Here is a 115,343-nt window from a genome sequence, read left to right as displayed (position 1 = left end):
GTCACTATGATTCCCGCTTCTTGGCGGCTGGCTTCTTCTGTCAGCAGTCTGCCCATGATTGTTCCGTTCTCGTTATCCAGATGGCTGATGGGTTCGTCCAGGAAGATGAAGTCGAAAGGCTGGCAGAGGCTGCGGATAAAGGCGACTCTTTGTTGCTGGCCAAAAGATAGCTTTCCGGCTTTTTCGTTTACCTTGTCGTCAATGCCGATGGCCTCAAAGAGGGTAAGGACTTCTTTCCTTTTTTTGAAATTGGTAAGCCGGTTCTTCAGTTGTATGTTCTCGATGGCGGTAAGTTCGGGAAAGATACGCAACTCCTGAAAAAGAATGCTGAGAGAGTGTTTGCGTATATCTATCCAGTCATTGACGGAGAGTGAACGGATATTGCGTTCATCAAAGTTGATGATTCCCTGATAATCGTGCCGATAGCCGTAAATATAGCTACAAAGCGATGACTTTCCGGTACCCGAAGCGGCTTCTATGAGATAACGTTTCCCTTTGTGGAACGTAATGTCCCGATGCCATACGTCTGAGGTAATGGCATCACGGTCGGCAAACACTTGAGGTAGTGTTTGCCGTAGGTGAATCCTATTCATGAGTGGTATTAATCCTTAATCTCTAATCTTTAATCCTTAAATTACATTCCTGCAAACTGCTTGATGAAGTCCACAATCTGTTTCAACGCATTTACATCCTTATTCTTCAGTTGCAGGGTAACGGTTGCCTTGTCCTCGTTACCGACAGCTTCCAGATACGAGATATTGCCGAGCAGCGAGTAATAGGTGCTATACTCTTGTCCGCCGAACCCAACAAGCAATTTTATAACGGGCAGGTCGAGTACGGCTTCCGCATTGATGACAAAGGCTGTACGCTTGCCTTTCAGACTGGAAGCGAAGTCTGTTTCTTTGGCAGACGGGTCAGCGGTCTTGCAGGCATTCTTATACAGCAGTTCGTCGTTGGTGGCGTACATTTGTTTGTCTCGTATGCCGAAGAAAATGTTGATAGCGCGTGATTTATAGACATATTCATTCTCATTCAATTTCACGATGTCTTCGCCGCGTTTCAGTCCCAGTTCGGACTTTTTCTCATAAAGGGCTTTCAGAGGAGCATCGTTCTTTACGCTGGCGTAGGCAAGGAAAGAAGGATTACTGTTCATGGTTACATTGATAAGGCCTATGGTCAGGTCGTTGTGGAAAGCACTGAACAAGTCCTTTACTTCAGCGGCTTTGGTAATGGAGAAATCGTTGCGGAACTGCTCATTCTCTTGCAGTACATTGTAGAACTCCTCTCCATTGATACCTATGCTGAGCAGTGCCAGCGTAGATTTGGGGAAATATTTCAGAAATGTGTTTTCGATGGGGCAAGTGCTTTTGGCCTGCTTTTCGAAGAGAGCTTTCAGTTCTGCATTCTCTGTATAGTTATCTATCTTCAGCTCAATTTTTCCTTTTTCGAAAGAGAGGCTTCCCAGCATCTTCAAATCTTTCAAATCAATACTTTGGGATATTCCGTAATTCAGCGGATTGGCATAGGCACTCAGCAGGCTGGAGGGAGTAATGAGCATGTTGACGTCTCCGTTCTGCTTTTGCATCTTCTTGAAAGCAGTATTGCTGTTGATACTGTTCTCTTCCGTCTGTTTCAGTAGGGCGGGTATTTCCTCCTTGACTTTTTCCAATTGCGATGTGCCGGTGTAGTTCACCACCATAAGCGTGGTGGGAGTGAAAGCGAGCAGTGCCTGCTTGTTGATTTGTGCAAAGCTGTAGCCGTCCGCTTCTGACACGTGGCTGATTATCTGTTCTTTCTCCGTAACTTCCAGCAGTTTTAGCAAGTCATCCTTGTTCTGAACCTTGGCTACCATGGTGGTGTAGGGGAACGAGGGAGCATTGAAGATATAGATGGGCGCATGAACGTCCACTCCCGATTTGGCAGGGTCTTTCAGTACAGCCTCCAATTGTTGGAAAGTGGCTGCATTCATATCGCTTTTCAAGGCATCTGTCAGCTTTTGCAGTGCTTCTTTAGTCTCTTTATCTTTGGTACCGGCCTTGTCTGCCAATGATTTTAAATTGACAGCGATGACTTGCGAGGCATCGGAGGGAATCACATTGGTATATTCCGACTTTTTGGACGAACAAGCGCTTATCAGCACGATGAGCATTGCCAGTACTGAGAAGTGGAAGAATAGGTTCTTTTTCATATAGTTTTTGTTTTAGTGAGTATCATTGATTCTGTAAGTTGAGGATGTGGCAGGCAACCAGTGCCGCCGTCTCTGTGCGCAGCCTTGATTTTCCCAGGCTGATGGGGATAAACCCGTTTTCCGCCGCCTTCCGGACTTCCTCTTCGCTGAAGTCTCCTTCGGGACCGATTAGTACGAGGGCATCCTCTCCGGGATGTACCATATCCTTCAAAAGCGGTTTTTCGCCTTCATAACAGTGGGCGATGAATTTCTGGCCCGGAAAAGGCTGTGTGATGAACTTGTTGAAGTCTGTCATCTCATTCAGTTGGGGCAGGCGTGCCTTGAGCGACTGCTTGATGGCGGAAACCAGTATTTTGGAAATGCGCTCCGTCTTGATGACTTTCCGTTCCGAGAAACGGCAGTTCAGGAATGTCAGTTCGTCAAACCCAATTTCCGTCGCTTTCTCGGCAAACCACTCTGTGCGGTCCATATTCTTGGTAGGCGCCATGGCAATGTGCAGATGACCTTTCCACAAGGGGGCTTGCGGAAGGGTTTCCAGGATATTCACCAGACAGCGCTTGTTTGTAGCCGTACTGATTTCGGCACGATAAAAGCAGCCTTTTCCGTCTGTCAACATGGCCTCGTCTCCAGCCTGCAAGCGCAAGACGCGTACGGCGTGTGCGGCTTCCTCTTCGGGCAGCTCTGCGTGGGCTTGTATGTCGGGGGTATAGAATACGTGCATATTACAAATTGTTCTTGAGTTGGTTAATCTGGTCTCTTAGCTGTGCGGCACGTTCATAGTCCTCTTCATCGACTGCTTTTTGCAGGGCCGTTTTCAGTATGCCTATCGTGTCTTCCTGCAGCAGTTCGTCTTTGTCCGGTTCGCTGCCTTCCATCGGGTCGATGGAACCTTCGACGGTTTTCAGACATTCTGCTTCGAGGATGTCTTCGTAGACAAAGATAGGGGCATTCATGCGCAATGCCAGGGCAACGGCGTCGCTGGTACGCGCATCAATCCGGAGAATGGTTTCTTCGGCTTTCATATAAAGGTAAGAGTAGAATACTCCGTTGTCTACTTTATAGATAAGAATACGCATCAGTTTTACGCCCAGCACTTCAAGAACGGAAGCGAATAGGTTATGGGTCAGCGGACGGGGCGGTACAATACCTTTCATCTCGATGACCATAGCTTGTGCTTCGGTGGCACCTATAATAATCGGAAGCTGGCGCTCGCCGCCCGCTTCACCCAGTACCAGGGCATAGGCGCCCGCTTGCGCCTGGCTGTTGGAAATGTTTAGTACTTGTAGTTCTATCTTCTTCTTATTCATACCTATTAAATCAACCTGATTCTCAATCAGTTTTTCTCTATTTTCTCCGGATTATGCTTATAGCGGAATACTATTCCAAATAACAGACCAATGACTAAGGCATATCCTGCAAAGATAAACCATACCGGTGTCCAGTCGCGGCTTACCAGTCCTCCGCCTTCGGCATATACCGAGAAGGCATCCACCACGGCTCCGCTGGCATAACCTCCGATGATGGCTCCCACACCGTTCGTCATCATGAAGAACAAGCCTTGTGCGCTGGCACGGATACTGGGATGTGCCTCCATTTCTGTAAACAGCGAGCCCGATACATTGAAAAAGTCAAATGCCATGCCGTAGACAATCATCGAGAGAATGAGCATCCAGAGTCCGCTTCCCGGGTCTCCGAGGGCAAAGAGCCCGAAACGGAATACCCATGCAAACATACTTATTAACATAACACGCTTGATTCCGAAATGTTTCAGGAAGAAGGGGATGGCAAGGATAAACAGCGTCTCACTCATTTGCGAGATGGAGAGCAGGATGACGGAGTGTTTTACACCGAACGAATCTGCATATTCGGGTATGGAAGCAAACGAACCCAGGAAAAGGTCGCCGTATGTGTTTGTTATTTGAAGGGCGGCTCCCAGCAACATGGAGAATAGGAAGAAGATGGCCATCTTCTTGCGCTTGAACAGCACCAGTGCATCCAGTCCGAAAGCGGAGAGCATCGTTTTTCCTTCGCAGCGCATGGGAGGGCAGGCAGGCAGGGTGAAGGCGTAAAGCCCCAGCATGGCTGCCGAGATGGCTGCCACATAGAGTTGTGCCGCACTTGCCTTGAACCCGGTAAGGTCCACAGCCCACATGGCACAGATAAAGCCTACCGTTCCCCATACACGGATGGGGGGGAAGTCTTTCACCAAATCCATTTTATATCTTTCCAGCGCATTGTAGGACACGGTGTTGGCCAGGGATAGCGTGGGCATATAAACAAGCATGTTGAGCAGCATGGCCCAGTACATGTGGGTGTACGTAGTGGCAGTGGAAGCATAAATCAGAGCACCGGCACCGATGAGGTGAAGTATGCCGTAAAGGCGTTCGGCGTTTATCCATTTGTCGGCGATGATACCGGTCAGTCCGGGCATTATCAGTGAGGCTATACCCATGGTTGCAAAGATTGCTCCGATTTGTCCGCCTTCAAAATGTAACGTACCGCCCATGTAACCACCTAATGAAATCAGCCATGCTCCCCAAACGAAGAATTGCAGGAATTGCATGGCAGTGAGTCGGAATTTGATGCTCATAATATTAGCTTTTTATATTTTAAATTATGTAATAGATGCAAATGTACAATGAGACTAGGAGAAAAACAAGTTCTGTACGGCTTTTTCTTCAACGAAAGAGATTAATGAGGGATGGATTTTGGGAAGGAATGTATTATAAAAAAAGAAGGGTATCTATCCCAGACACCCAATCTTTATTAACCTTAAATCTAATACCATGAAAAACACAGTGCAAATATACACGGTTTATGTTATATAACATACTGTTTTGACGTTTTTCTGCTTTTTATTAACTCTATTTAAGAAAAGCAGGCTAACAAAGCCTGCTTTTTCCTTTATTCTACATATAGAACCAGTCCTTTCAGGTATTCCCCTTCCGGATGATAGATGCTGACCGGGTGGTCGGCAGGTTGTGTCAGTTGGTGCAGGATGCGTACGCTGCGGCCGGACATGGCAGCGGCTGTGAACACGGCCGTGCGGAAGTTCTCTTTACTGACGGCTTGCGAGCACGAGAAAGTGAAAAGAATACCTCCGGGCTTGATTTTTTCGAAAGCCTTGACATTGAGTTTGCGGTAGCCTTGCAGGGCATTACGCAGGGCATCGCGGTGCTTGGCAAAAGCAGGAGGGTCAAGAACTATCAGGTCGTATTGGTCGCCCATGCGGTCCAGGTATTTGAAGGCATCTTCTGCATAGGCGGCATGGCGGGTATCACCCGGGAAGTTCAGTTCGATGTTCTTGTTAGTCAAGTCGATGGCTTTGGCGGAGCTGTCCACGGAATGCACCAGTTTGGCGTCTCCACGCATGGCATATACGGAGAAGCCGCCGGTATAGCAGAACATATTCAGTACGCTGCGGCCTTTGGCATATCGTTCCAGTAGCGAACGGTTCTCGCGTTGGTCTACGAAGAAACCGGTCTTTTGACCTTTCAGCCAGTCGATGTGGAACTTCAGGCCGTACTCCATGGCTACATTGTCTGTGCTGCCGCCTTTCAGGAAACCATTCTCCGGATAGAGGTCGGCCTTGAAGGGAAGGGTCGTCTCCGATTTGTAATAGATATTGTCAATCTGGCTGCCCATCACTTCGGTAAGGGCATCGGCAATGGCCATGCGGTCGAGGTGCATGCCGGCAGAATGTGCCTGCATCACTGCGGTGCGGGCATAAATGTCGATAACCAGCCCCGGCAGGTTGTCTCCCTCCCCGTGCACCAGGCGATAGGTGTTGTTTGTCGGGTTTCCGGCTATGCCGATACTGCGGCGCATGTCGTATGCTATGCTGAGTTTGCGTTTCCAGAAGTCCGCATTGATTTCTTCGTCTTGGCGGAAGGTCAGTACGCGTACGGCGATACTGCCAATCTGAAAATGCCCTTTGGCTATGAATTCCTTTTTGGATGTATAGATTTCAACTACTTCCCCTTCTTCGGGTTCTCCGTCGAAATGTGCGATGGCGCCGGAAAACACCCACGGGTGAAAACGCTTTAATGACTCCTCTTTATTGGGTTTAAGGTATACTTTGTACATATATATAATGTGCTAATGTGATTAATGTGGTAATGTGCATCACATTAGCACATTACTATTAGTTTCTATTTCAAAATCTCCTGTCCGTTTCAGTTCTTGCAGCCTGTTGTAGATGTTGAGGCATGCCCAGGCATCGGTGGCGGCATACAGTTTCTGCGGTTCGGTCAAGGTTTCGGCTTCCCAGTTGGAAAGGCGCTGGCTTTTCGAAATCTTTTCCCCGAAGAGGATGGCGTATATCTTCTGCAGGCTTTTGTCCTGGATGCCGAAAGCGCGGACATATTCCTGCAATTCGATGCAGGCATGCTGTTCGAAGGGCGCGCGTTTGTGCAGCATCATGAAGTCATCCCGCAAGGAAAGGCCTACTTTCGTTACACTTGGGTTTTCCAGCAATGTGATAACCGGCAGAGTCAGTCCCGTCAGGTTGAGGCGGAACAGAAAGCAATGTTCCTCTGAAGAAATCTGCAGCAGGGCCACCTTGTGTATCTGTCCTTTTGTGAACGATGGACGGGTTTCGCTGTCTATGCCCAGCAACGGGCAGGACTTCAGATAGGCGACTGCCTTCTCCGCTTCCCACGGTGTCTGTACGACATGTATCTGTCCCGGAAAGGCGGCTTTGGGCAGGTCTTTCACTGTTTCTTTATCTATTGTTCTTTTGATAACCATAATTTAATATTCAAAGTCTGCGGTTTCCTCCTCTTCATCCTCGCCTTGCGCATACTTCACCTCGTGCAGGGCACGCAGGGTGTTGACAAGCTTTTGTCCCCAATGGAGGCGGAAGTTTTCCTGGCAGATGGCAAGCGAATCGTTCATCGTCTCGTTGAAACCCAGCTGGAATACGAAGATAAAGTCCTTGATGTCCTGGTATATGTCGGCCAAGTCTTCGGAAATGTTCCTGGTGATGGGCTGGTCACTATACTTCATGTCGGATACGAATACGTCCAGGTAGTCGTCTTTCTCGGCCAGGATATTGGCGAGGTTCATGCGGAGTACCTCATAGGTCTCTTCGGTGACGAATGTTTCCGGCGCCTCGTCTCCTATGGTTTCGCACTCGGGCAGCATGGAGGCCTTCAGGTAGAGCAGCGGAAGTATTTTTAAGGAGGTATCGACGAACGCAGAACGTTTCACCCCTTCCGCTTGTTCCAGAAACTTACAAAACTCGGCGGCTACGGTCACAAACTCTACGGCATTCCGGTCGAATATCACTTGACTTTCTTTTTTCATATCTTCTTGATTTGAAACGCAAAGATAGCGCAAACCGAAAGTAGAAGCAAATTAATTGGCAGGATTATTCTTTTTTCACTACATGATATTCTGTTCCTCTTGTCTTCCGGCGGCTGCTGATGCCCAGTTTGTGGAGTGCACGTCCGAACAGAGCCACTTTATTGATGGACAGTCGGTCTTTGGTCTTGGTTTGCAAGAAGGAGAGAATCTCCATAGGGGTCATCCAGTCTCCTTCCTCTTCATTTTCGGCGGGATGGAAGTGGCAGAGGAAGAGCTGTTCCAACGGTGTGGGCTGTTCAAACTCCCGGTTGGTCTGTTTCAAGATGGCTTCGTCGGAATCGTCCAGCCAGTAGCGTTCACCTTTGGCTATGGCATCCATGGCTTGTGCGTAGAGTTGCCGGTAGTTGATGGTGACATTGGTATGGATGGGGCCGGTGACTTCGATGCAGATGAAACGGCGGCTGCCGCTGGGGTCTGTCAGCAGGTCTTTCTGGTTGCTGGTTGCTATAAAGGAGGCGTAGCGTCTTATTTCCTGGATGGCGGTGCCGTAAGGCTTGCGCAGGTTTGCCACGGGTTTCTGCAGCAGATGCTTTAGAAAACCTTGCTGATTGACGCTGATTTGGTCGAATTCGTCGATGTTTATCAGGAAAAAGCGGCCGAGGCTCCGCTCTGCGTCCTGCTTGCTTTTGAAGTCGATACTGTCGGTATATCCGAAGCGCAGTTCGGGTGGCAGCAGGATGCGGCAGAAGGTACTTTTACGATAGCCTTGGGCTCCGACCAGTAGGGGAGACGTGTTGTTTCCATGCTGACGGTCGATGTTTTGCCAGTGCGCCGTCATGCTGAGAAACCAGCGGTAGAAGAGTTCCCGCCAGTACGGATTGTTGCAGGGGACGAGGTCGGCCAATGCGCGGATACGGTCCTTGCCGTCCCAATGTCCGGTGCTGTTCAGATATTCTTCGATGGGGTTGTACAAGGGAATGGCGTCCGAGTTGAGGTAGCGTGCCACATCTCTGTCCCATACGCTGATTCCTTCTTTCAGGGCATTCTGTCCGATACTGCTTCTTACCCGCTGGTCGGCAGGGCGGAAATGGAAGTGTATGGAGTCCCGTTGGCGGAATTCCAATTCTCCCAGCACGGTGTTCCAGCGGAACTCATAGCGTCTGTTCATGAATTCTTCCAGGCGGAAGGCGGTGATTTGGTCGCGGGTCATGCTGCTGCGGGTGCCGAAGCCTTTGCATTCGCGGTAGAGGTTGTGCAGGGTCATGCGCACCAGTTGTTCATCCGCTTCGCGGTAGTAGTGCATCATGACTTGACGTACTGCCTCTTCTTCGGGAATGCCGGCTTTGTAGCAATGCCCGGCAAGCAGGTAGAGCAGGGGGCGAAGGTCATCGCCCCGTTTCCAGTTTTCCAGCTCTTCGAAGGTACGGTTCAGGGCGGCTTCGAAGAGGATGGAGAAGGTTTGGGAGGCCGGATAGCCGGGGGCAATGCGCATCAGCGGGTTTGCTTCGGTCTGTTTCCGTTGGCCGAAGGTGGGCTCGTCGGGCACGGACAAAGGCTGTTCCAAACAGAAAGGGACGGCAGACGGATTGTAATAGGGACGGTCATCGAGCGTCATGCGGCAGCTTTGCTCCACGGCAGGTTCTTTCAGTGTGATGGGGTAGGGGAGCAGGGGCTGGTAACAGTTTACGGCGAGCCGGTAGGCAGCGGTATGAAACAGCCTGATTTTTTCTTCCTGCCTGGGGCGCGAACCGTCGGGGGTGGCAAACAGTACCCATATTTTTACGCTTCGTCCGCTGCTTCCGCAAAAGGCGGCAAAAGTTTGCGGCAGCAGGGCCGCCTGGCGCTTTACTTGCTCCACTTCCACGGCATTGGCCAGGTGGTTGACTTCAATCTGTACCAGTCCGTTGTAGGTTTTCAGGTATCTTTCCCCCTCTTTGCTGCGGGCATATTCTGCGGCAGGGCAGATGCGTGGCAGTTTGTCTATGCAGGGGTAGTGTCCGTTGCTTCCGGTGATGTGGGGAATGAGGCTGCGCAAGGCGGATATGTGTCCGGCTTTGTTCTCGGTTTTCATCTTCTCCATCAAGGTGTCGCTGGGCCATGTGCTGAATGTCTCTTTGCCGGTTTCACGAGCGGTGCGTATAAGGGTAAGTTTCATGGGTTGTTTGCTGTATTAAAGTCCGCAAAGCTACTGAAAAATGACGGGACAGCCGAGGAAAAGTGGAATTATGATGAAACTTCTCATACTTATTTTTTATTCCGGCTGTACGTCGTAATCCGACTGGTTTTTCACGCCGACAATGTCTTGCTTCCTCACCTCGGTTGTTAATATGTGCTGCAACTGCTGTGAGGTCAGCGTCTCGGTTGGAGAGAACTCAGCCGACTTCATATAGCTTAAAATGGCATTGCGCAGCTGACCTCCTTCCGGAGTGTGGCGAATTGCTTCGAGGTTGCTCATACAAACCAATACCTTACCGTTGTCTACGGCAAATTCGAACAGCAAGCCTAACTTGTGGTTCCGTTCCACATTGTCTACTACTTGGATAAGCGGCTTGTATTCGTGGCGCGTAGCATTCAGAATAAAGGGGCGGGCATGGCGTACGATGCTCCACCATTGCCAGTTGCTATGGCACTCGGTGGGGAACTGCCGGAACAAGGGATGTTTCTCGTCCATCAGCAAGGAGAGGGTGCCCGGCGAAACTTCGCGGCCGGCGTTTTCCGAAATGCTTTTGAACATGGCATAGTTCCAGTAGTCAGGAGTAAAAAGTCCACCTACACTCTGTTCTTCAATGGCTTTGTGGTCGGGTATAAGCAGTATCTTCCCTCCTTGGCTCAGTCTCTTTCGCGCCTCGTCATCCAAGGACTGACAGATGAAGATGTCCGCTTCGCTTTCCGGTGTCCGGTCGGGGTATACCCATAAGTTATAATAGTTATGATAATTCCCGGTGGTCAGTGTCAGTCGCAATTGGGCAGGCTTGTCTATTTCGGTAAGGGTGCTTTTCAACTCGCCCACCTGCATTACTTTTCCTTGCTCTACATGGGCGGGGACTTTGCCTTCGCGAACAAAAGTTACGCTGTCACTCAGGCTTTCCAGACGCCAGTATAATGCATCAGACCATGGTTGCTCTTCGTAATTTGTCAGGGCGAGTCCTATGTTCAGCTCTTCTTTGTTGCTGTAACAGTAGGTGTCCATAAGCGCCAGCGGTACCACCGGAGCACAAAAGCCGCGGAATGTTTCGGGAGTGACAATGCCTTTGCTGTCCATGAAAGCATCCAGAATGCCTACCAGTGCCGAGCCTTGTCCGGGAAAGTCTTGAAGGTCGAGCATCTGGAATCCGCCTAAACCGGCAGTGCGCAGGCCGTATTCAATATCAGCCTTGTAGCATTCGACGGCAAACCGGCCGGTGGCCTGATGGAATGCGTCAATCTGGTTCTGCAGTCCATTTTCATTGAGCCGGTCACGGAATATCTCCAAGTTATATGGATGCAATACGCCGGTGTATTTCTCCAACTCCTTGTAGTCGGGATAAATTTGGAACTGTCCGGTTTCGTGACTGATGACCGGTCGGGGAGATTTCGCTATGGCAGCAGTATAATCCGCACGGGTATTGGGACGGGTGTTGTTCAAGATACCTCCCTTTTCGGCATCGACAAAGGCAAACGAACTGCGTACGTGCGTTGTATAGCCTTCGCCTCCTCCTACCCGGCAGGTTGTCAGATAATCTTCACCGTCTATGGCACCTCCCCAACCCAGGAAGTTGTTGGAACCGAACGAATAGAGATGGCGGTTGTCATGTTTTCTGAATCCGTCCAGCCAATTGCGCATCAGGTCAACGTCGCCACCCAACTCGTTGCCCAGTCCCAACATGGTGAATGAGGGGTGATTGCCCATGTAGTCGAGGGTCATATAGGCTTCGTTCAGCAAGAAGTCATTCAAGCGATGGTTGTCCGGTGAAATGCTTCCCCATAAAGGCAACTCGGCTTGGAAATAGATACCCTCGATGTCGGCAGCGGCAAAAGCGGCGCGGGGCGGGGTGTAGGAATGGCAACGGTAGTAGTTGATGCCATAACTCTTGGCTGTCTGAAAAACTTTTCGCCAGGACTTTACATCCATCGGCGCATATCCGGTAAGTGGGAATACGCAAGCGTCGTGTTTGCCGCGCAAGAAGGTCTTGAAGCCGTTTATGGTGAACTGAGTACCTTCGGTGGCAAAGTCGCGCATACCGAAATCTGTTATTATATTGTCTTTACCCTCGTTTGTGGCAAGGGTCACGTTCAGTGCATAAAGTGTGGGGTGGAATTCGCTCCATGTCTGCATCCGGTTGCCCATGTCGAGCGTCAGTTCTATCTTATTTTCACCTTTGCTCAAGCCGACTTGTTTTTCCATGTCCGGTAACAGGTGTTCTTGTTGGGTGTTCCACGTCTTGGCAGAAAGGGTCACTACGCCCGATTGCTCCGAATCGCTGTATATGTTTACATGGATGCGGGCCTTTTTCTCCTTTACAGATGGGTAGACTTGTACCTGCTTGAGATAGGTGTGTGGGGCCGCTTCGATGTAGAAGTCGCCCAGAATGCCGTTCCAGTTGGTTTGTGTGCCGTCGGTCCAGGCATGCGAGCTTTGGATTTCGGCTGGTACGGAGCTGGGGGAATTGTCAATGCGTATCTTTATATGGTGGCTGCCGGGTGCCAAGGCCGGCAGGCTATAGCAGTGAGGTGCATAGATATGTCCCAACGTGCCTATACTGTCTCCATCTATCCAGAGAGTGCTGGGTTTTGTACGCTCCATGAAAAGTATCAGGCGTTTCCCTTCCATCTGTACGGGAATTTCAACATCTTTTTCATATTCTACGATGCCGGAGTAGGGATAAGTCCGTGTCAACTGGGAGGTTACATTGGTGGGATGCCTGCCGTCTCCCAACTTGTTTTCATCCGTCGTACCGGGCAATGTGCAGTTCCCTAATGAACTGTTCCAATTTCCTGATAAATCGATTCGTTCTCTTATTGTCTGGAATTCTTTTTTGTCTGTACATGATGCCAGACATGCCAATAAGCATAATACAATGAAATTTCTCATAAACTACCTGTTTTTCATGGCCGGTGATTGATTGACCGGTTGCAAATATAGGGCATTGCTCCCGTCTCTCTGTATACAAAATGTTTCCAATTATGTGACGGGATGTTTTTTATTGCTATCTTCATGCTTGATATTAGTGTTGTTGAGTGTTCGTCATTATAACCAATCTTTTCACCATACGTCGTTACTCTATTGATTTTTCCGTGTGCTGCAACCGGTAAAAGTTTTTCTGTCTTTCAATCTTGTTCTGCAGTTCCTCTTCGGTGGGCATATAAAGCATGCATTTGGATACTGTTACTAAATTGGAAAAACGGCAATTTGTGTAGGCGTAAATCTTGGAAAAGTGGCATAAATCCTTTATATTTGCAATGGAAAAGAGGCATAGTGTGATTATTGCATTTAATAATCGAATAAACAAGAATAGGTTATGATAAAAAGAAAGATAGATGATTACATTCGCAATTACTACGAAACTAACCGTAACGCCCTGCTTATTACCGGAGCACGACAAATAGGTAAGACATATTCCATTCGTCAGTTCGGTAAGACGTTTAAAAGTTTCATTGAAGTCAATTTCGTCGAGATGCCCGAAGCGGTGGATTTGTTCAAGGGAGCAAAGAGCAGCGGTGATATTCTGCTCCGTCTATCGGCAATCACCTCCGTGCCGCTCATCAAGGGTGAAACGCTCGTCTTTTTCGACGAAGTACAGCAATGTCCCGATATTGTTACGGCAATTAAGTTTCTGGTGGATGACGGTTCGTATCGTTACATCTTGAGCGGTTCGTTGCTGGGCGTAGAATTGAAAGACCTGCGCTCGGAACCGGTTGGCTACATGGGTGTAAAGGATATGTTCCCACTCGATTTCGAGGAGTTTATTTCGTGTGTGGGTATAAATGACGCCGTTATCGGGGCATTGCATGAGGCATGGCGGAATCGCACTGCCGTCGATGAGTTTGTCCACGGCAAAATTATGGAGCTGTTCCGGCTCTATCTTGTTGTGGGCGGTATGCCTGCGGTCGTGAGCAAATATCTCGAGAGTAACAACCTGCAAGAGGTGATGACTGTGCAGCAGGATATCATTCGTCTGTACAAACGTGACATCGCCCAGTATGATCCTAATAACAAACTCTACATCGAGGAGATTTTTAATCTTATTCCCCCTGAGCTAAACGCTAAAAACAAACGCTTCATACTGAAACGATTGAATGAGCACGCAAAGTTCGACCGGGTCGAGAACAGTTTTTTATGGCTGACGAACGCGGGCGTGGCGCTACCCGTCTATAATGTGGAGGAGCCGAAAATGCCGCTCCTGCTTGCACGTTCACGCAATCTGTTCAAACTCTTCCAAAGTGATATCGGACTGCTGGCCAGCCAATATGCCGAGGGCATTCAGATGCGGATTATAAAAGGTGATAAGGACATCAATTTCGGTTCAATTTACGAGAATGCCGTAGCGCAGGAGTTGGTGGCTCACGGCATTGTTCCCTACTATTACAACAACAAGAAGCGCGGTGAATTGGATTTTGTTATTGAGCTTGAGGGTAAGGTACTGCCTATTGAGGTAAAATCAGGTAAAGATTACGAGACACACCGCGCTTTGTCCAACATCATGGATTGCGAGGAATACGACTTCTCCGAAGCAGTTGTGTTCAACAACGGTAATCTGCGCGTCGCAGGTAAGATTATCTATGCCCCGATCTATATGGCGATGTTCTTCGAGAAAAGCAATGTTGCTCCGACTTTTTATAAAGTGGATTTATCGGGACTGTAAAGTGTTCTATTCGGAAAATAATGCTTGCTATTGAAAAAGATTAGCATTCCTTTGCCAAGCCCCCTGCTTTTCATTATCTTTGCCTCTGTAGTTTGTAGTTGCGCACAGTCGTGGAATGTCTTTCTCATAGTTGTGAAGAAGGTGTATCACAAATATGAAGAAGGTGAACCACAGCTGTGCGCATCTTTTGTTGATAAGCTTTCAGCAGAAGGAAGAACGCTTCTTTGCGTAAGGAAGACCTATGCTCTGCCTAATGAAAGCCGGTACTTTGCATGAGCGAAACCTGCAGACAGCAACAGAAATGAATCTAAAAATGGAGGAAAGAATATGGCAATTTTATTTGATTGGTACGAAAACCCGAAAACGAAGGATAAACAAGGGGAAGAACTGACCCTGCATCCCCGGATTAAACTGAACGGCTCCACGACGACCGATGAGCTGCGCAGGCATATACAAGAATACTGCTCGCTGACCGAGACGGATGTACTGGCGGTACTCGATGCTTTGTCGCATTTTGTGGGACGCGAGCTGGGGGAGGGCAGGCAGGTACATTTGGACGGCATCGGTTACTTTGTTCCCACGCTGACCTGCACGGAACCGGTGACACTGGAGACAAAGCGGAAAAGTACTAAGGTGAAGTTGAAAAACATCACTTTCAGACCGGACAAGGCGCTGCGCAGTGAGATAGGAGTATTGAAGGTAAAGCCGCTGAAATTGCGGAATCTCACGAAAAAGAGGCTGACGGATGATGAGGTGAAGCAAAAAGTGGTGAACTATCTACGTAAGAATGAGTTCATCACCCGCAGTGTTGTACAGTCGATTTGCGGCATGACCCGCACGACTGCGACGCGGCAGATTCGTCGTCTTTGTGAGGAGAATGTGTTGGTGAACAAAGGGTTGCAGAAACAGCCGATTTATTTTTTGAAGGAAAAAGAGTAGGTTGATGCGTATAGGGCTTGCATGGATTGCGTCATGTAGGCAAAATCTGCCTGCATGCTTGCATGAGGTCTGCTTGCATGGCGCAATCTGTTGTAAATTAGTGCGCTATGTCATTTCATGCAAGCATGTAAGTAAAACATGCGATAAAACTGCAGTTGTAGATTAGGAATACCTATAATCGGCAGACGAGAAATTAAAGAATGAAAACAACGCGGCAGAAGGATAGTTTTTATTATTTTTGCAATCAATTCTCAATAGTTATTTAAAAAATATGGCAAAGAAAAATTCAACAGCTAAAGATACGGAGCTGTCACTCTCGTTTTTTGGGAAAGTGGCAGCGTTATTTAGAAGTGAAACTGTTCATTTCGTTATCGGCTTGGTACTGGTAATCTTTTCGGTTTATTTGTTGCTCGCCTTTTCGTCGTTCTTTTTCACGGGAGCGGCAGACCAGAGCATCATTGACGGAGGCAGTGCGCAGGAGCTGATTTCCACCAATAATGGGGTGAAGAACTACGCCGGTAGCCGCGGTGCGCAGTTGGCCAGCTATCTGATAAATGATTGTTTCGGTGTATCGTCTTTCCTGATTCTCGTGTTCCTGGCTGTGGCGGGATTGAAGCTGATGCGGGTGCGTGTGGTGCGCTTGTGGAAGTGGTTCATCGGCTGTTCGTTGATGCTGGTGTGGTTCTCGGTATTTTTCGGTTTTGTGTTTGTAGACCAGTACAAGGACTCTTTCCTCTATCTGGGCGGTATGCACGGATACAATGTCAGCAACTGGCTTGTGTCTCAAGTCGGTGTGCCGGGAGTATGGCTGCTATTGTTGGTAACTGCCATCTGCTTCCTCATCTATCTGAGTGCACGGACTGTCATCTGGTTGCGCAGATTGTTCAGTCTCAGCTTCTTGAAGCGTAAGGAGAAGGCGGAAAGCGTGCAGGGTGAAACGCCGGAAGAGTTCAAGACCTCTTGGGGTGCAAAGGAAAAGACTACTGCTCCGACACCGGAAGCTGCGGAGCCGGAAAAGGTTCTTGAAAAGGAGGAGGAGGTTGCCACAGAGGAAGAAGAGGACAAACCGCTGAATGAAATCACCCTTGACTTGGGTGGAAGTGATGGAAAGGTAAAGCCTGCCAAGTCTGCGGATGAGGACGTTACCATGACTTTTGAGACTCCTGCACCGGAGCCGGTACCCCCTTTTCGGGAACAGCCGGTAGAGAAGGAGCCGGCATTCCAGGTTGAGAAGGCTGAAGAGGAGGAGTATGTGGGAACGGAGAAGGAGCCGTACAATCCCCGTCTGGATTTGGAAAACTATCATTACCCCACAATAGACTTGATGAAGCATTACGATGACAATGGTCCGACCATTGACATGGTAGAGCAGAACGCGAACAAGGATAAGATTATCAATACTCTGCGTAGTTTCGGTATAGAAATCAGTACCATTAAGGCGACGGTAGGTCCTACGGTGACGCTGTATGAAATCACTCCCGAGCAGGGCGTCCGCATTTCGAAGATACGCGGTCTGGAAGATGATATTGCCCTCAGCCTTTCGGCGCTCGGCATCCGTATCATCGCTCCCATTCCGGGAAAGGGTACGATTGGTATCGAAGTGCCCAACTCCAATCCGAAGATTGTATCCGGTCAGAGTATTATCGGCAGCAAGAAGTTCCAGGAGTCTACTTACGACTTGCCCATCGCACTGGGTAAGACGATTACGAATGAAGTGTTTATGGTGGATTTGTGCAAGATGCCGCACGTGCTCGTTGCCGGTGCTACCGGTCAGGGTAAGTCCGTGGGGTTGAATGCCATCATCACCTCCTTATTATATAAGAAGCATCCGGCAGAGCTGAAGTTTGTGCTGGTAGACCCCAAAAAAGTAGAATTCAGCATCTACTCCGTGATTGAGCATCACTTCCTCGCGAAATTACCCGACGGGGAAGATGCCATCATTACGGACGTCACGAAGGTGGTGCAGACTTTGAACTCCATCTGTGTGGAGATGGATACTCGCTATGACTTGCTGAAAGCTGCCCATGTGCGCAATATCAAGGAGTATAACGAGAAGTTCATCAACCGTCGTCTGAATCCGGAAAAGGGGCATAAGTTCATGCCTTATATCGTAGTCGTTATCGACGAGTTCGGTGACTTGATTATGACAGCCGGTAAGGATGTGGAACTGCCCATCGCACGTATCGCCCAGTTGGCGCGTGCCGTGGGTATACATATGATTATCGCTACACAGCGACCGACAACAAACATCATTACGGGTACGATTAAGGCCAACTTCCCGGCGCGTATCGCCTTCCGTGTATCGGCAATGGTCGATTCGCGTACCATCCTCGACCGTCCGGGAGCCAACCAGCTGATAGGCCGCGGTGATATGTTATTCCTGCAGGGAGCAGACCCGGTGCGTGTGCAGTGTGCCTTTATCGATACGCCCGAAGTGGCGGAGATTACGAAGTTTATCGCCCGCCAGCAGAGTTACCCCACTGCTTTCTATCTGCCCGAATATGTGGATGAAAATGCAGGAGGTGATTTGGGGGATGTGGATATGGGACGTCTCGATCCTTTGTTCGAGGATGCAGCCCGTCTCGTTGTTATTCACCAGCAGGGTTCCACATCGCTCATTCAGCGTAAGTTTGCCATCGGTTATAATCGTGCCGGCCGCATCATGGACCAGTTGGAGAAAGCGGGGATTGTGGGACCGGCGCAAGGCAGCAAGGCGCGTGAGGTGTTCTGTATAGATGAGAGCGACCTGGAAATGCGGTTAAACAATTTGCAATAAGGAATGGTTATTTATAGAATGATGAAATTTGATAAGCTTTTACTTGGTGTGCTATTGCTGTTGTTTGCTGTGCCGATGTCGGCACAACAACCGGATGCCAAGAATATATTGGAGCGTACAGCCGAAGCCTTTCGGAAAGCGGGAGGGGTGAAGCTGGCGTTTACCGTGAACGAACAACAGGGCTCTTATGCGGGAGTTCTCTATCTGGAAGGTGAGAAGTTTGTGGTTGAGACTGAGGGAATGAAGACTTGGTTTGACGGACATACGCAGTGGAGCTATGTGGCTTCGGCAGATGAGGTGAATGTATCGGAACCTACGCAGGAGGAATTGCAGACTCTTAATCCGTATGCTTGGTTGTCCCTCTACAAGCAGGGATACAGATTGAAGTTGAGCAGTGTCGGTGGTAAGCAAGACAAGTCTGTTTATTACATCACCATGACTGCTGCCGACAAGAGGAAAGACCCTGAAAGTGTCTATCTGTTTGTGACAAAGGATACGTATCGTCTGCATCAAGTGGACTTGGCACCACGGGGGAGTAAGTATATGACTACTATCCTTATTAATAACTACCAGACCGGACAATCCTATCCGGATAGTTTCTTTGTCTTTGACAAAAAAGCCTATCCCACGGCTGAAGTCATCGACATGCGCTAAATAGTAAATTGTAAATAGTCAAATAGTAAATAATATAATGATGGAAACAGAAAAAGTAAAATGTCTGATTGTCGGTTCGGGTCCTGCCGGCTATACTGCCGCTATTTATGCAGGCCGTGCCAATCTTTCACCGGTACTTTATGCAGGATTGCAGCCCGGTGGCCAGTTGACAACCACTACTGATGTGGAGAATTTCCCCGGTTATCCCCAAGGTATCGGAGGTCCGGAATTAATGGAAGACCTGCGGAAGCAAGCCGAACGTTTTGGTGCAGATTTGCGTTATGGAGTTGCTACCGCAGCCAATCTTGCTGAAGCACCTTACAAGATTACGATTGATGACGAAAAGATGATTGAGGCTGAAACGCTGATTATTGCTACAGGTGCCGCTGCGAAGTATCTGGGGCTGGAGGATGAAAAGAAATATGCGGGAATGGGTGTCAGCGCTTGTGCCACTTGTGACGGTTTCTTCTACCGCAAGAAAACGGTAGCTGTTGTAGGGGGTGGAGATACTGCCTGCGAGGAAGCTGTTTACCTTGCCGGACTGGCTGCCAAGGTTTATCTGATTGTCCGCAAACCTTATCTTCGCGCTTCCAAGATTATGCAGGAGCGTGTGATGAAGCATGACAAGATTGAAGTACTGTTCGAACATAATGCCGTAGGTTTGTTTGGAGAGAACGGTGTGGAAGGTGTACATTTGGTACAGCGTATGGGTGAACCTGATGAGAAGCGCTATGATGTAGCTATTGACGGTTTCTTCCTGGCTATCGGCCATAAACCCAACTCAGATATTTTCAAACCTTATGTAGATACGGACGAAGTAGGTTATATCGTCACCGAGCCGGGAACACCGCGTACGAAAGTGCCGGGCGTATTCGCCGCCGGAGACGTTGCTGATCCTCACTATCGTCAAGCCATCACCGCTGCCGGAACTGGTTGCCAGGCAGCCATTGAAGCGGAAAGATATTTGTCTGCGAAAGGACTGATTTAGTGATTAGTGATTAGGGGTTAGGATGACAACAATGTGTTTTTATTATGCTAACCCCTAATCGCTTATCCCTTGTCACTTATTCCTTATCCTATCTTGCTGATTTTCTTCAGCTTTTCTTCGTCTATGATTTTGATTTTACGCCCGTCGATGGTGATTAACCGTTCTGTGGCAAACTGTGACAACGTACGTATGGCGTTGGAAGTGGTCATGTTTGACAAATTGGCCAGATCTTCACGCGAGAGATAGATACTCAAGGTGGAGCCGTCTTCCTCCAAACCATAACTTTCTTTGAGGAATAGTAGGGATTCTGCGAGTCTTCCGCGGATATGTTTCTGCGTCAGGTTTACAGTGCGTTCATCGGCAATGCCCAAGTCAACGGACAATTGCTTGATGAAGAACATGGCAAGGTCGTTGTTTTGTGTGAGCAGAGTCATCAAGGCAGTCATGGGGATTTGGCAAACAAGAGACGGCTCGAATGCAGATGCTGCCGTGACATAGTCTGTTTTTGCAAAGTAAGGGCGGTAACCGAAATATTCGACAGGTTTAATCATACGGATAATCTGGCTTCTACCACCGACTCCGTCTTTATAGATTTTGACCTTTCCACTCAGCAGACACATCAAATGCGTAGGTGTCTCGCCTTCGCAATGGATGACTTCGTTTTTTTTGTAGTTCTGGAGTGTGAAGTGGTTGGCGAGGAATTCCCGCTGTTCGTCATTCAAGGGAGACCATATATCTGCAATCAACTCCGGAACATTAATATCAGACAAGTTTACTTTTACCATAACTGCTGCAAAACTGTGTTATACAGCACAAATGTAAAAAGAAAAAATTAAATATTGCACAAATATGACAAAAAGATGTCGTAGGGGGGAGATAAAGGAAAATCTATATATTTACGATTAGACGATTTACGATTGAAGTTTGTATTGTTAAACAACTGCTCATTAGCAGGTGGGTTTATGATTGTATGAGTAACTCCAACCGTAAACCGTCAAATCGTAAATCGTAGTAACTTAATTGTTTATCGTAGTATCTCTATCCCCCTCCCTGCGGGGGAGGGGCTAGGGAGAGGCCTACTTTGTAAACAGCAGCTCCCTATATTTCGGAAGCGGCCAGATTTCATCATCAATTTCCATCTCAAGGTGGTCGATGTGGTCACGGATACTTTCCAGATAAGGGCGTACGGTTTCTTCGTAAGCGAAAGCCTTGTCTTTGTAGTTATCCATGTGGTTGGCTACTTTGCGGGCTTCGGTCATTTCGCGTACTTGTACCTTGATGGCTGTTACGCGCTTGGAAATTTCGCGTACAAGCTCTTTCCGGTCGGCACTGAGGACTTCGTATTCTTCGGGAGAGAAGGTCTCGCGCAGGCCACGGAGATTTTCCAGCAGACGGTTTTGGTAGATAACGGCAGTCGGTACGATGTGGTTGATGGCAAGGTCGCCCAGCACACGGCTTTCTATCTGTACCTTCATGGTGTATTTCTCCAGTTCTACTTCCAGGCGGCAGGCAAGCTCCGTTTCGTTGAAGATACGTTCGCCGATGAGTACGGAACGGGACTGGTTATCCATGTAGTGCATCAAGGCTTCGGGAACGTGGCAGATGTTGGTCAGCCCACGGCGTGCAGCTTCCTGCTTCCATTGTTCGGAGTAGCCGTCACCCTCAAAGCGGATAGGCTCGGAGGCGATGATGGTCTCTTTCATAATGCGGAAGATGGCTTCATCCTTGCCGACCCCTTCTTCCATCAGTTTGTCGATGGATACTTTGAACTCGTTCAGCTGATTGGCCATAGCCGCATTGATGGCAATCATGGCGGCAGCGCAGTTGGCAGATGAACCTGCGGCACGGAACTCAAAGCGGTTGCCGGTAAAGGCGAATGGAGAAGTACGGTTACGGTCGGTGGTATCCAGTAATATTTCGGGAATACGTCCGATGCCTAATTTCAGTGTTGTCTTTTCTTCCGATGTCATCTTGCTGCTGCTTATCTGGCGGGCTATCTCGTCGAGGATGGAAGACAGCTGTTTGCCCAGGAAGATGGACAGAATGGCGGGAGGCGCTTCATTGGCTCCCAGACGGTGGCTGTTTCCGGCACTCATGATGGAGGCGCGCAGCAAGTTCTGGTTTTTGTATACCATCATCAGTACGTTTACCAGGAAGGTAAGGAACAGCATGTTCCCTTTCGGATTCTTGCCCGGTGCAAACAAATTGATACCCGTATCGGTGCAAAGCGACCAGTTGTTGTGCTTGCCGGAGCCGTTCACGCCGTTGTAGGGTTTTTCGTGAAGCAGTACGGCGAAGTGATGCTTGCGTGCGATGCGTTTCATCAGATCCATCACAAGCTGGTTGTGGTCGTTGGCAAGGTTGGCATTCTCAAAGATAGGCGCCAGCTCAAACTGGTTGGGAGCTACTTCGTTATGGCGGGTCTTGACCGGGATACCCAGTTTGTGACATTCGATTTCCAGTTCTTTCATAAAAGCTGTGACACGTGGGGGGATGGAGCCGAAATAGTGGTCCTCCAGCTGCTGGTCTTTGGCCGAGGAGTGTCCCATCAGGGTACGTCCGGTCAGACAAAGGTCCGGGCGGGCATTGTACAGTGCCGAGTCGACGAGGAAATATTCTTGTTCCCAGCCTAAATTGGTATAAACGCGTGTGATATTCTTGTCGAACAACTGGCATACGTCTGTCGCTGCTTTGTCTACGGCTGCCAAGGCTTTGAGCAATGGAGTCTTGTAGTCGAGCGCTTCGCCGGTATAAGAGATGAAGATAGTGGGGATGCAAAGTGTGGTATCTACCACAAAGGCAGGTGAGGAAACATCCCAAGCAGTATATCCTCGTGCTTCGAATGTGTTTCTGATACCTCCGTTGGGGAAAGAGGATGCATCCGGTTCCTGCTGGATGAGCAGTTTGCCGGAAAAACGTTCAATCACTTCCGTTCCTTCTCCGAATTCGATGAAGCCGTCATGTTTCTCGGCTGTTCCGTCCGTCAGAGGCTGGAACCAGTGCGTGTAGTGGGTGACGTTGAGGGACTTTGCCCAACTTTTCATGCCGTTGGCAATCAGGTCTGCCATTTCGCGGTTGATGGGAGTGCCTTTTTCGATGGCGTCGGTCACGGCTTTGTAGGCTTCACGAGGCAGGTATTCCTGCATTTTCTTACGGTCGAAGACATGGCTGCCGTAGTAGTCGGACAGTTTGTTTGAAGGGGTGGTCACTTCAAGAGGTTGCCGATTGGCAAGTTCTTGCAAAGCAAAAAATCGCATTTTTGACATATAAGTCTCTCCTTTTATTGGTTGTTGGGCGCAAAAATACATGTTTTTTCTGAACTACCCCCTCTTTTTTAGGGGGTATTCTCGAAAATATTAGTGTTTTTTGAGAATAGACCCCCTAAAAAGTCTGCTTGTTATGGAAAAACGACCAAAAGCTTGCGTTTGTTACATGCCATGATTAGTAATCTTTCCGCATCACGATTAGTAATCTTAGTGCGTCGTGATTAGTAATTTTCATGTGTCACAATTACGAATCATTCTGTACATGACACTTGTGGCACCCTTTTTATAACAATTAATATAGGTTCGTATTTATCTCGCACAAACTATGTGTGCTTGTGTATTATTGTCTCTCGCGCGTAACATATGTTTTATAATAAAGGGTGTCACAAGTGTCATTCCCGCTTCTTTATGGAACATGTTTTTGCATTACACAAATTCTTCCGTATATTTGTCCCGATTCTATAAGGAGAAATTGCGGTTGAAACGTTTGTTGTTTATATGGATTTGGATTTGCTTCTTGTTTTCTTTTGTACAGAAGGCAGGGGCGGAGCGTGTATCTTATCCGGTTGACAAACATGTGAGTTCGGCAGACTCCATCATGGAGAAAGTCATCTTCTTTGCCCCCCTTTATGAACGTATTATTGAAAGTTATAAGGCTGAGCTTTACATAAAGGGCTGGGTGAATATCCGTAAGAAGAATCATATTCTCCGCTACATCCCTTCCATGTTCCGGCCCAAGAAAGGGGTGCGGGAATATATGATGGAAACTTATAGCGATTTGCATTTTACTGCTCCCGACATCTATGACCAGAAGGTAAAGGCAAGTGTCGGTACTGCTTCCGAGTTTTGGGAAATGGACGGACGGCTGCCGGAATATTTTCACATCAACATCTATTCTTCTACCTTATTATATGACAAACTACTCTCTCCTTTAGCACCCAATGCCAAAAAATATTATACCTATCGGATTGATACGGTGATGGGGGAACGGCATGCCCTTCAGTATAAAATCCGTTTTATGCCAAAAAGCAAAAGCTTTCAGCTGGTGGGCGGTTATCTGATTGTGAGTGATAACGTGTGGAGTGTACGCGAGATGCGTTTTTCCGGACGTAATGAGATGGTGCGGTTCAATAATCTGGTGAAGATGGGTAATGTGGGCGATTCGGACGAATTTCTTCCGTTGCAGTATGATGTGGATGCAACGTTTCGTTTTTTGGGAAATGTGGTAGATGGCACTTATGAAGCTGTACTCGATTATAAGAACATCATTCAGAAAACTTCTGGCAGTGATATACGGAGGTCGGTGAAGAAAAGTAAATATGACTTGTCCGATTCATACACGTTGCGTACTGATACGAATGCTTATCTACGTGATACTGCTTACTTTAAAACTTTGCGTCCCATTCCTTTGACTCCGCATGAGGAGACACTGTATCAGGATTTCTTCTTGCGTCGGGATACGCTCGCCCGGAAAAAGAAACCGGTGAATAAGAACTTGGAGTTTTGGGGGCAGATTGGAGATGCATTGATCAGTCGCTATACGGTAGACCTTGATAAATTGGGGAGTGTGCGCTGTTCACCACTAATCAATCCTTTTCTTTTGAGCTATAGCGGCAAGCATGGAATTTCGTATCGGCAGGAGTTCAAGTACAACCGTATTTTTACCGGTGATCGCCTGCTGCGCATCGTTCCCCGGATAGGTTATAATTTTAAGGAAAAAGAGTTTTACTGGAGGGTGAGGTCCGATTTTGATTATTGGCCCCGTAAGCGTGCAGCATTGCATCTGGAGTTTGGTAACGGTAACCGGATTTACAGCAGTGATGTGCTGGACGACCTGAAAGCCATCCCCGACAGTATTTTTGACTTCAACCAGATACACTTGGATTATTTCAAAGATTTGTATCTGAATCTGCGTCATAGCTGGGAAATAGTAAACGGTCTGTCGCTGGAAGTGGGTGTATCCATGCACAGACGTACGGAAGTGAACCGCTCCCGGTTTGAACTGAACTACCCGAGCATGCCGCCTACCAAGTCGGCCACCCGTGCCGGTTCCGGAGGTTCATCCTTCTTTCCGAATTTTGACCCGAATATCCTGAACAAGTTCCGCCATACCTATAATAGTTTTGCTCCCCGCGTCCGCCTCACCTGGACTCCGGGACAATACTATTATATGAATGGCGACCGTAAAGTAAATCTTCATTCCAAGTATCCTTCCATCTCAGTAGATTGGGAGCGGGGACTCAGTGGAGTGTTGCAGAGCAGTGGTTCGTACGAGCGTGTAGAGATTGATTTGCAGCATCAGGTTTCTTTGGGCTTGATGCGTGATATTTATTGGCGTTTTGGTTGGGGAGAGTTTACCAATCAGAAGGAACTGTACTTTGTGGACTTTGCCAATTTGCGGCGTTCCAATCTTCCTATGGGTTGGAGTGATGATATTGGCGGGGTGTTCCAGTTGCTGGACGGCCGCTGGTATAACTCTTCCCGTAAATATATCCGCGGACACCTTACCTATGAAGCGCCTTTCCTCCTGCTCCGCCATCTGATGAAATATACCCAATATGTATTGAATGAACGTCTGTATCTGAATGCATTGGTGGTTCCTCACTTGAAACCTTATCTGGAAGTAGGGTATGGCATTGGTACACATATATTTGACTTTGGCTTGTTTGCCAGCTTTGCAAACTGGAAGTATCAGGAAATAGGTTGCAAATTTACCTTCGAACTGTTTAACAGATAGCAATGTGGTAATGTGATTAATGTGCCAATGTGTCAATGACCAGGGCGTGATGGCGTAGCATAAACATAGCGCAGCCAATTAGCATATTGGCACATTATCACATTAATCAATTGTCAATTATTGATTCTTTTGTAACTTTGCTGCAAATTGCTTGGAGCTATGGGTATAGTAATAGGAATAGATGTGGGTGGAAGTACCACGAAAATCGTTGGAATCAATGGAGAACAGATACAGTCTCCAATGTTTATTACGGCTACCGACCCGGTGACTTCCTTATTCGGAGCATTCGGTAAGTATATTTATGACAATGGTATACAGCTGGCCGATGTGGAGCAGGTGATGCTGACGGGAGTGGGAAGCGCATTTGTCAACAGCCCTCTATATGGACTGCCTACTCGCAAAACGGATGAGTTTATTGCCAATGGTTTGGGAGCCAGACATGCAACGGATATAGACCAACTGATTGTAGTCAGCATGGGTACCGGCACTTCTTTTGTGAAAATAGACGGAGACAAGGTGCAGCATATTGGCGGCTTGGGGATTGGTGGAGGTACCTTGCAGGGATTATCGAGGTTGCTGTTGAAAACTCATGATATTCATCAGGTGTCCGAGTTGGCTGAGAAAGGGGATGTAACTCGTGTCAACTTGCAGATAGGTGATATTTGCAACACTGCTTTGCCTGACTTGCCAGTGAGTGCTACCGCCTCTCTTTTCGGGAAAGCAGATAGCAATGCTTCTCAAGAAGATATTGCCTGCGGTATAATTTATACGGTACTTCAAACCATTGGAGGAGCTGCTGTACTGTCAGCTTTGAACAGTCCTATCAAGGATTTCGTTCTGATAGGAAATCTCACCCAACTGCCCCAGTGCCGGGAGGTGTTTTCTAAAATGGAAGCCATCTATCATGTACATTTTCATATACCGCCCTATGCTGAATATAGAACAGCAATAGGAGCGGCATTGGCATATATAAAAGAAAGGCAAGGGTAGTGGTTACTTCTTGCCTGCCTTCTTCATATAGCTGTTTATCAAGGTACATGCGGGAGCGGCCACCGTACCGTGGTCAAATCCCTCCATCTGATAGAGGGTGGTTTTTTGTCCCAATGCTTTGAGGAGGGCATATAAATGGGCGTTTTCCTCATAGCGTGCCAGCATCTCCAACTCTTTGTCGCCAGTGATAAGTATCATGGGTGAAGCGTCTTTTCTTACGTTATTGGAAGGAGCATATTTATCTATAATCGGAGTGTCGGAAGGCAGTCCGCGTTCTTTGCGGATGGTATAATGAGTGGTGGTCTGTCCGCTGATGGGGAAAGCGCCTGCCAGGCTGTTGGCATCAATATTCCACTTTGCCAGGTAACTCTTGTCCAGATTGAGCATCAGACAGAGATAACCACCGGCTGAATGACCGGCTATGTATATTTTGTCTTTATCTCCTCCGAATTCTTCTATATTCTCGAAAGTCCAAGCAACGGCCTCTGCGGCATCTTCCGTGTAGGCAGGATTTTGGGCACGCGGGCTGAGTCGGTAGTTTACGGCTATCACGGCGTAGCCTTGCTCCAGGAACTCCTTCGGAAAATGTTTTTCTCCGGCTTCCAGTCCTCCGCCGTGGAACCAGATAAGGGTGGCAAATCCTTTTTTATCAGTAGGATAATGGAGGTCGAGCTTGCAACGCTCCAGCTTATAACTGTCTTTTTCGCCGGGATGAAGATAGGAAATGTTCTTTTGCGTACGGTAGTTGTTGTCCGTTGTCTGATTTTGGCTATAACATAATAATGTATAGCAAATGATGGAAATGCATGCGATTATCTTTTTCATGATAAATTATTGAGATTATGTATAAATGAAACGATGCAAAGGTAACATTTTTTTTATTCTTTAATTGATTATTCCACTGCTGTTTTGAATGCTTTTTGTTTTGTAGTTCAAGAAAATACTTCTATCTTTGCGCCCGATTTACAATGAGTCAACATAAAGTCTCACTTAATTAACGAGTTAAACAATTTATTTATTAATGGAAAATTTAAAGAATGTAGCTCCTATTGAAGACTTCAACTGGGATGCTTATGAGAACGGCGAATCAGTAGCCAGTGCAAGCCACGAAGAACTGGAAAAGGCGTATGACAATACGTTGAACAAGGTTAACGACCGCGAGGTAGTTGATGGAACCGTAATCGCAATGAACAAGCGTGAAGTAGTTGTGAACATCGGTTACAAATCAGACGGTATCATTCCGATGAGTGAATTCCGTTACAATCCTGAGCTGAAGGTTGGTGATACTGTTGAGGTATACATCGAAAATCAGGAAGACAAGAAAGGACAGCTCGTTCTGTCTCACCGTAAAGCTCGTGCTACCCGTTCTTGGGATCGCGTAAACGCAGCTTTGGAAAACGAAGAAATTATCAAGGGTTACATCAAGTGCCGCACAAAGGGTGGTATGATTGTAGACGTATTCGGCATCGAAGCTTTCTTGCCGGGTTCTCAAATCGACGTGAAGCCTATCCGCGACTACGATGTATTCGTTGGCAAAACTATGGAATTCAAGGTTGTTAAGATCAACCAGGAATTCAAGAATGTGGTTGTTTCCCACAAGGCTCTTATCGAAGCCGAACTGGAACAACAGAAGAAGGAAATCATCGGTAAACTCGAAAAAGGACAAGTTCTCGAAGGTACCGTTAAGAATATCACTTCCTATGGTGTATTTATCGACTTGGGTGGCGTAGATGGTTTGATTCACATTACAGACCTTTCTTGGGGCCGTGTTAGCGATCCGAAAGAAGTGGTTGAACTCGACCAGAAACTCAACGTCGTTATCCTTGACTTCGATGATGAGAAGAAGCGTATCGCTCTCGGCTTGAAGCAACTCACTCCGCATCCTTGGGATGCACTGGATGCTAACCTGAAGGTTGGCGACCACGTGAAGGGTAAAGTTGTAGTTATGGCTGACTACGGTGCATTCATCGAAATCGCTCCGGGTGTTGAAGGTCTGATTCACGTATCTGAAATGTCTTGGTCACAGCACTTGCGTTCTGCACAAGACTTCATGAAGGTAGGTGACGAAGTTGAGGCAGTAGTCCTGACTTTGGACCGCGAAGAGCGTAAGATGTCTTTGGGTATCAAGCAGCTGAAGTCTGATCCTTGGGAAACTATCGAAGAGAAGTATCCTATCGGCAGCAAGCACACTGCAAAAGTTCGCAACTTCACTAACTTCGGCGTATTCGTTGAAATCGAAGAAGGTGTTGACGGCTTGATTCACATCTCTGACCTGTCTTGGACGAAGAAGGTTAAACATCCGTCTGAATTCACTCAGATTGGTGCAGACATCGACGTACAAGTTCTGGAAATCGACAAGGAAAACCGTCGCTTGAGCCTTGGCCACAAGCAACTCGAAGAAAATCCCTGGGATGTATTCGAAACTGTATTTACAGTAGGTTCTGTACACGAAGGTACTATCATCGAAATGCTGGATAAGGGTGCTGTAGTTGCTCTGCCTTATGGTGTAGAAGGCTTCGCTACTCCGAAGCACCTCGTTAAGGAAGACGGATCACAAGCTCAGTTGGACGAGAAGCTTGAATTCAAGGTAATTGAGTTCAACAAGGACGCTAAGCGTATCATCCTTTCTCACAGCCGTATCTTCGAAGATGCTGCAAAGGCAGAAGAAAGAGCTGAAAAGAAGGCTGCTACTAAGAAGTCAACCGGTAAGAGAGAAGACGTTGCTCCTGCTATCCAAAACCAGGCTGCATCTACTACTCTGGGTGACATTGATGCTTTGGCTGCCTTGAAGGAACAGATGGAAGCTGGAAAGAAATAATTACTCCGTTCTATAAATGAAGGAAGGGTACTTGCGCAAACAAGTGCCCTTCTTTTTTATGATTTGTCAATAGAATTTTATGGAATTAAGGATGGTTTTTCCATAAATGTTTATCTTTGCAGGGTGGTTACTTTTGCAATCATAGAAATATTCAATAATTTAATTTTCATTTATTATGAAAAACATGTTCAAAAATGCAGGGAAGATGGTGTTGTTCACTTGCCTGTCGCTGATGTTACTAACCGCATGCGGCCAGAAGTCTAAACTCAAGCTGGCTATCGCAGCAGCCAACAAACAATGTCCCATGGATATGGGAGCTTCCGGCGAAATATCCAGTATTACTTTTGATGGGTCGGATGTGGTATATGTACTGCTTATGAATGAAAGTTTCCTCAATATAGACGCTTTGAAAGAGAATCCTGATGCAATGAAGTCTGCTGTGACTGTTATGTTCGGTAATCCACAAGGGTCTATTAAAGAGATGCTGGATTTGGTTGTCGGTACTGATTCCGGTATAAAGTTCATATATAAAGGAAAGACATCCGGTAACGAAGTGGAATGTTATCTGACTACTCAGGACTTGAAAGATATATTGAATGGTGGTGGTGCATCTGCCGACAGCAGTGACGAGAAGAAACTGGAAGAGCAAGTGAAGATGACCAACGTATCGTGCCCGATGCAGGTGGATGAAGCCACTATGCTCAATAAACTGACAATCGAGTCGGATAAGGTGCTTTATCATTATACGATTGACGAATCTGTAGTACAGATGTCTGCTTTGAAGGAAAATGCCGAACAGATGAAGGCAAATGTGAAGAACTCTTTGAACTCCTCCGATCCAGCCTTGCGCATGTTCTTGGAAGTATGTGTGAAGTGTGATAAAGGGGTGGGCTATCTGTATAAAGGGAATAAATCCGGAGAAACTTTTGAAATATCTTTTGGAGTTTCAGAGATAAAGGCTCTTCTATAAATCAAGGAGTAGAAATCAGTTCGGAAGGTTTGGAATGGAAAAATTTGAGTTACATATTCTTGGTTGTGGTTCCGCTTTACCCACAACGCGTCATTTCCCTACGTCTCAAATTGTGAACGTGCGCGACAAGTTGTTTATGATTGATTGTGGGGAAGGGGCGCAGTTGCAGTTCCGTAAATCACATCTGAAGTTTTCACGTTTGAATCATATTTTTATCTCTCACTTGCATGGAGACCATTGTTTTGGCTTATTAGGACTGATTTCTACACTTAACCTTTTAGGACGTACAGCAGAGTTGCATATCCATTCTCCCAAAGGGCTGGAAACATTACTGACACCTATGCTGGATTTTTTTAATAGGCAGATGACGTACAAGGTCCTTTTCCATGAGTTTGATACGAAAGAACCGATGCTGATTTATGAAGACCGTTCGTTGACGGTTACTACCATTCCTTTGCGTCATCGTATGCCGTGTTGTGGTTTTTTGTTTGCAGAAAAGCGGTGTCCTAACCATATTATCCGTGAAATGGTCGATTTCTACCAAGTGCCGGTATACGAATTGAATCGTATAAAGAATGGGGCCGATTACGTGACATCGGAGGGAAAAACTGTTTCCAACAACTTGTTGACCCGCCCTTCTGCTCCGTCCCGCAGTTATGCCTATTGCTCGGATACCATCTATCTTCCTTCTATCGTGGAGCAGATAAAAGGGGTTGATTTACTTTTTCATGAGGCGACATTTGCGAATGAGGATGCGCCACGTGCCAAAGAAACATTTCATACAACTGCTGCACAAGCGGCCGAAATAGCCAGGAGGGCTGAGGTGAAGAAGTTGTTGATAGGACATTTTTCGGCACGATACGAAGATGAAAATGTCTTGCTTCAAGAAGCATCCGCTATTTTTCCGGATACTCAGCTTGCCAAAGAAACACTTTGTGTATCGGTATGAATTAAACTTTTCGTATCTTTGGCAGTCTAAAACAACAAATGCGAATAGAAATTTATGACTCCTTCCTATAATGAACGCGAAGTGTTGGCTCTTCTACAAGAAGAAAGCACACAAAAGCGGGGATTTGAGATGATTGTTACCCAATATAGCGAGCAGTTGTATTGGCAGATTCGTCGTATGGTCCTCTCTCATGAAGATGCCAATGATTTACTTCAGAATACTTTCATTAAAGCATGGATTAATATAGATTATTTCAGGGCAGAGGCTAAACTCTCTACCTGGCTCTATCGCATAGCCTTGAATGAATGCCTCACTTTTCTGAACAAACAACGGGCTGCTTCCACAGTCTCTTTGGATGACCCCGAGGCAGATGCACTTCAAAAGCTTGAAAGTGATCCTTACTTCTCCGGTGATAAAGCAGAGATGGCTTTGCAAAAAGCCTTGCTTGCCTTGCCGGAAAAACAACGTATGGTGTTTAATCTGAAGTATTACCAGGAAATGAAATACGAAGAGATGTCCGATATATTTGGTACTTCCGTAGGTGCCTTGAAGGCTTCCTATCACCATGCCGTGAAGAAAATAGAAAAGTTTTTGGGTGAGGAGTATTAAACCTTTGCCACAAAACAATGTCTAATTAAACAGAAAGGAGAAAGCTTATGAAAGAAGAAGATAAAATACAGAAAAAGATAGGGACGGAAAATCCTTTCCGCGTTCCTGAAGGCTACTTTGAGAATCTTACTTCAGAGGTAATGAACCGGCTTCCCGAAAAAGAGAAACTCATTGCTGTGCAGACAGAGCCTACAATGTGGCAGAAGGTAAGGCCTTGGTTGTATATGACCGCCATGTTTATAGGTGCGGCATTGATTATCCGTGTAGCTTCTTCGGAGCATACTCCATCTGTAGAGCGTATGGCTGCTGATGATACGGAAACAGAAATGGAATATATTAATATGGCTGTAGAGAATTCCATGCTGGATGATTATTCATTGTATGTTTATTTGGCAGACTCTGATGCAGAATAAGGTAACAACACTCAACTATTTAAAAATGAAGAAACTAATTGTTTTATTGGTTATGATATGTGGCATTATGCCTCTGCTTTGGGCTAGCGATGGATGTGACCAGCATCTGTCACCTGAAGAGTTTCGTGCCAAACAAAAAGCGTTTATAACGGAGAAAGCCGGACTGACGAGTGAGGAGGCAGCCAAGTTCTTCCCATTGTATTTTGAATTGCAGGACCGGAAAAAGCAGCTAAATGACGAGGCTTGGAAGTTGCTTCGACAAGGGAAAGATGAAAAAACAACCGAAGCCCAGTATGAGGAAATTATGGAAGGTGTATATGATGCCCGTATCGCTTCTGACCGGTTGGACAAGACCTACTTTGATAAGTTCAAGAAAATATTGCCTTGTAAAAAGATTTATCTGGTGCAAAGGGCTGAAATGCGTTTCCACCGTGAATTACTGAAAGGCATGCATAAAAAGGGGGATGCTTCTCCACGAAAAACACAAGGAAAAAGATGAATAGTGAATGAATACAAATAAGGAAGGTTGCCACAATGATGTGAGCAACCTTCTTTTGTTAATGATAGATACCTCGCTTTAGCCTGGCTAAACCTCTACTTTAGTTCCCTAAACCTTTGCTTTAGCCAGCTAAACCTGACCTTTAGAAGAATCATCTTGTTTGCTTTCTTTTTCCAATGCTTTCGCTTCGTTCCATAGCTTATCCATCTCCTCCAGCGTCATGTCATGGAGGTTTTTGCCCTCCTTGATGCTGTGCGCTTCTACATAGTTGAAGCGGTTGATGAACTTCTGGTTGGTCTGTTCCAGCGCATTGTCCGGATTGATTTTGTAGAGGCGGGCAGCGTTGATGAGGCTGAACATGACATCGCCGAATTCAGCTTCAGCCTTTTCTTTATCCATGTGGGCGACTTCAGCCTGGAATTCTTGGATTTCTTCTTTTACCTTATCCCACACTTGCTCGCGTTCCTCCCAGTCGAATCCTACATTGCGTGCCTTGTCCTGGATGCGGTAGGCCTTGATGAGCGAGGGTAGGGCAGCGGGTACACCGCTCAGCACTGTTTTGTTCCCATCTTTTTCCTTCAATTTTAGCTGTTCCCAGTTTTCAGAAACCTGGCCTGCGGTTTCGGCCTTTACATCGCCGAAGACATGGGGATGGCGGAAAATAAGTTTCTCACAAAGACGGTCGCATACGTCTTTCATATCGAAATCACCGGTTTCGGAGCCTATCTTTGCATAAAAAGCCACATGCAGCAGCACATCGCCCAGCTCTTTGCAGATGTCATTCTTGTCATCGCGTATCAGGGCGTCACAAAGTTCATAAGTCTCTTCGATGGTATTGGGGCGCAGGCTTTCGTTGGTCTGCTTGCGGTCCCAGGGACATTTCTCGCGCAGCTCGTCGAGTATGTCGAGGAAGCGGCCGAAGGCTTCCATCTGTTCTTTTCTTGTATGCATGATTTTGAAATTTAGTTTTTCCATTCTTCGTATGAGATAAGCAAGCCTATTACTTCCGAATAGTTCTTGCGTCCGCTTTGAATCTTGTTTCCTTTAAGGTACAAGTCGTAGATAAAGTTCTGGATGTCTCCGATGAGCGGACTGTATTTCTCCATCCAGTATTGCTGGTTCTTTTGGGCCAGTTCTATGATTTCAGGACGTATCCGGTTGAAAAGTTCTGCGTATTCTTCTTCGCTCATCAGTCGGCGGGCATTGCCCAGCACATGTGGGAGTACGGAGAAATACCCACTGAAACGAATCTCTTTCACCTGCGAACGGGTGCAGACCTGGTAAGCGTAGAAGTTGGCTTCTGCCTCGCTGGTGATGCCTAAAAAGTGTGCCAGCTCGTGGGCATAAGTAGCAGGATATTGTGGTGGAAGCAAATCGCCGTTCAGCGTGAATTCGCAGAAGAAAGGTCCCATGCTTCCCGTAACACCGACCATGGAAATGAACGGAGTGAAAAGCATGGTCTTCACGCGCGGAGAGGAGTGGGGAGGGCGATGTATCCCCAGCGTATCGCTGATTTGGTTGTATCCGTGTACGCTTTCCCGGCAGACCAATGGTTCGTCAATGGAGGTGACATCTGTATAGGAAGCATTCAGCTTGTCTATATAGTTGTCTACAAATGACTGAAAGATTTCGGGAGTATAGGCAGTATAAGGAATGTTTGTCCTGCCATAGAAATCTTTCTGTGAGTAGTTCAGTCCCCATGCCAGATAGAACCATGCATATATCCACAGCAAGTATTCCATTTCGTTCAGCAGAATCTGTTTCCACTTCTTCTTCTGGATATAGCGTGCCCTGATGGGATTGAAGAGGAGCCCGATGATGCTGAGGAAAATGAACAAGTCGCCTACGGCAAAAGGTATGAGTTTTGAAAAGGAGGACAGGATATGGGAAATTACCGGATATACGGACTGTGCATACACTTCTCCCAAGCTTGGAATGAGCTGCGTTGCCCATACGACAGACAGTAATACAATTAATATGATATATCGGATTTTTAGCTTCCCCCTCATTTTATATACTGTTTTGTAGGGACAAAAATATATATTTAAATTTTAATTCATTAATTTTGCGCCCGTTATTCGCAATAAATTAATTATAGAGATTTAAAAACATGGAATTAGCAAGTAAGTACAATCCCGCTGACGTGGAGGGAAAGTGGTACCAGTATTGGTTGGACCACAAATTATTCAGTTCGAAACCCGATGGTCGTGAGCCTTACACCGTCGTCATTCCGCCTCCAAACGTCACCGGTGTGTTGCACATGGGACACATGCTTAATAATACCATACAAGATATTCTGGTACGCCGTGCCCGCATGGAAGGCAAGAATGCCTGCTGGGTGCCGGGAACCGACCATGCATCCATTGCTACCGAGGCCAAGGTGGTGAACAAACTTGCCGCACAAGGCATCAAGAAGACAGACCTTACCCGCGACGAGTTCTTGAAGCATGCCTGGGAATGGACTGACGAACATGGCGGCATCATCTTGAAGCAGCTCCGCAAGCTGGGTGCTTCTTGCGATTGGGATCGTACAGCTTTTACTATGGATGAGAAACGCAGTGAAAGCGTGCTCAAGGTTTTTGTTGACTTGTATAACAAAGGTCTGATTTATCGTGGTGTCCGCATGGTGAACTGGGACCCTAAGGCACTGACCGCACTTAGTGACGAGGAAGTAATCTACAAAGAAGAGCACAGCAAGCTGTACTATCTGAAGTATATGGTAGAAGGTGACCCCGAAGGACGTTATGCAGTGGTTGCTACCACCCGCCCTGAAACCATCATGGGAGATACAGCCATGTGCATCAATCCGAATGACCCCAAGAATACCTGGTTGAAGGGTAAGAAGGTGATTGTTCCGTTGGTAGGACGTGTTATTCCGGTTATCGAGGACGATTACGTAGATATAGAGTTCGGTACCGGTTGTCTGAAGGTAACTCCTGCCCACGATGTGAACGACTACATGCTGGGTGAGAAGTACAATCTGCCGAGCATCGACATCTTCAATGATAACGGAACGCTTAGTGAAGCTGCCGGCTTGTATATCGGTATGGACCGTTTCGATGTGCGCGAGCAGATTGAGAAGGACCTGGCTGCTGCCGGTCTGTTGGAGAAAGTGGAAGCCTATACCAACAAGGTAGGTTTCTCCGAACGTACCAACGTGCCCATCGAACCGAAGCTTTCCATGCAATGGTTCCTGAAGATGCAGCACTTTGCCGACATGGCTTTGCCGCCGGTGATGAATGATGAGTTGAAGTTCTATCCTGCCAAATATAAGAATACGTACAAGAACTGGTTGGAAAATATCAAGGACTGGTGTATCAGCCGCCAGTTGTGGTGGGGGCATCGCATTCCTGCTTATTTTTTGCCGGAAGGTGGTTATGTAGTGGCTGCCACTCCCGAAGAAGCCTTGGCATTGGCAAAAGAGAAAACGGGTAATGCAGACCTTAAACTGGAAGACCTTCGTCAGGATGAGGACTGCCTGGATACTTGGTTCTCCTCCTGGTTGTGGCCCATCTCTTTGTTTGACGGTATCAACAATCCGGGTAACGAGGAGATAAACTACTATTATCCTACCAGCGACTTGGTGACCGGTCCGGACATTATCTTCTTCTGGGTAGCCCGTATGATTATGGCAGGCTATGAATATGAAGGTAAGATGCCGTTCCAGAATGTTTATTTTACGGGTATTGTCCGTGACAAGCTGGGACGTAAGATGTCCAAGTCGTTGGGTAATTCTCCCGACCCGCTGGATTTGATTGAGAAATACGGTGCCGATGGTGTACGTATGGGCATGATGCTTTCAGCTCCTGCTGGCAATGACATCCTCTTTGACGATGCACTGTGTGAGCAAGGACGTAACTTCAATAATAAGATATGGAACGCTTTCCGTCTGATTAAAGGTTGGGAAGTCAGTGCGGAAGTTCCGGTACCGGAAGCTTCAGAACTGGCAATACGCTGGTTTGAGGCCAAGCAGAATGAAGTGGCTGCCGAAGTGGCTGATTTGTTCAGCAAGTACCGTTTGAGTGAAGCGCTGATGGCTGTTTACAAACTGTTCTGGGACGAATTCTCTTCCTGGTATCTGGAAATGATTAAACCGGCATACGGCCAGCCCATCAACCGGAAAGTGTATGAAGCAACTATCGGTTTCTTTGATAACTTGTTGCATCTGCTCCATCCGTTCATGCCATTTATTACAGAGGAGTTGTGGCAGCATCTTTGCGACCGTACAGACGGTGAGAGCTTGATGGTAAGCCCGTTGTCAATGTCGGCATTGGTAGATGAGGATATCATCCGGGAGTTTGAAGTGGTGAAAGAGGTTATCAGCAATATCCGTTCCATCCGTTTGCAGAAGAACATCGCCCAAAAAGAGGCACTTGAGTTGCAGGTTATCGGTGAGAATCCGGTTGTGGCATTCAATGCGGTTATCACGAAAATGTGTAATCTCTCGTCAATCGATGTAGTGGAGAACAAGGCCGACGCATCTGTTGCATTTATGGTGGGGACAATAGAATTTGTAATACCCTTAGAAGCATATGGGACTTTGTTTATGGAAGCCGAGATAGCCCGTATGGAGGCTGAACTGAAGCACAAGGAAGGATTCCTGCAAGGCGTGCTGAAGAAACTGGGTAACGAGAAGTTTGTGAATAATGCTCCTGCCGCCGTTCTTGAGATGGAACGCAAGAAGCAGGCAGATGCTGAAAGTATCATCAAATCTCTCAAGGAAAGTATTGCAGCATTGAAAAAGGCATAACTGTCCGTCACATAAAAACAGAGAAAAAGCTCCGGAACCTTCAACTCCGGAGCTTTTTTTAGCGGTATAATGAACTGTTTATTTGAACAGTTCTGCTACGCACCACATTAGGTGTGCGGTGGTGTGTGTCCAGATTTCCTTGTAAGTGCAGTTGTTTTGCATCGGGAAGTAGGGCTCGTCCTCATTTTCGAATGTTTCGATTCCTACGGGTACAGCTCCCACCACATCTCCGGCATAGGCTCCGTAAAGTGGCGGGTAGTCATATCCGTCTCCATAAACGGTACTCATGGCAAAAGGGTTGTAGCCCAATATATACTCTATCTGGCGGGTTGCAATATCCCTTAACGCTTTGTCGTTGAATAGGCGTGCAAGAATAAAGGCTGCTTTGGCTTTACCCATGACAACAGCGTGGAATCCCCTGAACTGGTAGGCAACGGGGAAACGGCGCAGGTAGAAATTCTTTGAGAGAGGGATACCGTTGCGCACTTGTGCATTGTATTCTTCCAGACTGGGAAGCCCTACCTGCTCGCCTTCATGGTACAGATTCTTATAATCGGTATTATCCACCTCGTATACGGCGCTTGGCAGTATGCCATACGGCTCAATCAGTTGTGAAACCCCGCGTAGATAGTCTGCATAGGCTTCACAAGATGCCTGCCACAACGGGGCGTCCGGATGGGTGGGGGCATCTGTCAGTAGCATCGAGAGTCCTTCGGCCATCAAGTGCTCTTGGCTTTGGTGATAATAGGCCAGAATACGCTTTTTCCGGGAAGATTCATAGAAGAAACCTCGCAGGGGGATTTTCCAGTCGGTACGCTTTTCCAACTGTTGGCCTGCCATGACGGTACGTGCCAGCCGGGTTGCCCAGTCCAGATAGTAAACATCTTGTGTAAGGCGGTACAAACGCATGGCTGTGACGGTGGAAAGGGCATAAAGTTCGGTTTCGTTCTGTTCCGTCCTTTGTGTATCCAGCAGGTCGATGGCGAATTGGAAATCCTCAATGGCACTGTTCCGGCACCACCGTGCAAATACCGGGTCTTTCTTTTCAAAATGAGGGGCGGCGAGTGCGCAACTGGAAGCGGCTTTCAGATTGTCCGTAGGTGTATTTCGTGCTTCTGTCTGCATGTCGTCTTTGTCACCACGGATATTCTTTGTCCAAATGCCGATAATCAGTCCGCCCAGTCGGTAGCCGTCACCGAAGCGGGTACGCAGAATCCAGTTCACTCCCCAGCGTGCCTCTTCCAGCAGGCGTTCGTAGAAGATACTGTCTTTGCCTTGTACGGCACCGGCCATTTCGAGGAGGGCGATGCACGATTCGGCTGTATTTCCCGTTCCTTGAGTCAGGTCGGCTGCATCGTGCCATCCTCCGGCAATGCTCATGCTCCGTCCGTCGGGATGATAGGCGAATACATCCTGATGGCATTCCTGATGAATGCCGGGCTGGTCGAAACCGCAACGTTCGGAAAAGAAGAAGTTCAGCGTGTGCCAGGCGGTAGACAGGTAGGCATCATTTCCGATGGGGAAAGGCTTTGATTGTACATCACCGATGGAGAGGAAGTATTGTCCGGGCGTATTGAAACTGCTGAAGTCCAGTACAAGAAATCCTTTGTCCAGCTTCTTGTCCTGATTCAGAGGACTGGCCGTACCTTGATAAACGGTTTGTCCCGTGGCGGCATCGTGCAGGCTGAAAGCCCTTTCCGGCATGTGCTGCACCAAAGCCTGCTTGCGTGCTCCCGGCTTGTATCCGCTGTGGCAGTAGGCCATTGCGTCTTTTCGCAGGTCGAATCCCCGGCTGTTTTCCGCTTCTACCTTTTCGATGCGCATGTCGTCTATGTATAGGCTCATGTGTTCGCTGGCTCCTGCAGGAGCACCTGCCAGCATGATGTTTACCGAAAAGCCGGTGACACTGTCACGGTATAGGTCCGGTATCTCCCATATGATGTGCTGCCATTTGTTGGGATAGACAGTCTCGAAGTGTTGTCCTTCAAAGCGTCCGGGAGTCGGCATGATTTTCTCTCCTTCATTGTATAGGGTGAATCCGGCAAAGGTCAGATAAACGCCCGGTGCATCCACATATACCCAAACGGAAAAGCGGTTGTATTCCCGCAAGTCTTCCCGGTCGAGGGGACGGATAATCTCCGGGGTGGCGTAATTCCGGTTTGTTGGATTCTTCTTGCCCAGGGAGGCAGGAGTGTCCAGACGGACACTTCCTTTGCCTGAGACAGTGACTTTACGGTCCACATGTATGGTTCCGGGTCCGGTGTGGCGCAGAGCGCCGAAATCTTCGGCCAGGGGGAGTACCCTGCTTTTCAATACCTTTTTCTTTTCCCACCGCGTCAGTCCGGCGTGTGCGGGATTAGCTTTCATTATGCGGTGCACATGATTGCTTTGCTGTAATTGTTTCTCCAGTTCCGTATCGGGTTTCCACGGAGCTTGTGCTTGTGCCTGCATGCAGCAGCATGCCAGCAGCAGTGTTCGGATGATGTATTTCATGGTATTCAGTGTTTGGTTTCAGGGTAAGCATGAAAAGGAGCCTTGAACTCCGGACGTAATGTATAAGTATCCTTCAGTGGGAAATCTGTGGGAACTTCTTGGGTGACGGCACCGGTGGCAGCCCATTCGCATCCCCGGAGTAAAGTCACCTGGAAACCGGTGCAGCGCATGGAGTAAGTCATGTTCGGGTCGTTGCCGCAGTGCCCCAGGAGGTCGACGAATATGCGCCCTTTCCCGTAGCTTACTGTCCACATCAACGGTTCATGCCGTCCGCGTTCGTAGGCGGTGGCCAATATTTCCATGTTTCTTACCGGACCGCGTAGGCGGGTATATATCTCGTCCTTGAAGTGTTTCCATTGAGGAGGCAATCCTTGCAGGATAGGATGATGGGGGGCGCGGTGTTCTATGACGGTTTCGTGCTGCAAGCCGTGGTAGCCGGCATACCCCAGAGAGTAGTCGTAGACGTATTGTCCGTCTTTCCAGTACAGATACGGACCGTCCTTTTCGTTTCGTCCGTCCCAGGCTCCCATGCCTATTATCTCGTTGTATTCTTTCCAGTCGGCCATCGGGACGACGGAAGAATGTATCACTACCACACCGCCTCCATCGGCAACGTATTTCTCGAAATTCTTGCGTACGGGCTCTGTCCATGTAGCTCCGCCGTAGTTGATGACGATTAAATCATATTGGTGGAAATCGGGTTTGAAGGTGGCGATGTCTCCACCAAAGTCGGGTGTAAAGGCAAAGTCCACTTTGAACATTCCGCTGTTTTCCAATATCTGCTTCATGGCTTCGCAGGCGCCTTGCCAGTAATGGCTGCCGTCCTGCCCGGCTATCATCATGGTTTTGATTACTTTCTTTTGCTGTGCGTGTGTGTGCGAGGCAGCTCCTATATAAATAAGGAGTACCAGGATAAGTGTCAGTCTTGTTTTCATTTTCCGGAAGATTTAAAGTTTTTGCCAGTAGGGTTCCATTCTATACGGTCGTAGCAGCGTGTGGTGCGCAGATTGTAACCTTGTTCGTCTACGCTGAACTTTCCGTCTTTGAAGTAGGATATGTAGAGCTCGGAGATGCCGTCCTTGTTGCGGTCTTCTACAAGGAGATTGTACTTGTCGGTGACATAAATCTCGTCGGAAATGTATTGTATTTCTTTGGTATAGTTGTCTACGATTGCATAGTAGGCCTTGAAAAGGTCGAAAGTGGGGTAGTGCCCGTTGTCACGTCCGAAAAGCATTACTTCTTCAAGGGCATCGTCCCCGTCCATATTGGCAAATACGGATTGCTGAAAGGAAAATCCCGGTTTTTGTACTTGTGGAGGGATATTGTCCCATCCTTCCTGATGGGCTGTCACTGAAAATTGCGCTTGTGCATGGATGACGTACACCAGCGCCGACAATAGGATAATCAGTTTTCTCATTGCGTGCATTTTGAGGTTATGATAATAATAGGGTTACTTCTTGCTTATATGACCGGTGGCCCGGAGTTTTCCCTAACTTTTTTTAGAATAATTAATGAACACGGGATGTATAGGGACTTAGTGCCTCTCCCATCAGGACTGAACCGGTCTGACCCGTATACTGAGAGGTCATAACATCCGCATCCTTTCCATTAAAACACCCGGATGTTTTTGGGTAATACACCCGGATGTTTTTGGGTAATACATCCGGGTGTTTTGGGTGAAAACATCCCCATGTATTTGGGTAAAACATCCGGATGTTTTGACCTCTCAGTTCTATACTCTTTAGGGCTAAGTCCCGGTGTGTAGCCGACAAGGTATAGGGGACGTTCCGCTTATGTATGGTCTTAATGCGAGGTGAGCAGGTGCATCAATATCAGTGGCAGATAATCTTTCAGCTTGACCCTTAAAATCTTCAAAGCCTGCTGGATGCGGTAGTCTACCGTTTTTGGGGAAACGTTGAGTAGTTCGGCAGCTTCCTTGTAACTCAGATTCTGGAAACGATGCATGATGAAAGCTTCCCTATAAGTAGGCGGCAGTTCGTTGATGGCCCTTTGTATATGCTTGCTTAATTCGTTGATTTGATAGATATCCACCTCCTGCAGCATGGCGAACATTCGTTCATAGTAAGCGGTGTCTGCCCGTTGCTTCACTTCATTTTGGGCAATCCGGGTCATGCAACGATGGTAGACAGCCTTGAACAGATATTGCTTGAGCGAATATTCGATAACGGGTCTTTCGCGGTTTTCCCAAAGCCATAGCATGACGTCCTGAACAATCTCTTCTGCATCTTCCAGCCGGACAAAACGATAGCAGTAGGTGCAGAGCACAGAATAGTACTTTTGAAATAACACATCAAAAGCACTTCTATCTCCTTTTTGTATGGCGGATAATAAAGATGTATCTTCTAATGGTATGTTTCTCATAGGGTGGGGGTTCATTATTGTTGGGCAAAAATAGCTTTTTTTCCCATTATAATCTAAGTATATAAAATATTTTTAGCTTTTTGTTTAGGAGTTCTTTTCACCCGTTTGTCTTTAGATTAAAGCTAGCAATAAAAATTATGGTAAAAAGAGAGGGAATGGAGGACCTGCTTCTCAGGTATTATGAAGGAGAGACAACGGAAGATGAAACTGCTCTGGTAGAGGAGTGGCTGGAAGCATCGGAAGAGAACCGCAGGACAGCCCGCCAGGTTCAGACACTCGGCCTGGCGGCGGACATGGCGCAGATTTCATCCAGGCTGGATGTAAAGAAGGCCTTGAAGGATGTACATCGTAAGATGAAACAGAAAAAGGTCAATAGGTATCAGGTATTATTTAGAGGGATGCAACGGGCGGCCGCCATTTTATTCATCCCTTTGATGGTATCGTGGTCTATCCTTTATTGGGACAAGGATAAAGAAGAGATACATATGATGGAAGTCAGGACAAATCCGGGAATGACTACTTCTGTCGAATTGCCGGATGGAACGGAAGTCGTTCTGAACTCGTCGTCGTCGTTGCGCTATCCTTCCCGGTTTGCCGATGATAAAAGGGAAGTGAAGTTGGTGGGTGAAGCATTCTTTTCTGTCGCAAAAGATGAAAAGAAGTTCATTGTCGGCACGCTGAACAATTCCAAGATAGTGGTACATGGAACGGAGTTCAACGTAGAGGCTTACAAAGGGAGCAGGACGGTACAGACCACTTTGGTTTCGGGTAAAGTCAGTTTCTCCTATGTGAATAACGGCAGGAGGAATAATGTAATGATGATGCCGGGGCAAAAGGTTATTTATGATATAGTGCGGGAAAAGGTCGTTGTGAAAGAAGTCAATGTAGACGTGGAAACATGTTGGAAGGACGGACGTTTGATTTTCAGGAACACTCCGTTTGAAGATATATTGAAGAGTTTGAGCAAAAGATATAATGTGGAATTCATTCTGAAAAAGGCTTCATTGAAGCAGAATTCCTTTACGGCTACATTTACCAAACAACGTTTGGAGCGAATATTGGAGCACTTCCGAATATCCTCGAATATTCATTTCAAGTTTGTTGAAGATGGTGATGTGGATGCCGAGAGACAGGTAATAGAAGTTTATTAACCCTTTAAAAAGTAGTATGATGAAACACAAGTCCGTTTAGAAAAACATGCAGGAAAATGTTGGCGCATTTTCCTGCATGAAACACAGTAACTTTTAAATATCTGTTTGGCGACAGATAAAGTAACTTTATTTTTTCACTAGAAATCAATACAAAATTATGAAAAAACACTATTGTATCCAATCATTTAGGGCAAAAAGTGTCCTGATGAGATGCATGAAAAAAATTCCTCTTGCTATGAGATGCACATTATTTATGTTGTTTTGTTTGGTTGGTATGACTTTTGCCAATGAAGGTTATGCTCAAAAGACAATGGTAAACATTGCTCTTGAGAACAAGACTGTTGATGAAGTACTGACGGAGCTGGAACAAGGTACCGAATTTGTTTTCTTCTACAACAACAAGCAGATTGACGTTAAGCGCCGTGTATCGGTCCGGGCAAATAACAAAACCATATTCAAGGTTCTGAACGATGTATTCAAAGGAACCAATATAGGCTATAAGATATTGGACCGTAATATAATCCTTTATGATAAAGCTGTAGGAGCTGATGGGGTACAGATGGCTTTGCAGGCTGCGACGGTGAAAGGTTCTGTGGTCGATGCAACCGGTGAACCGGTGATTGGTGCCAGTATCTTGGTGCAGGGAACTACCAACGGTGTCATAACAGACATTGACGGTAATTTCATTCTGACCAATGTGGGCTCTGATGCTACTCTTATAATAAGCTATGTAGGTTATAAGACACAAAACATAAAGGTTGCAGGCCGAAATTCGTTCAAGATAGTTTTGGTAGAAGATGCTGAGATATTGGATGAAGTGGTTGTTGTAGGATATGGTGTACAGAAGAAAGAATCACTGACCGGTGCCATTGCAGCCATTGGTGCTGATGAAATAGCTACGACCAAGACCGAGAATCTGATTAGCAATATTCAAGGTAAGATGCCGGGACTATTGATTCGTCAGAAAACCGGAGAGCCGGGAACTTTCGACAATATGGTGAGCATTCGCGGTTATGGTGACCCGTTGGTGGTAATTGATGGTATCACACGTGAAGGTACTGAAGAACTTGCACAGCTGAATTCTGAGGATATAGAAAGTATCTCTATTTTGAAAGATGCTTCTGCCGCTATTTATGGTATGAATGCGGCTAATGGCGTAATCATTGTTACTACCAAAAAAGGTGTGGCCGAAAAGACCAGAGTATCTTACTCGGCATTGTTCGGTATGAAGAATGCCACGGGTATGGAAGAAACGGTAGATGCTTATACTTATCGCATGTTGGCCAATGAAAGGGCACGTAATGACCAGGCTGCCCCTGAATACACTGACGATATTCTGGAACTGTATAGAACCGGGGCTAAGGGTTATACAGACAATAACTGGATTGACATGTTTATGAATAAACTGGCGTTCCAGCAATCGCATACTGTTTCTGTGAGAGGCGGAACGGATAAGGTGAAATATTATGTGAGCTTCGGCTATAATGGCGATAATGGTTTGCTGAAGAGTGGTATCCAATACTATCATAGATATAATCTGAGAAGTAACCTGACTGCAGAGCTTACGAAAGGGCTGAAACTGAATGTGAATCTGTCCGGGCGTTGGGATGAAACCCAAAGGCCGAGAGAGGATTTTATGTGGACTTTTAAGACTTTGATGGTTAATGACCGTGGTATCGGTACTCATACGATTAATAATCCCAATCATTTGTCTGCAATCGGTCCTGAAAACAAGAATCCTTTTGCGTTGGTTGATCCGGATATAGACGGTTATCGCAAGAACAGAGGCCTGACGTATTCTGCCGATGTGGAATTGAATTGGCAAGTTCCTTTTGTAAAAGGGTTGGCATTGAGTCTTTTGGGGTCATTTGACGGTAACAATCGTAACAACTCTTCTTTAAATCGTTCTTATCCGTTGTATGATTATTATACAGATGCGCCTGCCGGTACGGGAGGTAGTACTGATGCTTATTCCAATACGATGAGAATATATCAGAAGATTTATGGCAGGTTGCAGGCTAATTATATGCGTTCTTTCAATCAGCACAATTTGAATGTGACAGCTGTGGCAGAGTTGAACAGTACACGACGCGATGAATTATCCGGTTCCCGGCAATATTCAGAGTTGTTTACTAATGATATTTTGAATCAGGCAAGTCCGGGTACAGCTACCAATTCAGGGTATCGTAGTTTTGGCCGTTTGGCAGCCTATCTGATGCGTGCGAACTATGATTATGCCGGTAAATACTTGTTGGAAGTAGTAGGGCGTTATGATGGTTCTTATCGTTATGCTCCTTCTAAGCGTTGGACGTTCTTCCCGTCGGTAAGTGCCGGATGGCGACTTTCGGAAGAAAGTTTCATCAAGGACAATTTGCCGTTTATTACTAATTTGAAAATCAGGGGTTCTTTTGGACAAAGTGGATATGATGCCGGTGATCCTTTCCAATATGTATCTGCTTATAATTCGGCTTCTAATGGTTATGTTTTTGATGGTGCCAGCCAGATTATGGGTATGGTAGCTCCTGGTGTAGTGACTGACCGGCTTTCTTGGGTTACATCTTCTATTTCCAATGTAGGTCTGGATTTTGACTTATGGAACGGTAAGTTGAGTGGTACTATCGAGTGGTTCAATCGTAAGAATGAAGGCATTTTGGCCGACCGTGCACAATCTGCTCCTGATACATTTGGTGCAAGTTTCCCGAAGGAAAATCTGAATTCTAACCGGAACCGGGGTTTTGAGATTGAATTGGGACACAGAGGACAAATCGGTAAGGACTTCTCATATTCAGTAAGTGCTAATTTTACGTATGCCCGTGAAAGAAGTCTGCATGTGGAACATGCAGAATATACCAGTTCTATGGATAGATGGCTGAATGGAAAGGAAAACCGTAACAGTAATGTGATGTGGTTGTATAAATACGATGGCCAATATACTTCTTTGGAACAGTATGAAACGGCTCCTTTGATTGGTGGGAACTTGGGTAACTCTAAGATGCTTCCGGGTAGTTACAGATTGCTTGACCTGAATGGTGATGGTAGAATTAACAGCAGTGACCGTGTTCCGGAGTTTTGGGCAACCGGTGCAAATCCTCCTATCCAGTATGGGTTGACTTTGGCGGCTTCTTATAAGAATTTTGATCTCAATATGCTGTTTCAAGGAGCTTCCGGTTATTCCATCGGATATGCCAATGATGATGTTTGGGGATATGGTGGCAAGACAAATAAATCTTATTTAATTGCGAAATATGTAGATCGTTGGCATCCTGCAAATATAACAGATGATCCGTATAATCCTGCCACACAATGGGTAGCCGGCTATTATCCGGCATTACGCCACAATTTCTCCAATACTTCGGATAATGGTAGTAGATGGAATTATGGTATTTCCGTTTGGCTTCCGCAAGCTACTTATCTCCGTTTGAAGAGTATGGAGATCGGTTACAATCTGCCAAAATCATTTATGAAAAGAATCGGGTTGAACAGTGCCCGTATCTTTGTCAATGGTTCAAATCTGCTTACGTTCTGTAACAAGGCTTTGAAGGATGCTGACCCCGAACGTGAGGAAAGGGATTGGGGAGCCAACCTGGCATATCCGTTGATGAGAACTTATAACTTTGGGTTAAACATAAACTTTTAATTCTGAAATACCATGAAAAAAAATATTTTATCGATATTCTCGTTATGTGCATTGATGGGATTGTCCGGTTGTAATGCCTTCTTGGAACTTGAACCGCTAGATAAAGTGTCTCCCGATCAGTTATTGGAGACAGAAGGTGGTGTAAAGGCACTATTGGCAAACATATATACCATGATTCCTATGGAAGATTTTAATTATCGTCCGAACGCTGGTTTTAATCAACGCGGTTATGATGGTGTGAATGAAACTACTAATTTAGCATTTCTTACCGACGAAGCTACCCGTAGTGACGGAGGAGTGGATATAGGTTACGAAGGATTCAATTATTGGCCCTATGGAGATATTCGTCAGGTGAATATTTTTATGCAGAATGTAGAAAAAGCCAAAGAAGCAGGAACAATTTCTGTTGCAGATGCGGATCGTATGACTGGTGAAGCCCATTTTGCACGTGCTTATATGTATTATGGGCTTGTAAAAAGATATGGAGGCGTTCCTCTGATTGACAAAGTGCAGGACGATGATTATGCCGATGGTGGACCGGGCGCTGTGGCAGTTCCCCGCAGTACAGAGTTGGATACTTGGAAATTTGTATTGAATGAGTGCACCCTTGCTGCTGCTACTTTGCCCGATGCGACTTCTGGTTCGGATTTGTATCGCGTAACCAAGTGGGCAGCTTATGCGTTGAAGTCAAGAGTTGCACTTCATGCAGCTTCTGTAGCCAAGTATTGGAATCTGGCACCTTTGGCTGGTGAGGCTGTCACTCAGAAACTGGTGGGTGGAATGACTTCTGCCGATGCCGATGCATTCTATAAAGAATGTATTGAAGCATCTAAGTTCCTTATAGAGAATTCCGGTAAATCTCTTTATAAGCCTGCTCCGGCTACTGTTAAGGAGGCTGCATCAAACTTCCAGGCCTTGTTCCTGAATGACCAGAATGAAGAGGTCATTTTCAGTAAAGCGTATCTTAATGGAACAACCAATACTAATCAGGGACATAGCTATGCTCAGTTTAATATCCTTCCTCAAGTCAATCCGGGCGCTCTGAAATATGGACGTTTCAATCCGATGTTGGAAATCGTTGATTTGTTTGAAGATTATACGGATGACGGCACGGGAAAAAGTGCAAAGATTGTAACTCGTACGGATGGGAATGAAGATGCTTATATCCCTAATTTCCATAATATGAATAATGCTTCTGTAGTGAACACCTTGATGTCAGTACCTTTTGTTAAATATAACGATTTGTATGAACCGTTTGCCAACAAGGATGCACGTCTGTTGGCAAGTGTGGTTGTGCCGGGTTCATCTTATGCCGGCACTGAGATTATTATCCAGGGCGGATTTATTAAGGACAATAATAGCTATGTGGCTTATTCAAACGAGTCTACTCAGAAAAATGGAACAACATATTATGCTTTAGGAGCCGAAGGTGAAACCATGTTCTCTGGATTTAATAATGTGAACAGTGGTGAGGATGCTAATTGGACTGCTACAGGTTTTGGAGTTCGTAAGTATATGCCCGAGGGCGAGAGCATGTCTCCCGACCGTCTTTCGTCCACTACCTCTTATATTGATATGCGTTTGGCAGAAGTCTACCTGAATTATGCTGAGGCTGTTGTGGAAAATGGTAGTGGATTTGGCGATAAGGAATTGGCTGAGAACTATTTGAATGCTTTGCGACGTAGAGCCGGACATACCGACCGGATATCTTTGACATTAGAGAGTGTTTTGAAGGAACGTCGTGTGGAGATGGCGTTTGAAGGAAAGCGTTTTTGGGATATGAATCGTCGTAGGGAATTCCATACTGAGTTCAGCAATAATAGAATTCGTAAAGCTTTGGTGCCGATGCTTGACTTGCGTGGTGCAGAGCCTAAATATGTCTTTGCAAGGGTGAACTACTTTGGTGACGAAACAAGAGGAGGGCGTACTTTCCAGAACATCAACTACTATAGGGGCATACCTAATATTGCCACGAATGGTTTAGTTCAGAATCCAGGTCATTAATTTGAATAATATTAAGTAGAAAGTTATGAAAAAGATATTGTTATTTGTGTCATGCTTCTTATTTGCATTGACATCTTGTGAAATTGATAATTATGAGGGACCGGATGCTTCCATACATGGTTCTATCCTTGACGAACAGACAGGTGAACTTGTAGGTTCTGATATGGAAAACGGTAATGCAATTAAAGTGAGGGAGCATGGATTTACTAATGCTACGGATCAAACCTGGTATATCACAAATACCGGAGAATATCGTAACAATATGGTTTTTGCTGCCACTTATGATGTTCGTTTTGAAAATGGGAATTTTTATCCATTTGAAGTGAAGGATTTTGTTGTTAAGTCAGGGGATAATGTGTATGATTTCAAGGTTATTCCTTATATTCGCGTCAAAAGTCCAAAAGTAGAAAAGAATGGCAATGTAATTACTGCTACATTCTCGTTGGAAGCTGGTAAACAAGAAGTGAAATTGAAAGAGATTCAGTTGTTTGCTTTTTCAGATATGTGGGTAGGTAACAATGTGAAATTGACGTTGAATGGAGGGACTGATAAGCAAGTGTTTAGTCCGAGTACTGCTATAAATAGCGCTGATATTTATACATTGTCCATCGATCTGGGACAAAATGCTGATGTCTTGAAATACAGCAAGAATTATTATTTCCGTATTGGCGCTCTGGCTGATGTTTCGGGTGTGGGCACTGTACGGCATAATTATGCGCCGGTAGTAGTTATAAAATTGTAATTTATAGCAGAGGGAGACGTTCTGCTTGACGGCAGAACGTCTTTTTTTATCCATACATTAAAAATAAGACCATGAAGAAATTGAACACGATTATTTTAATTTTGCTGGGGATGATATGTACTCAGTTGTATGCTGTACAATTGAATTCGATTTATCCTCTAAAACCCAATGACTCCGAAGCTTTTTATTTCACTCCCGAGAACTATCCTATAAAGGCGGATGGAAAGATGGATGTATCGGATGCTTTGCAGGCAGCGATTAATCAAGTGAAGAAAGAAAAGAATTTCGGAATCCTTTTTATCCCTGAAGGTAAATATAAAATCAGCAAGACCATTTATATTCCTACGGCTATTCGTTTGATTGGCTATGGAAAGAATCGCCCGGAATTTATTCTGGCTAAGAATTCTCCGGGTTTTCAAGAGGAAGTAGCTGATGATAAAGGAAAAGCTAAATACATGTTCTGGTTTACGGGAGCCGTTGTCAAGGAAGGTGAGAAACCCCGTGATGCCGGTGCCAGTACGTTCTACAGTGCCATGTCGAATATCAACTTGCGCATAGAAGATGGTAATCCGCATGCAGTGGCGCTACGCACACACTTTGCCCAACACAGTTTTATCAGTTATGTGGCCGTATACATAGGTAAAGGCAAGGCTGGTCTGTTCGATGTGGGCAATGAGTTGGAAAACGTTGCTTTTTACGGGGGAGATTATGGCATTTATACGACAAAAGCCTCTCCCGGATGGCCGGTAATGATGGTCGACTCTTATTTTGAGGGACAACGTGTAGCTGCTCTTCGTTGTCAGGAGTCCGGTTTGGCAATGGTGAATCTGTATGCCAAGAATGTTCCGGCTGTATTTGATATTGACCCTAATTATTGCGACAAGTTATTTTTGGAAAACAGCTATTTTGAAAATGTAAGTGGTCCGGCAGTGGTGATTACCAACGAGAACAACAGCAACAATCAGATAACCTTTCGCAATGTATATTGTAAGAATGTACCGACCTTGGCGAAATATACCCGTAGCAATACGGCCACCCATGTTGCTCATAAAATCTATAAGGTAAAGTCATACGACCACGGCTTGCAGATGGATAACATGGTGGATATGCCGGAATATGAAACGTTGGTTGATATTGAACCGATACAGAAGATGCCGGTTGCCCAACTGATGGACATCCCTGCACTGCCTGCAATGGCAACATGGGTAAATCTGCGCGAATTCGGTGCAAAGGGAGATGGGGAAACGGATGATACGAAGGCCATCCAGGAGGCTATTGACAAGTACGATAATATCTATGTGCCCCAGGGCTGGTATCGCATTACCGAAACTTTGAAGATGAAGCCCGATACCAAGTTGATAGGCCTGCATCCTTTTGGCACTCAGTTCCGGCTAGATGAAAGTACTGCTGCATTCAGTGGTTTTGGCGGTCCGAAAGCGATGGTGGAATCTTCGGAAGGCGGTGCAAATATGCTGATGGGCATTGGTATCAATACCGGCGGTTATAACTATCGTGCTGTAGGTGTGAAGTGGATGGCAAATGCAGATTCTTATATGAATGACGTGAAGTTTGTAGGCGGGCATGGCGGTTTATGGAAACCTAAACCGGGTGTTGAGGAACCACGTGGCCGGTGGAACAGACCGGCTCGTATCAGTTCTCCCGATAATCCGGTAGCGGCTTCGGGCATGGATCTTGCTTGGGACAACCAGTATTGGAGTCTGTGGGTGACCAACAACGGTGGTGGCACCTTTAAAGATATCTGGACAGCAAGCACATATGCCACCAATGGTTTCTATGCCAACAATACTTCTACTCCGGGGCGTATCTATGCCATGTCCATCGAGCATCATGTAAGAAATGAAGTACGTTTCAGCAAGGTGTCCAACTGGAAGGTGTATTGCATGCAAACCGAGGAAGAGAGCCGCGAAAGTACCGATTGCCAACCGATAGAGATGGACGACTGCAAAGATGTGACCTTTGCAAACTTGTATATGTTCCGCGTTATCCGTGTCAATGAACCGTATCACAGTTCTGTACGTATCCGCAATTGCGAGAACATCGCATTTCTGAACCTGCATAACTATTCTCAGATTAAATATACGAATAACATTGCAGTGTTCGATGTCAACAAAGACATTGACATCCGCCCGTGGGAACTTTCTCGCTTGATTGTAACCGGAAAAGAACCTCATCAGCAATCGTTAGGCAATGAAATAGGTAAGGTGAACCAATTGGCTTCCGATTTGGAATTTGCCGAAGGCATTGCGCGCGACAGTAAAGGTAACATTTACTTCTGCGACCATCGGATGCGTCGTATCTTTAAGTGGTCGGTAGAGACAAACAGCTTGTCGCTGCTGGCAGATTTCCCGTGGAAACCCTCCAACCTGGCTTTTGATTCAGAAGATAATCTATTGGTATTGTTCAGATATGATGCGCAGCCGGGATATCTGATTAATGGTAAGCCGGAGGAAATGCCGGTAATGCCTGATACAAAAGGTACTTCTTTCAGCGGATATGGTAATTCCGCATATACAATGAGAGTCTACTCCATTGACCCGGAAAATCCGGAAGAGACCATCAAACTGTTGCCGCGTGTTCCGATGGGTCAAGTGAAGAACGTGTATAAGGCTCTTTATCCTTCTAACCGTTGGAGAGACTTCCACGATTTCAATGCGGTGTCGGTCTATGTTCCTGAAATGTGCTTCCTGGCACCGGATGGAAAAACTATCATTCCTCATTATTTCGACTTGTCACGTAGTTCTTCCCTGCTGGAAGCCTATCCGGGAAAGCCTTTCTATACATCTGATGAATATGACCGCAGAATGGTGAAGATGGATGTGGCCAATGACGGCACGCTCTCCAACTTGAGCTATTTTGTGGAGCAGGGCGAATTTGGTTCTGCTGTAGATAAGGAAGGGAACTTGTATGTGGCTGACGGAGAAATATATGTATTTGATAAGGATGGCAAGAAGAAAGGGATGATTCGTGTTCCCGAACGTCCGTCCACATTACAGTTTGGCGGTAAGGATGGCAATACATTGTTTGTCACAGGCCGTTCCAAGTTCTTTGGTGTACGTATTAAATAAGGAAAATCCATATTAAAACAATCTGTGTAATGAGAAATTATCAAATAATGAGATACCTGCTGATAGTCTGTTGGATTATCGGTAGTATGTCGTTCGGGTGGGCGGCAGAGGGTGGTTCGGCCTATACGCAAAGGCCGGACGATCCGGAAGCATTCTACTTTACCCCGGAGAATTACGGCTTCAAGGCTGATGGAAAGTCTGACGTGACCGATGCGCTTCAAAAGGCAATCAATCAGGTGAAGCGCGAAAAGAATTTTGGGATACTGTTTCTGCCGGAAGGAAATTATCGCATTAGCAAGACGATTCAAATTCCCTCATCCATCCGGCTGATTGGTTATGGAAAGAAACGGCCGGTGATTTATTTGGGAGCCGATACACCCGGTTTCCAGACTACTCAAAATTATATGATATGGTTTACGGGAGGGCTGGCACAAGAGGGCAGGAAGCCTTCGGATGCCGGTGCAGGTACTTTCTATAGTGCGGTGTCCAATGTGGATTTCCGTATAGACAAAGGTAATCCTCAAGCCGTCGCCATTCGTGCGCATTTTGCCCAGCATGGATTTATCAATCATTGCGACATTCGGATTGGTTCGGGGAAAGCCGGCATGTATGATGTTGGCAATGAACTGGAAGACGTCAGGTTCTATGGCGGTGAATATGGGATAATTTCCTCCAGGACTTCTCCGGGGTGGCCTATGATGATGGTCGATACTTACTTTGAGGGGCAGAGAAAGGCGGCTGTCTATTCAAAAGAGGTGGGGTTTGCCATCGTCAATATGCATGTGAAGAATACGCCCGTTGCCTTTGAAATGGCAGAAAATCTGGCAGACCGCCTTCATGTGGAGAATTCGTTGTGGGAGAATGTTTCGGAAGCCGGTGTCAGGGTAAGCGTAGAGGGAAATACTTTTTCGCAATTGAATCTGGTGAATGTGGATTGCAGGAATGTTCCCGTACTGGTGGGCTATGCTCAAAGTGGAAAGAAAGTTGCCGGAAAAGCAAAAATGTACAGAGTCAAGGAGTTTACTTACGGTCTGGTGTATCAGGATTTGAATGATGCTTCTTCTTTCAGGGAAATATGTGAAATAGAGCCGGTGGCAAAACTGCCGGTTACACTTGGCAAGGACCTTCCGGTTCTTCCGGCAGTGGAGACATGGGTCAATATCCGCGACTTAGGGGCAAAAGGTGATGGCGAGACTGATGATACGGAAGCTTTTGAGAAAGCTGTCTCTTTGCATAAAAACATCTATGTGCCCCAGGGTTGGTATCGTCTGACGAGAACGTTGAAGCTGTCTCCCGGTACTAAGCTGATTGGGCTGCATCCTTTTGGGACTCAATTTCTGTTGAAGGAAAGCGAGCCTGCATTCAGTGGTTTCGGCATGCCTGTGCCTTTGGTTGAATCTTCCGAAGGCGGCGACGACATGCTGAATGGCATAGGTATTAATACCGGTGCGTATAATTACCGTGCTGTTGGCTGTAAATGGATGGCGGGTGAGCGCTCGTACTTGAATGATGTGAAGTTTGTAGGTGGGCACGGTACCTTGCGCAAACCTGCTCCGAATGCTTCCGGACAGTCGTCTTACCGCAGGGGCGAGCGTCGGATTAGTTCCCCGTCTTCTCCGGTCATGGAAACCGGTAAGGATATGGCTTGGGACAACCAGTATTGGAGTTTGTGGATTACAAACAATGGCGGCGGGACAATTAAGGATGTTTGGACAGCCAGTACGTATGCTGCCAGTGGGCTTTATATTAGCGAAACGAAGACTCCGGGACGTATTTATGCCATGTCTTTGGAGCATCATGTCCGTACTGAAGCCCGTTTCCATAATGTGGCCAACTGGAAAATTTATGCTTTCCAGTTTGAGGAAGAAGGTCGTGAAGGGCCTGATTGTTATATGGCAGAAATGTCCAATTGTCAAAATATCGAAATGGTAAATGTGTGGATGTATCGCGTTATCCGTGCCTTTATGCCGAAGAGGATAGGTTTCCGCATATGGGATTGCAAGAATATCACTTTCCGTAATATGCACAATTATACGCAGATATTGCCAGTCATAGAGTTTCCTATATATGATATGAATAAGAAGTTGCCCGTTTATTCGTGGGACTTTGCCCGTCTCACTGTTTCGGGTAGCGAGAAGAACCTTCGCCCTTCCTGCACGGTCATGGACAAGCCAGTGAAGCTGGCTACCGGTTTTGAACTAGCCTCCGGAGCTACTACCGACAGTAAAGGAAATATCTACTTCTGTGAAAACCGTCTGAAGAAAATCTATAAATGGTCGGCAGACACGGAGCAGATTACTTTGATAGCCGATTATCCCTGGAAGCCTTTTACATTGACTACTGATACGCAAGACAATCTGCTGGTTATTTTCCGCTATGACCCTCAGCCGGGTTATCTGGTGAACGGCAAGCAGGAAACGGTAGTGCGCTTGCCGGATGATAATCCGATGTACAGTGGTTGGGGTAACAGTGGCTGGAGTGCTTGGGGGTATTCTTTTAATCCGGATAACGTGGATGCTACGATGAAGCCTATGCCACGTGTCGTTACAGCCGGTATGAAGAATATACAGAAAGTCATTCACCCTTCCAGTCGTTGGAGAGGTGACTTTGACAAGGTGGTTGCCAGTATGCCTGAGTATAGTTTTGTCGCTCCGGATGGCGTGACAATTATTCCGGATACCTATGATTTGGGACGTTCTTGTGCTTTGACTGTTACAGTTCCCGGTCAGTCAGAACCGGTTTATATTGTAAATGAGATGAATAAAACGACAGTACAACTTTCCGTTGGTGGGGATGGCCGTTTGACAGAACAAGGAATAATATGTCCTTATGGCCAATACAGTAATGTGACCGATGCTGACGGAAATGTCTATGTTGCTGATGGTGAAATATTTGTCTATGACAAATATGGTAAAGAGCAGAGACGTATTCAGATAGAAGAACGCCCGATTTCCTTGGCAATTGGTGGAAGGCAGAAGGATATGCTTTTTGTTACCACCTCAAGTTCTTTCTATGGAATTAAGATACGTTAGGTATTGTATAGGTAAAAAAGAATTAGCCCCTGCGGTCGTTTTATATCGCAGGGGCTAATTTATTATAAGAAGGTCTCTTTTCCTTATAGGCTGATTGTTTGGAATATTATTTTTCCAGCAGCTCTTTCAGAAAAGAATCCAGTTCCTCATCCAATCCTTTCAGTAGCTCTTCATTGACCAATAGAGTATCATCATCCATCAGCAACAGTTCTGCTATTGTTTCTTTATCATCATCCACCAGTACAAAAGAGAATGGTTTCAGGATAGTCAGCTTGTCGAACTTTCCTTCATTTTTCATGTTGCAGAGCAGTGAGGACAAGATACGCTCTACATTTTCGTAGAAATCATCCCCCTCGTATGTCATCCATTCTTCAATGGAAGTATTGGCAAGCTCTTCATCTTCATCATCAAAGATAGACAGTTCGCCCGAATTCTGATTCGGTTGCAGATGAATGTCTGTAACGATAGTCTGTTCGCAACCGCAGGTGTATTTGCCGATTGCTTTTTTAAGAGTGTCCTCCAAGAGTGCTAATGACGATTGACTGAGCTTCATAATAACTTTCTTTTCTTAATGGTTGTTCAAAGGTATAAAAAAAACGGTTATCTCTGCATCATTTGACTAAAAATCATCATCAAATCTGTTCATTTGCATGTTCAGGCGTGCCATTCCCTCTTTTCGTTTCTCCAATTCGTCTACATACATGCTGATAAAGATATAATAGGAGATGGTTCCATCATGTATTTCGCCTGTCTCTTTTTTGTCTGTCTTGCTTTTCTCACGGGCAAGGGTTTGCGCTTTTAATGCCCATTCCAAGGCAGTATCTATGCTGTCTTGCATTTCGTAGCCCAAAGCGGTGTTATAGGCTGCATACATTTTCTGTTTTCCTTTTTTTGTTTCGTAGGTCTGCTTCCAGAGCTCTACTGCTTTACTCCAATTTTCTTCTTTGGCATATACGGCTGCGTCACGCATATTTACAGAACCACCACTGAAGAGATAGCGGTTACTGGTTTTCCAATAGGGGAGTAGATGTCTTACCGGAACCGTTCCTGCAAATTCAGATGCTTGCTTCACCATGTCTTCTTCGCTGATGAGGCGGGAACGTACTGACGCTTCACCATTTCCTGCCTCTTCCCAGAAAATACTGTCATTGCTGTTGACGGTTACCATAGGACCTTTGCGGTTAGGTAAATATATTCTGACGGTAGGATATACCTTTACATCCACTGTGCCGAGGAACACACCCCAGTCGGGCATATAACTTATCTTGCGATTGGAACGCATTTGTATGTTTTCCAGGGCTATCAGGAAATCTACGTCCAAATTCTGTGTAAGTTCCAGTACTTCATCCCTCGATAATGTGCTTTCGCGGGGATTGATGTCTTTACTCCGGAGGGCAGAGTCGCATATCACAACCTCTTCAAAGTAGTTTTCGTTGGCAAGGGCCTCTGCAAGGGATTCGGTTGTTATTGCGGCGTCTCCATTGTAGTAGTTGGTGAGGCGTGCCACCTCATTCTCACTTTTTTTCTGTTCTTCCTCACTGATGATGAGTTTGTTGTCCGGTACGTTTGGCATGTTGTTGACAACAGCCACACGTTTCAATGTTGCCGGGAAACTGACTTCTGCCGGAAGCATGTAATCAATGGACAGTTGTTCTACACTCTGGCAGCTGCCTAACAGCAGAGAACCCATCAATAACAGACAATAGTGATATTTGGTCATAGTCTTTGGTTTTGTTCTTTGGAGCAAAAGTACTCTTTTAGCTGAATATTCAAAAGCTGGAACGAATAAAAAATGTGATAATGTGGCAGGAGAAAAAGTGATAGGGTGATAAAAGATACCTGACGGTATCATCTTATCACCCTATCGCTTTATCATTTTATAGCTTTGATTTATGCATTCCTTCCGTGGCAGTTTTTGTATTTCTTACCGCTTCCGCAAGGACAAGGATCATTGCGTCCTACGGTCTTCTCGGCACGGATAGGTTCGCGTCTTGGTTGTTCACGTGTATCTTGTGCCGCAGCGGCCTGCTGGTTCGGGTCATTCAAATCAACCTTCTGTTCGCGATACTTGCTCATATCCTGGCGTTGTTCCGGAGCAGCCTGGCGCACCTCTACTTGGCGGGGAGCCTGGGGAGCCTCAGGGGCTTCAGCCGGAGCCTCTTGTACCGGGATTTGTCCACGCATCAGGATAGAGATGGTCTGGTTATTGATTTTGTTGACCATTGCATCAAACAAGTTCACAGATTCCAGCTTGTAAATCAGTAGCGGGTCTTTCTGCTCGTAACTTGCATTCTGCACGGAGTGTTTCAGCTCGTCCAGCTCGCGCAGGTTTTCTTTCCATGCTTCGTCGATAACATGCAGCAAGATGGATTTCTCGAATGACTTCACCACCTCCTTACATTCTGTCTCGTAAGCTTTCTTCAGGTTGCAGGAGATGTTGTACATACGTTTTCCGTCTGTGATGGGGATAAGTATGTTTTCGTACATGTGTCCCTGCATTTCGTATACTTGCTTGATGACCGGATAGGCTATCTGTGCCATACGTTCTGTCTTGCGTTTGAAGAGTTCCATGGCAGCGTCAAAAGTTCTGTCTGCCAGTTTTTCTTTCTTCTCATTACGGAATTCCTCTTCGGTGAAAGGTACTTCCATGGCAAGCGTCTGGAGCACATCCATCTTGCAGTTTTCATAGTCGGGTGCTTCGACGGCGTTGGCACAACGGTCCCAAATCATGTTCACGATATCCATACCGATACGTTCGCCCATCAAAGCGTGGCGGCGTTTGGTGTAGACTACTGTACGTTGCTTGTTCATCACGTCGTCATATTCCAACAGACGCTTACGGATGCCGAAGTTGTTTTCCTCAACTTTCTTTTGCGCACGTTCAATGGATTTGGAAATCATGCCGTGTTCAATCATTTCACCTTCTTTGAAACCCAGTTTGTCCATTACACTGGCAATGCGGTCACTGGAGAACAAACGCATCAGGTCATCTTCCAAAGATACGAAGAATACAGAAGAACCCGGGTCGCCTTGACGTCCTGCACGACCACGTAACTGACGGTCCACACGGCGTGATTCGTGGCGTTCTGTACCGATGATGGCAAGACCGCCTGCAGCTTTCACTTCCGGACTCAACTTGATGTCGGTACCACGACCGGCCATATTGGTAGCAATGGTTACAGCACATTTCAAACCGGCAGTAGCCACAATATCCGCTTCTTTCTGATGCAGTTTGGCATTCAATACACTATGTTCAATCTTACGCATGGTGAGCATTTTGCTCAACATTTCAGAGATTTCAACAGAAGTGGTACCCACCAGTACGGGGCGTCCTGCTGCCACCATTTTTTCTATCTCTTCGATGACTGCTTTATATTTTTCACGTTTTGTCTTGTAAACGCGGTCGTTCATGTCGTTACGGGCAATGGGGCGGTTGGTCGGAATAACCACTACATCCAGTTTGTAGATGTCCCACAACTCGCCGGCTTCTGTTTCTGCCGTACCGGTCATACCGGATAGTTTGTGGTACATACGGAAATAGTTCTGTAATGTAATGGTGGCAAAAGTCTGGGTGGCAGCTTCTACTTTCACGCCTTCTTTGGCTTCGATGGCTTGGTGCAAACCGTCAGAATAACGACGTCCTTCCATAATACGTCCCGTCTGCTCATCCACAATCTTCACTTGGCCGTCGATTACCACATATTCGTCATCTTTCTCGAACATGGTGTATGCCTTCAACAGTTGGTTGATGGTATGCACACGTTCGCTTTTGATGGCATAGTTGGTCATCAGGGCATCCTTCTTTTCAAGGCGCTGTTCGTCTGTCAGCTCTGTTTCGTTTTCCAAGGCAGAGAGTTGCGCTGTGATATCGGGGAGTACGAAGAAAGTGGGGTCCTCTACATTGCTACTAATCAAGTCTACGCCCTTGTCTGTCAAATCCACGCTGTTCATTTTCTCTTCGATAACGAAGTACAGCGGGTCAGTCACCTCGTGCATGCGCTTGTTGTTCTGCTCCATGTAGATTTCTTCGGTCTTCAGCATACCGGCCTTGATGCCTTGTTCGCTGAGGAACTTGATGAGTGCCTTGTTCTTGGGCAGGCACTTGTGACTGCGGTACAAAGCGAGGAAGCCTTCTTCCTGGTCTTTCTTATCGTTCGATGCAATCAGGCGCTTGGCATCGGCCAGGTATTGGGTAGCCAGTTTTTTCTGAGCTTCTACCAGACGTTCTACTTGTGGGCGGAGCTGTTCGAAGAGTTGGTCATCGCCTTTGGGAACCGGTCCGGAGATAATCAGCGGAGTACGGGCATCATCAATCAATACTGAGTCCACCTCATCGACAATGGCATAATTATGTTGGCGTTGTACCAGGTCTTTGGGGCTGATAGCCATGTTGTCACGCAGGTAGTCGAAACCGAATTCATTGTTTGTACCGAACGTGATATCTGCCAGATAAGCTTTGCGACGGGCATCAGAGTTGGGCTGGTGCTTGTCGATGCAATCTACACTCAAACCGTGGAACATGTAAAGAGGACCCATCCATTCGGAGTCACGTTTTGCCAGATAGTCGTTCACTGTTACCACGTGCACGCCGTTACCAGTCAGGGCATTGAGGAATACCGGTAGGGTAGCTACCAATGTCTTACCTTCACCGGTTGCCATTTCGGCAATCTTACCTTTATGTAGAACCACACCACCGAATAGCTGTACATCATAATGTACCATGTTCCATACAGTATCGTTACCACCTGCTATCCAATGGTTCTGGTAGATGGCTTTATCGCCTTCGATGCGTACAAAGTCTTTAGTGGCAGCCAGTTGGCGGTCAAAATCGGTAGCTGTAACCACTATTTCTTCATTTTCAGAGAATCGTTTGGCTGTTTCCTTTACAATAGAGAAAGCGGTGGGTAATACTTCGTCCAGCGCTTTTTCATAAATCTCCAATATCTCTTTCTCGATTTTGTCGATTTGGTTGAAGAGGTCTTCGCGTTTTTCCAGTTCGGTATCTTCAACGCTGGCTTTCAGTTCTTCCACTTTGGCGCGTTGTTCGGCTGCCGAATCGTGGATGTAGGCTTTCAGTTCTTCTGTCTTGGCGCGTAGGGCGTCGTTGTCGAGTTTGGCTACTTCCGGGTAAGCGGCTTTGATTTTCTCCACCCACGGTTGTATCTCTTTCATGTCGCGTGTGGATTTGTTGCCGAAAATCGAGCTTAAAAATTCATTAAATCCCATTATATATTTGTTTTTATTATTATTGCTGAGTTAGTTGAGCGTGCAAAGTTACTGATTTCTATACAGATTATCCAGATTTGCACAGATTATTTTAGAATCAAAAGTCGAGGGGAGATGCTGTACTTGCATTAGGGGCGCGGATGCGCATTACACTTGCCAGGGTAGGGGCAATGCGGTCGATACTGATGGGTATACGGATGATTTCAGCCTTCATTCCTCCTCCCAATAAAATGAGGGGAGCAGGAATATCGGCCGTACGTACTACACGGTTATCAATACTATTTTCCTGCATGATAGTCCAGCCCGGAAGTATTTCAATGAGCAAATCGCCAGAGCGCTTGCGGTGAAAACCATTGCGTATACGTTCTATTTGCGGTGACCAGGGGCCCAAAAGCAGGCGATGAGCTGAATATACTTCGCTCACGCCACTGAACTGAACCAGAAATTCGGCAGATTTTTCTTGAATTTCAGTCAGGCTCAGCTGCTTGTTCTCAATAAGTTTATGGTTGAGATAGATTTGTTGGTCATAATAAGCTTCCACATATTGTCCCTCGCCATAGGATGCCATGAGGTACATGTTCAGCAGGGCGGCACAGCGGTTCAGGTAGAATTCACCACCCGGTATCCGATATACGCCCGGGTCGGCAGCTTCCGGGTCGGCATAGCCGGTGGAGGTGATGCAGAAAAGTACGTTGTGGAGCCCAACTTTACGTTCTATGAGCTCTAATAAGGAAGCTATACTACGGTCCAGCCGTACGTAGGTATCTTGCATTTCCATGGCACATTCCTGCGTACTCCGGTGGTTGTAATTTCCTGCGTAGTAAGTCAGCGATAATAGGTCGGGTACGTCATCTTGTCCGATAGTGCTCTTGTTCAGCAGCTCTTCGGTCAGCAGGTTGACTTCCTCATTGATGAAAGGACTGGTAATCAGGCGGCGAAATTTGTTTGCCCGTTCACCGTCCAGCTTGTATTTGAATGGTTCGTTACGCCATTCGGGCAGAAATGTATAGTTGGTAAAAGGAAGTGCAGGTGTCCATACCATATCCTTGATACGGTAGTCGGGAGATTTCCGGTCGTTGTATTGACTCAGCCACCACGGAAATTCATTATAATAAGTTGTACTGCACCATTTTCCGGTATTGTTATTAAGCCAGAAGGCACCGTTCCCCGCGTGTCCGGCACCCAATATGGCGGCATCGCGGAAAGGCGCAATGGCATAAACCAGACCTTTGTTGCGGGTAGCTATTTTTAGCTCGTCGGCAATGGTGGAGGTCAGTAATTGGGAGGGGGAAGTGCTTTCGTCGGTATAGTTGCCCATGAAGTTGGGGTCTTCTACACAGTCTATGGGGCGTAGTGTACCTGCATCCAGCCACTGCTCTGCAATGATGCCGTTCATGGACGGTGTTGTCCCGGTATAGATGGCGGCAATGGCCGAGGCTCGGTCCGTTCCGCAAAAAGGAAATTCTGCTTGACGGAAGACTTTACCTTCACGCAGTAAGCGCTTAAACCCCTTTTCTCCGTATAAGGACGAAAATGCTTCCATATAGTCTGTACGCAACTGGTCAATGGTCAATGTTACCACCAGCTTTGGGGAGGCAGGCAGCGGTTGGGCTTGCAAACCACTGAATGTAAGTGCGAGTATGGAAGTTATCAGTCCTTTTTTCATTACTTTCGTTTGTATGTCAGAATGAGGTTGCTTGCAGAACGTATCAGCAAACACAGTGCCAAAGGTAATATTGCTGGCGGAATTCTCTGCGGAATTATTGCCCAAAGCCCTATAAAAAGTGTTAAAACTGCAAAGTTAACCAGCATATAGCGGCTTATTTCCCTTTTTCGTACCCTGGATAGCATGAATGGAAGGCAAAAAAGGTGAAATGGATGGAATACAAATAGTATATAATTGGGACTTACTGCCGGATGCTGTGAGAATAGTGCTAAAAATGCCAGTATACATCCAGCCATTCCGGCAACCAAGAAGAGTATGAGGTCCATGCCCCAGAGAGTTTTTCCTCTTCGTATGCCGTAAATGCTGATGCCTGCTACAAGTATCAGTAATAGCGAAGCCGACTGCATCGGTGTGATGCCTCTGCTGACGAAGTCGGCTGGTGTTTTACCCGTTACTACGATTTTTTCTTCTTTGGCAACCAGTGGCCGTGCTTGTCCTTCTTTGTCCACAATCTGCGCTTTATTGAAATACTCCTGCATGTAGAAGGGGACGAACATTGCCAGCCGGCGGTTGATGGGTTCGTCTGCTTTGCTGCCCATGCATAAGTCCATGCCGAAACGTGACCACAAATGGCCTTCACTGTATTTATGCAGCAAATCCCTGAAAGAGATTCCCGTACTGTTATCAGTCATATTGTCAGCGTATTGCAGCGTGCCGTTGATGGCACGTTCTATCTGGTCTCGCGGGCGGGTGGCGCAATTGTCGTAGAAAAAATTGTAGCGGTATACTCGGTTTTCGGGGCGGTAGTTCTCTGTCAATAGTGTTATCAGGCGTTCTTTTTCTTCTTCTGTTAGGTTTAACGTCTGTTGCCAGACATCGCGTCCCAGATAGTTATATTCGGCGGCGAAATGCTCATAATCGGTCACTCCAAGTTGATAATCCGTTTCTCCCAAGGCAAAACGGAAGATGAAGTTAGGGGCGTTGAAGTTGAACATGCCGTAATTGAAGACGGCGTCAATGCCGCGCGTATAGTTCTCGTACCGTATGGCAGTGTGTCCGAATAGGGAATAAATCTCTCCTCCTGCAGCGCAAGTCAGTAGACTGACGCGCACGGAGTCTGTTGCAGCACTCTTTTGCTGTTGTGTCACCTGGGCATTCGCTGCAGGCAAACAGAAGAAAAAGATTACTATATATATATGTATAAGTAGGCTTCGTTTCATGCTGCAAACTTACGGAAAAAACTAATATTATCCCAATTTGTGATGAGGAACTAAAGTGGTTATTCGTGTTATCCCAGTCATCTGTGTCCGAAGAATCTTTTTTAATTATGAACTTGATACAATTCTTGATTCGCATAATTGGCTGTTTTGAATCAACTGCCAAGTACGAGCGGTAAGTGTTTTCTATTTACAAATGATATAGGTGAAAGAATAGTGGTATATTGAACCTGGTTCAGCCGTATACTGAATGCCATTCAATCGTATACTGAATAGGGATCGGTCGTATACTGAATGTAATGCATCTCAACTATATTGATAATCAGGTGGTTGTGGTATGGTGTTGTGGTTTTAATAAATCTCAACAAATTATTGGAGTGGCATTGTGCTTGTTTGGTACGGATATGAATAAGAATTCTTGTGCGGTTGCTCTTCTAATAAAGAGGCAGTTTCTGCTGAATTTCAATATTAATGTTATATCTTTGCGCCGCTAAATTTATGCAATACGGTGAATCTCATTATTGATATAGGAAATACAATTGCCAAGATGGCGGTGTTTGATGGTGGACGTATCGTAGAGGTGGTGTATGACTCCAATCTGACGTTGGAACGATTGCCTGAAGTGTGCCGTACATATACGATTGAAAAAGCGATAGTGTCTACTGTCATTGATTTGAGCAGAGAGGTGTTGTCGCAACTGGAAGGTATGGCTGTTCCCATTCTGTGGCTCAATGAAAAGACTTCTCTTCCGGTAGAAAACCTCTATGAAACTCCCCGGACGCTGGGGTATGATCGTATGGCGGCGGTGGTAGGAGCCAATGAGCAATTTCCTGGCAGGGATATACTGGTGATTGATGCCGGTACTTGTATCACTTATGAGTTTGTCGATGCTGCTGCCCGTTATCATGGCGGGAATATCTCTCCCGGCCTGCAGATGCGTTTCAAGGCGCTTCATCAGTTTACCGGACGGCTTCCAATGGTGACTCTTGAGGGGCGGATGGTGCCCATGGGGAAGGATACCGATACGGCTATCCGTGCCGGAGTACTGAAGGGTATTGAATATGAAATTTCAGGTTACGTTACGGCTATGAAGCATAAATATCCTGAACTTTTGGTTTTTTTAACGGGCGGGGATGATTTTTCTTTTGATACAAACTTAAAAAGTATCATCTTTGCAGACAGATTTTTAGTGTTGAAAGGATTAAATAGAATTTTAAACTATAATAATGACAGGCTATAGACAAACACTGTTAGTGCTCTTGCTTACGATATTATCAGGAGCGGCAGTCGCTCAAAATAATACGAATTCTCCCTATACACGATATGGATATGGACAGTTGTCTGAACAAGGCTCAAGTAACAGCAGGGCGATGGGTGGTATTGCCTATGGTTTACGAGACAAGTACCAGACTAACTTTGCTAATCCGGCATCCTATACGGCGGTAGATTCGCTGACTTTTATCTTTGATGGAGCAGTCTCTCTACAGAATACAAACCTCAGTAACGGCACTCTGAAACAAAATGCCAAGAATTCCAGTTTTGATTACATCACGATGCAATTTCGTGCAAGTAAATGGGCTGCCATAAGCTTGGGGTTATTGCCTTATTCGAATGTGGGATACAGCATGGGAGAGTACCGGGAAGATACGGAATTCCCAGACAAATCTACGACGGTAAGCTATTCGGGAGAAGGAGGTCTGCACCAGCTTTATTTAGGTGCAGGCTTTAAAATAATTAAAAATCTTTCCGTCGGTGCGAATTTTTCGTATCTTTGGGGAGATATAACAAGAACCGCTGCGGAAACCTTTCCGTCCAGTTCTAGTGTATTTCCTATTACAATACAGTCTAATGTGGCTGTAAAGAGCTATAAATTGGATTTTGGAGCACAGTACACCCACCAGTTTGGAAAAAAGCATGTTGCAACATTGGGAATCGTATTTTCTCCGGGGCATGATTTGAGCAACGATGCGTACGAAGTTACGCAGACTGGCAATAGTAATACGGGAGTTACCTCGGTAACAAGGGACACTATTGTTACTTGCGGCATTCCAACAACATTTGGAGCAGGTGTGACATACGTGTACGACGATCGTCTGACGGTGGGAGCGGATGTGATGTTTCAAAATTGGAGTAAAGTGAGCTATATGAATAATGACGAGGCGTTTTGCGACCGTGGAAGAGTATCCGTTGGTGCAGAATATCTGCCGAATCCTATGGGACGAAGTTATTTGTCTCATGTGAAGTATCGTTTGGGAGCTTATTACTCCAAGCCTTATTATAAGATAGACGGTGTACGTGCCGCTGATGAATATGGCATTACTGCCGGTTTTGGATTACCTATACCGAGAACCCGTTCCGTATTGAGCCTTTCTGCGCAATACGTGCGAACCAAAGGAACCCAAGCTGCGTTCTTGAACGAAAATACATTGCGTATTTGTATCGGAGTAACCTTTAACGAACGCTGGTTCTTCAAGCGTAAAGTGGATTAATGGAAATTGAATAGACAAAAAATATAACAACTAAAATTTAAATACAATGAAAATTAAGACGCTTGTGGCTGTCTTGCTCCTTTCGGGTGGAGCGACCAGTACTTTCGCACAGACTGAAAATTGTAATTCGAACAGTAGTATCTCTCATGAAGCAGTGAGAGCTGGTAACTTTAAGGATGCATACGCTCCTTGTATGGCTGTATTGAAGGATTGCCCTACACTGCGGTATTATACATTTACAGATGCTCAGAAGATTTTAGTGGGTTTCTTGAGTCAGATTAAAGATAGAAATTCTGCTGATTATAAGAAGTATTTTGATGAGCTGATGGATGTGTATGACTTGAGAATGAAGTACATTCCTGAATTTGTTAACAAGGGAATGAAGGGGGTGCCGAGTGTAGCTGATGCTTTGGGTGCCAAAGCAGTGGATTATCTTCAATTTGCTCCGACTCCGGACCTTAATACAGCTTACAATTGGCTGAAAGAATCTGTCCAAGCAGAAAAGGGCGGCTCCAAAGGTGCGGTTTTACACTATTTCTTGGATGTTTCTATGCAGAAGGTAAAGGCAGATGACAATCATACTGACCAGTTCTTCCAAGACTATATTGATGCTTCCAAGTATGCGGATGATGCTATCGCAGCTGAAACCAAAGAGGCAAAGAAGGCAAACCTGCAAACTATCAAGGATAATTTGGTAGCTATGTTCATCCAGAGTGGTGTGGCTGATTGTGAATCTTTGCAGAATATCTATGGCCCTAAAGTAGAAGAAAATAAGACAGACTCTACTTTCTTGAAGAAAGCATTGAATATTTTGAAATTGATGAAGTGTAACGAAAGTGAAGTTTATTTCAAGGCTTCTGAATACATGTATCAAATTGACCCGACTGCCGATGCTGCTGTAGGTGTAGCATACATGTACTATAAAAAAGGTGACTATGACAATGCCGTGAAATACTTTGACGAAGCATTGGCTAAGGAAACCGATAATGACAAGAAAGCTGAAATGGCATATGCCACTGCTGCTGCTTTGATGCAGGCTAAGAAACTTTCTCAGGCAAGAGCATATTGCCAGAAGGCTATTAGCTTTAAGGAAAACTATGGTGATCCTTATATCTTGCTGGCACAGCTTTACGGTTCCAATCCTAATTGGACTGACGAGCCAGCTCTGAATAAGTGTACTTACTTTGTAGTAATTGATAAGTTGCAGAGAGCTAAAGCGGTGGATCCTTCAGTTACAGAACGTGCTAACGAGCTGATTAGTACTTATTCCCGTCACACTCCCCAGGCTAAAGACCTCTTTATGTTGGGTTACAAAGCTGGTGACCGTATCACTATCGGCGGATGGATAGGTGAATCTACAACTATCAGATAAAACTATGTTGCTACAACTCATCAACGTTGTTTATCATAAAAATGCGAGCATAACCATTGTCTTTGGGGCAATGGTTATGCTTCTTTTATTTTCTTCATGTTCCGGGAAGAAGAAGGAGCTGGGCGATGCCATTACCGAGCGTGATTCTATGGCGGTGATGGACACCCGCGGGGTGACTACGCTAGTGTCTGATTCCGGTGTAACACGTTACCGCATCAATACGGAAGAGTGGCTGGTCTTTGACCGGAAGAATCCTCCATACTGGGCTTTTGAAAAGGGGGTCTATTTGGAAAAGTTTGACTCTATCTTCCAAGTGGAGGCAAGTATCAAGGCCGATACAGCCTATTTCTTTAATAAGGAAGAGTTATGGAAACTGATGGGGAATGTGCATATACAGAATTTGAAAGGTGAGCAGTTTGATACAGAGTTGCTGTATTGGGACCAGCGGACACAAAGAATTTATTCGGATGAGTTTATCCGTATCGAACAGCCTGACCGTATCATTACGGGACATGGCTTTGAATCCAATCAGCAAATGACTGTTTACACGATTCGCAAGCCGGAGGGCATCTTCTATGTTGACGAAGAGGCTGCCGCAGCAGATAGCTTGCAGACTGATACCATAAATTGATAAAATGGATACCGTTATTTTTTTATTGATAACCATGGCTTTCTCCGCTTTCTTTTCAGGAATGGAGATTGCCTTTGTTTCCGTAGATAAACTGCGCTTTGAGATGGAAAGGAAGTCAGGCGTCACTTCCGGTATCATTTCCTATTTTCTTCGCAACCCGAATAACTTCATCTCGACCATGCTGGTTGGTAATAATATCGCGCTTGTCATTTATGGTATCTTGATGGCACAAATCATAGAGGTGAATCTTCTTGCCGGAATTATTTCCAACCATTTTGTAATGGTGTTGGTGCAGACTATAATTTCCACTCTTATTATTTTGGTAACCGGTGAGTTCTTGCCGAAGACTTTGTTTAAAATCAATCCCAATCTGATGCTGAGGGTGTGTGCCATTCCTTTATTTATATGTTATGTCATTCTGTTTCCTGTTTCAAAATTTGCATCGGGATTGTCGTATCTGTTCCTTCGGATATTTGGGATGAAAGTAAACAAGGAAGCGTCGGCCAAGGCTTTTGGCAAAGTGGATTTGGATTACTTCATCCAGTCGAGCATAGAGAATGCGGAAAGTGAAGAAGAACTGGATGCAGAGGTAAAGATATTCCAAAATGCGCTTGATTTTTCGAATATAAAGATACGCGACTGTATTGTACCGCGTACAGAGGTGGTAGCTGTAGATCTGACCACCACATTGGAAGAATTGAAATGTCTTTTTGTGGAGTCGGGTATTTCTAAAATCATAGTATATGATGGAAATATAGATAATGTGGTGGGATATATTCACTCGTCGGAAATGTTCAGGAATCCGGCAGACTGGAAGAATAACGTGAAGGAAGTGCCTATTGTACCCGAAACGATGTCGGCTCACAAACTGATGAAACTGTTCATGCAGCAGAAAAAAACGATTGCTGTAGTGGTGGACGAATTTGGTGGTACGGCAGGCATCGTTTCTTTGGAGGATTTGGTGGAAGAAATTTTCGGCGATATTGAGGATGAGCATGATAATACGTCCTATGTATGTAAGCAGCTGGGTGAACGTGAATATGTGCTTTCGGCCCGTCTGGAAATAGAAAAGGTAAATGAGACTTTCGGGCTCGACCTGCCGGAATCGGACGATTATCTGACAGTGGGCGGTCTGATTCTGAACCGTTATCAAAGTTTCCCGAAGCTGCATGAAGTGATTGAAGTGGATAATTATCAGTTTAAAATAATCAAGGTGACAGCTACTAAAATTGAGTTGGTAAGACTGAAAGTCATTGAATAATTTCATTTAGGCGTAATTTTTTAAAGAATAAATGGATGCGTATTAGCATTTTTTGTATCTTCGTGCGCTAAAATGAACATGTTAGGAAAATAATAATAAACAAATAAATCATATTAACTAAAATGGCAACATTACAAAACATTCGGTCTAAAGGACCTTTATTGGTGATTGTTATTGGTTTGGCGCTGTTTGCTTTCATCGCAGGTGACGCGTGGAAAGTGCTTCAGCCACACCAGTCACAAGACGTTGGTGAAGTGAACGGGGAGACAATTTCCGCTCAGGATTTTCAAGCATTGGTAGAAGAATATACAGAAGTTATCAAGTTCTCCAGTGGCAACAGTGCATTGAGCGATGAACAAACCAACCGAATCAAAGATGAAGTATGGAGAACATACGTCAATAATAAACTGATTGAAAAAGAAGCTAAGAAACTTGGCTTGTCTGTATCTAAGGCGGAAGTTCAGGCTATCATTGATGCCGGTGTGCATCCGATGCTGCAACAGACTCCGTTCCGTAATCCCCAGACCGGTGCGTTCGATAAGGATATGTTGAAGAAGTTCCTAGTAGACTATTCCAAGATGAACAAGGCACAGATGCCTTCCAATTATGCAGAGTATTATGAGTCTATGTATAAGTTCTGGTCTTTCCTTGAGAAGTCTCTTATCCAGGCTCGTCTTCAGGAAAAGTATCAGGCTTTGATTACGAAATCTCTCTTCTCCAATCCTGTGGAAGCTCAGGATGCATTTGATGCAAGAGTGGATCAGTCAGACCTGTTGCTTGCAGCAGTTCCCTATTCTTCTATTGTTGATTCTACTATTGTCATCAAGGATTCTGACTTGAAAGCTGCCTACGATAAGAAGAAAGAGCAATTCAAGCAATATGTGGAAACCCGTAACATTAAGTTTATTGATGTGCAGGTAACTGCAAGTGCAGAAGACAGAGCTGCTCTCCAAAAGGAAATGGAGGAATATACGGAGCAACTTATTGCCAATCCTTCTGACTATACTACCTTCATCCGTTCTACCGGTTCCGAAACTTCTTATACAGACTTGTTCTACACTACTAAGTCTCTGCCCGCTGATGTGACTGCCCGTTTGGACTCTGTTGCGGTGGGTGGTGTGTTCGGACCTTATTATAACGTATCGGACAATACTCTCAACTCTTTCAAGAAATTGGCTACTGCTGCCATGCCGGACTCTATCGAGTTCCGTCAGATTCAAGTGGTTGCTGAAGATGCTGAAAAGACGAAGACTTTGGCCGACAGCATCTACAATGCTATTAAGGAGGGTGCCAGCTTTGCTGAAGTTGCGAAGAAATACGGTCAGACCGGTGAGCCTACCTGGATTTCTTCTGCTAATTACGAAGGCGCACAGATTGACGGTGACAACTTGAAATATATTACTGCTGTCACTACTTTGGGACAGAACGAGCTGACCAACTTGGCGTTGGGACAGGCAAATGTCATTTTGCAGGTAACCAACAAGAAGGCTGTCAAGGATAAATATAAGGTAGCCGTTATCAAGCGTCCGGTAGAATTCAGTAAGGAAACTTACAGTAAGGCATACAATGAGTTCAGCCAGTTTATTGCTGCAAACAATACTTTAGAGAAAATGATTGCCAATGCGGAAGATGCTGGTTATAAGTTGCTGGATAGAGCCGACTTGTACAGCTCTGAACATGGTATCGGTGGTATCAGAGGTACCAAAGATGCTTTGAAATGGGCGTTTGAGGCAAAAGCCGGTGAAGTTTCCGGTTTGTACGAATGTGGCGAGAGCGACCATATGCTGGTAGTAGGTGTTGCAAGTATTGTTCCTGAAGGCTATCGCCCACTGGCTTTGGTAAAAGACCAGTTGAGAGCTGAAATTCTCCGTGACAAGAAAGCAGAGAAGATTATGGCTGATATGAAGGCTGCCAATGCAACTTCGTTCGAGCAGTATAAGAATATGGCAAATGCTGTCAGTGATTCTGTAAAGCACGTTACTTTCTCTGCTCCTGCCTATATCCCGGCATTGCGTAGCAGCGAACCTCTGGTAGGCGCATACGCTTCTATTGCCGAAGTGAACAAGCTGAGTGCTCCTATCAAGGGTAATGGTGGTGTATTCGTTCTGCAACCTTATGCAAAAGAGAAACTGAACGAAACATTCAACAAGGAAACTGAAGAGGATAACTTGGCCAACATGCATGCACGCATGGCAAGCCAGTTCATCAGTGACTTGTATCTGAAAGCCAACGTAAAAGACCAACGTTATTTATTCTTCTAAGAATAGAAAAAATATATTGAAAAGCCGTCCGGTACTTCCGGGCGGCTTTTTCATTGTCTGTACATTTCATTTTCTACACTCTCCGTTGTCTTTGTGCAACTTTATTCCTACCTTTGCATTCTTGAAAGAGTTTTGTTTTAATGAAAAACGATATGCAGAAACGACCTCTATTGGGCTTGACGCTCTCTGAATTGCAGAATGTGGTGAAGAATCTGGGAATGCCCGGTTTCTCTGCCAAGCAGATAGCTTCCTGGCTGTATGACAAGAAGGTGATTTCTATAGACGAAATGAGCAATCTTTCGTTGAAGCATCGGGAATTGCTGAAAGAAATCTATGAGGTAGGTGCCAAAGCGCCGGTAGATGCCATGCGCTCTGTAGACGGTACGGTGAAATACTTGTACCGGGCAGGCGAGGGACATTTTGTGGAAGCTGTCTATATACCCGACGAAGACCGGGCTACGCTTTGTGTCTCCTCCCAGGTGGGCTGCAAGATGAACTGCAAATTCTGCATGACCGGCAAGCAGGGTTTTACCGCCAATCTGACATCTAACCAGATTATTAACCAGATCAATTCGTTGCCCGAAAGGGACAAGCTGACCAATGTGGTAATGATGGGTATGGGCGAACCACTTGATAATCTGGACGAGGTATTGAAAGCGCTGGAAATAATGACCGCCTCTTATGGGTATGCGTGGAGTCCCAAGCGTGTTACACTTTCTTCTGTGGGACTGAAGAAGGGCTTGCTGCGTTTTATTGAGGAATCGGATTGCCACCTGGCTATCAGCCTTCATTCGCCGATACCTTTGCAACGCCGCGAGCTGATGCCGGCAGAGAAGGCGTTCTCCATCACGGAGATTGTAGAATTGTTAAGAAACTATGATTTTAGCAAACAGCGCAGACTATCTTTTGAATATATTGTTTTCAAAGGAGTGAATGACTCGTTACCGTATGCAAAGGAACTTCTGAAGCTGCTACGTGGGTTGGACTGCCGGATTAACCTGATTCGTTTTCATGCCATACCTGGGGTGAATCTTGAGGGAGCCGATATGGAAACCATGATTGCGTTCCGTGATTATCTGACTTCTCACGGTCTGTTTACCACTATACGGTCGTCGCGTGGAGAGGATATATTTGCCGCTTGTGGCATGTTGTCCACTGCCAAGCAGGAGGAGAATAAAGAAGAATTAATATAAATTATTAACTTAGGTAGGGAGGATATTACGCATTCTTCGTAGCTTTGTGAAAAACTAAAATGATAGAGATATGAGAAAGCACTTGTTTTATTTAAGTATGGTTCTCGTACTGACACTTTTTTCCGCCTGCGGTGGTGGTAAAAAGGGTGTGTTTACTCCGACCTCCAGCGGTCGTGCGTATGAAGTTCTGGTAGTGGTGGAGCCCGGCTTGTGGGAACGTCCTGCCGGTAGGGCGCTTTTCGATGTGCTTGATTCTGATGTTCCGGGGCTTCCCCAGTCAGAACGTTCATTCCGAATCATGTATACTGCCCCTTCCAATTATGATGCCACTTTAAAACTGATTCGCAATATCATTATTGTCGATGTGAATAAGGATCTCTATACCCAGCCTAAATTCAAGTATGCAAGGAATGTGTATGCCGCTCCTCAGTCTATTCTCACTATTCAGGCGCCGGACGAGGTTTCGTTCGAGAAATTTGTGGAGGAGAACAAGCAGGTAATCATCGATTTCTTTACCCATGCGGAAATGAACCGTCAGATTTCAGTATTGAAGGACAAGCATAGCGACTATATAGCAACGAAGGTGAAAAGCCAGTTCGATTGCGATGTATGGGTGCCGGGCGAACTGACATCTACCAAGGAGGGGGAGAACTTCTTCTGGGCAGGTACGAATGCGGCTACCGGTGATCAGAACTTTGTAATCTACTCTTATCCTTATACGGATAAGGATACGTTTACTAAAGAATATTTTGTTCATAAACGCGATTCTGTGATGAAAATCAATATCCCGGGTGCCCAAGAAGGTATGTATATGTCGACGGATTCTCTGATGACCGATGTACGTCCCATCAGTGTGCAGGGAGACTATGCACTGGAGGCCCGCGGCTTGTGGCGTGTGAAGGGTGATTTCATGGGTGGTCCGTTCGTATCGCATGTACGTTTGGACAAAGCCAATCAGCGTATAATTGTATCTGAAATATTTATTTATTCACCTGATAAAATGAAACGTAATCTGGTGCGTCAGATGGAGGCTTCGCTCTATACCTTGAAACTGCCCGGCAGTAAGCAGGAAGGTGAGGAGATTCCGGTAGGTGTAACCGCAAAAGATACTACTAATAATAAGTAATAAAAATGGAAGATAACAAAATAAGAGTCGGCATTACACAAGGCGACATTAATGGTGTAGGGTATGAAGTGATTTTAAAGACGTTTGCAGACCCGGTGATGCTGGAATTGTGTACGCCGATTATCTACGGTTCGCCTAAAGTGGCAGCTTATCATCGTAAATCATTGGACTTGCCTGCCAACTTCAGTATCGTCAACTCCGCTTCCGAAGCGGCTCCCAATCGCTTGAGTGTAGTGAACTGTACGGATGATGAAGTAAAGGTTGAGTTTTCTAAACCTGACGTTGAAGCTGGTAAAGCTGCACTTGGTGCACTGGAAAAAGCCATTGAGGAATATAAGGAGGGGATGATAGACGTGATTGTCACAGCTCCCATCAACAAGCACACCATCCAGTCGGAGGAGTTCGCCTTCCCCGGACATACGGAGTATATAGAGCAGAAATTGGGAGATGGCGAGAAGGCCCTTATGATTCTGATGAAAGATGACTTCCGGGTAGCATTGGTGACCGGACATATTCCCGTTAAAGAGATAGCCGGAAGCATCACCAAAGAACTGATACAAGAAAAACTGAAGATATTCAACCGCTCCTTGAAGCAGGATTTTGCTATCGGCGCACCGCGTATTGCAGTGCTTTCACTGAATCCGCATGCAGGAGATGGTGGATTGCTGGGAACTGAAGAGCAGGAGATTATCATTCCGGCCATCAACGAAATGGCTGCTAAGGGTATGCTTTGCTATGGTCCTTATCCGGCAGACGGGTTTATGGGCTCAGATAACTTTATCCATTTTGATGGTATCCTGGCCATGTATCACGACCAGGGGCTGGCACCGTTCAAGGCATTGGCTATGGACGAGGGCGTAAACTATACTGCCGGCTTGCCGGTGATACGCACTTCGCCTGCTCATGGAACGGCCTACGATATCGCCGGGAAAGGAATTGCCTCTGAAGATTCGTTCCGGCAGGCTATCTATGTGGCTATAGATGTGTTCCGTAACCGCCAGCGTGAGAAAGAGGCACATGCAAATCCGCTGCGCAAGCAATATTACGAGAAACGTGACGATAGCGACAAACTGAAACTCGATAGTGTAGAAGAAGATTTGTAGAATGACAAAAGCGGAAATACAACAAGTAAAATTACGTTTTGGCATCATCGGCAATAACGAAGCGCTGATGCGTGCCATTGATATCGCTATCCAGGTAGCGCCTACCGACTTGTCTGTACTGATTACTGGAGAGAGTGGTGTGGGAAAGGAGAGCTTTCCGCAGATAATACACCAATACAGCCGGCGCAAGCATGGACAGTACATTGCCGTGAATTGTGGGGCCATTCCCGAAGGAACGATTGATTCGGAACTGTTTGGCCACGAAAAAGGTGCATTCACGGGGGCTATCGGTGAACGGAAGGGGTATTTCGGTGAAGCCAACGGCGGAACAATCTTCCTTGATGAAGTCGGCGAATTACCTTTGCCTACCCAGGCACGCTTGCTGCGTGTGCTTGAGAGCGGTGAATTCATCAAGGTAGGTTCTTCTAAGGTGGAAAAGACCGATGTGCGTATTGTTGCCGCTACCAATGTAAACTTGACACAGGCCATTGCTGACGGACGCTTTCGTGAAGACTTGTATTACCGTTTGAACACAGTACCTATTCAGGTTCCTCCATTGCGCGAACGCGGTGAAGACGTGGTGCTGCTGTTCCGCAAATTTGCTTCGGACTTTGCGGAGAAGTACCGTATGCCTGCCATTCAGCTGACGGAAGACGGCAAGCAAGTATTGCTGAGCTACTCATGGCCGGGTAATGTGCGCCAGTTGAAGAATATCACCGAGCAGATATCCATCATTGAGACCAATCGTGAAATCAATGCATCCATACTGAAGGGCTATCTGCCTGAGCAGAACAATATGCAGCGCCTGCCTGCCTTCTTTGGAGTGAAGGAGGACAAGAGCTTCGGAAGTGAACGGGAAATTCTCTATCAGGTTCTGTTTGATATGCGTCAGGATGTAACGGACTTGAAAAAGCTGGTGCATGAGATTATGGCTGAAAGGGGAACGGTATCCAATCCGACGGTTGCCACATCTACCTATTATGCGCCGGTCACTCCGGCGGTGGTACCTCCGGTGACATCCAGTGTCCCTACTATTATACATCCTTCGGTGAAGCCGGTTACTCCAGTGGACGATGACTTCCAGGATACGGAAGAATATGTGGAGGAGTCACTCTCCCTGGATGAAGTGGAGAAAGAAATGATACGTAAAGCGCTTGAAAAACATCACGGCAAGCGTAAGAGTGCGGCTCAGGATTTGAATATCTCTGAGCGTACGTTATACAGAAAGATAAAAGAATATGGATTGGATTAAAAAAGCGGCATTTGCTTCCTTGTTGGTAAGCTTGTTATTTCTGGTGAATTCATGTAGTATGAAGTTGGGACTTGCTCCGATAAGCTCTATTGACTATACAAAGGTAAAAACGATTTCCATTGCCGATTTCCAGAACCGGGCAGAGTATGTATATGCACCGTTGGCAACAGAGTTTAATCAGAAAATGAAGGATATGTTCATTCAGCAGACTCGCCTGCAATTGGTGAACTCCGGAGGAGACTTGGACATAGACGGAGAAATAACCGGTTACAACCAATATAATGAATCGGTGGATGCCAGCGGTTTCTCTTCGAAGGTGAAGGTGACACTGACAGTTAACGTGCGCTACACCAATAACACGAACCATGAGGAGGACTTTGAACAGCAGTTCTCGGCTTTCCAGACCTATGATTCCTCACAATTGTTGACCGATGTGCAGGACCAGCTGATAACCCTGATGGTGAAGGACATTGCTGAACAGATTTTCAATGCAACTATAGCTAACTGGTAAACTCATGACGCCTACCCATTTGCAACAATGGATTCAGCATCCCGAGACGCTGAATAGGGATACTTTGTACGAGCTTCGCACATTGGTGGCACGCTATCCTTATTTCCAGTCGCTCCGTTTGCTCTATCTGAAAAACCTCTATCTGCTGCACGACATCAACTTTGGCGCGGAGCTGCGCAAGGCTGTGTTGTATGTGGCAGACCGTCGTGTGTTGTTTTACTTTATAGAGGGTGACCGCTATACTTTGAAATCCCAGAAGGTCTCGTCGCTTTTTTCCGGCGATTCGGAGAAAGAGCCGAGTGTAGACCGTACCCTTTCCTTGATAGATGCGTTTTTGGCTACTGTTCCCGAAGAGCATTCACAGCATACAGAGCTGGATTATGCGGTGGATTATACGGCCTATTTAATGCAGGAAGAACCTGGTGTAGATGCAGAAAATGAGCAGGAAGTACCTAAACTGCGCGGACATGAATTGATAGATGACTTTATTCAAAAGAGTGAGTCTCCAGATGTCGCGAATACGAGAAGAGAGTTTCTTGTAGAGAAGGAGGAAGAGACTGAAGAAGAGGAAGAGCGCTCCGTATCGCCGGTAACGGAAGAATTGGACGATAGCTGTTTTACGGAAACTTTAGCCAAAATCTATATAAAACAGCACAGATATGACAAGGCACTTGAAATTATTAAAAAATTAAGTTTGAATTATCCAAAAAAAAATGCTTACTTTGCAGACCAAATCAGATTTTTGGAGAAATTGATTATTAACGCTAAATCAAAATAACAAAATGTATTTATTATTAGTTATCTTAATGCTGATTGCATCTGTGCTGATGTGCTTCATTGTATTGATTCAAAATTCTAAAGGAGGCGGTCTGGCATCAGGCTTTTCATCATCCAACCAAATTATGGGTGTGCGCAAGACTACGGATTTTTTGGAAAAAGCAACTTGGACTCTGGCAGCTGTCATGGTAGTCTTCAGTATTGTTTCTGCTTACACTATTCCTTCTTCCACAGGTAAGGGCGGTGATGTGATTCTGGAACAGGCGCAACAAGAAGAAAAAACTAATCCTTATAACATGCCCGTAGGTACAGAAGCTCCGCAATCGGAGGCCCCTGCAGCTACAACTCCGGCTGAAGCTCCTGCTCCTGCAGCAGAAGCCCCAGCAGCAGAATAAGATAAGGATATTGCGGATGACTCCCGCTTGGAAAAATAAGAGAAAGGTTGATACTGAAAAGGTGTCAACCTTTTTTCGTTTTAATGAAGTATTTATTTACCTTTGTCAGCAATTTATGCAATCTGATTAATAAATTGAAATCCAAATAGTACAATGACAGAACAACTCAAACTTAAATTGAATGATTCCAAGGCTACCCGTTGGGGGGCATTGGTGATTGTTGCCTTCACGATGATGGCAGCTTATTATGTAAACGACGTGGTAGCACCGTTGAAGACAATGTTGGAAACGGACTTGGCTTGGTCGAGTACCGATTTCGGATTCTTTACCGGTGGTTATAGTTTTCTGAATGTTTTTTTCCTGATGTTGATTTGGGGAGGATTAATCCTCGACCGCTTTGGTATCCGTTTCACCGGAAAGCTGGCAACTATCCTGATGGTAGGTGGTACAGCACTTGAATACTATGCAATGACGGGACTTGCCGGTGCCGACGCGACTTTATTCGGAATCAATGAAATATTTGGCTATAAAACGGGTGTGTTTGTTGCTTTTGCCGGTTATTCCATTTTTGGAGTAGGAGCGGAGGTCGCCGGTATTACAGTTTCCAAAATCATAGCCAAGTGGTTTAAGGGGAAAGAGCTTGCCACGGCTATGGGGGTACAAGTCGCTTTAGCACGTATCGGTTCGCAAGCCGGTTATGCCGTAGCCATTCCTTTGGCCCGCGCTTTCGGTATTTCCACACCGGTGTTGTTGGGTTTGGTTCTGTTGTTGGGCGGTATGATTGCTTTCTTCATCTTTGCAGTGATGGACAAGAAGCTGGACAAACAGATGGAAGCTGCTGCCATTGCTGCCGGTACGGAAGATGAGGAAGAGAAGTTCTCTTTTAAGGATGTGAAGAATATTCTGGTCAATCCCGGTTTCTGGCTGATAGCATTGCTGTGTGTATTGTTCTACTCTTGTGTATTCCCATTCCAGAAGTTTGCTTCCGAGTTGATGATTATCAAATACGGTATCAATGAGAATGTGGCCGGTACATTTGCCGGACTTCCGGCATTGGGAGCGCTGATTCTGACTCCGGTCTTTGGTGGTTTCATTGACAAGCGAGGTAAGTCCGCATCTATCATGCTGCTGGGCTCGGCCATGCTGATATGTGTGCATTTCATTTATGCTATTCCCGATATAAACTATTGGCTGGTAGCTATTGTGCTGATGATAATTTTGGGTATCGCTTTCTCGCTGGTACCTTCTGCCATGTGGCCGGCTGTGGCCAAGATATTCCCGGTAAGCCAGTTGGGTACGGCATACGCATTGATTTTCTTTATCCAGAATATCGGTCTTTGGGGTATTCCTACATTGATAGGGTGGGTGCTTGATGCCTATTGTATATCCGGCAAGAAACCAGATGGAACGAATATGTATGACTATACGGTGCCTATGTGCATTTTTACCAGTATTGCCTGCTTGTCCCTTATAGTGGCTCTACTGCTGAAGAAGGCAGACAAGAAGTATGGTTATAAGCTGGAAGAGCCTAATATTCAGAAATAATAGGAAAAGCGGATACCGTATGATGGAAATACCCGAAGGAAAAGTAAGTCTGTTGGACGCTGTTCCGGTCCGCTGTGGACATATAACAACCGAATGGGAAGGTGAGTGCGCCGTACTCGCCTACCCACGGTTTAAATACGAATGGATGCGTCGTTTTTTATTGCCGAAGGGGATGTCTCCTGACATCCATGTGAGGCTGGAAGAACACGGTACAGCTGTCTGGAATCTGATAGATGGACATCGTACCGTGCGCGAAATCATCTATCTACTTGCCAGGCACTTTGGGGAGGAAGAGAATTATATTCCCCGGGTCACCGCCTACGTAATGCAGTTGCGTAAGGATGGATTTATCCAGTTGACAATCCGGAATTAGAATTCCTTTATTCCCTATCCACTTTTATCAATCCTCCCGTTGCCGTATCAAACAGCACTTTGATGGTAGAATTCTTGTTGAACAGTACCGGTGCGAGGTATTCTACGGTGCCGAATTGGGTAATGGGAAGTTGGTCGTCAAACAATTTCTTATTGTTATACACCAATGTCACTTGTGCCTTGCCCGGAAGGTTATAGGCTACACCGTCCACTTTCTTTTTGCCTTCCTCGGTGGCAGATACATCGGGACTTTTGAGGTCGGTGACGCTGATATAATACGGTTCACCGGCAAGGTCATTATTGGCCACCACTCCCAGCTTTCGGGAAAAACGGAAAGCCACTTCATCTTTCATCTCTTTAGGCGTCAGCCGGATGGTGAATGTCTTGGGTTCTTTCTTTATTTTGCCCGAGAACATTTCCGTCATAGCCGTTTCCTGCTGGTTCAGATTGTCAAGCATCAGCTTGAGTTGAGCGCCGTCCTTGGGCATATTGTCTGCTTCGCCGCGCAGGAGGGCATTCTTGCTTTCGCGGATGCTGTATATTTCCTTAGCCACCAGCTCGGCCATCTTGGCACTGGAGTTGGACATCAGTATTTCTTCCGTCAGAAAACTGCGTGGGTCAATGCTGCTTTCGGTGGCTTTGGCTTCGGGCGTCTTGGCAGCAGGCTTGCCGCTGAACGGAATGTTGATGGAGCGGACAATTCCGTCTTCGGTAAGCTCCATAAGGGGTGCTACGGTCTTGTCTTTCATCTTCACGAAATAGACGTTGTCCTTATCCGGTACACCGGCTATGCGGGTTTCTATCTTATCCAGTGTCCAGAACTCCTCGGGTTCGGCAGACACGTTGTTGAGACGCAGATAGCGGTCGGCATATCTGCAAAATTCTCCGGGAGTGTAGGTATGCTTGGTGGCTTGCAATACGATTTCTATTTCTGTTTTGGGTAACATATAGGTCACTCCGTAGTCTTTGCCACGCATCACACCGGTGGTTACGTCTGTTTGCGCCAGGGCAGTGGTAGACAAGAACAGAGCTGAGAGCATCAATATATTCTTCTTCATAATGTACATTCGTTTAGACTGATTTAGCTAAGGGACAAAGTTAATGAAGTTATCTTTGCTAAATATTGCTTTATAAATTATTAACAGAGCTGACGAACTGTACGCAAACCGGCATGTCAACTACAATGTCCTGATGAGTATCTTCCAAGAGTCCGGTAACTTCGTTTCGTTTGTATACCTGAATGACATTGCTGTCGCGGCAGGCGGCAAGCAAGTATTTACCGTTGGGCGTGATGTTGAAGTTGCGGGGATGGATGCCGGTGGGCTGATAACCTACCTTTGCCAAGGTCCCATTTTCGGGATTCACGGCAAAGATGGCGATGCCGTCTTCTTTCAGACGGTTGCTGGCGTAGAGGTATTTCCCATCCGGACTGAGGTGGATGTCTGCACTTCCACGGGCGGCTACGGTGTCGGCTGTGATGGTCTGTATCTGTTCCAAGCAGCCGTCGTCGTAACTGAAGGCAATGACCTTACCGGACAGTTCGGTGATGAGATAGGCAAACTTCCCGTTAGGGCTAAATGTCAGATGGCGCGGGCCGGAATCTGCCTCAATGCCAACGGCTTCCAGAGAAGCATGAGGAATAGGGTTGTCGGGGTGCATCACAAAGCGCAGGATACGGTCGGCACTGAAGTCGGTGGCAAAGATGTATTTTCCGTCCGGTGAAAAGACCGTGCAATGGATGTGGGGAGTGGCTTGCCGTATGGCGTCGGGACCGGTGGCAGAGCCTTGAAAGAGCGTGTCTGCAGGAGCCAAAGTGCCGTCTTTCTGTAAAGGAAAAACGGACATGGTTCCACCGCTGTAGTTGGCAGTCAACACTTCCCGGCCATTGGTGGCCACGTAGCAGGGGTCGGCGCCGAAGGTGGGAACGGTGTTCAGCAGGCGCAGTTCTCCCGTTTCCCGGTCGAAGGCAAGGGAGCTGAGGGCTGCTGTGCTGTCGTTCATTTCACTGACGGCATAGACAAATTCGCCATCTTCCGAGGGGACGAGGTAGGAGGGATTGGGCAATGCCGCTGAACTGAGCGGAACGGCTGTTCCCGTCTCCTGATTAAAGCGGAAGGTATAGATACCCTTGCTTGAGCCATTCGTGTAAGTACCTATTAGCATGGCGAGTTCGTCCTGGTCACCGTTAGTGCCCTTTGGAGAAGAGCCACATGCTGTCAAACCTAATCCGAGCATACAGAAAAGAAGTGTTTTCATTAATTTAATGTGTTAATGTGCTAATATGCTAATGTGCTAATTGGCTGCGCTGTATATGCTGCATGGTCATTGGTACATTAGCATATTGGCACATTAGCACATTAAAATTTAACTTCGGCAATACTGACGCGGTCATCGTTCAGCACGATGCGGAGGTCGCTGGCGGTAGTGCCTTTGAACGGATAGGAAATCAGTTTGCCGTATTCGCTGACGGTGCCCGAATATACGGTGAGGAACTGTCCGCCACCGCCCGAGAGCTGGATTTCGAAGGTTGCCGGCAGGTTGTTGTCACGTGTAAAGGCAATGGCAACTTTATCTACCTTGGCTCCGTTCTTCAAGGCAAAGGTAATATAATCTCCCTTATTTCCTTGCCATGCGGTATTGATTTTTTCGTCGAGCACGTTTTCGGCATCCTCTGGGTTGGTGCTGGCACTCACACGCTTTGCTGGTTTTTGGGCTTCAATGGCTTTGGCACGGGTCTGGTAGTCTTCTACGGTCAGCGTTCCGTTCAGGCGGATGTCTTCGGAAGAGGCGCCGGCCATGAGCACGAAGTCGCCGGGTTCCACCACCCATTTCATGTCGGTGTCCAGAAGCTCCAGGTGCTTATGGTCGATGGTGAAGGACAGCTCCTGGGCTTCGCCCGGTTCGAGGTGGATGCGCTGGAAGCCTGCAAGATTCTTTTCGTAGGTGGTGATGCTGCTCAGTACGTCGCGGATATAGAGCTGCACTACTTCATCTCCGGCACGTTTGCCGGTGTTGGTCACCTTCAGGCGGACGGTGGCAGACTCGTTCGGGGTGATGACTCGGGGGGTGATGTCGAGGTCGGAGTACTCGAAGGTGGTGTAGCTCAAGCCGTAACCGAAGGGGTAGAGTGCTCCGTTGATGCGTGACATGTTGCCCGTGGGCCCCGGATTCTTACCACCGTCTATCTGTGAAGAAGGCTTGCAGGGGAAGTTGAAGGGGATTTGCCCTACGGTCTTGGGGAAGGTCACTGTCAGCTTTCCACCAGGGTTGTAGTCGCCGAAGAGGATGTCGGCCAGGGCCGTTCCGCCTTTGGAGCCGGGATACCAGGCTTCGAGGATGGCGGGGACGAACTTGTCTGCCCAGTTGATGGAGAGCGGGCGTCCGTTGATGAGTATCAGTACGACGGGCTTGCCCGTGGCTTGTATGGCTTGAAGCAGTTGCAACTGCCGGCCGGGCAGGTCGAGGCTGGTGCGCGATTTGTTTTCGCCGCAGGTGCGTTGTCCGCCGCCCAATACTACGACGGCAACATCAGCTTGGCGGGCATTTTCTACGGCTTTGTCTATCTCGGCTTGCTCGTCGTCGGTCAGAGGATAGTCTATAATTTCACTTTCGGGCCAGTGGGCATCCACTAGGTCGCAGCCTTTGGTGTAGAGCACCTCTGCCTTGCCTTTTGTCTTTTCTTGAATGCCTTCCAGTACAGTGGTCACCTCTACGGCAAGGGGGCCGTAATGGGTCAGCGCGTAGCCTTCTTCGTTGGCATTGGGACCACAGACGGCAATCTTCTTGATGGAGTTGATGTCTAAGGGCAACAGCTCACCGGCATTCTTCAGCAGAACGATGGACTCGCGGGATGCCTGCAAGGCGATGGCTTCGTTCTCTTCTTTTTCCACTTCATGGTCGGCACCGGCAAGGTCTGTCTGGTAGGGGGCATCGAACAGACCAATGAGGAACTTTACCCGGAGGATGTCGCGCACACGGTCGTTAATGACTTCTTCGCTCAGCCCGCCTTCCTTCACCAGTTCGCGGAGGGGAAGGACGAAGGAGTCGGGCAAGCGGAAGGTGCAGCGTACGTTCAGCCCGGCTTCCACGCTTTGGCGGACGGCTTCTTTCATGTCTTTGGCGGTGCCGTGCTTGGTGTAGAGGTATTCTACGGCGTCACTGTCGGATACGACGTAGCCACGGAATCCCATTTCGCCACGCAGGCGGGTGGTGAGCCAGTAGTAGCTGCCCTGCACGGGGATACCGTCGTAATCGTTGTACGAACTCATTACGCCCAGCATGCCAGCTTCCCGGATGACGCGTTTGAAGGGGTAGATGTGTATGTTTTCCACTTCGCGCGGCGACATTTGCGGGTCCACGCGTGCCATGCCTTCGCGGGCGCCTTTGTTGTTACTGTAAGCGGCAAAGTGCTTGCCGGTGGCGGCCACTTGGTGGTTGTGCTGCAAGCCGCGCACCATTTCGATGCCCAGTTCGGCTACGAGGTAGGGAGATTCGCCGTAAACTTCTTCGTAGCGTCCCCAGCGCTGGTCGCGTCCTACGTCGAGGATGGGGGCGTAGACGTTGGTGTAGCCCAGCATGCGGGCTTCGCGTCCGGTGATGAGTCCTACTTGGCGAATCAGTTCACGGTTCCAGGTATGTCCCAGTCCCAGTTGGGTGGGGAAGTTGGTGGCGCGGTAGCTTTCCACGCCGCGTATGCCTTCGTTGGTAAAGTCTACGAGGATGCCGAGACGGGTATCTTCCACAAAGAACCGTTGCACCTCGTTTAGTGCCCAGGCGTGGCGCGAGGCGGGCCAGACGTAGGCATTGTCCGAGGGAGGCAGCCCCCATTGCTGGAAGCCGTTCAGGTGTTCGTCGATGGCGCCGATGCCGTCTTTCCAGAGCAGCTCTTTCCATTCGGGGGTGGGGAGGTCGTCTTTCAGTACGCGTTTGTAGCCGTAGAGGGTGACCATTTGGCAGGTCTTTTCGTCCAGCGTCATCTGTTGCAGCAGGTTTTCGATGCGTGCTTCGAGCGGGGCGGAGGGGGCTTCGTACACGTCTTTCACTCCGTTTTTGTTGAAGTCTATCCAACCTTTGCGGTACATTTCACTTTTCACCGGCTTGTAGGTTGCCGGTGTTTTGGCAGGCTTTTGTGCGCAGAGCAGTGTGCTTCCTCCAAGCAGCAGGGTTAGGGCAATAAGGTTCTTCATGATATGTTCTAAAAATCTCTTGGTTATTATTGTTTCTTTTGTTGACAAAAATACGGCTAATGTGTGAAATAAAGGGATAAAATAGTCCGAAGTATCGGCTTTTATTGTCCGAAGGGTCTTCCTCTTACTAAAAATATCCTCCAAGACGCTACCGGGGAATTCAAATCATTATTAGACGAAACATATCATTCACTTTTAAAAAGAAAGAACACTATAATAACCTGAAAAGTAGATGCAATCGCGGTGTATACAAGTATTACGGCTACATCTGTTAAACGAGGGTGTATTTATATAATAGGAATCTGTTGGCGGAATTGTTGCTTGTACGGAAGAACTTTCTTTTCAACCTTGGGATGTCTAAACCAAACCTTGGTTTAGACATCTCAAGGCTGGGTATGGAAAAACCAAAGTTTGGGATAGATTGCTTCCTTAATTCTTTCCGGTTTTTCAGTTAACTTCAGAGACTTTTTCCGTTAACTTCCCATCTCTTTTGTGCAAATATCCATTACAGAAGATAGATATTCCCTCTTGCAGGGGGTAATTCCGTCAACGGATACTGGCTTTGGTAGCTGTTTGAACATTGATGACAATGGGGTGCACATATTCTATGTATGGAAGATTATTGTTTTTATCACGAAAAGTCAGTATTAGCTAATATTTGTAAATATATGGTGATTGCTAATAAAAGAATATGTATCTTTGGGCCAAAGAAAGCGGTAGAGGATGAAAAATAAAGTAGCATTTATCCCTTTTTCACCCTCCCTACTTAGCAATGAGTTACGCAATCTTTTAAATTTCAGACCGTTACAAAGTCATGGGGTTGACTGGATTTGACAGCGGGCAGAAATGGTAAGTAAGCATGCAGTGCGTCGTTGATTTGCACTTTAATCTCAGTCCTCAAAATTTTATCTGGCGAAACTCGTTACGCTCTCGCTGCTTAATCGAAGTATAGTAGATTGAAGCTTAATCCCGGCACCAGGTGCTGGGACGTGACATCACTCGGAAGCTGTTGCTCCGAAGCATTCCGATAAAGTGGTGCAGTCAAATCGGGGATAGTTCGTGTCAGCCTCGTGGCGCGGGTGAAAATTTAGAGGATAAGGCAACGGTTGATGGCTTTGGTTCTGCCGCTGCACGAAAATTTAGGCAAAGATAAGCATGTAGAAAGCTTATGATTTCCTCGTTTGGACGAGGGTTCGATTCCCTCCAGCTCCACGGATATAGTAAAAAGAAGTTTGTAAGTCCTTGAATTCCAGTAATTCAGGGGCTTTCTCTTTTCTTCTACTCCCCCTACCTTTTATATTCATTTAGAAAACGGTTGTAGTAAATGTGCTACAATTCAAAATTAATATCTACTTTTGTCTGTTCAAAAACCAATAACTATTAGAAGTGGGGGCAACACTTTAAATTCTGCAACAGATTTATGAAAATTCACGAAGGAAAATGTACAGAGAAGATTTTGAAAGAACGTGAACGGATTGGTAGTCGGTTAGCCATTCTTCGCAAGAAGAGAAATATGACCCAAGAGGAATTGGCTAATCTTTGTGGTGTTAATCGTGTTAATATAGCCAAGATAGAGAAAGGGGCTTATAATGTGAGCATTGATATACTATCTAAGGTAACATCCGCTCTTGGTTTTGTGATAGATATAAAAGTGGATAGCTCTGTTTGTCCGACTCATTTCTCTCAACGTAAACCTGTAAAGCTGGTAATAGGGGAAGATTATTATGTCAGTTTTGGCAATAACGAAGCCCATAGATGTAAGCTGGTGGATATTCCGGAGATGTACCAAGGTCAAAGAATTAAAATCGAAACTCCGACCCCGAGAGGGTCTATCACCCACATATTATTTGCCGATGAAATAGGAACGACACCTGACGAGGCTGTAATGAACCAAGTAACGATGTAAAAACATTAAAAGGGAAGAAGTGCAAGTTCCTCTTTTATTGAAATCCCCTTCGCTACAACCATCTGCAGTGAGGGTGATTTTTTAGTTTATGAGGGTTTCTACACCCCCTCTTTCATCAGAGCTATTCAAAAATTTAATGGTTTCTTCTGAATATATAATCTTAAATTGATGGTTCGGAATCAATTCTAAAGCTGGGAAATCAGTAGTGATTAACAGTTTTAGTCCCTTTCTTTAATATGTAAAAGCAACTTGTACAAAAGAAGTTTCTTATGTACGGGATAGCAGCAATAACTCCGTTGAGCCTTCGTGGGGACAAGCCGAATTTGATTTTATAATGTGGGTTTATAAGGTACAGTCTCCGGTCAATGATTTGATAGTTGGCTTGCCGGGCGATGCGATTGAACAGTTCGATGGTGCATCCGGTGCTCTTTATATCCAGTAGCTCCGTGATTACGCGTTCCTGCTCACCGCATAGTCTTAATATCCATCTGTATAAAGTGCGGGGAAGGAGGTGGAGAAAAGGGAAATGTGAAACAATGTGGCTGTGTGCTATCTGCTGGTGGCCTCCGAATGGCATTTGCCAGGCGGGAAATCCTACAAATACAGCTCCGTCGGCAGACAAATGTTTTTGTAGGCCGGAGAGGAACCGTTCTTTGTCTCTGATATGCTCTATCACATCGTGTAGAAGAATCAGGGGAAAATTCGTAGCCTTGTCCTCAAGCTGGAAAATGTCGGTGGAAATGAACTGTCCCTGCTGATGCCTTTGGGTGAAGAAGGTCCTGGCTTGCTCTATTCGCATGGCATCAATGTCTACGCCCATCACCCGGCAACCGGCTTTGGCAAAGGGAAGCAGATTGCCTCCCTCTCCACAGCCCACTTCCAGCACTTTATCGGGGATGTGTCCGATGACTTCCTTTATGTAGGGGATATAATAGTTCTTGCTGGTCTGTGACTGTTCATCAAAGTAGCTTTCCCGGTCGGTATGTCGTTTCTGCATGTTCTTTGTTCCTTCTTGAGTTTGATTATCCATATAAATAGATAATCAGTCGGGTAAAAGACTGCGTGGCGCATCGTTTTTTTACCAGGAAATGCGGAGGCCTACCGGGAGGGTGAATGTGAACGGGTGTTCCTTTCGGATGGTGCGCAGTTGGCTGCCGTCGGGGATGTAATAGTTTACAGTCGGCTCCAGATAGATGCCTGCCTGGGGTGTGAGGTGATATTGTATGCCTATACTTGTGTTGACCGACCACTGCCAGGGAGCACTTACCGGATGACTGCCGAGCTTGTGTGGAATACTGTCCGTGACATGGAAGCTTTGGAGTGTCCCTTTTATGGGGATATCCACCTGCATGCCTGTCGTGGCATAACCGGAGAAACGTTTGTAATGCCAGAAACGGTAGGAAAGCCGGAGAGGGATGCCGATATAATGTAGCTTCTGGTTGTCTTGAATGCGGAATGCTTCGCCGGTAGTGAACTCCGACCTGAGAAGCGTATATTGCAATCCGGTTTCCAGACTCCAACGCTCATTCAATTTCTTGCTGAGAGAGAGTCCCACGACGATGGGGGCATGATGCTGCTGGTTCTCAACAATCCTGCCGCTGTTATTCTGGGCAATCTGCATGAGTCCGATGGAATCTTTTCCCAGAGTACCTTGCTGATAGCGGGTGTGCAGATAAGAATAATACTCTTCCCACGTACTGACTTGTTGAGGGAAGTCACTTGAAATGCCGTCGGTATGTGGAGTGGCAATCAGCTTATATAAGTTCTGTGCCAGTTGCGGTCCGAGTGAACCTGCCAGCATCAACTTCCATTTTCCGGATTTCTTCTTGCGGGTTGGCGGCATCAGGGAAGGGGAGAAGACGAAAGCCATCTGTCGGTTGGTGATGGTCTGTCCGGTGAATGGAGAAGGTATGGGATATTTGTGGATACTATCTTTCATTGTGGGTATGGCAAGGGGCCATTCTGTGGAAACTGGAACGGGAGGGATGATTCGTTCCCTTTTGTTCAGATTTTCTTTGGTATAGCATTGTTCGTCGGTTCGGGGAGTATCGGTTTTCTTTGTTTGTTGCGTACTCCCGGCTTGCCTGGAAGAAACTTTGGACAAACGGTTTTCCCTGATACTCTTTTTCTCTCTGTACAGATAGTCATACAGCGTTGGAAAGAGAAGCAATACTGTCAAAACAATGAATACACGGTATCCTGCCAGCATCTTTTTAAGTAAAATTTTCGCCCGGAACAATTGGGAGGAAGAGGAGTGTGGCGCTATACCCAGTAAATCTCCGATTTCTTTGTGGGACAATCCTTCCAGTACTGCCAGTTTAAATACCTTGCAGTAGCCCTCCGGAAGGCTCTCCACTATATCCAGCATCTTATCGTACGAAATGAAATCCGGACAAAAAGGATTTTCAGCAGGCTCTTCCTCTTCCGGAATATCTGTCAATGGGATGGTGGGGTTGGCATTGGCATGGTTGAGGTATTGCAGTGCCAGGTTTCTCATAATCTTTTTCATCCAGTATTCCAGTTTCTCCGGGTTGCGCAGCGAATGAATGGAAGTGAATATGATGACAAAACCGTCGTGAAGAAGATCTTGGGCTATCGTTGGGTCGGGAATATAGCGTAGGCATACTTTCAGCATTTTCTCTGAATAGTTTTCGTAGAGCAGGCTCAAGGCCTGCCCGTTTCCCTTCTGGCATAAAGTGACAAGAGCTTTTGTATCCATGTGTTTGTCTCAATGTTATTTCTTAAGGATAGAGAAGAACATGAATGACTGCATGGATTTTTATTTTTTAACTAAGCCTCCCGGTTGACTTCTGCTGCACAGTCCGGACAAATGCCTTTCAGTACATAGTTGATGCTGTTCAGTGTAAATCCTTGAGGCAGCTTCACCACCGGAGTGGGAATGTTGGTGAAGCAGAAGGTTTTGTTGCATTTCTCGCAATGGAAATGGGTGTGCAGGTCGCTTACGTCGCAAGAGCAACTGTCGCTGCACACGGCATACTTGAAGGAACCCGTCCCGTCATCTATACTGTGTATCAGATGATGGGAGAGGAATAGGGTAAGGGTACGGAAGATGGTGGATTTGTCCACCGTATCCAGCATGGTTTCAAGGTCGAGCAATGAGACGGAACGGCCTGCCTGCATCATGGTGCGCAATACCAGGATGCGGATGGCAGTGGGCTGTATGTCCCTTTTGGCCAATAGGTCCAAATATTTCTTTTCTTCCATTTTTTCTATTTAATAAGTTTCTGTATGCGTATGGCGTTCACTATCGCAATGAGGGCGACGCCTACGTCGGCAAAGACAGCTTCCCAAAGTGTGGCGATTCCACCGGCACCGAGGATGAGGACAAGCAGCTTCACTCCGAAAGCCAGCGAGATGTTCTGCCAGACAATCCGGCGGGTTTGCCTGCCCGCATGAATGGCGGTGGCCACTCTCGAAGGCTGGTCTGTCTGTATCACTACATCGGCGGTTTCGATGGCGGCATCGCTGCCAAGTCCGCCCATGGCGATGCCCACATGGCTAAGGGCAAGAACCGGGGCATCATTGATGCCGTCGCCCACAAAGGCTATTCGGTTGGCAGGGTTGCTGCGGAGTGCCTCGATGTGCTTCACCTTTCCGTCCGGCAGCAGGTCTCCGTATGCCTGGGTGATGCCTAGCTTTTCTGCAAAGTTAGTAACAATGGCTTGTTTGTCTCCCGATAATATCTGAATATTATTGATATTTAAAGCTTTTAATTCTTTGACGGCGTTGACGGCATCTTCCCTTAATGTGTCTGATAGCAACAGATAACCGGCATATTTTGTTCCGATGGCGCAGGCCACAATCGTATCGACAATTGATGACAATTCATCGGGATATTCTATCCCGAACTTAGTCAGCAGGCGGGTGTTGCCCACCAGGACACGCGTTCCATCCATAGTGGCTTGCAGTCCGTGGCCGGCAATCTCCGTAACGTCCGTTGTGGCAATCAGCTCTATATCTCTTTGTTTGGCATAGCTTATGATGGCTTTGGCTATGGGGTGCGTACTGTTTCGCTCTGCCGAGGCGGCAAGCTGTATCAACTTCTCTTCCGTAACTCCCGGTTGTGCCTGGCAGGATTGTACATCGAAGGTACCTTTGGTCAGCGTACCCGTCTTGTCGAATACCACCGTGTTGACTTGGGTGATGGCATCAAGGTAGTTGCCACCTTTGAAGAGGACACCCAGGCGGGAGGCGGCGCCGATTCCTCCGAAGTAGCCTAACGGAATGCTTACGACGAGGGCGCACGGGCAGGAGATAACCAGAAAGACCAATGCCCTGTATAGCCAGTCATTGAAGATGAACGAGAATTGTGCATCTGCCAGCGAATAGAGGAAGGGGAGCAGTACAATCAATGCCGCCAGTCCGGTGACGGCGGGTGTATAGATACGGGCAAACTTACGGATGAAAAGTTCTGCCGGCGCTTTGCGCTCGGAGGCATTCTGCACCAGTTCCAATATACGGGAAAGAGCACTTTTCTCGAAGGGTTTGGTGACTTGGATGCGTACGACTTTGTCGGTCGCAATCATTCCGGCAAGCACTTCCCCGCCCTGGCGGATGTTGCGGGGAACACTTTCTCCCGTCAGTGCGGAGGTGTTGAAGGCGGCAACTTCGTCCAGCATCGTTCCGTCCAGGGGGACACGCTCTCCGGCTTTTACTTCGATGGTTTCGCCTACCTGCACACGTTGGGGAGCTTCGACAAGCGTACTGCCGTTTCTGATGACCGTTGCCGTTTCGGGACGTACGTCGAGCAGGGCGCTGATGTTACGCTTGGCTTTGTCTACGGCTTTGTCCTGAAAGAGCTCTCCCAAGGAGTAGAAGAGCATGACGGCAACGCCTTCGGGATATTCGCCTATATAGAAGGCGCCGAGGGTGGCGATGGACATAAGGGTGAATTCGCTGAACACGTCCTTTTGCAGGATGCTTTCCCAGGCTTCCCTCATCACCGGGAGGCCTACGGGGAGATAGGCAAGCAAGTACCATATAAAAGGTACATACTCTCCCTTGAAGAAGGTGGCGTCAGTAGCATTCAGGATGAGCCCTCCGAAGAGCAATAGGGCGGAGAGGATGATTCTCCAATAATCTTTCAGCAGACTGTTTCTTTTTTCTTGTATCGCTGTATGTCCGTGTGTGCAGCAGCATTTGCAACTCATATTGTTTCCTCCTATTTTCTATTTTCTGCTGCAAAGGTAGCGGAAAGGAGATGCAACTTGGTTGCAAAGTGAAAATTCCCGGACTGTCCGGGCTGTCTTAGATTTCCAGCATCCGCTTCTCCCGTTCCAGGTCTTTCTCGTTCAGCAGGGGAGAGGGGACGGAGCAGGTTTTGATGAAGTCGCCCGGCTGGCAGGTGTAGTTGTAGTAGGGGCGTTGCTCGTCGGTCAGCTGGTCTTGGGGGATGAGTTGGCCTTTCAGTTCCAGGAAGTCGTCCATGGAGGTGCTGTCCGAGTGTTTGATGAAGAGGATGCGGCGGGCTATGGGGTTGCGGTTGTAGTCCAGACAGAGGTAGAGCCCTTTGAGCAGGTGGGGAAAGTCGTACATGGGTAGTTGCAGGTAGATGGTGAACAAGGCCAGTTGGGGTGCCTCGCGTTCGTTGAAGAAGATATAGGCATTCTGGTGGTTGTTGAAGACAGCAGTGCCGAAGTGGGTGGTGTTGTAGGCGCTCATGTGCACCACTTTGACATGGTCGTTGCTGTCGGCAGGGGTTATCAGGTAAGGTTCCACTTTTAAGGCATTGGAGGAGGAAGAGAGGCTGTAACTGATGTAGATGCCGCTGTAATTGTACACTTCCTGCGCCGAGTGGAGCATCTCATGAAGTTTATTAATAATGGAAATTCATTTTTGCTGTCAGCGCCCGCCTCTATCTTTGCCGCCGAAATCAAGAACGAACTTAAACGACACACTATGTTCAACGGTGAGAAAAAACAGATAATACAGAGCAAGAGACTGGCTGATGCCTTGTTCATCCTTTGGGCGGGTGGAGCGGCTTTGCTCTCCTATTCACTGGTCTATGCGCTGCGCAAGCCGTTTACGGCTGCGGGCTTCGACGGGCTCGACTTCTTCGGGATGGATTACAAGACGGCAACCAGCATCGTGCAGATTTCCGGCTATTTTATTTCCAAGCTGATTGGCATCAAGGTAATTTCGGAACTGAAGAAGGAGAACCGTCTGAAGTTCATCATCCTCTCGGTGGCGGTGGCCGAGCTTTCGCTGGTGCTGTTCGGAGCGTTGCCCCGGCCGCTGAATGTCTTTGCGCTGTTCTTCAACGGGCTTTCGTTGGGATGCATGTGGGGAGTGATTTTCAGTTTCCTCGAGGGGCGGCGGGTGACGGACTTGCTGGCGAGCCTGATGGGGCTGAGCATTGCCATCAGTTCGGGCACGGCAAAGTCCGTCGGGCTGTTTGTGATGGAGCATCTCCACATCAGTGAGTTCTGGATGCCTGCCTTTATCGGTGCCTTTGCCTTCCCGCTGCTGTCGTTGCTGGGCTGGCTGATGACGAGAATGCCGCAACCTACCGCGGCAGACCGGGCACTGCGCTCGGAACGGGTGACGCTGGACGGCAGGGCGCGTGCGGACCTCTTCAAGAGCTTCATGCCGGTATTGCTGATGCTGTTTGCGGCAAACTTGTTCATCACCGTCTTGCAGGACATCAAGGAGGACTTCCTGGTGAAGATTCTGGATGTGGAGGCGGCGGAGCTGTCGTCGTGGGCATTTGCCAAGGTAGATGCGGTGGTGACACTGATTATCTTGTTGCTTTTCGGGCTGATGTCCGCGGTGAGGAGTAATATAAAGGTGCTGTGCCTGCTGCTGGTGCTTGTGACGTGCGGCACAGCGACCTTGGGATTTGTGGCCTTCAATTACGATGGGTTGCAACTGCCACCCATGACGTGGCTGTTCCTCCAGAGTTTGTCGCTCTATACTGTTTACCTCAGCTTCCAGACGTTGTTCTTCGAGCGCTTCATCGCCTGCTTCCGCATCAAGGGGAATGTGGGATTCTTTATCGTCACACTCGATTTTATCGGGTATACCGGTACGGTAGTGGTATTGGTATTCAAGGAATTCTTCAATCCGGACATCAACTGGCTGGATTTCTATAACCTGATGTCGGGCTATGTAGGCATTGTGTGCAGCGTGGCTTTCCTATGCTCGGCTGTCTACCTGGTGCAGCGCTATCGCAAGGAGAATGTTTCGGGACCGTTGGGCTCTTCCCTTTTCCGTTTGCGCCGTTGGTCCCGGCCGGGCAATTCCTTGCTTCTTGAGACTGAATAATAATAATATATCGTATGAAAAGAATTGAATGTATCATTATGGACTGGGCAGGAACTGCCGTCGATTACGGTTGTTTTGCCCCCGTCGCCGCCTTTGTCGAGAGCTTTCGGGCCATCGGCGTTCCCGTCACTGCTGCCGAAACACGTGCGCACATGGGGCTGACCAAAGTAGAAGAAATCCGTGCACTGTTCAATATAGAACGTGTCCGGGCGGAATTTGAACGGAAATTCGGCCGTCCTGCCGGTGAGGAAGACGTGCATGCACGTTACGCCGAATTCCAACGGGTGTTGTTTGCCTCGCTCGAAGATTATACCGACCCTATCCCCGGTGTGGTGGAAACGATTTCCGCACTGCGTGCGCAAGGCGTCCGCATTGGCTCCACCACCGGCTATACCCGCTCTATGATGGATGTTGTGCTGCCTGCCGCCACTGCCAAAGGCTATGCGGTAGATAATTGCGTCACTCCCGACGGGTTGCCTGCAGGCCGTCCTGCTCCCTACATGATATATAAGAATATGGCAGACCTCGCCATCCCCTCCGTAGATTGTGTGTTGAAGTATGGCGATACCATCGCCGACATCAAGGAGGGTATCAATGCCAAAGCATGGACCGTCGGCGTAGTCCTCGGCAGTAACGAACTGGGACTGACACAAGAGGAAGTCTCCTCCCTGCCTGCCGATGAGCTCGAAGCCCGTAAGGCCGATGTCCGCCGCCGCATGCTTGCCGCCGGTGCCCACTATGTGGTCGATACCATTGCCGAGCTTCCTGCAGTCATCGCCGAGATAAACCGTAAACTTGAGATTTTGTAACCCTTATAAACGTATAAACTTAAAAACTCAATGAATATGAAACCCTACATTCTCCTTACCCCCGGCCCCCTTACTACCTCACAAACCGTCAAGGAAGCCATGCTGACCGACTGGTGTACCTGGGACGAAGACTACAACCTCCACATTGTGGAAGAAATCCGCAAGTCCCTCGTCTCCCTCGCCACCCAGCATACCGGCGACTATACTTCCATCCTCCTGCAAGGCAGCGGCACGTACTGTGTGGAAGCCGTCATCGGTAGCGTCATCAAGCCTGGCGACAAACTTCTCATACTGAGCAACGGCGCCTATGGCGACCGCATGGGCAACATCGCCGAGTATCACGGTATCTCGTACGACATGCTTGCTTTTGACGAAACAGAGCAAGTCTCCGTCGGCTATGTCGACGACTATCTTTCGCACAATGCCGAAATCACCCACGTTGCCGTGGTGCATTGCGAAACCACTACCGGCGTGCTCAATCCCCTCAAGGAGATAGCCCACCTCGTCAAGATGCACGGCAAGAAACTGATTGTAGACGCCATGAGCAGCTTCGGCGGTGTTCCCCTCGATGTACACGAACTGGGCATAGACTTCCTCATCAGCAGTGCCAACAAGTGCATCCAGGGTGTTCCGGGGTTTGGCTTCATCATCGCCCGCCGTTCCGAGCTGTTGCACTGCAGGGGCGTCTCCAAGTCACTCTCTCTCGACATTTACGACCAATGGGAAGCCATGGAGAAAGGGCATGGCAAATGGCGTTTTACTTCTCCCACACACGTGGTCCGCGCCTTCAAGCAAGCCATGGACGAACTGGCAGAGGAGGGCGGTGTGGAGGCCCGTCACAACAGATATTGCGAGAACCACCGTGTGCTGGTAGACGGCATGCGTTCCCTCGGTTTTCAAACGTTGCTGCCGGACGAGATTCAATCGCCCGTTATTACTTCTTTCCTCTATCCTCATGCCGATTTCAACTTCAAAGCTTTCTACACACAACTGAAAGAGCGTGGATTTGTCATCTATCCGGGAAAGATTTCGCAAGCCGACACTTTCCGCATCGGCAATATCGGAGATGTTCATCCCGAAGATTTCCGGCAGCTGATAGAGGTAATTCGCGAGTGTAAATACTAAGCTCCGAATCTGCATAGATTTAATCGTTCCATCGTGGAGGAAAAATCGTTCCACCATGGTGGAACGATTTTTTCCCAGTGGTGGAATAATATTTTCCCCATGATGGAACGATTTATCCTTCGCCTTCCTTCTCCTTAAGCTTCCCTATTAAATTTGACCTTCGTCAAGTCTGTAAACGCTATCTTTTCGTATTTTTGCACCCAATTTCGGAGGTATTAGATTTATGGCAACATCCAGAGAAATGACGGAAGGACGGGCTCTTCCGTTGATTTTCAACTTTACTTTGCCTTTACTGCTCGGCAATCTGCTGCAACAGACCTATTCATTGGTAGATGCAGCCATCGTGGGGCGCTTTCTGGGTATCAACGCCTTGGCTTCAGTCGGGGCAAGCACTTCGGTCGTTTTTCTTATTCTGGGATTCTGCAATGGCTGTTGCGGAGGTTTCGGCATTCCCGTGGCGCAAAAGTTCGGTGCGCGGGATTATGTCACGATGCGCCGTTATGTGGCTATCAGCCTGCAGCTGGCTGCGGTGATGTCTGTTGTCATTGCCGTGGTTACCAGCATTTACTGTGCAGATATTCTGCACATGATGAGTACGCCGGAGAACATATTCACGGGAGCCTATTATTACCTGCTTGTTACGTTTATCGGGGTTCCCTTTACTTTCTTCTATAATCTGCTGTCCAGTATTATCCGTGCATTGGGTGACAGCAAGACGCCGTTTTGGTTTCTACTTCTCTCTACGGTACTGAATATCCTGCTCGATTTGTTCTGCATTCTGGTACTGGGTTGGGGAGTGGCAGGAGCTGCCATCGCTACCGTATTTTCACAAGGCGTCTCGGCCATATTGTGCTACATCTATATGATGCGTCGTTTCGACATTCTGAAGACAACGCCAGCCGAGCGGAAATTCGACGGTGCTTTGGCACGCACACTGATGTACATCGGCGTACCCATGAGACTGCAATTTTCCATTACTGCCATTGGCAGCATTATGCTGCAAAGCGCCAATAATGCTTTGGGTACGGCTTGTGTGGCTGCATTCACGGCAGCCATGCGTATCAAGATGTTTTTCATGTGTCCTTTCGAGAGTCTGGGCATGGCAATGGCCACCTATAGCGGGCAAAACTACGGTGCGGGCAAGCCGGAACGTATCTGGATGGGAGTCAAGGCAAGCACCCTGATGATGATTGTTTATTGGGCGTTCACTTTCTGTGTACTGATGTTCGGTGCCAGGACTTTTGTCCTGCTCTTTGTAGATGCCTCTGAGTTGGAGATTTTAAAGAATACGGAGTTGTTCCTGCACATTTCCGTTTCCTTTTTCCCGGTTCTGGGACTGCTCTGCATCCTGCGATACACTATCCAGGGGGTGGGATATACCAATCTTGCCATGCTTTCCGGTGTCTCGGAGATGATTGCCCGGATACTGGTCAGCCTGCTGGCTGTTCCGGCTTTCGGCTATCTGGCCGTGTGTTTTGGTGACCCTACTGCATGGATTTTTGCAGATGCCTTTTTAATACCAGCCTTCATTTATGTCTATCGGCGGATACTTCGGATGAAGAAAAATTAGTGTATCTTTGTATCGGGGAGTTGAAAGAAGAATGACCGGACGAAAAATTATACACATCGATATGGACGCATTCTACGCCTCCGTAGAACAGCGTGATAATCCTGCATTGCGGGGCAAGCCCATTGCCGTGGGCCATGCGGAGGAGCGGGGAGTGGTGGCGGCAGCCAGTTACGAGGCACGGCGTTTCGGGGTGCGTTCTGCCATGTCGTCACTGAAGGCAAAGCGGCTGTGCCCCCAACTTATCTTTATCCCGGGACGGATGGAAGTCTACAAATCCGTTTCCCGCCAGATACACGAAATCTTTCATGAATATACGGATGTCATCGAGCCCATTTCGCTGGACGAGGCTTTTTTGGATGTGACGGAGAATAAACCGGGCATTCCGTTGGCTGTGGACATCGCGAAGGAGATAAAGCGGAAGGTGCGGGAGAGGTTGAATCTGGTGGCTTCCGCCGGCATATCCTATAATAAGTTTCTTGCCAAGATAGCCTCGGACTACCGCAAGCCGGACGGGCTTTGCACCATACATCCTGCCCAGGCACTGGACTTTGTTGCCCGGCTGCCCATTGAAAGTTTTTGGGGAGTGGGACCGGTAACGGCGAAGAAGATGCACACCTTGGGGATTCACAACGGGGAACAGCTGCGCATGCAGTCTTTGGAAATGCTGACCCGCGAGTTTGGCAAAGTGGGGACAGTCTATTATGATTTTGCCCGTGGCATCGATACCCGTCCGGTAGAGGCTGTCCGTATCCGCAAGTCTGTGGGCTGTGAACATACGTTGGAGAAGGACATCAGCAAGCGTTCATCCGTCATTATAGAGTTGTACCATGCGGCAGTGGAGCTGGTGGGGCGACTGGAGCACGCCAATTTCCGCGGGAATACGCTGACGCTGAAAATCAAGTTTCATGATTTTAGCCAGATTACCCGCAGTATGACCCAAACAAAGGAGCTGGTTGCCCTTGACGTGATTCTGCCTTTGGCAAAGCAATTGCTGCAGGAAGTGGATTATGAACATCATCCTATCCGTTTGATTGGGCTTTCCGTTTCCAACCCCCGTGAAGAGGGGGAGGAGAAAGGAGTCTGGGAGCAGCTGAGTTTTGAATTTAGTGACTGGGAGACGGACCATTCAAATAAATAATGCTATATTTGTGTTCAGTATTAAAAAAAGGAAAGCTATGGGCTGTTTTATGAATATTTTGTGGTTGATGTTTGGAGGTATCATCACTGCTGTGGAGTATCTTATTGCAAGTTTATTGATGATGTTCACCATTATTGGCATCCCTTTCGGCATGCAGACCTTGAAAATGGCAAGCCTTGCCTTGTGGCCTTTCGGCAAAGAGGTTCGTAGCGGGGAACGTTCCAACGGTTGCCTCTATGTGCTGATGAATATTCTTTGGATATTCTTGGGCGGCATTTGGATTTGCCTTTCGCACTTGGGATTCGGGTTGTTGCTGTGCATCACTATTATAGGCATTCCTTTCGGTATTCAACATTTTAAGTTGGCAGGGCTGGCATTGACTCCTTTCGGGAAGGATATTGTTGCGGCTTGAGTTATTTTCTGTTGGTTTGGAATATGCCAGAGAAGAAGAAGGGCGGGGAATTTTTCAGTTCTCCGCCCTTCATTCATTGTATTTAAAGGTGTTTTTTTTACATGGTTACAAGGGGCTGCTTTGCAAGCAGTTTTTGTAGTTTACCGTTCAGTGTTTGGCACATTGTTCCATTACCCATTGCTTGATAGCGTTTGATTTGGTACTGTAACATAAAAATTTCATTTGCATTCTTTTTCATAATTCTCATCTTTTTGTGCTCTCCGCGTTTCGGAAAGCGGGTTTTATATCTTTTCTTTTATCTTATAACGCTGCAAAGATACGAAATGTTTGCGATAAATATGTTCTATAACATAAAAACTTATGTTTCTTTCTTCATTTTCTCTAGAAATACTGTATTTTGCAATCCGTATATAACAAATATATTACATATCTTTGCATGTACTACCATGTAAAGAAGAGAGGTAATACTTATGAATAAACTGACAGAACTTTGGCGGAGCCCCTATCCCATGTTTTATCAACGTTGGAAAGCGGTGGTGATACCTTCGGTCATTATATTTCTGATACTATATATACTCCAACCTTTCGGTATTTCCCGGATAAAGGAAGGTGTATTTTGGGTGGTTGCCGGTTCGGCACTTATAGCGGCGGGTGCTTCGAGCATCTTCACTTACCTGCTTCCGGCATTGTTTCCCACCTATTATAAAGAGCAGAACTGGACGTTGGGTAAACACGTGTTGGACGTGTTGCTGATGCTGTTACTGATAGCGGTGGGAATTTGGGTCTATCATTCATGGTTGATGGGTATGTGGCTGGACAAGCGGTTGTTTTTTCTGGCTTTGTCTTGGGTAATGGTACTGGCACCTTTTCCAGTCGTGTTTTTCTTGCTGTGGAATCGCAATTTGCAACTGACCCGTAATCTGCAAGAAGCCATGGAGATAAATTGCCACCTTTCAAAGAGGGCATCTCAAGAGGTTGGGGCGGAAAGTAAGGAGTTTTCTCCGGAGGAAGTGTTGGTGTTTTCCGGTGGCACCAAAGATATGCTGGAAGTGAAGGCCGTAGATTTTCTTTATGCGGAGGCTGAAGGAAATTATGTGAAGGTGGATTATCGACTGAAGGGAGAGAGTACCCGGAAGATGTTGCGTGCCACGATGAAGCAGGCAGAGGAGGCGGTTGCTGCCTGCCCCTTCATTATCCGGTGTCATAGAGCCTTTCTGGTGAATGCCCGCAAGGTGGTGAAAGTGGACGGAAACTCTCAAGGATACCGGTTGAGGCTGGAGGGAGATGGAGAGGAGATTCCTGTTTCACGTGCCTATGCCAAGGAGGTGAAAGCACTGATAGAAAACAAGATAAAGCGGTAGCTATTCGTCACAGAGATACGCCATTCGTCACAAGTCGTTGGTTGTTCGTCACATATCCGGGTCGTCTGTCCCGGATATTTTTTTTGTCCGTGTCCTTCCTTTATGTTTGTGGCAGGAAAACATAACGAACATGAAGATATGAAGTGGAAAATAATCTTTTTAATGACGGGCGGACTTCTCTTTGTACAAGCTTCCGTAGCGCAGAAGTCGGTGACGGATACCGTGCGTCTGACATTCAATATCGATAGTATAGGTCTGGACGAAGTGGTGGTAAGAGGGAAAAAGACTCCTGCCGCCAATAGCAGGTGGAGCGATATGCATCCGGTGGAACTAGTCACGGTGGGCGGTGCAAACGGTGATTTGTACAAGGCATTGCAGACCTTGCCCGGTACGCAGGTGCAGGGGGAGACCGGCGAATTACTGGTACGTGGTGGGAGCAGCTATGAGACACAGACCTTCATTGATGGGATGCATGTGTTGAATCCCTATACCTCCAATGGAATAAATACCCCTTCGCGTAGTCGTTATTCCACCTTCATGTTCAGTGGGGTGAATTTTGCTTCCGGCGGGGCTTCGCAGGAGTACGGAGAGGCTCTTTCGGCTGTTCTGCCCTTAGAAACCAAGGATTATAGTAAAGTGGATAAGGTGGGCGTGAATGCTTCCGTAGTCGGTGTGGGCGGGGGCGGTACCAAGACTTTGGACCGTGGCTCCTTGTCCGTCGATCTGAATTACCAGAATCTGAGCTTATATGACAAGGTTTATTCCGGACGGACAGAATTTGAGCGGCCCTACCGGATGTTTTCCGGTGCCACCCAGTTCCGTCATACCCCCGGCGATGCGACGGTTTTTAAGATCTATGCGCAATATGACCGGACAGACTTTTCTGCCTATGAGGGGGATGAACGCAGATTGTTCGCTCTGGCCGAAGACAACATCTACGTCAATGCTACCTTTCGCTATCGTGCGGCAGGTGGATGGGACTGGTTTGCAGGGGCTGCTTATTCCTATTATAATCGGGAGGTCAACGCTGCTGCTGTTTCGGGAGATAATTGGCTGGAACGCCAGTGGGAGTTGCATTTGAAGACTAAGATGTCTAGGCGCTTCTCGTCAGTATTCCACCTGGATATGGGGGTGGAGAGTTATATCCGTAACTATCGGAATTGTTATCTATACTCCGACATAGACGATGCCAACCAAATGTCCCCCACTATCAGTGCAGGTTTCTTTTCGGCTGCTTACTATCCGCTGGAGCGCTTGAAGGCAGAATTGTCTTTCCGTACGGAGTACACTTCTCTGAACCGGAAGATGAATTTTTCTCCGCGTCTGGCGGTAAATTACTATTTGGGGGATATGATGCTCTCTGGCATAGTGGGCCGCTACACGCAATTGCCCGAAAATGACTGGTTGGTACGTAACCGGAAGTTGATGTCCGAGGTGTGCATGCAATATAATCTGGGGATGCAATACGGTTATGAAGGACGTTTCTATAAGGCAGAACTTTATTATAAAGACTATAGCCGCTTGGTTCTGGAAGAAACAGATGCTGGAACGGGGAGTGTACTTCTGACTTCCGGTGGATACGGATATAGCAGAGGTGTAGACTTGTTCTTCCGCGACCGGATTTCGATAAAGAATCTGGAATACCAGTTGTCCTATACGTATAACATTTCCAAGCGTAAATATCAGAGTTGTTCCGAGCTGACCATTCCCCAGTATGCCACTCGGCATAACGCGGCATTGGTTGTGAAATATTCCTTGCCCCGTCTTCACTCCATCATCAGCTTAACGAACCGTTTCAGCACGGGGCGTCCCTATCATAATCCATTGCTGCCGGGGTTGATGAACGATGAAGTGAAGCCTTATAATAGCTTGGATTTAGGGGTGACCTTTCTGGCGAGCAAGAAGGTGATTATCCATGCTTCCGCCAGCAATATCCTCGGTCGCAAGAATGAGTTTGGCAAAGTAGACAACAAGGCTGTCCTGGCTTCCCAAGACCGTTTCTTTTATGTAGGAGTGTACGTCACTTTGGGGAAGAAGGCTGCTTACGATGTATCCAATTTCTAATGATAACTCTTTAAAAAAGAACAAAGATGAAAGCAATGATTATTTTTTTAGTGTTTGTGTTACAAAGTGTTGCCCAGATGCTTTTTGCTCAGAACCTGACCATTGAAGTGCGTGACATTGAAAAGGTGGAGGGACATCTCTACGTCGCCCTCTATAACTCGGAAGAGGCGTTCATGAAGAAACCCTTGACCGCTTTCCGGATAGATGTAAAAGATACGTCGCTCTCCATCCCTTGCCAGGGACTTCCTGCGGGCACGTATGCCATTTCCCTTTTCCAGGATGAGAATGGAAACGGGAAGCTGGATAGCGGGGCTTTTGGCATCCCTACGGAGAAGTTTGGTTTCAGCAATGATGCCGAAGGCATGATGGGGCCTCCGTCCTATGCCAAATGTAGCTTCATTTTCTCCGGAGACATGACTTTGGTGATACATCTGAAGTAAAAATTGAAATATAATCCTTATTTTTGTGGCTCAACCTCAATAATAAGGATTATGAAACGAGTTGCACGACTTCTGGGATTTCTTGGAGTGGTATGTCTGCTGTCCTCTTGTGGCGGACGTTCTTTCATTACAGACGCTTCTTACCGCCAACGTGTGGAGCAGGACTTCAATCAAAAAAAGGAAAGGTTACCGCAGGGTGATTTGTTCGCTATTTTCGATGCGGACCTGACGCCGTATGAGCGTGAGGCACTGGAGTTTCTCTATGCCTATATGCCTTTGGCAGACATAACCGACTACCCCGGCGAATTTCATCTGATGAATGTGCGAGCCTCTCGGAAGGCGGCCGAGGAAATGCCTTGGGGAGAAACGGTGCCCGAGGAGGTGTTCCGTCATTTCGTGCTTCCGGTGCGGGTGAACAATGAGCATCTGGATAGTGCACGGGTAGTGTTTTACGAAGAACTGAAGAATCGTGTCAAGTCTCTGTCCCTTTATGATGCCATTCTGGAGGTGAACCACTGGTGCCACGAGAAGGCTATCTATACTCCCTCCGATGCCCGTACCAGTTCGCCTTTGGCAACGGTACGCACGGCATACGGGCGTTGTGGTGAGGAATCTACCTTGCTGGTTGCCGCCTTGCGTTCGGTGGGCATTCCTGCCCGTCAGGTCTACACCCCCCGGTGGGCGCATACGGACGACAATCATGCGTGGGTAGAAGCATGGGCAGACGGGAAATGGTATTTTCTTGGAGCCTGCGAACCGGAACCGGTACTCAACCTTGGCTGGTTCAATGCTCCGGCCAGTCGCGGTATGTTGATGCATACCAAGGTCTTCGGACGTTATGAAGGAGCGGAGGAAGTGATGTCCGTCACTCCTACTTATACGGAAATCAATGTAATCGGTAACTATGCAGCGACAGCCAAGTCCACCGTTACGGTAACGGATGGGCAAGGCAATCCGGTATCTGATGCCTGTGTGGAGTTCAAACTCTATAATTATGCGGAGTTCTATACTGTGGCCCGGAAACAGAGTGATGAAGAGGGAAAAGCTTCCTTGACGGCTGGCAAAGGCGACATGCTGGTATGGGTCTCCAAAAACGGAAAGTTCGGCTATGCCAAACTGTCTTTCGGCAAGGACCATGAACTGACAGTGAAGATGGACAAGACTGTCGGTGACGGCCATGCGGTAGATTTTGAACTTGTGCCGCCACCCGAAAATGCGGAGTTACCGACGGTTACGCCCGAACAGCGTGCGGCGAACGACCGCCGCATGGTTCATGAAGATTCCATCCGCAACGCTTATGTGTCTATGTTCATGACGGATGAGACAGCACGTTATTTTGCCCGGCAGTACAAGCTCGACGAAGATGCCGTTTCACGGATACTGGTCGCTTCCAGAGGAAACCACCGGGTCATTGCCGACTTCATGGCACGGTTGCGCTCTGAAAAGTCCAAAAGAGGAGGTCTGGACCTGCTCCAACGGATTTCGGCAAAAGACCTCCGCGACGTTACGCTGGAAGTTCTGATGGACCACATGCAATCCCGTATGTGCAAGAATGCCGACCATTTCCGCAGATATGTGCGCAATCCACGCGTAAGCAACGAGATGCTGACCCCCTATAAAGGCTTTTTCAAGAAAGCCGTCTCAAAGGAAGATGCTGAGGCATACAAGGCAGAACCGATGAAACTGGTGGCATGGGTGGCCCAAAATATCCGGGTAGACAATGACTGTAATCTGGGAGGGGCTCCCATTTCTCCAGAAGGGGTCTGGAAGGCCCGTGTGGCTGATGCCCATAGCCGTGACATTTTCTTCGTCTCCATGGCACGCAGCATGGCAATCCCTGCCCGTATCAACGGAGTGACCGGCAAAGTACAGTTGATAGGGGATGATGGTGTGACGGATGTGGACTTGAACCATCATCCGGAAGAGCCGGTCTTTATGGCGGAAGGAATTGCTTCGAAGGGAAAGTTAGTGGCTTCCTATAAGCCTATCCGTTCGTTGGACAACCCGAAATACTATTCTCATTTCACCCTTTCCAAACTGACTCCGCAGGGTAGTTTACAGTTGCTTTCTTATGACGAAGGCGATACGGATATGGGCGGTGGTACTACCTGGAATAGCCTGCTGAGGGAAGGAACTGCTCTGGAGGCCGGAGGTTATGTTTTGGTGACAGGTACACGCCTTGCCAGCGGTACGGTACTTTCTAAAACCACCTTTTTCAATATTCTGCCGGAGAAGACAACGGAAATTGAATTGGTGATGCGCGAGAGCGAGGATGAGGTGCAGGTTATCGGGAACTTTAATTCGGAGTCTCTCTTCACTCCGCTGCCGGACGCCGGCTCCGCAGCCCGGCAGAGTCTGCTGCAGGCTTGTGGGCGCGGTTACTTTGTCGTAGGCATTCTGGGTGTCAACCAAGAGCCAACCAATCATGCGTTGCGCGATATCGCTTCATTCAAGGCTGATTTGGAGAAGTGGGGGCGTAAGATGGTGTTGCTGTTCCCTAATGAGGCCAAAGCCGGCAAGTTCGCCCGCGAGTCATTCCCCGATTTGCCCTCTACCATTATTTATGGTATAGATACGGACGGTATCGCTGCGCAGATTGCAGAAAGCATGAAGTTGAAGCATAAAGAGAGCCTGCCGATATTCATTATAGCCGATACTTTCAATCGGGTGGTCTTTGTATCGCAAGGATATACCATCGGACTGGGAGAACAACTGATGAAGACAATAAAGGGGTTATAGGGCTTTCTGCTATGAATTGTAAATAGTAATTGTCAAATAATAAATCATCCGATGCCTATTATCGAGATATCATCTTTGACTCATCCCGGTGTGGAGATCTTCAGTACCCTTACCGAAGCCCAGTTGCGCAACCGCCTTGAGCCGGACAAAGGGCTGTTTATAGCTGAGAGTCCTAAGGTTATCAAGGTGGCTCTGGATGCCGGCTACGAGCCTTTGGCCCTTTTGTGTGAGCACAAGCACATCTATGGGGATGCTGCTGAAATCATTGAACGTTGTGGCGATATACCCGTCTACACAAGCGGTAGGGAATTGCTTGCCGAGCTGACCGGTTACGTCTTGACACGTGGTGTTCTTTGTGCCATGCGCCGTCCGGTTCCGAAGAGTATGGAGGACATCTGCCGGGGAGCCCGGCGTATTGTGGTTATTGACGGGGTGGTGGATACCACCAATATCGGGGCCATCTTCCGTTCGGCAGCAGCTCTTGGCATGGATGCCGTGCTGTTGACGCGTAATTCCTGCGACCCTCTGAACCGTCGTGCGGTCCGAGTTTCAATGGGAACGGTTTTTCTTGTGCCGTGGACGTGGATGGACGGTCCTTTGGATACGCTTGGTGAGTTGGGCTTCCGCACGGCGGCCATGGCGCTTACGGACAATTCCATTTCCATAGACAATCCCGTTTTGAAGACCGAGCCCCGGTTGGCTATTGTGATGGGTACTGAGGGAGATGGTCTTTCGCACGAAGCGATTGCGGGAGCCGACTATGTGGTTCGTATCCCCATGGCGCACGGTGTCGATTCTCTGAACGTGGCGGCTGCGGCGGCCGTTGCTTTCTGGCAACTTCGCGTTTAAAAGTGATAACTCAAAAAACATATATTATGTTGGCATATACTTATATTGAACACGGAAAGTTTGGATTGCTTGAGAAACCGATACCAGTATTGGAGGATGCACGCGATGCTATTGTGCGGGTGACATTGGGTAGCATATGCACCAGTGACTTGCATATAAAGCATGGAAGCGTACCGCGCGCTGTACCCGGAATTACGGTAGGACACGAAATGGTGGGCATCGTAGAGCAGGTGGGTGCCGACGTTGAGTCGGTAAAGCCCGGCGACCGTGTGACTGTGAATGTGGAGACTTTTTGTGGTAAATGTTTCTTTTGCCGTCGCGGATATGTGAATAACTGTACCGATCCCAATGGCGGTTGGGCTTTGGGGTGCCGTATCGATGGCGGCCAGGCGGAATATGTACGTGTGCCCTATGCCGACCAGGGGCTGAATCGTATTCCCGATACGGTAAGTGACGAGCAGGCGCTCTTGGTAGGCGATGTGTTGGCCACCGGCTTCTGGGCCGCCCGTATCTCCGAAATAACCGAGGAAGACACTGTACTCATCATCGGTGCCGGGCCGACGGGTATTTGTACCCTGCTTTGTTCCATGCTGAAGAAGCCCAGTCGCATTATTGTCTGCGAGCAGTCGGCCGAAAGAATCCGTTTTGTCCGCGAGCATTATCCGGAGGTGCTGGTCATTGGGCCGGAAAACTGCAAAGACTTTGTGAGGAAGCATAGCGACCATGGTGGGGCAGATGTCGTACTTGAAGTTGCCGGCACGGAAGATACTTTCCGCTTGGCATGGGAGTGTGCCCGTCCCAATGCCATTGTCACCATTGTGGCGCTTTATGACCAGCCTCAGTTATTGCCCTTGCCGGAGATGTATGGTAAGAATCTTGTCTTCAAGACCGGTGGTGTGGATGGGTGCGATTGTGCCGAGATACTGCGCCTGATAGCGGCGGGACAGATAGATACCACACCACTTATCACACATCGTTTCCCATTAGAGGAAATTGATGAAGCCTACCGTATTTTTGAGAATAGGCTGGAGGGGGTGATAAAGGTGGCGATTGTGGGTAGATAGAAAAAAAGGCTGTCTCAAAATGAGTTTGAGATGGCCTTTTTTGTGTCTGCAAAAAAATCGGACAAGCCCTAACTTCTCTCAGCCAAAACTTGCCCGTGTCCCTAATTTTTCGTATCTTAGGGAATCAAGTCAAGATATCCCAAGGATAATGTTTAAAAGTTACACCTCCAACGATAATCTGCTTTTGCCTCCATATTTAGGCGATTTTATTCCCCAAAATGATCCAGTTCGGGTTCGTCTGGGGCTCCGTCACCAAACAGGAACTGCGTGATTCCGCTCCGGTCACATATCAGGATATCACCCCGAAGAAAGTGGAAAAGGCACTCGTGCAGATAGATGATACCCTGAACGGGGGATGCTGACAGGAAAATGAAAGCAAAGGTAAGACGTCTAAGGAAGTCATGGCCTGAACAATTCAAAAAATATGAATCATAGGGAAAACTACTTGATGGACGTGACAGCTACTCAAAGACAGACAATGACGCCACTTTCATGCGCATGAAAGAGGAGCATATGAGGAACGGACAATTCAACTCCGGATATAATTCCCAGATCAGTACCAATAACCAGTTCATTTTGGGCTATAACTCTCCATCAGTGTGTGGGTGATACTTCCACCTATCCTCTCCCTTTATGGCAGATATCTTGACGTATCTGTCTGTGATGCCGGATACGGAAGTGAAGAGAACTATCTGTATGCTTTCAGACATGGCATTGCATGCTTCGTAAAGTACAATTATTTTCATAAAGAACAGAAAAGTAACTTCAGAAACAATCCGTTTCTGAAGTTACTTTTATTATAATGAAGAAACCGACGGCATGTATTGTCCGATGGGACAGAGAATGGAAAGACTCTCCGATGCAAGGTGGATAACAGGCAACGGTTTTGTGTAGACCAAGATACAGGGTATCTAACTGTAAGGGCTGCCCGTTAAGATGCCGGTGTCACAGAAGCCGCTCGGAAAGGATAGTACAGGTGAATCACCGTCTGAGAAAAATCAAGGAAATAGAACGTGAAAAGTTCATATCGCCGGAAGGCCTTAAATATCGCAATCAGCGACTGCAGGATGTGGAAGCCGTATTTGGAAACCTCAAGAACAACAGGCAGTTTGATAATTGATAATTGAATTAATCTGATACGAAGTTAACCATATTGCAGAAGGGAAACTAATGTAAACTAAATGTTCTTGAATTTGAAGGTAGAGGTGTAAAGTAAATAAAGTTGTATGATTGAAGTAATTTCATTACATGCCATTAATAATATAAGATAGGAGGTGTTTAATATGATTTTGATATGAGTTGATACAATAGTGACTTATGAATGTTTTACTTTGTTGTGACGGTATAGATACCCCGTCACAAGTATGTCACAGAATTAGCGATAATGTGGCAATTTATAGAGTATAATATAGGGCATCGTCACAATTGATAAGGTGATGATGCTAAAGGATGATGGGTATAGGTGAGTAGAGCAAGGATAGCGTGGAAGTCTGTTAAAACAAGAAGAGCCTTCCCTAAGGAGAGATCTTTGTCGTAATCTGTGTATCAGATGATTATCTACTTAAAGCCTGAGCTACGTCAACTGCACAAGCCACTGTACATCCTACTATCGGGTTGTTACCAATGCCGAGGAATCCTATCATTTCTAGGTGAGCAGGAACTGATGAAGAACCAGCGAACTGAGCGTCGGCACTATAAAATATTTTGTGTAAATGTAATCGGATGCTTTACGGTTTATAAAAGTTCTAAGGATTACCCCGAGAAACTTAGAAAACTCATCATTGAGAATCCTGAAGACGGTACACGATACATCTTCCTGACGAACAATCTTGACGCATCTGCGGAGTTAGTATCATCGCTTTATCTGAATTAGTCAAGACTTAATCTGACAGTTACGTATAAAAAGAATAAATTTGTAACAGAAAACAGATTAAGTTATGACAACATCAGAAAAGGTCATCAAGAACAAACTGGGATTGCTTGAACTCTCCCAACAGTTAGGAAACGTATCACGTGCTTGTAAGGTTATGGGCTACAGTCGTGACAGTTTTTATCGTTTCAAAGAGTTGTATGAACAAGGCGGTGAAGTCGCCTTGCAGGAGATTTCTCGCCGTAAGCCTGTCATAAAGAACCGTGTGGAAGAACACATCGAGCAGGCAGTCGTACAGATGGCGATAGACAATCCTGCATTGGGGCAAGTCCGTGTATCCAATGAGCTACGTAAGAAAGGTATTCTTATTTCGCCGGGCGGAGTGCGTTCCATTTGGCTACGGCACGATATGGAGACCTTCCAGAAACGCCTGAAAGCATTGTCAGCCAAAGTGGAACAAGAGGGCATTATCCTTGATGAGAACCAAGTGGCGGCATTGGAAAAAGCAAAAGAAGAAAAGCAGGCTCATGGAGAGATAGAAACTTATTATCCCGGTTTTCTACTTGCCCAAGACACTTATTATGTAGGATATATCAAAGGTGTGGGACACATTTATCAGCAGACCGTCATTGATACTTACTCCAAAATCGGATTTGCCAAGTTGTATGACAGAAAGAATGCGCTTGTTGCTGCCGATATGCTTAACGATAGGGTTATTCCTTTTTTCGAGCAGCATGACTTGAAACTGATGCGTATGCTAACAGATAGAGGAACAGAATACTGCGGAAACAGAGAAAATCATGAGTATGAATTGTATTTGGCTGTGGAAGACATTGATCATTCTAAGATTAAGGCGAAAAGCCCTCAGACAAACGGTATATGTGAGCGATTTAACAGAACCGTGCAGAATGAGTTCTATGCTATTGCATTCAGAAAGAAAATCTATACCTCTATCGAACAGCTGCAAGCAGACCTTGATATGTGGATGAACTCCTACAATACCCAAAGAACACACTCTGGAAAGTACTGTTTCGGGAAAACGCCCATGCAAACTTTTATCGAAGGAATCGCTGTGGCAAGAAAGTATCAACTGCAAAATCAGGAAATGATAAAACCGAATGAGCAGGATAAAATCTCATTCGGTTGTGAGGATGATGAAACTTGTGTAACTTCGCAACAAACATCTGACAGTTTTTTTGTCCGATAGTAAAACAAATGTCAGAACAAGTCTTGACTATTACACTTTATCGAAACAGATGGAGTGTTGAACTATTCTTCAAATGGATAAAACAACACCTGAGGATTAAGAAGTTTTGGGAAACATCAGAAAACGCAGTATTCATACAAATCTATTGTGAGATAATTACTTACTGCTTAGTAGCAATAGTACAACACGATATGAAATTAGAACGCAGCGCCTATGAAGTTCTCCAAATTCTCGGAATCTCTCTAACTGACAAAACACATCTTAGTGACTTGTTCGACAAATCGAATTTCAAAAATGCCAAAGACCAATATGATTCAAGTGAACCGAATTTATTTAATTTTTAACCTTGTCCATTTTTAGTGGACAGTAGTGACATATTATAAATCAATACTAAAATATAGATTTATATGTATAAAGAAAGTTCCCTAATATTTCTGCCCTCATTTAATTTAGTGACGAAAACCACCCACAGTGTTGAATTGTTTTTGAGAAAGGAGGTATAATATGGCATGGAATGATTTGGCGTCAAATGAATGTCCTACAAAAGCTGATATAGAAGACGTATTTGCCCGATTTGTATCAGGTATGATTATAGCCTTTAAAGGTAGTTCTATACCAAATGGATGGGCATTATGTGATGGGTCACTAATTTAATTGGAAAGTTTATATGCGGTGGAAGTACATTTAATGTTGGTGATACTGGCGGTAATGATACTGTAACTATACTTTGGTTTATATAATGAAATTGTGATATAAGATAGTATAAGTTGAATATAGATAAATAAAAACCGCATCTAAGTTTGAATTTGGGTGCGGTTTTTATTTTGTGTTATTAGTGCATTAAAGTATATAATTGGGAACTTATATTATCCCAACCCTTTATACAATTTAGTCATCATCCGGTTATATTGGCTGAAGGATTTTGTGGAGGGTATCCCATAGCAGGCTGTTTTTATCACGCCAGCATAACCGGAAGCCTGACATATCCCTTACCTTTGTTTAGCCATGATAACATATCCCCAATAATAAATCCAATCTCTCGTCTGGTCAGTGATGATAGGATGGGAGTTTTTTGTATGATTTTTGAGGATATCATTTGTATGTCTCGTCTGAATATCCTAATTTTCAGACATAGTTGACAACTTTCCCACCTTCTTTTGCTTTTATTGTCTAAAATTATATATCTTTGCATTATTGAATTACTAAAATATGAGTGCTACAGAAATTATACTGAATATCTGTCACAGGCTGGTTGAAAGAAGAGCAGCCGGTGCCGTGCCGATTTATCATTTATTATCCGTTGTAATGATATTGTTTTTTTTATGTTTTTAATAGATTTTTTTTAATTATGCGCACATCTTATTATTTTGGGGGCATGGTCGGATTTGTACTTATGTCCTTGATGGGTTTACTGGGATGCAGTGACGATGACGAAAGTAAAGTAGTTACTTCAATCCCTCCCTCAATAAATCTCGAGGTCAGTGATGTAACCAGAACTACCGCATCCTTTTCCATTTCGTCAAGCGATGCAACGGATTATGCCTATGTAATATTACCTGATGCAGAAAAAATAGCAGATGCAAAGACGCTCTTCAAAGAGGGCACAGCAGGTATATTTGAAAAGGATTCCCAAACGGCCAAAATTACTCTTACTGATTTAACAGGCGACTCTAACTATATGCTTTATGCAGCTGTCAGAACCATTAATCCTTTCGTTTATAGTGAAATTCTTTCTCAGCCCATAGATACCCATAAACCATATAGTGGCATGATTTCGTTGGAAAGCGTAGGAACCACTTCATTTTCCTATCATATCATGAAGCCAGAAGGTGCTGCTAAATACAAACATGTCTGTCTTTCTAAATCAGATTTTGATTATATCATCAACTTAGTAGGTGGTACTCCCACTTCCTACGTTAATGCTTTTGGGACAGAAGCCACTGAAGATAAAACTTACTTATTTGATACTACATTTCTTGATGCTTCGGGATTCCGCCAAGATATTTATTCAGATATGGAGTTTATCGTGATTGCCGGTGAACTCAACGAAGAAGGAACGGTTGATGAAAAGGCTGTAAAGACTCTGGTCTTTAAAACAAAAAAAGCGGGGAAGGCTCCTTACAACATAGAAGTCATGGTCAAGAACATAACTTCTATGACAGCAGATATTAATATTATACCAGAAGCTGGTATCGAACGTTTCCGATATCATGTAAATACAAAAGCCGAATTTGACTATATGTCATTTGAAGGCGAAGCTTCTGTACGCCGTATGATTATAGGACCTTGGAGTGAAACAAGCAACGAAGGCATAGGATCCATCGTGGTCAATGCAAAGGGATTAAAGCCGAATACTGATTATCAGGTAGGAATTGTAGGATTTGATAAAGACAACCGTGAAAAATTACTGCTGTATGATTTTAGAACCGGTGAGCCTATAGGTCCGCTGCCGGAACTGAGCGCAACGCCGGAATCGGTAGAAACACCCTGGAACAAGGCTGCTTTCCGCATCAAGACTACTCATACCGTTTCCATGGTAGCTGGAATCTTCCCGAGAGGATCTATTAATGAAGTACTTAGCCGTCCGGGTAATGAATCTTTGACTGCTGGCGATGTCATAGCCAATAATGGTTCATCGTTGACGCCAGAACAAGTAGCGGCAGCTATGACAGCAGAAGGTTTACTGCTCGAAAGCAGTGACAATTTGTCGCAAAATACCGAATATGAATTTGGCATCTATGCCGCCAATGAAGAAGGCGTAGGTGTTTCTGTAGTACACGACTTTACAACAGCCACATTGCCTCAGTATGATGGTAATGGAGTCCGGGCTAAACTTCCTGGGAAATATACTGCTACTACTAAAGATGTTACGGGCCAGAATGTAACCTTCCCTGTTGTTATAGCCACAGGGGTAAACGAAACTACCGAAAAGGCATATCATGATAAGAATCGTCTGGTTGTATTAGGATTTGCTCCGAGTGGTGTAGAGTATGCCTCTCCGGAAACTTTGTTAGCCAACGGATGGGCATCATCTCAAGACGAAGCTGATGCCAATTATGGTCCCAAATGGTTTATCGAATTTAATAAAGGCAATGCCATTTCAACAAGTGCTCCTGTAAATGGTGAACTGGATTATGCTATGGCAAAGTTCAACGGGCACGAAATATATTTTCATGGATTTGCTAAACGTCCTAACAGTGATCAATTCACTGATATGACCCTAAGTTTTCCGATAGAAGTAAGCGATGACCTTACCATAACTATCAAGAAAGCTGTTGATAATTCGTTTGAATATTATCCTGGTGTTCTGGCAGGTTCAAGCCAATGGTGGGGTGATATGACTTTTGCAGCCTCAGATGAAATCATCTTAACACGTGATACTAATCAAGGAGCTGTAATGCCTACCACAAAAACTGTAGATCACATTATGGTGCCGCAGCACGTTGTATTGACATTAGATAATATTTCTATGGCAGATAAACGTAGAATGGCCGTAGAACAAAGATATAAATAACTAAAAATAGATTAGTCATGAAAAAGATATTTAACAGGGTGCTGATAGTTATGCTCATGCTAACTTTTACTATGACATCATGCAGTGACGATGATGAATTGATTCAAGGCACAGGAGTCTCAGAGGCTTTATGGGAAAATGAAAATGAAGCCATTATAGAAGGGGAAACTATAGATTTTGAATTTA

General features: G+C 46.6%; 87 protein-coding genes, 1 other RNA gene and 3 pseudogenes (2 of these 91 only partly in view). 56 read left to right on the top strand and 35 right to left on the bottom strand.

What is annotated here, in order from left to right; translation table 11 throughout:
- The 10 genes from EYA81_RS03835 to EYA81_RS03790 form a co-directional block, all read right to left on the bottom strand.
- Positions 1–593, bottom strand: the 5' portion of a protein-coding gene (locus EYA81_RS03835) for an ATP-binding cassette domain-containing protein (protein WP_119961338.1). Its footprint begins 52 nt before the window's first position; 593 of the gene's 645 nt are visible here — the first part of the coding sequence; the start codon lies at positions 591–593; its stop codon lies off the left edge, out of view.
- A 41-nt stretch (positions 594–634) separates the two neighbouring features.
- Entirely contained in the window at positions 635–2,188 is a 1,554-nt protein-coding gene (locus EYA81_RS03830; protein WP_131225378.1) for a DUF4836 family protein, read from the bottom strand.
- 22 nt (positions 2,189–2,210) lie between these two features.
- Positions 2,211–2,909 (bottom strand): 16S rRNA (uracil(1498)-N(3))-methyltransferase, encoded by a 699-nt coding sequence (locus EYA81_RS03825; RefSeq protein ID WP_131225377.1) that lies wholly within the window; start codon positions 2,907–2,909, stop codon positions 2,211–2,213.
- Between the two features lies 1 nt (position 2,910).
- Entirely contained in the window at positions 2,911–3,495 is a 585-nt protein-coding gene (locus EYA81_RS03820; protein WP_117964163.1) for a bifunctional nuclease domain-containing protein, read from the bottom strand.
- Positions 3,496–3,521: 26 nt separating this feature from the next.
- Entirely contained in the window at positions 3,522–4,778 is a 1,257-nt protein-coding gene (locus EYA81_RS03815) for a nucleoside permease (RefSeq protein ID WP_117964164.1), read from the bottom strand.
- 314 nt (positions 4,779–5,092) lie between these two features.
- A complete protein-coding gene (locus tag EYA81_RS03810) occupies positions 5,093–6,274 on the bottom strand; it encodes a class I SAM-dependent rRNA methyltransferase (RefSeq protein WP_016272919.1) in 1,182 nt (393 codons plus the stop codon).
- A gap of 39 nt (positions 6,275–6,313) precedes the next feature.
- Positions 6,314–6,937 carry a 3'-5' exonuclease gene (locus EYA81_RS03805; protein WP_016272918.1) on the bottom strand — a complete coding sequence of 208 codons (624 nt, stop codon included), beginning with the start codon at positions 6,935–6,937 and terminating at the stop codon, positions 6,314–6,316.
- Positions 6,938–6,940: 3 nt separating this feature from the next.
- The gene (locus tag EYA81_RS03800) at positions 6,941–7,495 is read right to left on the bottom strand and encodes a DUF5063 domain-containing protein (RefSeq protein ID WP_008665189.1); all 555 of its coding nucleotides are present in this window, start codon (positions 7,493–7,495) and stop codon (positions 6,941–6,943) included.
- 64 nt (positions 7,496–7,559) lie between these two features.
- Complete coding sequence (locus tag EYA81_RS03795; RefSeq protein WP_117652704.1) at positions 7,560–9,650, bottom strand: BT4734/BF3469 family protein; 2,091 nt, start codon at positions 9,648–9,650, stop codon at positions 7,560–7,562.
- Positions 9,651–9,746: 96 nt separating this feature from the next.
- Positions 9,747–12,566 carry a glycoside hydrolase gene (locus tag EYA81_RS03790; protein ID WP_131225376.1) on the bottom strand — a complete coding sequence of 940 codons (2,820 nt, stop codon included), beginning with the start codon at positions 12,564–12,566 and terminating at the stop codon, positions 9,747–9,749.
- 427 nt (positions 12,567–12,993) lie between these two features.
- Here EYA81_RS03790 and EYA81_RS03785 point away from each other — a divergent pair, with 427 nt between their 5' ends.
- The 5 genes from EYA81_RS03785 to trxB all read left to right on the top strand — a co-directional run bounded on the left by EYA81_RS03785 (position 12,994) and on the right by trxB (position 19,694).
- Positions 12,994–14,337 carry an ATP-binding protein gene (locus EYA81_RS03785; RefSeq protein ID WP_005832925.1) on the top strand — a complete coding sequence of 448 codons (1,344 nt, stop codon included), beginning with the start codon at positions 12,994–12,996 and terminating at the stop codon, positions 14,335–14,337.
- A 327-nt stretch (positions 14,338–14,664) separates the two neighbouring features.
- Positions 14,665–15,276: a winged helix-turn-helix transcriptional regulator gene (locus EYA81_RS03775; RefSeq protein ID WP_005832923.1), complete on the top strand. Its 612-nt coding sequence runs from the start codon at positions 14,665–14,667 to the stop codon at positions 15,274–15,276.
- Between the two features lie 271 nt (positions 15,277–15,547).
- Positions 15,548–18,052 carry a DNA translocase FtsK gene (locus EYA81_RS03770; protein WP_131225375.1) on the top strand — a complete coding sequence of 835 codons (2,505 nt, stop codon included), beginning with the start codon at positions 15,548–15,550 and terminating at the stop codon, positions 18,050–18,052.
- A gap of 3 nt (positions 18,053–18,055) precedes the next feature.
- A complete protein-coding gene (locus EYA81_RS03765) occupies positions 18,056–18,706 on the top strand; it encodes a LolA-like putative outer membrane lipoprotein chaperone (protein WP_081028736.1) in 651 nt (216 codons plus the stop codon).
- A 37-nt stretch (positions 18,707–18,743) separates the two neighbouring features.
- Positions 18,744–19,694, top strand: coding sequence for a thioredoxin-disulfide reductase (gene trxB / locus EYA81_RS03760; protein ID WP_008665210.1), 951 nt, complete (start codon positions 18,744–18,746; stop codon positions 19,692–19,694).
- Between the two features lie 83 nt (positions 19,695–19,777).
- On the opposite strand, the gene EYA81_RS03755 is transcribed toward trxB, so the two are convergent.
- On the bottom strand, positions 19,778–20,479 hold the full coding sequence (locus tag EYA81_RS03755) for a Crp/Fnr family transcriptional regulator (RefSeq protein ID WP_005832010.1): 702 nt from the start codon (positions 20,477–20,479) through the stop codon (positions 19,778–19,780).
- A gap of 291 nt (positions 20,480–20,770) precedes the next feature.
- Entirely contained in the window at positions 20,771–22,960 is a 2,190-nt protein-coding gene (locus EYA81_RS03750) for a glutamine synthetase III (protein ID WP_005832915.1), read from the bottom strand.
- A gap of 415 nt (positions 22,961–23,375) precedes the next feature.
- On the opposite strand from EYA81_RS03750, the gene EYA81_RS03745 reads away from it, so the two are divergent.
- Both EYA81_RS03745 and coaW read left to right on the top strand, forming a co-directional pair.
- Positions 23,376–25,697 (top strand): DUF5686 family protein, encoded by a 2,322-nt coding sequence (locus EYA81_RS03745; RefSeq protein ID WP_034522728.1) that lies wholly within the window; start codon positions 23,376–23,378, stop codon positions 25,695–25,697.
- 159 nt (positions 25,698–25,856) lie between these two features.
- Positions 25,857–26,687: a type II pantothenate kinase gene (coaW, locus tag EYA81_RS03740; RefSeq protein ID WP_005832001.1), complete on the top strand. Its 831-nt coding sequence runs from the start codon at positions 25,857–25,859 to the stop codon at positions 26,685–26,687.
- Between the two features lie 3 nt (positions 26,688–26,690).
- Here the strand turns inward: coaW and EYA81_RS03735 are convergent, their stop codons facing one another.
- On the bottom strand, positions 26,691–27,512 hold the full coding sequence (locus EYA81_RS03735; RefSeq protein WP_005832910.1) for an alpha/beta hydrolase: 822 nt from the start codon (positions 27,510–27,512) through the stop codon (positions 26,691–26,693).
- A 196-nt stretch (positions 27,513–27,708) separates the two neighbouring features.
- Here EYA81_RS03735 and rpsA point away from each other — a divergent pair, with 196 nt between their 5' ends.
- The 6 genes from rpsA to EYA81_RS03705 all read left to right on the top strand — a co-directional run bounded on the left by rpsA (position 27,709) and on the right by EYA81_RS03705 (position 32,945).
- Positions 27,709–29,505: a 30S ribosomal protein S1 gene (gene rpsA, locus EYA81_RS03730; RefSeq protein WP_005831997.1), complete on the top strand. Its 1,797-nt coding sequence runs from the start codon at positions 27,709–27,711 to the stop codon at positions 29,503–29,505.
- Between the two features lie 175 nt (positions 29,506–29,680).
- Positions 29,681–30,475: a hypothetical protein gene (locus tag EYA81_RS03725; RefSeq protein WP_057097779.1), complete on the top strand. Its 795-nt coding sequence runs from the start codon at positions 29,681–29,683 to the stop codon at positions 30,473–30,475.
- A 34-nt stretch (positions 30,476–30,509) separates the two neighbouring features.
- Positions 30,510–31,424 carry a ribonuclease Z gene (locus tag EYA81_RS03720; RefSeq protein ID WP_117680910.1) on the top strand — a complete coding sequence of 305 codons (915 nt, stop codon included), beginning with the start codon at positions 30,510–30,512 and terminating at the stop codon, positions 31,422–31,424.
- A 54-nt stretch (positions 31,425–31,478) separates the two neighbouring features.
- The gene (locus EYA81_RS03715) at positions 31,479–32,033 is read left to right on the top strand and encodes an RNA polymerase sigma factor (RefSeq protein ID WP_005831992.1); all 555 of its coding nucleotides are present in this window, start codon (positions 31,479–31,481) and stop codon (positions 32,031–32,033) included.
- A gap of 47 nt (positions 32,034–32,080) precedes the next feature.
- Positions 32,081–32,446: a hypothetical protein gene (locus EYA81_RS03710; protein WP_005831990.1), complete on the top strand. Its 366-nt coding sequence runs from the start codon at positions 32,081–32,083 to the stop codon at positions 32,444–32,446.
- Positions 32,447–32,471: 25 nt separating this feature from the next.
- Positions 32,472–32,945, top strand: a complete 474-nt coding sequence (locus EYA81_RS03705; RefSeq protein ID WP_035449335.1) for a hypothetical protein — start codon at positions 32,472–32,474, stop codon at positions 32,943–32,945.
- A gap of 129 nt (positions 32,946–33,074) precedes the next feature.
- On the opposite strand, the gene mazG is transcribed toward EYA81_RS03705, so the two are convergent.
- Together mazG and EYA81_RS03695 are read right to left on the bottom strand one after the other, a co-directional pair.
- Positions 33,075–33,899, bottom strand: a complete 825-nt coding sequence (mazG, locus tag EYA81_RS03700) for a nucleoside triphosphate pyrophosphohydrolase (protein ID WP_035449333.1) — start codon at positions 33,897–33,899, stop codon at positions 33,075–33,077.
- Between the two features lie 8 nt (positions 33,900–33,907).
- Positions 33,908–34,954, bottom strand: coding sequence for a DUF3810 domain-containing protein (locus EYA81_RS03695; protein ID WP_117588457.1), 1,047 nt, complete (start codon positions 34,952–34,954; stop codon positions 33,908–33,910).
- Positions 34,955–35,055: 101 nt separating this feature from the next.
- On the opposite strand from EYA81_RS03695, the gene EYA81_RS03690 reads away from it, so the two are divergent.
- Positions 35,056–37,695 (top strand): valine--tRNA ligase, encoded by a 2,640-nt coding sequence (locus EYA81_RS03690; protein ID WP_118273933.1) that lies wholly within the window; start codon positions 35,056–35,058, stop codon positions 37,693–37,695.
- A 78-nt stretch (positions 37,696–37,773) separates the two neighbouring features.
- Here the strand turns inward: EYA81_RS03690 and EYA81_RS03685 are convergent, their stop codons facing one another.
- The 4 genes from EYA81_RS03685 to EYA81_RS03665 form a co-directional block, all read right to left on the bottom strand.
- The gene (locus EYA81_RS03685; protein WP_131225374.1) at positions 37,774–40,188 is read right to left on the bottom strand and encodes a glycoside hydrolase family 9 protein; all 2,415 of its coding nucleotides are present in this window, start codon (positions 40,186–40,188) and stop codon (positions 37,774–37,776) included.
- A gap of 5 nt (positions 40,189–40,193) precedes the next feature.
- The gene (locus EYA81_RS03680; RefSeq protein WP_008665229.1) at positions 40,194–41,123 is read right to left on the bottom strand and encodes a ThuA domain-containing protein; all 930 of its coding nucleotides are present in this window, start codon (positions 41,121–41,123) and stop codon (positions 40,194–40,196) included.
- On the bottom strand, positions 41,120–41,614 hold the full coding sequence (locus tag EYA81_RS03675; RefSeq protein WP_008665232.1) for a hypothetical protein: 495 nt from the start codon (positions 41,612–41,614) through the stop codon (positions 41,120–41,122). Before EYA81_RS03675 ends, EYA81_RS03680 begins: the two co-directional genes overlap by 4 nt.
- Positions 41,615–41,991: 377 nt before the next feature.
- On the bottom strand, positions 41,992–42,570 hold the full coding sequence (locus tag EYA81_RS03665; protein ID WP_022401932.1) for an RNA polymerase sigma-70 factor: 579 nt from the start codon (positions 42,568–42,570) through the stop codon (positions 41,992–41,994).
- A gap of 137 nt (positions 42,571–42,707) precedes the next feature.
- Between EYA81_RS03665 and EYA81_RS03660 the strand changes: the two genes are divergently transcribed.
- The 6 genes from EYA81_RS03660 (at position 42,708) to EYA81_RS03635 (ending at position 56,222) form a co-directional block, all read left to right on the top strand.
- Positions 42,708–43,721, top strand: a complete 1,014-nt coding sequence (locus EYA81_RS03660; RefSeq protein ID WP_035449015.1) for a FecR family protein — start codon at positions 42,708–42,710, stop codon at positions 43,719–43,721.
- Between the two features lie 235 nt (positions 43,722–43,956).
- Positions 43,957–47,358: a TonB-dependent receptor gene (locus EYA81_RS03655; RefSeq protein WP_022401934.1), complete on the top strand. Its 3,402-nt coding sequence runs from the start codon at positions 43,957–43,959 to the stop codon at positions 47,356–47,358.
- A gap of 12 nt (positions 47,359–47,370) precedes the next feature.
- Positions 47,371–49,362: a RagB/SusD family nutrient uptake outer membrane protein gene (locus tag EYA81_RS03650; RefSeq protein WP_008665241.1), complete on the top strand. Its 1,992-nt coding sequence runs from the start codon at positions 47,371–47,373 to the stop codon at positions 49,360–49,362.
- A gap of 25 nt (positions 49,363–49,387) precedes the next feature.
- Entirely contained in the window at positions 49,388–50,104 is a 717-nt protein-coding gene (locus EYA81_RS03645) for a DUF3823 domain-containing protein (protein ID WP_005831972.1), read from the top strand.
- A 71-nt stretch (positions 50,105–50,175) separates the two neighbouring features.
- Positions 50,176–53,190: a glycosyl hydrolase family 28-related protein gene (locus EYA81_RS03640; RefSeq protein ID WP_034529551.1), complete on the top strand. Its 3,015-nt coding sequence runs from the start codon at positions 50,176–50,178 to the stop codon at positions 53,188–53,190.
- Between the two features lie 29 nt (positions 53,191–53,219).
- The gene (locus EYA81_RS03635; RefSeq protein ID WP_130081329.1) at positions 53,220–56,222 is read left to right on the top strand and encodes a glycosyl hydrolase family 28-related protein; all 3,003 of its coding nucleotides are present in this window, start codon (positions 53,220–53,222) and stop codon (positions 56,220–56,222) included.
- A gap of 106 nt (positions 56,223–56,328) precedes the next feature.
- Here the strand turns inward: EYA81_RS03635 and EYA81_RS03630 are convergent, their stop codons facing one another.
- The 5 genes from EYA81_RS03630 to EYA81_RS03610 form a co-directional block, all read right to left on the bottom strand.
- Positions 56,329–56,775: a hypothetical protein gene (locus EYA81_RS03630; protein WP_016272898.1), complete on the bottom strand. Its 447-nt coding sequence runs from the start codon at positions 56,773–56,775 to the stop codon at positions 56,329–56,331.
- 66 nt (positions 56,776–56,841) lie between these two features.
- On the bottom strand, positions 56,842–57,942 hold the full coding sequence (locus EYA81_RS03625; protein WP_131225373.1) for a DUF6340 family protein: 1,101 nt from the start codon (positions 57,940–57,942) through the stop codon (positions 56,842–56,844).
- Positions 57,943–58,112: 170 nt separating this feature from the next.
- Positions 58,113–61,448 (bottom strand): preprotein translocase subunit SecA, encoded by a 3,336-nt coding sequence (gene secA / locus EYA81_RS03620; protein WP_117964191.1) that lies wholly within the window; start codon positions 61,446–61,448, stop codon positions 58,113–58,115.
- A 97-nt stretch (positions 61,449–61,545) separates the two neighbouring features.
- Positions 61,546–63,114 (bottom strand): alkaline phosphatase family protein, encoded by a 1,569-nt coding sequence (locus tag EYA81_RS03615; RefSeq protein ID WP_117964192.1) that lies wholly within the window; start codon positions 63,112–63,114, stop codon positions 61,546–61,548.
- Positions 63,114–64,334 carry a DUF4105 domain-containing protein gene (locus EYA81_RS03610; protein ID WP_131225372.1) on the bottom strand — a complete coding sequence of 407 codons (1,221 nt, stop codon included), beginning with the start codon at positions 64,332–64,334 and terminating at the stop codon, positions 63,114–63,116. The genes EYA81_RS03615 and EYA81_RS03610 overlap by 1 nt, the downstream gene beginning before the upstream one ends.
- Before the next feature lie 505 nt (positions 64,335–64,839).
- Here EYA81_RS03610 and EYA81_RS03605 point away from each other — a divergent pair.
- The 15 genes from EYA81_RS03605 (at position 64,840) to EYA81_RS03535 (ending at position 80,620) form a co-directional block, all read left to right on the top strand.
- Positions 64,840–65,571 carry a type III pantothenate kinase gene (locus EYA81_RS03605; protein ID WP_131225371.1) on the top strand — a complete coding sequence of 244 codons (732 nt, stop codon included), beginning with the start codon at positions 64,840–64,842 and terminating at the stop codon, positions 65,569–65,571.
- Complete coding sequence (locus EYA81_RS03600) at positions 65,558–66,820, top strand: hypothetical protein (RefSeq protein ID WP_117600439.1); 1,263 nt, start codon at positions 65,558–65,560, stop codon at positions 66,818–66,820. The genes EYA81_RS03605 and EYA81_RS03600 overlap by 14 nt, the downstream gene beginning before the upstream one ends.
- Positions 66,821–66,866: 46 nt before the next feature.
- Positions 66,867–68,192: a M48 family metallopeptidase gene (locus EYA81_RS03595; RefSeq protein WP_117600438.1), complete on the top strand. Its 1,326-nt coding sequence runs from the start codon at positions 66,867–66,869 to the stop codon at positions 68,190–68,192.
- Between the two features lie 4 nt (positions 68,193–68,196).
- Positions 68,197–68,823: an LPS export ABC transporter periplasmic protein LptC gene (lptC, locus tag EYA81_RS03590; protein ID WP_117600437.1), complete on the top strand. Its 627-nt coding sequence runs from the start codon at positions 68,197–68,199 to the stop codon at positions 68,821–68,823.
- A gap of 4 nt (positions 68,824–68,827) precedes the next feature.
- Positions 68,828–70,084: a hemolysin family protein gene (locus EYA81_RS03585; protein WP_117964194.1), complete on the top strand. Its 1,257-nt coding sequence runs from the start codon at positions 68,828–68,830 to the stop codon at positions 70,082–70,084.
- Positions 70,085–70,206: 122 nt separating this feature from the next.
- Positions 70,207–72,345: a peptidylprolyl isomerase gene (locus tag EYA81_RS03580; RefSeq protein ID WP_117964195.1), complete on the top strand. Its 2,139-nt coding sequence runs from the start codon at positions 70,207–70,209 to the stop codon at positions 72,343–72,345.
- Between the two features lie 152 nt (positions 72,346–72,497).
- The gene (rlmN, locus tag EYA81_RS03575) at positions 72,498–73,538 is read left to right on the top strand and encodes a 23S rRNA (adenine(2503)-C(2))-methyltransferase RlmN (protein WP_117600517.1); all 1,041 of its coding nucleotides are present in this window, start codon (positions 72,498–72,500) and stop codon (positions 73,536–73,538) included.
- A 70-nt stretch (positions 73,539–73,608) separates the two neighbouring features.
- Entirely contained in the window at positions 73,609–74,664 is a 1,056-nt protein-coding gene (locus EYA81_RS03570) for a DUF4837 family protein (protein WP_117600434.1), read from the top strand.
- Positions 74,665–74,669: 5 nt separating this feature from the next.
- A complete protein-coding gene (pdxA, locus tag EYA81_RS03565) occupies positions 74,670–75,767 on the top strand; it encodes a 4-hydroxythreonine-4-phosphate dehydrogenase PdxA (protein ID WP_117964196.1) in 1,098 nt (365 codons plus the stop codon).
- A 1-nt stretch (position 75,768) separates the two neighbouring features.
- Positions 75,769–77,019, top strand: coding sequence for a sigma-54-dependent Fis family transcriptional regulator (locus EYA81_RS03560; protein ID WP_117964197.1), 1,251 nt, complete (start codon positions 75,769–75,771; stop codon positions 77,017–77,019).
- Positions 77,006–77,530 carry an LptE family protein gene (locus EYA81_RS03555; protein ID WP_117600431.1) on the top strand — a complete coding sequence of 175 codons (525 nt, stop codon included), beginning with the start codon at positions 77,006–77,008 and terminating at the stop codon, positions 77,528–77,530. The genes EYA81_RS03560 and EYA81_RS03555 overlap by 14 nt, the downstream gene beginning before the upstream one ends.
- Before the next feature lie 4 nt (positions 77,531–77,534).
- Entirely contained in the window at positions 77,535–78,308 is a 774-nt protein-coding gene (locus EYA81_RS03550) for a tetratricopeptide repeat protein (RefSeq protein WP_117964198.1), read from the top strand.
- 4 nt (positions 78,309–78,312) lie between these two features.
- Positions 78,313–78,702 carry a preprotein translocase subunit SecG gene (secG, locus tag EYA81_RS03545; RefSeq protein ID WP_009038088.1) on the top strand — a complete coding sequence of 130 codons (390 nt, stop codon included), beginning with the start codon at positions 78,313–78,315 and terminating at the stop codon, positions 78,700–78,702.
- A 153-nt stretch (positions 78,703–78,855) separates the two neighbouring features.
- A complete protein-coding gene (locus EYA81_RS03540) occupies positions 78,856–80,247 on the top strand; it encodes an MFS transporter (protein ID WP_117878395.1) in 1,392 nt (463 codons plus the stop codon).
- Positions 80,248–80,266: 19 nt separating this feature from the next.
- A complete protein-coding gene (locus EYA81_RS03535) occupies positions 80,267–80,620 on the top strand; it encodes a PqqD family protein (RefSeq protein ID WP_057258649.1) in 354 nt (117 codons plus the stop codon).
- Between the two features lie 7 nt (positions 80,621–80,627).
- Here the strand turns inward: EYA81_RS03535 and EYA81_RS03530 are convergent, their stop codons facing one another.
- The 3 genes from EYA81_RS03530 to EYA81_RS03520 all read right to left on the bottom strand — a co-directional run bounded on the left by EYA81_RS03530 (position 80,628) and on the right by EYA81_RS03520 (position 85,805).
- A complete protein-coding gene (locus EYA81_RS03530; protein WP_057258670.1) occupies positions 80,628–81,677 on the bottom strand; it encodes a DUF4831 family protein in 1,050 nt (349 codons plus the stop codon).
- A gap of 70 nt (positions 81,678–81,747) precedes the next feature.
- A complete protein-coding gene (locus tag EYA81_RS03525) occupies positions 81,748–82,875 on the bottom strand; it encodes a lactonase family protein (RefSeq protein ID WP_005831925.1) in 1,128 nt (375 codons plus the stop codon).
- A 101-nt stretch (positions 82,876–82,976) separates the two neighbouring features.
- Complete coding sequence (locus EYA81_RS03520; protein ID WP_131225370.1) at positions 82,977–85,805, bottom strand: beta-glucosidase; 2,829 nt, start codon at positions 85,803–85,805, stop codon at positions 82,977–82,979.
- 816 nt (positions 85,806–86,621) lie between these two features.
- Here EYA81_RS03520 and ssrA point away from each other — a divergent pair.
- Positions 86,622–87,020: a transfer-messenger RNA gene (gene ssrA / locus EYA81_RS03515) on the top strand.
- Between the two features lie 205 nt (positions 87,021–87,225).
- Positions 87,226–87,711, top strand: a complete 486-nt coding sequence (locus tag EYA81_RS03510) for a helix-turn-helix domain-containing protein (protein WP_008665278.1) — start codon at positions 87,226–87,228, stop codon at positions 87,709–87,711.
- Positions 87,712–87,910: 199 nt separating this feature from the next.
- Here the strand turns inward: EYA81_RS03510 and EYA81_RS03505 are convergent, their stop codons facing one another.
- From EYA81_RS03505 to EYA81_RS03485, 5 genes and pseudogenes are all read right to left on the bottom strand, one after another.
- Positions 87,911–88,708 carry a bifunctional 2-polyprenyl-6-hydroxyphenol methylase/3-demethylubiquinol 3-O-methyltransferase UbiG gene (locus EYA81_RS03505; RefSeq protein WP_098031974.1) on the bottom strand — a complete coding sequence of 266 codons (798 nt, stop codon included), beginning with the start codon at positions 88,706–88,708 and terminating at the stop codon, positions 87,911–87,913.
- Between the two features lie 81 nt (positions 88,709–88,789).
- Positions 88,790–90,430, bottom strand: coding sequence for a sigma-70 family RNA polymerase sigma factor (locus EYA81_RS03500; protein WP_117964200.1), 1,641 nt, complete (start codon positions 90,428–90,430; stop codon positions 88,790–88,792).
- Between the two features lie 71 nt (positions 90,431–90,501).
- Positions 90,502–90,936 carry a Fur family transcriptional regulator gene (locus tag EYA81_RS03495; protein WP_005831909.1) on the bottom strand — a complete coding sequence of 145 codons (435 nt, stop codon included), beginning with the start codon at positions 90,934–90,936 and terminating at the stop codon, positions 90,502–90,504.
- Between the two features lie 5 nt (positions 90,937–90,941).
- Positions 90,942–92,882 carry a heavy metal translocating P-type ATPase gene (locus EYA81_RS03490; RefSeq protein WP_131225369.1) on the bottom strand — a complete coding sequence of 647 codons (1,941 nt, stop codon included), beginning with the start codon at positions 92,880–92,882 and terminating at the stop codon, positions 90,942–90,944.
- A gap of 97 nt (positions 92,883–92,979) precedes the next feature.
- A pseudogene (locus EYA81_RS03485) lies at positions 92,980–93,537 on the bottom strand (hypothetical protein); the annotation flags it as partial.
- On the opposite strand from EYA81_RS03485, the gene EYA81_RS03480 reads away from it, so the two are divergent.
- The 6 genes from EYA81_RS03480 to EYA81_RS03450 all read left to right on the top strand — a co-directional run bounded on the left by EYA81_RS03480 (position 93,538) and on the right by EYA81_RS03450 (position 100,049).
- A complete protein-coding gene (locus EYA81_RS03480) occupies positions 93,538–94,995 on the top strand; it encodes a DUF5690 family protein (RefSeq protein ID WP_131225368.1) in 1,458 nt (485 codons plus the stop codon).
- A 14-nt stretch (positions 94,996–95,009) separates the two neighbouring features.
- Positions 95,010–95,804: a phosphonoacetaldehyde hydrolase gene (phnX, locus tag EYA81_RS03475; RefSeq protein ID WP_131225367.1), complete on the top strand. Its 795-nt coding sequence runs from the start codon at positions 95,010–95,012 to the stop codon at positions 95,802–95,804.
- A 36-nt stretch (positions 95,805–95,840) separates the two neighbouring features.
- The gene (locus EYA81_RS03470) at positions 95,841–96,929 is read left to right on the top strand and encodes a 2-aminoethylphosphonate--pyruvate transaminase (protein ID WP_131225366.1); all 1,089 of its coding nucleotides are present in this window, start codon (positions 95,841–95,843) and stop codon (positions 96,927–96,929) included.
- 223 nt (positions 96,930–97,152) lie between these two features.
- Positions 97,153–98,499, top strand: coding sequence for an MATE family efflux transporter (locus EYA81_RS03460; RefSeq protein ID WP_131225365.1), 1,347 nt, complete (start codon positions 97,153–97,155; stop codon positions 98,497–98,499).
- A gap of 31 nt (positions 98,500–98,530) precedes the next feature.
- Positions 98,531–99,637 carry a DNA polymerase IV gene (gene dinB / locus EYA81_RS03455; RefSeq protein WP_117964204.1) on the top strand — a complete coding sequence of 369 codons (1,107 nt, stop codon included), beginning with the start codon at positions 98,531–98,533 and terminating at the stop codon, positions 99,635–99,637.
- Between the two features lie 37 nt (positions 99,638–99,674).
- Complete coding sequence (locus EYA81_RS03450) at positions 99,675–100,049, top strand: YccF domain-containing protein (RefSeq protein ID WP_005832831.1); 375 nt, start codon at positions 99,675–99,677, stop codon at positions 100,047–100,049.
- A 97-nt stretch (positions 100,050–100,146) separates the two neighbouring features.
- Here the strand turns inward: EYA81_RS03450 and EYA81_RS19155 are convergent, their stop codons facing one another.
- A complete protein-coding gene (locus EYA81_RS19155) occupies positions 100,147–100,287 on the bottom strand; it encodes a hypothetical protein (protein WP_165491341.1) in 141 nt (46 codons plus the stop codon).
- Positions 100,288–100,519: 232 nt separating this feature from the next.
- On the opposite strand from EYA81_RS19155, the gene EYA81_RS03445 reads away from it, so the two are divergent.
- The 7 genes from EYA81_RS03445 (at position 100,520) to EYA81_RS19440 (ending at position 108,928) form a co-directional block, all read left to right on the top strand.
- Positions 100,520–101,410 (top strand): LytTR family DNA-binding domain-containing protein, encoded by an 891-nt coding sequence (locus EYA81_RS03445; RefSeq protein WP_117964205.1) that lies wholly within the window; start codon positions 100,520–100,522, stop codon positions 101,408–101,410.
- A 138-nt stretch (positions 101,411–101,548) separates the two neighbouring features.
- On the top strand, positions 101,549–103,474 hold the full coding sequence (locus EYA81_RS03435) for a TonB-dependent siderophore receptor (RefSeq protein ID WP_117601688.1): 1,926 nt from the start codon (positions 101,549–101,551) through the stop codon (positions 103,472–103,474).
- 26 nt (positions 103,475–103,500) lie between these two features.
- The gene (locus EYA81_RS03430) at positions 103,501–103,914 is read left to right on the top strand and encodes a DUF2141 domain-containing protein (RefSeq protein ID WP_117601676.1); all 414 of its coding nucleotides are present in this window, start codon (positions 103,501–103,503) and stop codon (positions 103,912–103,914) included.
- 51 nt (positions 103,915–103,965) lie between these two features.
- The gene (locus tag EYA81_RS03425) at positions 103,966–106,653 is read left to right on the top strand and encodes a transglutaminase domain-containing protein (protein WP_131225364.1); all 2,688 of its coding nucleotides are present in this window, start codon (positions 103,966–103,968) and stop codon (positions 106,651–106,653) included.
- A gap of 51 nt (positions 106,654–106,704) precedes the next feature.
- Entirely contained in the window at positions 106,705–107,502 is a 798-nt protein-coding gene (locus EYA81_RS03420; protein WP_117964208.1) for an RNA methyltransferase, read from the top strand.
- A gap of 26 nt (positions 107,503–107,528) precedes the next feature.
- Entirely contained in the window at positions 107,529–108,566 is a 1,038-nt protein-coding gene (locus tag EYA81_RS03415) for an alcohol dehydrogenase (RefSeq protein WP_117601679.1), read from the top strand.
- Positions 108,567–108,784: 218 nt separating this feature from the next.
- Complete coding sequence (locus EYA81_RS19440) at positions 108,785–108,928, top strand: hypothetical protein (RefSeq protein WP_226791205.1); 144 nt, start codon at positions 108,785–108,787, stop codon at positions 108,926–108,928.
- A 219-nt stretch (positions 108,929–109,147) separates the two neighbouring features.
- On the opposite strand, the gene EYA81_RS19435 is transcribed toward EYA81_RS19440, so the two are convergent.
- Positions 109,148–109,312 carry a hypothetical protein gene (locus EYA81_RS19435; protein WP_227186277.1) on the bottom strand — a complete coding sequence of 55 codons (165 nt, stop codon included), beginning with the start codon at positions 109,310–109,312 and terminating at the stop codon, positions 109,148–109,150.
- Positions 109,313–109,452: 140 nt separating this feature from the next.
- Between EYA81_RS19435 and EYA81_RS19430 the strand changes: the two genes are divergently transcribed.
- A complete protein-coding gene (locus EYA81_RS19430; protein ID WP_227186275.1) occupies positions 109,453–109,686 on the top strand; it encodes a transposase in 234 nt (77 codons plus the stop codon).
- 433 nt (positions 109,687–110,119) lie between these two features.
- Here the strand turns inward: EYA81_RS19430 and EYA81_RS03405 are convergent.
- Positions 110,120–110,257: pseudogene (locus tag EYA81_RS03405) on the bottom strand (GGGtGRT protein); the annotation flags it as partial.
- Positions 110,258–110,503: 246 nt separating this feature from the next.
- Between EYA81_RS03405 and EYA81_RS03395 the strand changes: the two are divergent.
- The 5 genes and pseudogenes from EYA81_RS03395 to EYA81_RS03375 all read left to right on the top strand — a co-directional run.
- Positions 110,504–111,643, top strand: a complete 1,140-nt coding sequence (locus EYA81_RS03395) for an IS481 family transposase (protein ID WP_094582489.1) — start codon at positions 110,504–110,506, stop codon at positions 111,641–111,643.
- A 35-nt stretch (positions 111,644–111,678) separates the two neighbouring features.
- Positions 111,679–111,987: pseudogene (locus tag EYA81_RS03390) on the top strand (transposase); the annotation flags it as partial.
- 160 nt (positions 111,988–112,147) lie between these two features.
- Positions 112,148–112,297, top strand: coding sequence for a phage tail protein (locus EYA81_RS19880; protein ID WP_117601680.1), 150 nt, complete (start codon positions 112,148–112,150; stop codon positions 112,295–112,297).
- A 721-nt stretch (positions 112,298–113,018) separates the two neighbouring features.
- On the top strand, positions 113,019–115,157 hold the full coding sequence (locus EYA81_RS03380; RefSeq protein WP_129644039.1) for a hypothetical protein: 2,139 nt from the start codon (positions 113,019–113,021) through the stop codon (positions 115,155–115,157).
- Between the two features lie 17 nt (positions 115,158–115,174).
- Positions 115,175–115,343, top strand: the 5' end (the start) of a protein-coding gene (locus tag EYA81_RS03375; RefSeq protein WP_117601683.1) for a S41 family peptidase. 1,610 nt of this gene lie beyond the right edge of the window; only the first 169 of its 1,779 coding nucleotides appear in the window; it begins with the start codon at positions 115,175–115,177; the stop codon falls past the right edge of the window.

Source organism: Bacteroides sp. A1C1 (genome assembly GCF_004328515.1).
Classification (GTDB): domain Bacteria; phylum Bacteroidota; class Bacteroidia; order Bacteroidales; family Bacteroidaceae; genus Bacteroides; species Bacteroides uniformis.
This window is presented reverse-complemented; position numbering and strand designations above follow the sequence as displayed.

Excerpts from the sequence above, each read along its gene's own strand:
- EYA81_RS03830 (WP_131225378.1), bottom strand. The coding sequence starts at position 2,188 with ATGAAAAAGAACCTATTCTTCCACTTCTCAGTACTGGCAATGCTCATC.
- EYA81_RS03825 (WP_131225377.1), bottom strand. The coding sequence starts at position 2,909 with ATGCACGTATTCTATACCCCCGACATACAAGCCCACGCAGAGCTGCCC.
- EYA81_RS03820 (WP_117964163.1), bottom strand. The coding sequence starts at position 3,495 with ATGAATAAGAAGAAGATAGAACTACAAGTACTAAACATTTCCAACAGC.
- EYA81_RS03815 (WP_117964164.1), bottom strand. The coding sequence starts at position 4,778 with ATGAGCATCAAATTCCGACTCACTGCCATGCAATTCCTGCAATTCTTC.
- EYA81_RS03810 (WP_016272919.1), bottom strand. The coding sequence starts at position 6,274 with ATGTACAAAGTATACCTTAAACCCAATAAAGAGGAGTCATTAAAGCGT.
- EYA81_RS03805 (WP_016272918.1), bottom strand. The coding sequence starts at position 6,937 with ATGGTTATCAAAAGAACAATAGATAAAGAAACAGTGAAAGACCTGCCC.
- EYA81_RS03800 (WP_008665189.1), bottom strand. The coding sequence starts at position 7,495 with ATGAAAAAAGAAAGTCAAGTGATATTCGACCGGAATGCCGTAGAGTTT.
- EYA81_RS03795 (WP_117652704.1), bottom strand. The coding sequence starts at position 9,650 with ATGAAACTTACCCTTATACGCACCGCTCGTGAAACCGGCAAAGAGACA.
- EYA81_RS03790 (WP_131225376.1), bottom strand. The coding sequence starts at position 12,566 with ATGAGAAATTTCATTGTATTATGCTTATTGGCATGTCTGGCATCATGT.
- EYA81_RS03785 (WP_005832925.1), top strand. The coding sequence starts at position 12,994 with ATGATAAAAAGAAAGATAGATGATTACATTCGCAATTACTACGAAACT.
- EYA81_RS03775 (WP_005832923.1), top strand. The coding sequence starts at position 14,665 with ATGGCAATTTTATTTGATTGGTACGAAAACCCGAAAACGAAGGATAAA.
- EYA81_RS03770 (WP_131225375.1), top strand. The coding sequence starts at position 15,548 with ATGGCAAAGAAAAATTCAACAGCTAAAGATACGGAGCTGTCACTCTCG.
- EYA81_RS03765 (WP_081028736.1), top strand. The coding sequence starts at position 18,056 with ATGGTTATTTATAGAATGATGAAATTTGATAAGCTTTTACTTGGTGTG.
- trxB (WP_008665210.1), top strand. The coding sequence starts at position 18,744 with ATGATGGAAACAGAAAAAGTAAAATGTCTGATTGTCGGTTCGGGTCCT.
- EYA81_RS03755 (WP_005832010.1), bottom strand. The coding sequence starts at position 20,479 with ATGGTAAAAGTAAACTTGTCTGATATTAATGTTCCGGAGTTGATTGCA.
- EYA81_RS03750 (WP_005832915.1), bottom strand. The coding sequence starts at position 22,960 with ATGTCAAAAATGCGATTTTTTGCTTTGCAAGAACTTGCCAATCGGCAA.
- EYA81_RS03745 (WP_034522728.1), top strand. The coding sequence starts at position 23,376 with ATGTTTTTGCATTACACAAATTCTTCCGTATATTTGTCCCGATTCTAT.
- coaW (WP_005832001.1), top strand. The coding sequence starts at position 25,857 with ATGGGTATAGTAATAGGAATAGATGTGGGTGGAAGTACCACGAAAATC.
- EYA81_RS03735 (WP_005832910.1), bottom strand. The coding sequence starts at position 27,512 with ATGAAAAAGATAATCGCATGCATTTCCATCATTTGCTATACATTATTA.
- rpsA (WP_005831997.1), top strand. The coding sequence starts at position 27,709 with ATGGAAAATTTAAAGAATGTAGCTCCTATTGAAGACTTCAACTGGGAT.
- EYA81_RS03725 (WP_057097779.1), top strand. The coding sequence starts at position 29,681 with ATGAAAAACATGTTCAAAAATGCAGGGAAGATGGTGTTGTTCACTTGC.
- EYA81_RS03720 (WP_117680910.1), top strand. The coding sequence starts at position 30,510 with ATGGAAAAATTTGAGTTACATATTCTTGGTTGTGGTTCCGCTTTACCC.
- EYA81_RS03715 (WP_005831992.1), top strand. The coding sequence starts at position 31,479 with ATGACTCCTTCCTATAATGAACGCGAAGTGTTGGCTCTTCTACAAGAA.
- EYA81_RS03710 (WP_005831990.1), top strand. The coding sequence starts at position 32,081 with ATGAAAGAAGAAGATAAAATACAGAAAAAGATAGGGACGGAAAATCCT.
- EYA81_RS03705 (WP_035449335.1), top strand. The coding sequence starts at position 32,472 with ATGAAGAAACTAATTGTTTTATTGGTTATGATATGTGGCATTATGCCT.
- EYA81_RS03695 (WP_117588457.1), bottom strand. The coding sequence starts at position 34,954 with ATGAGGGGGAAGCTAAAAATCCGATATATCATATTAATTGTATTACTG.
- EYA81_RS03690 (WP_118273933.1), top strand. The coding sequence starts at position 35,056 with ATGGAATTAGCAAGTAAGTACAATCCCGCTGACGTGGAGGGAAAGTGG.
- EYA81_RS03685 (WP_131225374.1), bottom strand. The coding sequence starts at position 40,188 with ATGAAATACATCATCCGAACACTGCTGCTGGCATGCTGCTGCATGCAG.
- EYA81_RS03680 (WP_008665229.1), bottom strand. The coding sequence starts at position 41,123 with ATGAAAACAAGACTGACACTTATCCTGGTACTCCTTATTTATATAGGA.
- EYA81_RS03675 (WP_008665232.1), bottom strand. The coding sequence starts at position 41,614 with ATGCACGCAATGAGAAAACTGATTATCCTATTGTCGGCGCTGGTGTAC.
- EYA81_RS03665 (WP_022401932.1), bottom strand. The coding sequence starts at position 42,570 with ATGAGAAACATACCATTAGAAGATACATCTTTATTATCCGCCATACAA.
- EYA81_RS03660 (WP_035449015.1), top strand. The coding sequence starts at position 42,708 with ATGGTAAAAAGAGAGGGAATGGAGGACCTGCTTCTCAGGTATTATGAA.
- EYA81_RS03655 (WP_022401934.1), top strand. The coding sequence starts at position 43,957 with ATGAGATGCACATTATTTATGTTGTTTTGTTTGGTTGGTATGACTTTT.
- EYA81_RS03650 (WP_008665241.1), top strand. The coding sequence starts at position 47,371 with ATGAAAAAAAATATTTTATCGATATTCTCGTTATGTGCATTGATGGGA.
- EYA81_RS03645 (WP_005831972.1), top strand. The coding sequence starts at position 49,388 with ATGAAAAAGATATTGTTATTTGTGTCATGCTTCTTATTTGCATTGACA.
- EYA81_RS03640 (WP_034529551.1), top strand. The coding sequence starts at position 50,176 with ATGAAGAAATTGAACACGATTATTTTAATTTTGCTGGGGATGATATGT.
- EYA81_RS03635 (WP_130081329.1), top strand. The coding sequence starts at position 53,220 with ATGAGAAATTATCAAATAATGAGATACCTGCTGATAGTCTGTTGGATT.
- EYA81_RS03630 (WP_016272898.1), bottom strand. The coding sequence starts at position 56,775 with ATGAAGCTCAGTCAATCGTCATTAGCACTCTTGGAGGACACTCTTAAA.
- EYA81_RS03625 (WP_131225373.1), bottom strand. The coding sequence starts at position 57,942 with ATGACCAAATATCACTATTGTCTGTTATTGATGGGTTCTCTGCTGTTA.
- secA (WP_117964191.1), bottom strand. The coding sequence starts at position 61,448 with ATGGGATTTAATGAATTTTTAAGCTCGATTTTCGGCAACAAATCCACA.
- EYA81_RS03615 (WP_117964192.1), bottom strand. The coding sequence starts at position 63,114 with ATGAAAAAAGGACTGATAACTTCCATACTCGCACTTACATTCAGTGGT.
- EYA81_RS03610 (WP_131225372.1), bottom strand. The coding sequence starts at position 64,334 with ATGAAACGAAGCCTACTTATACATATATATATAGTAATCTTTTTCTTC.
- EYA81_RS03600 (WP_117600439.1), top strand. The coding sequence starts at position 65,558 with ATGACAGGCTATAGACAAACACTGTTAGTGCTCTTGCTTACGATATTA.
- EYA81_RS03595 (WP_117600438.1), top strand. The coding sequence starts at position 66,867 with ATGAAAATTAAGACGCTTGTGGCTGTCTTGCTCCTTTCGGGTGGAGCG.
- lptC (WP_117600437.1), top strand. The coding sequence starts at position 68,197 with ATGTTGCTACAACTCATCAACGTTGTTTATCATAAAAATGCGAGCATA.
- EYA81_RS03585 (WP_117964194.1), top strand. The coding sequence starts at position 68,828 with ATGGATACCGTTATTTTTTTATTGATAACCATGGCTTTCTCCGCTTTC.
- EYA81_RS03580 (WP_117964195.1), top strand. The coding sequence starts at position 70,207 with ATGGCAACATTACAAAACATTCGGTCTAAAGGACCTTTATTGGTGATT.
- rlmN (WP_117600517.1), top strand. The coding sequence starts at position 72,498 with ATGCAGAAACGACCTCTATTGGGCTTGACGCTCTCTGAATTGCAGAAT.
- EYA81_RS03570 (WP_117600434.1), top strand. The coding sequence starts at position 73,609 with ATGAGAAAGCACTTGTTTTATTTAAGTATGGTTCTCGTACTGACACTT.
- pdxA (WP_117964196.1), top strand. The coding sequence starts at position 74,670 with ATGGAAGATAACAAAATAAGAGTCGGCATTACACAAGGCGACATTAAT.
- EYA81_RS03560 (WP_117964197.1), top strand. The coding sequence starts at position 75,769 with ATGACAAAAGCGGAAATACAACAAGTAAAATTACGTTTTGGCATCATC.
- EYA81_RS03555 (WP_117600431.1), top strand. The coding sequence starts at position 77,006 with ATGGATTGGATTAAAAAAGCGGCATTTGCTTCCTTGTTGGTAAGCTTG.
- EYA81_RS03550 (WP_117964198.1), top strand. The coding sequence starts at position 77,535 with ATGACGCCTACCCATTTGCAACAATGGATTCAGCATCCCGAGACGCTG.
- secG (WP_009038088.1), top strand. The coding sequence starts at position 78,313 with ATGTATTTATTATTAGTTATCTTAATGCTGATTGCATCTGTGCTGATG.
- EYA81_RS03540 (WP_117878395.1), top strand. The coding sequence starts at position 78,856 with ATGACAGAACAACTCAAACTTAAATTGAATGATTCCAAGGCTACCCGT.
- EYA81_RS03535 (WP_057258649.1), top strand. The coding sequence starts at position 80,267 with ATGATGGAAATACCCGAAGGAAAAGTAAGTCTGTTGGACGCTGTTCCG.
- EYA81_RS03530 (WP_057258670.1), bottom strand. The coding sequence starts at position 81,677 with ATGAAGAAGAATATATTGATGCTCTCAGCTCTGTTCTTGTCTACCACT.
- EYA81_RS03525 (WP_005831925.1), bottom strand. The coding sequence starts at position 82,875 with ATGAAAACACTTCTTTTCTGTATGCTCGGATTAGGTTTGACAGCATGT.
- EYA81_RS03520 (WP_131225370.1), bottom strand. The coding sequence starts at position 85,805 with ATGAAGAACCTTATTGCCCTAACCCTGCTGCTTGGAGGAAGCACACTG.
- EYA81_RS03510 (WP_008665278.1), top strand. The coding sequence starts at position 87,226 with ATGAAAATTCACGAAGGAAAATGTACAGAGAAGATTTTGAAAGAACGT.
- EYA81_RS03505 (WP_098031974.1), bottom strand. The coding sequence starts at position 88,708 with ATGCAGAAACGACATACCGACCGGGAAAGCTACTTTGATGAACAGTCA.
- EYA81_RS03500 (WP_117964200.1), bottom strand. The coding sequence starts at position 90,430 with ATGGATACAAAAGCTCTTGTCACTTTATGCCAGAAGGGAAACGGGCAG.
- EYA81_RS03495 (WP_005831909.1), bottom strand. The coding sequence starts at position 90,936 with ATGGAAGAAAAGAAATATTTGGACCTATTGGCCAAAAGGGACATACAG.
- EYA81_RS03490 (WP_131225369.1), bottom strand. The coding sequence starts at position 92,882 with ATGAGTTGCAAATGCTGCTGCACACACGGACATACAGCGATACAAGAA.
- EYA81_RS03480 (WP_131225368.1), top strand. The coding sequence starts at position 93,538 with ATGAAGTTTATTAATAATGGAAATTCATTTTTGCTGTCAGCGCCCGCC.
- phnX (WP_131225367.1), top strand. The coding sequence starts at position 95,010 with ATGAAAAGAATTGAATGTATCATTATGGACTGGGCAGGAACTGCCGTC.
- EYA81_RS03470 (WP_131225366.1), top strand. The coding sequence starts at position 95,841 with ATGAAACCCTACATTCTCCTTACCCCCGGCCCCCTTACTACCTCACAA.
- EYA81_RS03460 (WP_131225365.1), top strand. The coding sequence starts at position 97,153 with ATGGCAACATCCAGAGAAATGACGGAAGGACGGGCTCTTCCGTTGATT.
- dinB (WP_117964204.1), top strand. The coding sequence starts at position 98,531 with ATGACCGGACGAAAAATTATACACATCGATATGGACGCATTCTACGCC.
- EYA81_RS03450 (WP_005832831.1), top strand. The coding sequence starts at position 99,675 with ATGGGCTGTTTTATGAATATTTTGTGGTTGATGTTTGGAGGTATCATC.
- EYA81_RS19155 (WP_165491341.1), bottom strand. The coding sequence starts at position 100,287 with ATGAAAAAGAATGCAAATGAAATTTTTATGTTACAGTACCAAATCAAA.
- EYA81_RS03445 (WP_117964205.1), top strand. The coding sequence starts at position 100,520 with ATGAATAAACTGACAGAACTTTGGCGGAGCCCCTATCCCATGTTTTAT.
- EYA81_RS03435 (WP_117601688.1), top strand. The coding sequence starts at position 101,549 with ATGAAGTGGAAAATAATCTTTTTAATGACGGGCGGACTTCTCTTTGTA.
- EYA81_RS03430 (WP_117601676.1), top strand. The coding sequence starts at position 103,501 with ATGAAAGCAATGATTATTTTTTTAGTGTTTGTGTTACAAAGTGTTGCC.
- EYA81_RS03425 (WP_131225364.1), top strand. The coding sequence starts at position 103,966 with ATGAAACGAGTTGCACGACTTCTGGGATTTCTTGGAGTGGTATGTCTG.
- EYA81_RS03420 (WP_117964208.1), top strand. The coding sequence starts at position 106,705 with ATGCCTATTATCGAGATATCATCTTTGACTCATCCCGGTGTGGAGATC.
- EYA81_RS03415 (WP_117601679.1), top strand. The coding sequence starts at position 107,529 with ATGTTGGCATATACTTATATTGAACACGGAAAGTTTGGATTGCTTGAG.
- EYA81_RS19440 (WP_226791205.1), top strand. The coding sequence starts at position 108,785 with ATGATCCAGTTCGGGTTCGTCTGGGGCTCCGTCACCAAACAGGAACTG.
- EYA81_RS19435 (WP_227186277.1), bottom strand. The coding sequence starts at position 109,312 with ATGAAAATAATTGTACTTTACGAAGCATGCAATGCCATGTCTGAAAGC.
- EYA81_RS03395 (WP_094582489.1), top strand. The coding sequence starts at position 110,504 with ATGACAACATCAGAAAAGGTCATCAAGAACAAACTGGGATTGCTTGAA.
- EYA81_RS19880 (WP_117601680.1), top strand. The coding sequence starts at position 112,148 with ATGGCATGGAATGATTTGGCGTCAAATGAATGTCCTACAAAAGCTGAT.
- EYA81_RS03380 (WP_129644039.1), top strand. The coding sequence starts at position 113,019 with ATGGTCGGATTTGTACTTATGTCCTTGATGGGTTTACTGGGATGCAGT.